This is a genomic window from Alteromonas sp. W364, from assembly GCF_031846205.1.
Lineage (GTDB): Bacteria > Pseudomonadota > Gammaproteobacteria > Enterobacterales > Alteromonadaceae > Glaciecola > Glaciecola blandensis.
In genome coordinates this window covers 115,343-230,685 of record NZ_JAVRID010000004.1, presented here as the reverse complement: position 1 = coordinate 230,685, position 115,343 = coordinate 115,343, and the positions used below count along the sequence as shown (strand labels likewise).

The window sequence follows — 115,343 nt, the reverse complement described above, 5'->3', positions numbered from 1 at the left end:
ATGGCATCTTCTAAATGCGTCGCTTGTCTTAGCTCTAATAAAGACTCGCCCAATACAGCAACGCTCGTGGCTAAATTATCAGGACTCTGTTGACGCAAGTCAGAAGTAACGACAATGCGCTCAATGTCTGCTGAGTCGTCGTTAACTTGTGCATGTGCAATGTTGGAGGTCAATATAGCGCTGAGTAAACACAAAGCAGCAGATGACTTCTTTCGATGTCTTAGATGTAAATAATAAATATTTTTGTTCATTTTAGCTTCTCTTCAATTCCATAGAAAAGAGCCGGTTTTGGAGCAGGTAATTGATGTGTGATACAACCATTCCTACGCCGGTACTAACCGGATCAGGTAAATAAGGGTTTTCTTCCGAATCTCAGCAACCTTAAGTTGCACCCCCTGGTTAAAAACAAATCGCCTAAGCAATTTGCGATGCGATGATATCAACAATAAAGGCTTTGTAAACCTTTTATTAATTCAATTGTTTATAACGCATGCAATATTGATGTGACAGTTTCTACAAGATATTAAGAGACTTCATTTCTTCCTGAGTTTGCGCCACTAAAGCCTCTATCGTTTTGCCGTGTGGCACCGGTAGTTTTGTGTCAGGGTCGACTCTGACGAAAACAATGTCATCTGCCAAGCAAATCGTTTTCTTTGTTGCTTTGTTTCGCACTAAACAGGTCACTGTGATTGAGGTTTTACCGACTTTCTTCGTTGCTAAACCAAACTCAACAATATCCCCTTGCGTTGCAGGTGATTCGAAAGAGATTTCACCGATATGCTTTGTCACTAGGCAATTTGTTTCTAATTGGCAAATAGCGTAGATCGCAGCCTCTTCATCAATCCATTCAAGGGCACGGCCGCCGAACAGAGCATTTGCATAATTGAGGTCATTTGGCATGACTAAACGTCTTGATAAAAAACGCATTTTTTTCCTTATCGAGTTAGAATATAAATAAATAGCTTGTGTATTATAAAGTAGAGCCTAAAGATTGACAGACAATTCATTGAAAACCTGGTTTGAGGAGCGAAAGAGATTCGCTTCGCATAGACAACTTCTAGTGCTGTCTGGCTCCTTAGTTTGGTGCCAGTCTCAGTTAAAAGAGCTCGCGTTACCTGCTTCCTGCTTGTTTATTTCAAAACAAGCGCTTATTGATACTGATAATGAACATAAAGTCATTCAGAATAAACACTACAAACAGTACTTAGGTTATGAATTCTCGTGTGTTATTTACAATGCTTTCGATGGTTTAAAACCTAGCGCTGTACTTGGGCTTGAAGGTACTGTTCAAAAAGGTGGGCTGTTTATTATAGTGTGTCCTGAGCTACAGCATTGGCCTGAATACGAAGCTCAAACGCCAGGTATACAATTTAGCTATGGCGAAAAACATACGCATAGTGCATTTATTCAGCGATTTTTGAAGCAAGTTCAGCTTGATAAATCGAGCGCGATATATGCAAAAAACAGTAAGGAATGTAAACTCCCCTATTGCAAAGCCATCGATAACGTAAAGAGCGCGCCAGTTGAGCAAGAAAAAGTTTCAGGGGCTTGTGTACTAACTCCTCATCAACAAAAAACGAAGCGTGATCATCTTAAAGCCTTACAAGACAATACCTCTGTTTCTGTTATCACAGCAAAACGAGGACGCGGCAAATCTACCTTGCTAGCACAAATCGCAGCCGACTTCTGCTTGGCTAATGCACATAGTGAAATTTATATAACTGCGCAACATCGTTATAATTGTGAGAGAGCAATAAACGAGTTTAGCGCTTATATTAGTCAAAACGCAGAACATTCGGGCGCAAACGACGGCAACCTTGCATCGACTAAAATCACATATGTCCCTATCGACCGCCTTACCAGTCTAAATAAACAAGCTTGTTTACTCATAGATGAAGCAGCCTCTCTCCCTCCGGAGCTTCTTCTCGACGTATGTGCTCACTTTGATAAAGTGATAATGGCAAGTACACAAGTAGGTTATGAAGGCAGTGGCTTAGGTTTTACGTTAAGAGTATTGCCAGCATTAGCAAAAGAGGAATACGCTTGTATTACTAGCCAACTATCCTCTCCTATCAGATGGTATGAAAGCGACGTTTTAGAAGCTAGTTTTGAACAGGCCTTTGCTCCAAGCATAAACTTTAATCAGAATATAAAGGGGACGCTAAACAAAGTTCAAAACAAGGCAGATAATCTGAATGAAGGACTTCAAACGCTCAGGCTAAGCAAACAAGACCTCATAAACAATAAGGAACTGCTACTTTCAGTATTCAGCATTCTACTTCAAAGTCACTATCAGACGACACCTGATGACTTAATGCGCATGCTAGACGCTAATGATCAGCTTGTATTTTTAACAGTATTAAAAGCTGAACAGTCTGAAAATATGCCGATTGAAGCCCTTGCTGCGGCATTGGTGCAAGTCGAAGGTGGCCTACCACATAAAGAATCCGCGCTTATAAATCAAATAGCAAGTGGTGAACGACGCGTTCCAGGACATCTAGTTGCACAAAATCTGTGTACCAGCTATTCAATAGAGACCTTTATGTCACAAGTTTCGTGGCGCATTAGTAGAATCGCAGTACGCCATCAGCTTAAAGGCTATGGTATTGGTACTTATTTGCTAAATCATCTTGAGCAAAAAGCGAGAGAAGACTCTTCGATAAACAGTTTACAAACATCATTCGGTGTTACCTCTGAATTAGTTAACTTCTGGTATAAAAATGATTTTCAGTTTGTTAAAGCCGGAATGAGAACAGACACCTCAAGCGGAAAACATAGCATTATCATGACAAAGCCGTTAACTAAAAGTTATGAGATGCATCTAAGGGCCTTACTTGAATTACGAGTGCTTCAATTGCAACTCATAGACATTGAAAACGAACCCGCTATTGAGTTTATAAGAGATAAATTAGAAGCCGAGCTTAGTGGCTCCTTACCCGTTGATGGCTCCTTACCCGTTGATGGCTCCTTACCCGTTGATGACTCCTTACCCGTTAAAAACAGCAGTAAGGCTATTATCCAGCGCCAATTACACGACTTTGTTGAGGGTAAACGAAGCTTTAACTTAAGTATGCCAGCTATATACAGTGCAAATATGCTACTTCTGCGCGCTGACATCACAAGCTCTGAACAAGCAACCTTACAAAATACAATTGAGATCAGCATGGAGACCCTATTCTGTCTTTTAGCAGGCCACATGCCGAAGCAAGAAAAAGGGTTAACATTAGAAGCTATGAGGGAAACGTGTAAACAGTTGCTCACTTTTTTAAAGTAGAAATAAAAAAGCTCCGTTTAAACGGAGCTTTTTTCTGCTTTAGCAATCTACTAAATTCGTATGCCTTTATTCGTCGCTTTGGTTTGGATATAAGGTATCCAAGCGTCTGCATTTTTACGAATAGCGCGGAACGTTTTAGCTTTGTTCGCGGCTAACATAGCAGCTTTGTAATCACCAAGGTAAAAATGCGCTTCAATTAAAGCGTAGTGCACTTTACCTTCGTTTTCTGCATTGTTAACTAATGCTTTATTCAATGCTTCAACCGCACCTTTATAATCACCAGCTGACAATAACATAGAACCTTGACGACGATACAAGTCTGGATCGTTACCCACTTTTGCAGCTTCTCCAAAATACACAGCGGCTTTCTTGAACTCACGCGCTTGGTATAAAGAATTCGCTACACTAGAAAGGTTATCCTTATCTCTTGGTATCAAACCAGACTTAATGTGCTTCTCAACGATTTCAGCCGCTTTATGTGGAATACCATTAACGGCATACAACTGAGCAAACTGTTTATGTTGAGTTGCTGTAGTCAAAAAGCCTTGCATATAAGACAACTCAAACATCGCTAATGCTTTTTGGTACTGCTCTGTAATTTGATAAAACAGACCTAAACGCGTATACCAAGTATCTGAGTCTGGGAAAACGTGAATAGCTGTTTCCATAACATCAATAGCTTCGTTATACATCTTACGTTCATAGTAAGACTGCACTTTTAAAGAGTATGCGCCTTCTTTAGGTGGGTCCATTAAAGCGATCGCTTTATCAGCGGGCTCAATGACCTTCTCCATTTGCTTCATCTCGATATAAGATTTAGCAATTTTTAAATAGGTCAAGCCATCTTCTTTACACGTAAAGTCCATCCACTTATCGAACCAACTCATTGCCACTTCGTAATTGCCTGCCTCATATTCAAGGTCGCCAACTAGTTTCAATAGTGGTGCATGGTCGTTGTCATTAAGTACCTTAGTTTTTACGGCACGCTCAAGATAGTCTTTCGCTTCAGCTCTTTTACCATCTTCTGAAATCAATAACTGCCCCAAAAAACGGTCTACCGATGCACGGTCGAACGGGTCTTTAGCCTCAATTTCATATAGAAGCTCGATAGCTTCTTTCGTTAAGTCTTGGTTATAAGCTTCGAACGCTTTGTTCAGCTTTTTACCCGTTCTTTCGCTCAAGAGTTTGGTCTTAGCAGGTTTGTACCCTGGGCACTGAACCTGCATAGACGATTGAGCCATAGAAAGAGACGAATAAGAACCTAAAACTAGCGCGGAAGTCATTAAGACCGTTGCCTTTAGATTTTTAAATTGCTTCTTCATATTATTGATCCAACTTAAAGTCTAATTGAACTTCAAGACCAAACTGTTTCTGAGCAACGCCGTCAACAATTTTAGGTCTATATTTCCACTTACGTAATGCACGTTTCGCAGAGCGGTCAAAAATACGTTTTGGATCCGCGTCGATTACCTCGACATCCTCAACACCACCTACTTCGTTGATTGTGAAAGATAGTTTTACCCATCCCTCTTTACCATCACGAGATGCTTGAGGCGGATACTCTGGTGGAATACGTACAATAGGTGCTGCGTCACCATCACGCATGGCACCCACACCGCCAATACTTACACCAATGTCACCTGTATCAACACTAGGAAGTGCTAAACTAAAACCAGTATTATCTGGTTCAGCTTGATCAGGCTCCAATGGCTCAACCTTTGGTGGCTCTTGAGGCGGTGGTGGCGGCGGTGGTGGCTTTCTCACGCGAGTATTAACTTCATCGTCAGGCTTTTGCATAACGATGTCGATTACTGGTGGCGGATCAAGCTTTTCTTGAGCCTTACCGTCGTTTTCGACCAATTTAGCCATTACGACAAACAGACCAAAAGCAATGGCAGCGCCTAATAATATCGAAATTATCGCTCTTATCATGTTAACTCCTCACCGCTACTGCTACGCGATCAATGCCAGCATCTTTCACTGCATCCATCACTTCAACCACAACACCATGTTTTGCTTTGGAGTCGGCTTGAATGAAAACAACTTCTGAAGGTTGTTCTGCTAGCAATTTTTCAAGGTTCGCTGTGACAGTCTCAACTGATATTTCACGACGGTCCATCCAAATATCACCATCTTCGGTAATCGCGATAAATATATTCGCTTTCTTCTTAAGTACCGCAGTCTCGCCTTCAGGTTTGTTTACTTCCATACCCGCTTGCTTAACAAATACCGTGGTAACGATGAAGAAGATAAGCATGATGAAGACAACGTCCAACATCGGCGTCATGTCGATCTGGGCGTCTTCTTCTTGTTCTCTTACTTTACGACCCATACTAATCTCTCTTAATGATGAGGCAGACTATCGATTAATGTCTCTTTCATCATCTTCGCTTTCGCTTCAAGACGTGAACTGAAAAACAGTCCAGAAAGAGCCGCAACCATTCCAGCCATAGTTGGAATTGTTGCCATCGAAATACCAGCAGCCATTATTCTTGGGTTACCAGTACCTTGTGTTGCCATACTCTCGAATACACCGATCATGCCGGTTACTGTGCCTAACAGTCCTATTAATGGACACATAGCCACTAATGTACGGATAATTAGCATTCTTGCATTCAAAGAATCTGACGCCTGTGAAATCCACGTGTCACGAATTCTATGCGCATACCATGAAGTGGTATCTGTTCTTGCGTCCCAGTCAGCAATAATTTTTTTCTTTACTGATGGAAACACAGAAGTTAAATACCAATAACGCTCAACCATTAAAACCCACATTAGGAAAAGCGCGGCAGCAACGAAATACAACACGTCACCGCCGGTAGCGATAAAGTCCCTGACAGATTCCCATAATCCAATCAGGTACAACATATTAAGCTTTCTCCGTCTCAGCAGCTGCTGCGATGTAACCAGCAGTTTGCTCATCAAGTACGTGAACTATAGACTTAGCCTTAGCAGCTACGATGCTATGTACCAAGATTAATGGTAGAGCAGCGATAATACCTTGAGCAGTAGTCACTAGTGCCATTGAGATTGAACCAGCCATGATTCTTGGGTCGCCTGTACCGAACAAAGTAATTTGTTGGAAAGTTTCGATCATACCCAATACCGTACCTAGTAGACCTAGTAACGGTGCAATTGCAGCAAAAATCTTAATGATATTAACGCCAGCATCGATTCTTGGTAGTTCGCGGAGAATCGCTTCATCAAGTTTCAATTCTAGTGTCTCAACATCAGCTTGCTTGTTGTCAGCATACACTGTAAGGATACGGCCAAGCGGGTTTGAAGTATTTGGTGAGTCAACATTCTTAAGTTGTGACTTCATCTTCGCACCAACAGCAGATAGAGTAACAAACTTATACAAACCAATTAAAAGGCCGATAAGAAGCATAGCAGTAATGGTATAGCCCACTTCTTTACCAGCATGATATCTTTCAGACCAAGTCGCTTTTTGCTTGAACAAGTTCAAGATCACGCCACGCGATGGATCCACAAACACTGGCACAAACCCAGACTGTGCAGCTAGTAGGTCTTGTGTAGTATTTACCTGGAAGCTATCTGGCTGACGACCTAGAGGAGTCACTTGACCTTCAGATTCGTCATAGATCAGGTAGCCTTGCTCACCGATTAAGTTGAAGGTACCGATTCGTAAGATAGATTGTTCAGACTTACCACCGTCCAAGTTAGCAACTTCTTTCGTGAAACGGCTTACTTGACCTGATGCAGTCATTTCAGTTTGTAAAGAAACCCAAAGCTTCCTCAATTCTTCAATATTCGGAAGACCTTTGGAGTCACTAGACATTTCTTTCAAGAACTCTTCACGACCTGGGAATTCAGCACTCACGATAGAGGTTGAAATACGACCATACGCGTCAGATGAAGCTTGGCGAACAACACCAAACATTTCACCAAGGTCGCCCTTAGCTTGGTCTAGTTCAATTTCTTTGTCGATAAGCGATTGTTCGTTTGCTGCAAACTGTGCTGCTAAACGGTCGCCACGTTGCTCTTCTGCTCTAAGGTCAGCTTTCGCTTGACGCAGAAGGCCCGCTTGTTGGTCTCTGTTACGCTTAAACTCAGCTTCACGTTGCTGGTTTTCACGCGACTGTGAAGTTGCATTTTGCTCAACCTTCTTCAAAAGGTCTTGCAATGTTGTTGATGTTTGCGCTTGTGCAAAAGACGACATACAGGCAATCGTCGCTGCAGCAACAAGTGTTTTAATTGTTGTTTTCATTTAACTTACTCCGCAGCTGCTTTGATTGGTAGTTTAATAAGGTCTTGTGGAACCAAGCCTTGCGCCATACGTACAGCTTGAATTACCGAGCTGAGGTATTCATCACCTAGCTGCTGGTAACTGCGAGAATCGTTATCCCACACCCAAGCGGCTTTTTGATCCTTAGATAGCGCTAACAAAGCAGTACGGCCTAGGTTGAAGAAATCAACTTGGACACTCTGACCATTGTCATCGATTTGACCTGAATAAGATTCAATTTTCGTACCGTATTCATTTTCTGTTTGGTAAGCTTCAAGAACTAAGCGGAAACGCTCGGCAACTGTTACGCTAGAGTTGCTCATCACGTCACGCAGTCTTTGTACACGTTCCTGCCTTTCTTCCAGATTGATTGGAATATCCAAATTGATGAACTCTTCCAAGCTGTCAATCATTGCAAACATAAGAGGTACGATGTTTTGACGCGTTTCGTCAATTGAATCGATTTGACGTTGTAAAGAGTCGATACCGCGCTGTTGGTCAGCAACCAAGTTCGCGAGGTAATCGTTATACACTTTCAAGCCTTCAGTCGTATCGATGACGTTTCTGTATTCCGCCAACAATTCTTGTGATTGCTCAAAAAGGTTATTGATTTTTTCTTGAGATTTCGCTGCAGCTGTATGAATCTTTGCTTCTGCTTTCTGTAAATCCTGAAGCTGATCTGCAGAGACGACCGTAGCGTTTCCTAGTGCTAAGGCACCTAGAACGCATGACGCTATTTGAGTTCTCTTGCTCATTTTGGACATATTCCCAACCATAGTTTTAGATGTTCACGCCGCTTTTTTAAAGGGCATTGAAATTATAATTATCATAGACGTGCATTCACTTACGCATGCACTCCCTTTAGATAGTCACAGGATGTTAGATAAATGTCAAGAAATCGCTCAGGAAGAATCAATGAGAATGCGGATTTTTTTAAACATTTAATTTACAAATCTTCTCTTAGTTTTTTTGTTCTTATTGAGTACAATAAGGATCAAGAAATCAGTGATAGTTAAGTATCGCCAACCGCCATAACATAAAAACAAATAATAAGGCTTTGAATAAAGAATGAATGCTAATTACGTTGCGTTGAACGCAGACATCCATAAAAACAAAAAAATCAAAGAGATAACTAACTTCGAACATGCTAAAAACTTCCATATTGCAAGTATTACTATGGATGAATTTGGCATGGCCAGCACCAGCTACCCAATCGTATTTTTGCGCAACGAAGACAAGTCTGTATCCGCTGCAACTATCCTTGGCTTGGAGCCTGAACAAAACTTGTTCATAGATGATGCTGGAAAATGGACGGTAAGTTATATCCCTTCAATTGTTCGCCGCTACCCCTTCAGTCTGGTTAGAACATCACCAGATTCTGAAGAAATGGCCTTGTGCGTGAATAATGACAAGAGCTTAATTAATGATAAATTCGGAATCGACTTGTTTAAATCGGATGGCAGTCCTAGCGCACAGGTGTTAAAAGTGCAGCAGTTTCTTGCTCACATCCACAATATGCAATATCGCTCTAAGGAGTTCTTTCAGCTATTAGACAATATCGGTTTGTTTTCAGAGAAGGCTCTTGAATTTCAGCAAGACGGCGAAGCTAAGTCGATTGGTGGTTTTATGGTCATAGATTACGAAAAGCTACGTAACTTGTCTGATGAAGATTTTATTAAACTTAGAAAAGTAGACAGCGGCCTAGAGTGTATTCATATCCATTTAGGTTCATTAAATCAAATGCAAAACCTTGTGCGTTTAAATACAATAAAAAAGGCAAAGTAATATGTATTCTCCTTATTTTGATGCTAAGCAGATTACATCAGTAGCTGAGGTTTTTTCCGAATCAAATAAATGTCGTTTAACCAACTTCTTACAGCCCGAAGATGCAAAAAGTTTGAGTCAGACTCTGCAAAGCATCCGTGAGTTTGATTTAGTCTTTCATGCAGGAGGTGAAAACAAAGCTGTACCTGAAGCTGAGTTGCGCAAGCATAGCGACGAAACGAGGCAACAGTTGCAGGCTGAGATTTTCGGTAACGCAGCAAAAGGTGTTGGCTTTCTTTATGGCCGTCACATTATCCAAAAGGATGATGAAAATCAGAAGTTGCGTCAGGTGATTGAATGGCTTAACAGCCCCACTACTATCACTTGGATTAAATCAGTTACAGGCATGCATGATATTACACACGCCGATGCGAATGTCACTCGGTTTGCTCGCTCTGAATTTTTAACTCGTCATAATGATGTTTTACCAAACGAGACAAGGCGTGTTGCCTTCGTGATTAACCTATCACCAAACTGGCATGCAGACTGGGGTGGTTTGCTACAATTCTTTGAAGCGGATGGAACGAGCACACACTCTTGGACACCCACTTTCAATAGCCTAAGTCTATTTGATGTCAAGCATATACATTCAGTAACGTGTATCGCACCTTATGCGCCAGCTCTGCGTCTCGCAATTAGCGGTTGGTTCCGGGCTTAAGAACCAACATAGCGCTGTTCTAACCAACTTTGGCGATAATTGAATGCTCGTTTAATTGCGAGTATTTCTTTATCGCTCAAATCTGGATGCCAAATAGAAAAAAGTAAAACAACCCTCACCTTCTCTGTGTCATTTATTGCAGAATGCAGGAAGCTATCATCAAACACAACTAACTCCGCTTCTTTCCAGCAATAATGTTCATCTGCGACGGTTAATTCACCACCAGGTATATCTATTCCCAAGTGGACCGTTAGACTGTGGTTTGATAGACCAAAGTGAGGAGGAATTTCCTGCCCAGGCTGAAGTATTGAAAAGAAAACTTCATCAGGACGCTCCCCACGCCCAGAAAGAGGCAAAGCTTCTAAAGCTTTGAGTGTTTTGGGGAAATACTTTTCAGCGAATGGGGAGCGCTTCCCTTCTTTGTATAAATCCAGCGCGGTCCATGAACTTTGCCCTGCCAACTCCTCTAAATCGCTATTGGCTCCGAAATGCGTATCTAGGTATGGGCGTGTTTGCATCTCCTCCAAGGTCTGTGTTGAATGAAACTCTTCTGCTATTGACGGATACTGAGCCATAAATTCATTCGCCCATAAGAATTCTCGCAAAGGCCAAATTGGAATGGCTTTGAGCTCGGGCACATAAAAAAGATGTGGTTTTTGAGATTCATAATTGTATGTAAATGGTTTCAAATGAGTTTGAGGCCACACAGCATTTTTCACACGTATCGTGTCACTTGAGTCACCGACAGCCTCAATATGAAGTGTGTCAAATAGCTGAACCAACCTTCTGCCAGCATAAACGACTTTCTGCTTGACCAAGCTCGAAAAATTTTGCTCGTGAAGCTGAAAAAACCAAGCTGGTGCCAAGTCTAATAGCAGCGAAAAACAATAATCCACTTCTTGTTTTAATACAGGGTCTACCTTGCTGCTCGTAGCCAACAGGTAGCCAAGATTCAGATAGGAAATTGGACTATCCGGTTTCACCTGAATACTTTTTCGGTGAGCTTTAATGGCCTCATCTAATGACCCCAGTTGCTCTTCAACATTACCCCAGAAGTTTAAGACTTCAATATTTGTAGCATGCTGTTTGACGAGTTCTCGAGTTTGACGCAAACCATTCTCTATTTCATTACTATTTAACAATTGAGTAATTCTATCAATTTCGTATTTGATGTCTTGAGCGTTATTTGGTCTAAGAGTAGTGGAGCTGGCCTGCTTGCCCCTGAGATCTTTGTTGCTATTACCTGACATTATGCCCTACCACTTTTTTGTGCCAAAAACTGCCATCCTAGCAAATCAAAACTGTCTTTTTGATTTACGACTTCAAATGGCTTATCTTTGAGTATGTCAAAACCGAAGCTTTGAAATACAGAACAAAAGTTAGCAAAGTCTTTTTCGGACAATGCAGCTTGAATTAATTGACTTAAACGAGAGTACTCAGCCTCAATTCTTAACACTGTCTGGTCTATTTGCTCTTTCAGTTCGTCAACCGTTTCCCCTGCTGACAAGCGCTGAATAAAGTAGGCGACTGCCTCGAACACTTGCCCGCTGATAGCTTTTGTTTTTTTAGTCGGCATAGCCAAATAATCTTGACCAACTTTTTCAATAACGCCAATAGATGAGTGCCCGTTCGCCAATAACGACAGGTGCGTAATTAATCCATTTTCGGAAAGTAAAGCATGCAATTCCTTCTGACGAGCCTTATTTGATTTCACCAACGCACTATCAGCATGGTGAATCAAGAACTGACAAGAACCGGAAGGCTTTAACAATCGATTTATTTCAACAAGTGCCTTTGCTTCGACACTAATAGGTTTATCAAGCGCATATTCAAGGCCAAACTGACTAGTGATGAAGTCAAAGGTCTGGTCTTTAAACTCCATATTTTTTATATCGACATTAGAAATAAGTGCTACGTTTTTTGAACCCTGCTTAACAATAGATGGGTGAGCTGTGATTTTCGCTTGATCAACACCCGTCAACTGAAGCGTTGGTTGAACTTGCACTAATATCTTTAGTACAGAGCCATTTCCTGTCGCTAAATCCAATAAACTTTGGGTTTGACTTTTGTCAGAAACGAAACCAGTCCAAAGCGTTTCTAAGGCGCTTTGTACTAACTCATCAGATTGTGTTACACAGCTTTCAAGCGCACCAGTTTCCCAATACAAATCCCAAGCCTTACTTTCATTAATCATTATATTTTTCCGCGATGGGTACTACGTCGAATGGTGCCGTTAAGCGCATTTGCTCGGAATGATAAGGCAAAGTGCCGTGCCACATGAAAGATGGAAACAGCACAAGCTGTCCAGCTTGAGGAGTAATCGATAAGTCGGGTGTATCTTTATCTCCCAGTTCAAGAGGTGATTGACCAAACCTTATGCAGCCTTCTGATTCACTTAGATTATCTGGTACAGCAATATAACATGCGGAGCTTATCCAACCGTCAGGGTGCACGTGATTTACATGGAAACCCAAATTATCGAGTTTTACCGACCAACTTCCAGTAATTTTAAAGTGTTTGCTTTTGCGCCTTAGGAAAGGATGCTGATCATCATCAGGGAGTGCCGATATGTATTTTGAAACCGTGCTTTCATAGGCCCATTTAAGCTTATTTAACAATGGCTCTCCCCGCTCTAAAAGACGCCCCGGAGTTTGGGTCCCCTTGCGCAAAGTTTGTTGCAACGGTCGGGTATTTGTCGTGTGCATAGAGCTAAGCAAAGCTTTTAAATCGGATAGAAACATCTCAAGGCAGTCGTACCCTTCCGGAACAGGTAATTCAAAGGCTTTAATCGAATGCGATAGCATTATAAACTCTTGATAAGCATTTGGGTCTGTCAATTTTAAACAAGTGGCGTGATATGCCTGCACTAACTGATTCTCAGGGTACTCGGCCTTCAGCTTGTCAATAATTTTGCTTGCAGCCTGATAGTCTTCCATTTTGATCGCGAGTTTAATAAATTCAATACCATCCCTAAATGACTGCCTTTCAGTCCATACTTGTTTGGCCAACTCATAGGCCTCTTCATAATTTTGCTGATTTGCTAAGAGCATTGACTTAGCCGCTAACAAACCAGATTGACTTGGTGTTGAATTCAAACCAATTTCGATCTGTTCTACTGCCAAATCGTAATGTTCCGCATTAATCAGCATGTCTACATAGTCTTCACGCAATTGGCTTAAATCTGGCTCAGTCTGTAAAACACGCTGATAACTACTACCAAATTTAGTCATGTTGTTCAGTTGCCAAAGCATTTCGTTCAGTTGATTGTGCGCAGCCCTATAACTTGGCTTGAGCAAAATTGCTTGCTCAAAAGCGTGCTCAGCTTTTTCGTAATTTCCATCTTCGAATAAACAAAGGCCAAACTGATAATGAGCATTGGCTGATGCTTGTTCATTTAAAACATCTAGCAACAACATTTTCGCTTCGCTAAGCCTTTCGCTTAATCGAAGCGCAGCTGCTAAGCCAAGTTTTGCAACGGTGTAGCTCGGGTTCTGTTGAACTATAAGCTCATACAAATTCGCAGCAGACTCATATTGCTTTTGGCCCAGAAGTACGTCGGCTTCAAACTTTTGCGTCACAGGGTGCTTTGAAAAAACCATGCTGTAAGCGTTAAGCATCTGTCTAGCGCTTTCATAATCAGCCTCCTCAATATGTACTAACATCGCGTTTTTAAAGGCATCAAGGTAGTCCGACTTTAAATTTAACGCTTTTAGGTAATGCTCTAAAGCTAGCTTAGTGTTGCCTAGGTCCTTATATACGTTTCCAGCGTTATTTTGAAACTCAGCTTGATTAGGGTATTGACTGAGTAATTGCTTAAACAACAATAAACTCGCGGGAAGTTGACCTAGCACCTTAAATGCCAGTGCCTGCAGATGCTGAACATTGGGATGCTGCTTGATAGCAGTCGGTAAAGCTTCAATAATAGAAATGGCTTTTTCTGCTTCATTACTCTGAATTTTCGACGTTATTTGCTGCAGAATGCGTTGAAACTGCTGTTGCGAACCTGACATAAAACCAACACTCCTTTATATGACATCAGGATATCACTTTATTCTAAATAATCATTGTGCCAACTCAAAAAAAAAGCCAACACAAGGTTGGCTTTTACATGTTTAACTTAGTAAGAAGTCAAATTAGAACGTATAAGTACCACTTAGGAAGAAGCGACGACCAAGTACGTCGTAAACTTCTGGGAAAGTGTTAGCTTGTTGCTGTTGATCACCAACTGGCGTTGGATCTTCTTCAAACAAGTTTCTTACACCGAAGTTAACTTTGAAGTCGTCAGTTACTAAGTAAGCTGCACTTAAGTCAAAGTAGTATGCCTTAGCTAGTTCTGGTACTACGATATCATTACGGTTAACGCCTGCAGTTGCGATGGTATCATCATCAACTTCTGACAAGTAACGCAATAGACCTGATACTGTTAGAGGACCAGTGCTCCAGTTCACGCGAGCGTTATACTGGAACTTAGAACGTGGAATACCACAAGTGTTACCGAATGAACCAGCACACTCATTCACATCAGGTAGGTCAGCAACTGGCTGAACATCGAATGTGTCAAGGAATGTACTACGGAAGTTAACACTCATTGTAGAGGTATCTTCAAACAGACCGAAACCAACTTCAGTAGAGTAGTTTACGTTGAAATCGATACCGCTAGTAGAAATCTTAGCGATGTTTTCATTCAATACATTTACTACGTCAACGTTACCGTCTGGACGACGAGTAATCGCTTGACAGAATGCACTGTTTACGTCTTTAACTACGTTGTAACAAATGTCTAGTACGTTAGCTACACCACCACCAAGTACAGAGATTGCATCTTCAATTTCGATATCGAAATAATCCAATGTGAAATCTAAGCCTTCTAATGGCTCAACAACCAAACCGATAGTGAATGTATCAGAAGTTTCTTCACCTAGGTCTGGGTTACCACCGAATAAACCTTCGATTTGCGAGTTAGCTTGTGTAAATACACCAACTTGACCAGCAGGAACGCCTGTGGCTAAACATAATGCAGTGTCTGTGTCTGTAGTGATACCATCAGCCGAACATGGATCTGTTGCACCAGGGAAACCGTTAGATTGACCCAAGAACAACTCAGATACGTTAGGAGCACGAACAGCGCGCTGGTAACCAACACGAACACCGATTTCTTCAGTTGGCTTGTAGTTCAATGCTGTTGCATATGAAGTTACTGCGCCGATATTTGAATAATCAGATGAACGGAAAGCACCCCACAAACTTAACTCTTCAGCTAAATCGTGACCTGACAAGATTGGAATAGACAATTCTGCAAAGTACTCATTCGAGCTGTAATCACCAACTGTTGCACGACCAGCGTTGAAACCAAGAACGTCACCACCAGAAAGGAAAGTATCAGGACGGAAATTTGATTCGTCACGACGACGCTCAAAACCTAACACAAGACCAATCGCTTCGTCTGCGCCAGGAAGTGTGAACGGAAGTTCACCCGCTACTGATGCTAAGAATACGTTTTGTTCAATTGTTGTTAGGTTAGTTGCACCAACGTTAATGAAGTCAATAGCATCTTGAGAGATATTGCCCGCACCGAAGATGTTCAATGGAGCACAACCGCCAGCAGTGTTTTGACAAGCAGTGCCATCGTCGGTCACTAAGATAGCTTGACGGAAACGACTTTCAGAAACGTCATTGTTAAGCGTGTTGCTTTGCGACAAGATAGAACGACTTAAATAAACGTCATAGTTCCAGTAGTCATTTATTGCACCGTCAACACCGATTAGAACGCGGAATGCATCACGAGTATCAACAGATTGGCGTGAACCATTCTCAACCATACGACGACCGATAAAGCCTAAGAATGCATTGTCGTCACCGTCAACAATACCGTCACCGTTGGTATCAGTACGTTCGCCGTCAAGGGCTGTTTGAACACCTGCACCAAAGAATGGGCTATCTGGGTTAACTTCTAGCGAGCTTAGGAAAGCAGGAGTAGGAGCAAGTTCCTGTGGTACTTCGTTACGTACGAAAGTCATTTCACCATACAAACGAGCTTCGTCAGCTAGGTAGTAGTGAGCAAACGCTTGTACTGTGTGACGAGTCTGTGGCAACTGAAGGAAGTTATCAGGTGCGTAGTTGAAGCGGTCAGCTGGGTCTTGGAAAGCACGACCTGAACCGTCTGGCTCAAAAATACCTAGCACTTCGCCATTTGGTAGCGTTGGGCCACCGAAAACACGCGTTCCTGGTACACCAGAAGAACCACCTGGTACCAAAACGCCGCCACTTTCGGTTAATGCAACGTCAGAGAAGCTTCTGTCTGCTTGGAAAACAGGCTTACGCTCTGAATAACCCATGTAAACAACAGCGTTACCTTTACCGTCGGCAAAGTTACCACCCATAGTGATATCGAAGTTGAATTTCTCACCATCACCATCGCCAGTAATGTCATAAAGTGCAGAGAACTCTACGCCTTCAAAGTCATCAACTAAGTCAAAGTTTACAACACCACCAAGAGCGTCAGAACCGTATACCGCTGAAGCACCACCTGTGATGATGTCAACTTTTTCGATTAGGCTTGCAGGAATAGTGTTTAAATCAATAACACCATCTTGGCGTGAAGGTACCCAACGACGACCATTTACTAGTACCAAGGTACGAGCAGTTCCCAAACCGCGAAGGTTAACAGTAGCAGTACCATCACCAGGGTTGTTTGAACTTGGACCGAACGCAGGAAGTGTTGAAGGTAGTTCGTTTAATTTTTGTTCGATGTTCAAGTTACCAGAAATATCGAATTCGAAATCTGTTACTTCAACAACTGGAGTTACAGAAGTAAGTTCTTGACGTTTAATACGCGAACCAACTACTTGAATTTTCTCGACAGTGTTAGCACCCTCTTCAGCTTGTGCCGCAACGTTAGTTGCGATACCAGCTGTCGAAGCAGCACCAAACAAACAAGCCAGTTTTACTGACTTTGCTAGCTTTGTATTTGTAAACATTTATGTCTCCCTAGACACCATAAGCTCGAAAGCTTGTGTGAAATAATCGTTTATACGATTTTTATATATTGTATGGGTTTCTATTCCCATACCGACAATAATATACACACGCTACAATTTTGGTCAACACTTACAATCACAAATTCAGTACTCATCTGTGGTAGAGCTTAAAGCATCCGCTAACTTTGCGCTTTACAATACCACTCTATTTAACAGTTACATCCTAATAATACTAATTTATTATGATGAAAATTTCAACATTCTAATTGGATCACTACTTTCAGTATTATGTACCTACTGAATTACGACTATCGTCTTTCATACCTAAAAACTGCAATTAGTTTAAAAAACGTCCAAGAAAAGCATAGAAATATTTCATTCTCATGAACTTGAATGGTTTTGAATGTACTAAAGTGGATAAGAGATATATGCTTGATTGTAGACATTTACGATTCAGCCGATAAATCGAAGAGATGGCCTAGCCAGAAGCTAAAGATGTTGGAGAATGAGCATGAAACTTGATGATGATATACACAACTATTACGAACACTTGGTGCTCGAAAAAATTGAAACCATGGGTTTTAACAAAAGCAAAGATGCGGACTTCTTAGCAGATTTGACGTGCCTTGTACTCAATCAATTACCACCACGTTATATACGCTATGAAGTTGATATGGCATTTTATTTACCCATGTCAGAACGTAGGCAAATGGAGATGAATGTCTCACACGCGGTAAACAATGCGACAAAGTACTTGGAAGCGAATCCGAAGCAACAAGAAGAGGTGGAGTAACGTTTAGCTATTTGGCTTTAGAAATTTGGGTGGTAAGCTCCAGCCACATCTCGGCACATGAGTCCTTTGGTACGGCTGCTCCCTTCCGGGCCTGACCGGGTTTCCAAACTATCATTGCGAGAGAACCAGAGCTCACCATAGAAACCGCCTTGTTTCCAAGACGGCGTGGATTATGACGAACTATACTTGCGCTTGCAACAGCTATCACATAAAAATTTAGCTTTTTTGAAAGCGACTCTCTGCCATCTCGTCAGCGACCTGCGCCGTAGCCTGACCAGTCTCGGCTGCTTGATCAAAAATACGGCTCAAAGTTTCGCCAATTCGTTCTAGGTGAGCTTTCAGATTTTCAGCGTTACTCTCTGTACGTTGATGGAATATATCAATAATACCCCCAGCATTGATGACATAATCAGGTGCGTAAAGTATCCCTTTTTGCGCAAGTATTTTGCCCATTTCATCAGACGCTAATTGATTGTTTGCCGCTCCAGCAATGACTTTTGCGTTTATATTAGAAATATTATCAGCATTAATAGCGTTACCGAGTGCGCAAGGCGCAAAGACATCAACATCTAAAGCATCAATTTCATCAACCGAGACAGCAGTCGCTCCGTATTCATTAACCGCGCGGTCTAGGCCTTCAGGAAAAATATCCGCCACAAAAAGACGAGCTCCCGCCTTATAAAGATGCTCGGCAAGCCTTAAACCTACGTGACCAACCCCTTTTATTGCGACAGTTTTGCCACTTAAATCGCTACCGAAGCGATGACGAACAGCAGCTTGTAGGCCAACAAAAACACCATAAGCTGTCGCTGGCGCGGGGTTGCCATCTGCAGGACTTCCATCAAAGCTGTATTTAGAGAAAGTTCCTCCAACATGTTCAGTATGCTGCCCCATCGTGAGAATATCTGAAACGGAAATCCCAGAGTCTTCCGCAGTAATATATTTACCCTTAAAAGTATCTACAAAACGACCCATTGCGGCCATCATATCGGCAGTCTTATGATTTCTAGGATCACCAATAATCACAGCCTTACCACCGCCCTGTTCCAGGCCAGCCATGGCAGCTTTATATGTCATGCCCTTAGACAAACGAAGTACATCAGTGAGTGCTTCGTGTGAATTTGCGTAATTCCACATTCTACATCCCCCTAAGCCTGGACCTAAGTGTGTATTGTGCACGGCAATAATTGCTTTTAAGCCTGTTTCTTCGTCGTGGCAAAACGCGACTTGTTCATGAGATGCAAATTCTGGATGATCGAAAACCGACATAAGTACCTTTGTTTTTAATTATATTTGGCTAAAGACGATAAAATATACTGCGAGTATAAACAGTTGGCGAAATTGTAGCCGATGACACAGAGGATGTATCTTGCAATTTACAGTGTCTGCGTGAAAAGTTGTCAAATAAATGTGTTTATTATTTCCTTTTCCTAGGATACCTATCCTATAATGCTTTAGTCAAAAGTGATAAATGTCTCACAATGGTGGAATAATGAAGCTAGATAAATTTGATCGAGAAATTCTGAGAGTTATGCAAAAGGACGCTACGGTGTCTATGGCAGAGTTAAGTCAGTGCGTTGGGCTTTCGCATACTCCATGCTGGCGAAGAGTAAAACGAATGGAAGCTGACGGTGTAATACGCCAAAAAGTAACCTTGCTCGACAGCAAAAAGCTCAATTTAGGGGTGTCAGTATTTATCTACGTGACTCTGAAAAATCATGATGGCGACTCCCTCATTGATTTTGAGAAAGCCGTTCAAGAAGTTGACGAGATAGTGGAGTGTCATACGACGAGTGGTGACAAAGACTATTTACTGAAAGTCATTGTCGAGAGCATTGAGGAGTACGAGCAGCTTTTAAAAAATAAATTAACTCATCTCCCCCTGGTCGATCACTTAAGTTCAACTTTCGCCCTCAAACAAGTGAAGAACACGACAGAACTCCCTATCAAGAACGTATAGCGTCAACTTGGTTTTCTGGTGCCGCTTTTTTGAACGCATCCAGTTTATTGCAGTTTTCCCATATCTTAGAAATAAGTGGATATACACTCATATCCACTTCAAATCGAATAGCATTGTAGACCTGAGGTATTAAACACACATCCGCAAGCGTCACATCATAACCGTAAGAGTATTGTCCAGACCGTGTTTGTAAACGTTTTTCTAAGGCGTCAAACCCCGTTGTAATCCACTTCTGATTCCAAGCTTTTACATCCTCAGCGCTGGCATTAAAGTCACTTTTTAATGTTTCTAATATACGTAAATTCGTAATAGGCTGAATGTCACAGGCAACATCTTGAGCCAGAGCTCTCACTCTAGCCTTATCTAAACTATGACTCGGTAGTAGCTGTGGTGAATCAGGATACTTGTCATCCAAATATTCCAATATTGCCATCGACTGGTTTAATACAACATCTTCATCGTCATCAATGAAGGTGGGCACCAACATGGATGGGTTGATTCGCGTGTAAGGCTCAGCTTTCTGCTGCCCCCCGCCTTTTACCAAATGAACTGGGATATAATCAAACGCTAACTGCTTCAAATGTAGGGCAATTCTCACTCGGTAAGATGCCGAAGAACGCCAATAACCATGTAGTTGTAGACTCATTTCAAACCTTCCTTTTTGGTGCTAAGTCTATTGACCTAGCACGAGTGATCACAAATTAAGCCTGTTTCACGGTTTGGTCGATTGCCCCGAATATACTGTTGCCTTGCTTGTCAAACATCTCGATTTTTATGGTATCTCCGAAAGACATGAATGCAGTGCTAGGTGAGCCATCTCTTATCGTTTCAATCATTCTGACCTCTGCGATACATGAATAACCGAGACCACCTTCTGAAATCGCAGAACCATGGTCAGTCCCCTGTTTGTTTGACACTGTACCAGAACCGATAATTGCACCCGCTCCTAAGTTGCGAGACTTCGCTGCATGAGCCACTAACTGACCAAAATCAAAGGTCATGTCTTCACCAGCTTCTGGCTTACCGAATAATTCTCCGTTGTAGTGAGAGATAAGAGGTAGATGTACCTTATTATTTTTCCAAGCATCTCCGAGCTCGTCTGGCGTGACAGCGACAGGTGAGAACACAGAAGAAGGTTTGGATTGGAAGAAACCAAAGCCCTTGGCTAATTCACCTGGAATTAAACCACGCAATGAAACATCGTTGACCAACATTAAGAGCCTGATACTGCTACCCGCTTTATCCGCATCGACGCCCATAGGCACGTCTCCGGTAATTACGGCAACTTCGCCCTCAAAATCTATTCCCCAATCGTCAGATGGTAAAAGTACGTCGTCTCTTGGGCCGATAAAGTCGTCTGAACCACCTTGATACATTAAAGGGTCTGTCCAAAACGTTTCGGGCATTTCAGCACCACGGGCCTTGCGCACAAGCTCAACATGATTAACGTATGCGCTTCCATCAGCCCATTGGTATGCTCTTGGCAGCGGGCTTTCGCAATCATCTTCAGAAAATTCGACCACATTAAATAACTTACCTTCATTTAACTCGTCATAGCGCGCTTGCAAAAGCGGCTCTACTTTTGCCCAATCGTCTAAGGCTGCTTGTAGCGTAGCTGCGATATCACCTACGGCGACGGCTTTGCTCAAATCGCGGCTAACCAACATCAGTTTTCCGTCACGAGTATTGTTCTTGTAAGTTGCTAATTTCATTAATTAAACCTTATTGCATTGGCTGAATATTATAATCATTGACGCTAACGATAAAAACATCAAATAATAATTGCTTGTTTGGCGTCTATTATAGCCGTGATAGCCGAATCAAACAGCCGATTTAGTATCTCTTGCTACACAAGATACAAACACAAAAAAGCCCCTTTATTAGGGGCTTCAAGCGTTTTATGTAATCAATACTTTACAGTAGCCTTACTTATGCCATATTCGCGCAACTTGTTTGCTATAGCTGTATGGCTCAAGCCAAGTTTTCTCGCTAGTTGTCTAGTCGATGGATATGAAGGATACAGTCGCTTCAGTAACTCTTTCTCAAACTTCTTCACTTCGTGCTCAAGCGTTCCCTCGAAATTTTCATCAATATAATTCACGGTTGTGCTGCAACTAGGCAACTGAATTGCTTCTTTGGTTATTTCATTGCCATCCATTAGCGCAATGGCTCGATACAAAGCGTTTTCTAGTTGACGAACATTTCCAGGCCAAGGATAGGCTTGCAAATATTCTACGCACGATTTACTGAGTTTAGGTGAGCGAATACCAAGCTTATTACTGTGAGAACGAACAATGTTTTCAGCCAGTGGAATAATATCAGCCTTCCTCTCCCTGAGAGGTGGCACTACCATCGCCAGCACATTTAGGCGATAAAAAAGATCTTCCCGGAACGTACCTAATTCAACGCATTCAGACAAGTCTTTGCCGGTTGTGCAGATAATGCGCAAATCAACCGGTATTGAATGGTTCTGACCAGAACGTCGGTAACAACCATCCTCTATTACGCGCAACAATTTAGACTGCAATTGCTGAGACATCTCAGATATTTCATCTAACACGAGGGTGCCACCTGATGCTTTCTCTATCAGTCCAACTTTTGTTTCTGAGCCAGTAAACTGTCCTTGGTCAATCCCAAAAAGTTCAGTCTCGGCGACATCATCTGGTAAAGAAGCACAGTTAAGGGCGAAAAAACCTTGGTCAGAACGGGGGCTGCTATCGTGACACGCTCTTGCGATACGTTGTTTGCCCGTTCCCGCTTCACCATAAATAAGCATGTTACCGTCTAATTCAGCCATTCGTTTGGCATCCCGAATGACTTTACGCATTGCGGTACTCGATGCTTGGAACGAATCGAAGCTGTTAGATGCGCTTTTATTAAACATCGTAATCTGCTGACCTAAGCGCGATTCAGACTTTAAAATCACCACGGCACCGGCCAGCACTGTTTTGTCATTGTCAGGGACATCTACCGGTAAAATATCGGCAATATAATCTTGCTCTATGAATTTTACGCGCTGTGTTTGCGCATATATCTCTTTCGAATCTAGCCACTTGGTAATCGCAAAACCACTTAACACTTCATCTATATTAAGTTGAAGGATTTCCTCGGGACTTAATTCTAAGCCACTCGCAACCGCGTCATTGAACAAAATAATCTTGCCGTTAGTGTCTGTTGAGAAACAAGGGTCAGGTAATGTTTGTAGCAGCGCTCTTAATTGGTTTCGTTCACGCTGAATAGGCATAAAAGGCGTTGTTTTTACATCATCAATCCCCTCGATGCGTCGAATCTTCGGCATAAGGTGTTGAAAATTTTCAAACTCAATCGTAGGGAAATCAAGGAAGATCTTTCCCGTTTCATCAATTTCGATACCGCGCAAGTCAATATCGTACTCGGTAAGAATATCCAGTACGTCTTGCGTTATCCCGAGCCTATCTTGACAATTTATTTCCAATCGCATGATTTAATTAGTATCCGAGTGCTCACCCCAAGGTGAAATTTAGCTAATGAGTTAACATAATATACGCGGTTTTACCCAGCTAGATCAGTTTGCAAACTCTCCTCACAACCGGCTTTTGCTGTTAACAAAGACAGGTGTGAGGCGAATTAAATTTCAATTTTTGAAATTGTTTAACTTGCGATTTTTTCTTTCGGTGGGAACTTCGCTTCGAATAAGCCGAGTTTTTTAGCTTCCTCAACTAGCGCCATGATATCGAGTTGTGCGATATCAAAAAGGTCATCAAAGTGATTTAGCACATAGTAAAGTGGTTGCATAATATCAATACGATAAGGTGTTCTTAGCACGTCTATTGGCTTTAATGGGTGGCGCTCGGCAATATCACTTTCTAAAGCGTAATGCGTTTCGCCTGGTGACGAAAGAATGCCACCACCATAAATCCGAAGGCCCTCAGGGGTATTAAGTAGGCCAAACTCAACAGTAAACCAATAAAGTCTCGCTAAATAGCCCCTATCCTCTTTATTCGCAGCTAAACCTAACTTGCCATAGGTATGTGTAAAATGAGCAAATGCAGGGTTTGTTAATAATGGGCAGTGCCCAAATATTTCGTGAAAAATATCCGGCTCTTGCAAGTAATCAAACTCTTCTTCGCTTCTTATGAATGTTGCAACGGGAAACTCTTTGTTAGCTAAGAGTGTAAAAAAATCTGTGAAGTTAATTAGCGCAGGGACCTCTGCCGTTTTCCAGCCAGTCTCACGCAGCAACACTTCGTCTATATCTTTAAGTTGAGGGATTTTGTTTTCAGGCAGAGCAAGCAAATCAAGGCCGTTCATATACTGCTCACAAGCTCTTCCCGGCAGTAATTCTATTTGCCGTTGATACAGTTTTTCCCAAACTTTATTCTCGGTATCAGACCAAGCAATAAGGCCGTTTTCGTCTGACTGACGAGAAACATACTTCGTTTTTTTCGCTGGTACTTTTTGTTCAGTATCGCTCATCATAAATATTATGGATTCGTGTTAATTTCGACCGGAGGATGGTAACCAATTTTATTAAGATCTTGTCTATTTTGCGCGAAGGGAGAGCTTCGAATTAAGCAGCTATTGTAAAATTTAATTTACGAATTTACCCCAGAGCACCTGTAAATCCATAAATTGGCGAGGTAGTTCGCGGGGTTTTCGAGAAAGGATAAACCCAAAAGCAGTTTTGTGCTTTTGGGTAATTACTAACGAAGTGATACTTTTTTATTCAGCATGTAGCAAGTTTTAATGTCTAGTTAAAGTCGACTGATTTCACGGTTTATTTCAAACTCTTTCGACGTCACATAACCTTCTATCTTACGCAATCTTTGTTCTGCAGAACGAAAGCGTTGTTGGATATCGAAAAAAGCTTGTCTAGGCGGCTCTCCTGCTTGCCAAATACGTGATTTCACCTCTATCTTAGCTTCATCGCTTTTCGCACCAGCGGGATTTTTAGCTCGTTTCCCCCAACCTCTGTAAACGAATGTCGACTCGCCGCTAACATGGGTCGATTGTGTGTCACCAAGACTGCTTCCGCTTGGCTTTTTATCCAAAATGAACCATGCAGCAATATAAGTAACAAATATGAAAGGACCAGCCATAAGAAAGAAGGCAGTGACCGTTAAAATTCTAACCAGCCAAGTTTCTAGTTTAAAGTACTCTGCGACTCCTGCGCATACGCCTGCAATTTTGCCATTCTCGGGGTCGCGATACAAAGTGGTTCCAGTGTTCATGCTCTTTCCCTCCACTTTGGTGCTTCTTCATCAAGAATACGTTCTAAAGTATGGATTCTATCCGACATCATTTCTGCTTTTTCGGCAAGCTTTTGTAACGTTGCAAACTCTTCTTCTGACAAGCCTTGGCTAACTTGTTTTTTGCTTCGATAGTGCAAAATCAACCAAATTGGCGCGACAAAAAGCGTAAATAAAATTAGCGGAACGCCCATGAAAATAACTAATAATTCGTCCACAATATCTCTCCTAGTGATGGCTAGTGAGCGGAGGGCGGCACTCCATGTGCCGCTTCAACTGGCTCTCTGATTGTTCAAGCATATCTTAAAATTATGCTTTTTTCGCCTTACTTGGCTTCTCAGTTTTCGCTTGCATTTTTTTCTTCAATGCTTCGAGCTCACTATCGATCTTGCCACCAGCTTCTAATTCTGCGAACTCATCTTTAAGCGTTTTCTTACCCATGTCATAAGCTTCTACCTGTGACTCAAGGTCATCAATCTTGCGTTCAAACTGCTCAAAGCGTCCCATAGCTGCATCGACGGTTGAACTGTCTAAGCGCTTTTTTACTTCTAAACGCGAGCTCACTGTCTTCTGACGCATGATAATGGTTTTTTGACGTGTTTTTGCATCCGCTAGCTTCTCTTGAAGCTGTCCTGTCTCGGTTTGAAGCTTCTCAAGCTCTGACTCAATCAAGCCCAATTCGTGCTTTAATGCATCAGCAGATTCACTCGTCTTTTGCTTCTCATGTAGCGCGGCTCTCGCTAGGTCTTCGCGTTCTTTGCTAAGCGCTAACTCTGCTTTTGATTGCCACTCATCGGCTTCTGCCGTCAAGCGTGCGATTTGATTACTAACATCTTTCTTATTAGCAATCGTTTTTGCTGATGCTGAACGAACCTCTACTAAGGTATCCTCCATCTCTTGTATAATAAGGCGAACCATTTTTTCTGGATCTTCAGCCTTGTCTAACAACGAGTTGATGTTAGAGTTAATGATGTCTGTGAAACGTGAAAATATACCCATCGTTATATACCTCTGTAGTTAATCTAAATAGTTGCTCATCAACTTTGATTTGCATTCTGAAACTTACTGATGAGTATTCAATATGCTTGCCAACTCTTAATAACGAGATAAGCAATTGTTTTATATAGATAATAATTATTTTTAAAGAAGTAGAGGAATATTCTCAATTTTAAAGTACACTAACTTTTAGTGAAATTGACTATTTATCAAGGGATTTTTAATGAGCCGGTTCAAACAACAAGACAATCTACTCGGCCAAGCCAATAGTTTTCTGGAAGTCTTAGAACAAATATCGCAAATCGCGCCATTAAATAAGCCAGTGCTGGTTATCGGCGAGCGAGGCACCGGTAAAGAACTAATTGCGGCACGTTTACATTTCCTTTCCCAACGTTGGGAGCAAAACTATGTAAAACTCAATTGTGCCGCACTTAACGACAATTTATTAGAAAGTGAATTATTTGGCTACGAGGCTGGTGCCTTTACGGGGGCGGCAAAACGTCGAGAAGGACGTTTTGAATATGCCGATCAAGGAACCTTGTTTTTAGATGAATTAGCAAATACTTCGGCACTTGTTCAAGAAAAGCTCCTTCGTGTCATCGAGTATGGCGAGTTTGAGCGCGTAGGTGGCACCCGCACGGTTAAGGTAGATGTGCGACTGGTAGCTGCTACGAATGAAGACCTTCCGACTTTGGCAGAACAAGGTGAGTTTCGAGCGGATTTACTCGATCGTTTAGCCTTCGATGTCATTACTATTCCCCCACTTCGCCATAGACAAGAAGATATAATGAACCTGGCTGAACACTTTGCAATTAATATGGCTCGAGAGTTGGAATTAGAGCTTTTTAGTGGGTTTACCGCAAAAGCAAAACAAACCTTGATGGAATACGATTGGCCCGGCAATATCCGTGAGTTAAAAAATGTAGTTGAAAGAGCCGTATATAAGAATAATCCTCATTTGCCTGTGCATGAAATAAACGTCAATCCTTTTGAGTCTGAATTCAGACCCAAGCAACGTACCAAGGCACCGCTTAACCAAACACCGATAAGCGCTGCGCCAGTTGACAACAACTCCCTTGTTGACGCAATCGATGGCTCTGTAGCAAATCATCAAGCTCCACCAATTGCAGCTAGTTCAGACAGTAGCCCATTATTTGAATTTCCGTTGGACCTAAAACAAGCATCACAAGATCATGAAATTGCTATGCTTAAGTCCGCCTTAGAAGATGCACAATTTAATCAGAAAAAAACTGCAGAAAAGCTAAGTTTAACGTATCATCAATTGAGAGGATATCTTAAGAAATACAATCTTTTAGACAAAGCTGACGAATAATCATGGCATCACAAAGATATAGTAAGGCAAAAAGCACAATGAGGCTTGCCCTGAGCTCGAGCTTCATCGCATCGGCCTGCTTTATTCTGTTTGCCTGTACCAGCGAGAAAACCGATATCACCAAAAACGGTATCACCTTTTGTTCAGAAAGCAGTCCTGCATCATTTAATCCACAACTAGACACTTCTAGCACAACCGCTGACGCATCATCACATCAAATTTATGACCGTTTACTTGAATTCAATACTGAAGATGGTCGCATCGAACCTGGCCTAGCCAGCAGCTGGTTAGTGAGCAGTGACGGACTAACATATACCTTTCAGCTTAGGAAGGGCGTGCAATTTCATAACACTGAATACTTCACACCTAGTCGGAATTTTAATGCAGATGACGTAATATTCAGCATAGATCGTTGGCGTGTGAACTCGCATCCATATCACGACGTGGCAGGCGGCAATTATCCGTACTTTCAGAGCCTAGGCCTAAAAAGCACAATCAAAGAAGTGACTAGGATAAACGGCTATCGTGTTGAGATTTCGTTATATAAACCTGACAGCTCTTTCTTAGCAAACCTAGCAACCGACTTTTCGGTTGTGCTTTCAGCAGAATATGCCATGGAATTGCTGAAAGATGGCAGCCCTAGTGATCTCGATAAATTCCCAGTCGGCACGGGCCCGTATAAGTTTGTGGCTTATCGTAAAGACCAATATATACGATACGAACGACACACTGATTATTTTTTAGATACCAAAGGGCCAGAGCACTTAGTATTTGATATCACTCCGAAAAGCTCGCTGCGTGTCGCCAAATTAATTACCGGTGAGTGCGATGCGGTTGCATTTCCATCGCAAAATGATCTCGAAATTATTAGAGAGCGCGAAGACTTAACACTATTGGAGAAACCTGGCCTAAATATTGGTTTCTGGGCATTCAACACCAGTAAACCCCCCTTCGACAATCCAAAAGTACGAAGAGCCTTAGCACTTGCTATTGATAAGACATCATTGCTTGAAGCTGTTTATCTAGGTCAAGCGACGCGAGCAAAGAGTCTAGTGCCATCAGCATCTTGGGCGCATCAATCCAATATGCAAGACCTAGGCTATAACCCTGTAGCCGCACGTAAGCTTTTAGACGAGGCAGGGATCCCATTTAACTTCACCATGAATATTTGGGCCATGCCAGTTCAACGAGCCTATAACCCAAACGCGATGAAGATGGCTCAATTGATGAGGTCTTACCTAGCTGAAGTTGGTGTTACCGTGAATATCGTCAGTTATGATTGGGCCAGATTTAGAGAAAACCTAACCATCGGGATGCATGATTCGGTATTAATTGGCTGGTCTGCAGACAATGGCGATCCAGATAACTTTTATCGTCCTTTGTTAACATGCTCTGCAATACCGTCTGGTACCAATAGAGCACGATGGTGCAACGAAGATTATGACACGCTGATCGAAAGCGCATTAAAAACGGATAACGCCAACGAGCGCAGAGTGTATTATCACAGAGCAAATAACATTATTTTTGACGAAACACCGCTCGTCCCTATTGCTCACGCTTATCAATATCAAGCGGTCAGCAACAATATAAGTGGTATGGTTATCAATCCTTTCGGTGGGATCCGCTTTGATGACGTGGAGCGTAAACCTTGATTAACCTGCTTTTACGCTACATCAACTTGATGGTGATTACGATTGCAGTGTTGGTCGTTATTTCATTTGCTCTTCCCTACTTCTTTCCAGGCGATACGTTAACCAACTTATCTGGCATTGTGCCTGAATCTGATGCTCAAAGAGCCGCGCTTGAGGCGGCATATAAGCTAGACGGTTCGGTTTTCGCTCAATTTTGGCATTACTTAAATACATTAGTGAATGGTAACTGGGGCGTCAGTTTTACCTCGCAAACGTCTTTATTGAAAGAAGTCAGCATTGCCTTCCCTGCAACAATTGAATTAATCACCTACGCACTGCTTATTTCCGTTATTTTTGGTATTCCGCTGGGCTTCCTAGGTGGCCTTTGGCATCACAAACCTTTTGACTTTGGTGTCGTCACATTTAGCGTCGTCAGTTATTCATTCCCTGTGTTTTGGTTAGCATTAATCTTCATCACTATATTTAGTTTACAACTCGGTTTCTTGCCTCTGTCTGGCCGTGTTAATTTACTTTATGATGTGCCTCATCAAACAGGCTTCATCCTGCTTGATATTCTAAGAGCAGACATGCCGAACAAGGCAGATGCCTTCTACGACGCTATTCAGCATATAATTTTGCCCACCCTATCAATCGCCTTTGTCACCACTGCAATTTTTGTAAGATTTACCCGACGCTCCATTATGGACGTAATGGAGAAAGGGTATATTGATGCGGCAAAATCACGTGGTTTCACCACCAAACAGATATTTTTCAAACATGGTTTGCGCAATGCTTTACTGCCTATTTTACCTCTCATGGCGATGCAAATATCAACCTTGATAACGAATGCCATGGTTGTTGAAACTATTTTTTCTTGGCCAGGTATTGGTAACTGGCTTATTCAAGCAATTTACCAACGGGACTACCCTGCAATACGCATTGGTATGTTGGTCGTTTCTATGTTCGTGGTAAGCTTAACCATCACTATTGAGTTTTTAAGTCGAGCTATCGACCCAGCAAGGGATAAATTTGAACGTGGCGCAGTTTAATCTTTATCAAGAGGAGTATCACCCTTCTCCAATTATGCATATTTGGCTTGAGTTTAAACGAAGCCACTTCGCGCTAGTTGGCTTTGCGGTCTTATTGCTTTTTTGTGTTATTACAATTTTAGCGCCTTTGTTAGCGCCTTATGATCCTAACGTGCAAAATACGAATGCCATCCTATTACCCCCTGCGTGGGAAGGAAATGGTACTATCGCACATCTATTCGGCACCAATGCTTTGGGTCAAGATGTGTTTTCAAGGACATTACATGCATGCAGAATAACGTTTGGTTCAAGTGTTATACTGGTATTCATTGCTTTAGTGGTCGGCGTAGCCTTGGGCACGCTTGCTGGGATGAATCGAGGGGTCAAGTCAAGTATATTAAACCACCTGCTAGATAGTCTTATGGCAGTCCCTACACTACTGATTGCGATTATCATTGTTGCTATCTTAGGCACAGGCTTAGCAAACAGTATGTTAGCAATCATTCTTGCTCTCATACCGCAATTTGTACACCAAACTCGTAATTTTGTGCGAGAGGAAATGAAAAAGGACTACATCCTACTCGATCGTCTCGACGGAGCATCTTCATTTCGCATTTTTTGGAAGTCTATTTTACCAGGAATGTTTGAGTTGCTCGCGGTGCAAAGTACTTTGGCTTTGTCTGTTGCGATTATCGATATTTCAGCGTTAGGCTTCCTAAATTTAGGCGCGCAAAGCCCAGTAGTCGAACTGGGGGCTAGCTTGTCGCAAAGTTTAGAAGTCGCTTATTCCGCACCTTGGTTAATTGCCTTGCCCGGTTTTTGCATTTTTCTGATGGTGTTATCAATCAACATTGTTGGTGAAGGTTTACGTTCAGCCTTACGCAATAGGTTAATACACTAATGCCCTTACTTGATATCAAAAACCTCACGGTTGAAATCGACACTGGCAATGAGTTTGTCAAAGCGTTGGATAAAGTGAGTATTACTGTTGAAGCAGGCGAAATTCGGGCATTAGTTGGCGAATCTGGCTCTGGAAAAAGCTTAATTGTACGAGCAATAATTGGAGCTGTTCCTGACCATTGGATAATCACTGCAGATAGAATGACGTGGAAAGGGCAAAACTTGCTTACGATGTCCAATGAGCAACGTCGTGTGATCATGCGCCGCGAAATAGCAGTTGTTTTTCAAGATCCGACCTCGTCACTCGATCCTTCAGCTACTTTACGAGAACAGTTAGAAGAAAGTATTCCCTCTGAATTTTTAGATAAAGGAATGTTTTGGCAACGTAATAAACAACGCCGAGAAATCGCCATCGGCTTAATGCACAAAGTGGGTATTAAAGACCACGATAGTTGCATGCAACGATATCCACATGAAATTGCCTCTGACATTGCGCAAAAGTTTATGATTGCCATGGCTTTAGTGTCTGAACCTGAGATATTAATTGCGGACGACCCCACTCGAAGTATGGAAAGCACGACCAAAAATCAAATATTACGATTACTCAGTGCTCTCAACGAATCAAAAAAACTTGCTATATTGTTTGTTAGTCACGATTTGTTAGCAATTTCGAGCATGGCCGATAGCATGACAGTATTGTACTGTGGGCAAACCGTGGAGTCTGGAAAAGTAAAGCATCTGCACCGAAGGCCGCTGCATCCCTATACAAAAGCATTGCTGGATAGTGCACCAAGCTTTCAAATTAACTTGCCGCCTAAATCACACTTAGTATCATTGGAAGGTACGATCCCTACGCTCCAACATTTACCGATTGGCTGTCGCTTAGGACCACGTTGCCCCAGTGCTAGAAAAGAGTGTGTCAAAGTTCCGGAAGAACGGTTCATTCAGCAACATGCATATAGTTGCCACTTTCCTTTACATTTACCCACTGGCAATGACAAGAGTTCAAATGACACTGAAGACTTTAACCTTGGCAATTCCGAAGGAAGTCGACAATGACCGCGATTCTTGAGGTAAAAGATCTGATATACACTCACCGTGTAAAACGGTCGATTTTTTCAAAGCCAGATGAATTTGTGTTGGGTCCTGTTAGCTTTAAAGTTAATGCGGGTGAAACCTTAGCTATCACTGGACATAACGGTTCTGGAAAAACACTCTTAGCCAGAGCCTTGGTGGGTGGAATAAGTCCTCAACAAGGCAGTATATTGTTAGAAGGTAAAGAGGTTGAGCAAAGTGATAAACAAACTAGAAACCATGATGTCAGACTCATCCTTCAACACAGTAAAAACAGCTTAAACCCCGCGGTTACTGTCGGTGCAGTCCTTAATCAAACCTTGCAACTGAATACAGATTTTGATGAACAAGATCGAAAGGTAAAGATAGAACAGACTCTAGTTAAAGTGGGGCTATTAAGAGAGCACTACTATTTTTATCGTCATATGCTATCAGATGGTCAGCAACAGCGTGTTTCGCTAGCAAGAGCAATGATATTAGATCCAAAGATCATCGTCGCCGATGAACCGTTTGCGGCCTTAGATCCCTCTGTCCGTTCTCAAACCGTTAACCTCATATTAGATATTCAGCAAGAGCTGGGTATGGCTTTTATCTTTATCTCACAAAACCTTGGGATTGTGCGACATATCAGCGACCGAGTAATGATCATGGATAAAGGTAAGGTAATAGAAGAAGGACCTACCCAGGCTGTATTTAAACAACCTGAGCATGAATTGACGAAGAAGCTTATCGACTCGCATTCAAGTTTAGTGGATAAGCATTTTGAGCAGTTTTGATCTACTAACCTGGATTTAATTTTGTGTGCAGTGCGATGACTTTCTCATCAGATGGGAAAAAAGCATATGCTTCTTTCATGATTTCTTGTGCTTTTTTATTTTGACCTGAAATGAGATACATCTCTGCAAGTTGGACATACAAGAGTGCTTCTGGCCATTGCATTACATTATCTTCTAGGAATTCGATGTAGCTGTATACTTGCTCTTTGCTGATCGAACCTTGTTGCTTCCCTCGCTTGAACGTCCATTGATATTTTTCGTGCGTAAATAAACGCTCAAAACTCTGTGTGGGTGTTACGGAGTAAAGCAGACTTTCATCTTGTTTATTGCCCTGTCGATACTCAATCAGGGCATTCATTGAGGCTATTGAAAGAAGCAAAAACATAATAGCTTTATAAGATATGAGTCCTACAGCGGGGATGATAAAACCGCTAGCCACCGGTGTGAACTTCACGACTTTCTTTCTTCCCTTACTCGCCAACGCCAGAATAATAGCAAACGCGAAAAGGTGTGGCGCGGATGCATAAAATGGAAACTCTAAAAGCGAGTGACCAACAAAAGGCAAAGCTAAAAGCAAGACGCTTGGGTCAATCCACCCATTTTTCAAACCTAGTAGCCAAGTAATCATAAAGCCCACAAAAGCTAAACCAGACACAACTCCAAGTTCTACCATCCATTGCAGCGGCTCGTTATGGATATGGCTTGTAATAGGAAGCTCCGTAGGTATTCTGTTCTGCTGCTCTTCCAAGGCGATTTTTTTGAGCATAAACTCTCTCGCCATGTTACCCGCACCAACACCTCGTAATGGCTTATCCATGATGAGATTAACGCCCACTTGGTACATCAATGGCCTCACCCCAACTGACTGAATACCAATGGGTGCCGTCACTATTTGATTTGGGCGAATATCGAACCATTGTTTAGGGGTAAAGCTAGTAAGAAGACATACAATACCGAGAGCAAACGTTAGCTTACGCGATTTGTATTTGAATGCGCAATAACTAAGGTAGGCAAGGACGGCAATGATCGGCACAACACGGCCAGTTCTGGCCTCAGCCAGCATAGTTAAATGGGCGTTCAGTATAATAATTAAGAATACTAGCGTTATTGCCAATCGACTTTTTTTTGATTGATTGAATAAGAAATATATTGCTAACAATGACCCAAAAGCCAGATAAGAACTGAATACATTTTTTTGACCAAAGGTTCCATGAGGTTGGGTGCTATTTGCAGCGACAAACCATAAACTTGGTTCATAGATCAAATAATACTGAACCATCCCCCAAACAGTTTGCACGAGTGCAGACAAGAGCAGAATGGCTAACAATATCGTCTTAAAGCGTCGACGATTGCACTGTTCGACTATAAAAAAAAGTATTAAGGCACTGCTTATAGCCAGCGCAATTAAGAACATGTCGTATTCAAGCGCTTGCTTCGCATAGCTCAAGGGCAGTAGCAGCAATACAATGCTAAGAAAATACCCCACTAAACTCTTACTTAACTTTATACTGCATTTGAGGCTAATGAAAAGCCCGCCCATCGCGAATATCAAGGTAAACCCGAGCCATGTAGCATTATTGAATGCTAAACCTAATCCAAAACCGCCAAGTTGATGTGTTGTATAATTCATCAGTATAAGGAAGGTGAGGCCAAATAAAGCTAGAATAGTGTTATTTGAAATTGACTGGTAGCTTGATTGATGAGGCATTACCTTTTGTTCCTTATGCTTGAAATCAAGATGTTGAAAGTGAGAGCAACTTCATTTCTCTATACTATTCAGCAAACTTGCAAATATCAGACCAAAAAAAATCCCGCATTAGTGCGGGATTTTAAAATACAGTTATTATTCGAATAATATCTTAGTCTTACTAAAAGATACTAATAACTAGTAACTCACGGTGATTGTAAAGTTTCCTTCGTAGTTACCATCGATTAGTAACTCTGCTGGACCACCTGGCAATGTAAGTGTGCCACCTAAGCCGACAGTCAATGTGCCACCAACATCCGTTTGAAAATCACCAGCAGTAAATGCAGACGCACCAGAGTTGATACTTTCAGTAACGGTACCGTCTGTTACTTGGAATGCACTCAAGGTAAATTCTGGACTACCTGGAGGCGCTGTAGAGTTGATTAGAGCTACAGTATCAACGTTTGTATTGATTTTTAGGTCAGTGAAGGGCGCAGCTCCAGCGATTGTGTAACTTGCTGCAGTCCCAGGAACCAAGACTCTAATGCCACCAGCAGGCTGACCTTGAGTTCCATCTGGATTAACCGTTAGCGTACCATCGGTGCCAGAAACTACAGTAGCAGTAATAGTACCGAAGCTTAATGCTGCATCTTCAGTCAAGGTAAAAGCATTTTGCACTGTTACCGATGCAGTAGTGGTTTCGTTCTGTTGTGAAAAAGCAGCAAAAGAGGCAAGAGTAACACCTGCAACTACTAGCGATTTTTGAATTTGATTGCGTTTAAACATGGAAATCTCCAATTTACTTTATAAAATTAAATGACACAGACACGCATGTTTAATTGCGTTGTCTAAGCCTAAATCAAACATCATAGTTCGAATGTAAGGTTTTCGCCTGACAAACTCTCTATCGACCCTCAATTTTGAAACTTAAGTGTAAAATTAAAAAAAGTTTTAAATAATGCCTGCGTGTTACTTTCTAACGTAGTCATTGATGGAGATATCTTTGGTCACAGATAGAAACTTCTGACCAATTTGCTCGTTAGTTCCTACAAAGTCTAAACGCACCTTCATATTTTTGGGTTCAGTAAACCCTTGCCATTCCACTTTGATGACTCGTCGATCCTTTTCATGGAAGACATTTATACCTCGCAATATACCAATCGTTTCTGACTGCCCACTTTGTTCATCTATTACAGAAACATTGATATCACCATTGATACTGCTCGTTCCTGTCTTTCCTAAATCAATCTCAAAAAATACTTTTTTCTCATTTTTAACATTTACCTTAATGTCGTTTAATCTCAGGCTTGCATTATTTTTCTGGTTTCTAACAATTACGGGGACTGTATAACTTGTGAGTACGTTTATTTTAAAACCAATGCCCTCGTCCCTGCTCTCAGCGGCTGGGTTTGGTGCTGTAGGTAATGCTGTGACTTTTAAGTGGGAACGATACTCAGGAAGGTCCATGTCTGACTTTCTTCTCAGCATCAGTTTGATAACTTGTCTTTCACCTGGTTTTAGCGTTACTTGACGAGGTGAATAGCGAATATAATCGCTTGACGCAAAGCTGACATCGTTGTCAGCGAGTAAAATATAGTTACCAAAATCGTCAGTTGTATTTTCTTGCCATTCTATTCGATAACTCCGAGTCTGTTCAGTGACGTTTATCAAAATAATGTCTTTTACGCGATCTCTGTCCTCGAATGCAATCCGAGTGGGTGATACCAACAAATTAGCATTAACGCTCTGACAAAAGCCAAACACAAGCACTAACATAGTGAATATATATTTCATTTTCTTTTCTTCCTTCCTACTACTAATAATTAACCGTTACTGTGTATTGCGCTCTAAAAACAGTATCTCTAAAATTTGTTCCCCCCGATCCAGACGTGGCAAATACACCTCCAACGACAAAGTCGACATTTCCACTTTCATCTGTAATTACGAACTCTTCTGCATCATATCTTTGCACAACAAACTGTTCCTGCGAAACCTGATCGGTGACAGTCCCACCCTGGTTCGCCTGAACGGTGATATATAGCCGGCGCTCTGGATCAAAGCCTTGAGCCCGCATAATAGCGGGCTGACCAACTTGTAAAAGTCTCACTCCTCCACTCGTTCTAGTGAACGAGTCGAGATCTATTTCAATGGTACCTACCGTAGAGTTGTCTAATACAGCAACAGTGCCAAGGTCAAGCGCCTGAATCTCTTCAACTGTTTGAGCATATAGTTTTTGCCAAGGGCTAACAGCAAGCGTCAATAGACTTAACGCTTGAAAAAATACCCTGATGCCTTTTGCTCTTAAAAAATATCGGAATGGTTTCAGACAATCGAACTTCATACTCATATTAATGCTCATATATTGTTACCTACTTTAAAACGATCCTTCCGAACCGAACAAGTAGGAAGTATCACCCTTTGCTGCTCACAGAAAGAGCTTGCTCGTTCTGCACTGTCAAAAATACCAACGCCGATAACATATTTACCCTCGTTTTTTGCTTCATGAAGTGTAAAGCGAATGTTTTGCTGTTTAAATTTCTGTTGAACTATTTTAAGGTATGCCTTGGCCGCATTTTTTATTGAAAACTCGCCTATAAATGCCTGATATTGGGTCTTGTATGGTAGTTTTCGCATGTTTAGTTGAACATCAGGAATAAATGAACCAGCTTTCCTTGCATCAACCCTAAATGAGTAGTCCGCTGTGAGCTCATTTTCATCTAAAAACTCCGTAGACACTCTTAAAGAGTAAGTGTCAGGAAACAAGACATCAGAATAGAAATACCCATCATATTCACTCTTAATCGTTTTAACGAACTCGCCGTTACTTCTAAAAATATCGATTGGCGCATTACGCAGTGCTTTCGCATATCCAGCTCCGTCGTAAACTTTCAGCTCTCCCTCAAATTCAATACCTTGCACAAATGGATAGTTGATTAGGGTCAGCAGGCCCTCACGAGGTGTCAATGAGGTATTTTCAGTCGATTGCAGTAAGTACGGGTCTTCTAGCGACTCTAAATCCACACTCAAATCTGTTTTTCTAAATGAAGGGACTCCATCTAGTATAGCAATGCCAAACTCATCACTTTCAGCAAAACGTGACAACTGATCAGCAGCCACTTTTACCCTCGGCAGCACCTTATCTTCGGAGTCAAATACAAAGTTCTGATTTACATCTTCGTAAAGCCTTACTGCGACCAGTCCGTTCGATGTTAAAGGCAAACTACTGGCGACATAGCCTCTTCCAAATGGCGCCTCAGACATACTGAAGCGGGCGTTCAATGATATGGCCATATCGTCGTTTGAATTGTGCGACAAACTGCTAAAAATTGCATAAGTTGGCTGTTGCCACTGAAGACTCCACTGATAAGCATTCAATCCAGTCTCAAATTCTCTATTTACTTTAAACCTGGTTGAGAGATTATTATAAAACTCATAATTTATTGAGGCTTCTGCACTTTTCCAGTCAAGTCCTGTGACCTCATCGATACTATATCTAGCGTTAAGACGGGTAAAAACATTACCGGTAGTCGTACTAAAGGTAACTCCCCCTTGTTTTGATGTGTTTCGTTCATCGCCTACTTTGGTTTCCTGATAACCGAAATCGTGACTCAGAAAGCCATAACGAGAAGATAAAGTCAGGGTGTTGTTCAGATTAAGAGAGGAATCATTGTTCTGTAGCCAAGACCCCGAGACAATATTGGCATAAGATACCCGAAAAAGGTCTCCTGTGTAGAGGTTACCACTCATTCTCAATGCTAAATTATCAGTTTGGCTTTCCCCGTCTCCAAATGCGCTACTAGCACTTACATTCAGGAATTGATCAAATAACCTTGATTGCAATGACGCTGAAACAGTGTGAGTATCGCTGCCCGATGTGCTCAATGCGACACTAGATAAAACTCTAGGACTTATTCTTGCCGTGGCTCCAATAGAATACAGACCGCTTGAATCGGACAGGTTGATGTTATGTGAAAAGCGTGTTGATAACCACCCTAGAAATGAATAAGAGTATGCACCTGATAGAAACAGATCTTGTTCTTCACCAGTTGAGGAAGAATCGTTCAACAATGTAGTATTTGCTTGAGTTAAGGACACATTATAACGAAGTTTCGGGTTGAATATATCGGCGTCCAAATTACGCTCATAACGTTCTCGTTGTATCTGTCCTTGTGGACCATATTTGACTACATCGAACGTATTCAGGTTAGCAAAAAGTGGTATATCGAGAAACTCGTATTGTCCTCCACTGGTATTAAGCTCTTTTCTTGTCAGTACACCGTTTTGATATAACTCTACATCCCATCCATCCTGAATAATGCCCGTAATATTTGTAAACTCAAAGTCAAAAGGTTGTCCTAGCTTCTGGTTACTGATATTTACGCCAATCGACTCAGAGCCTGTCACTCCGCTCACTCGAGTAGGTCGAACATCGCCGAATTGAAAGGTGGATGCATTTAAAGGACCGAGCAGATCCTCATTTAAGGACTGTTGTTTGAAATTAACATTTGCCGACTGAAAAATATCAGTGTCATCGCCACGTACAAAAAATCGAGTCGAGAAGCCTGCAATATCTTGGATACCCACAACGCTATAAAAACTATTGAAATCATCGTCCCTGTATATTGATGTGAGGTTTGCATCAAACATTTGATGAGAGCGTTCAAAGTAGCCGAAATCAAAGTTCGGGTATTTAATAGTAAGGTGTTCTCTTGAATTTACATTTGTTTCTTCTCGCTTCAGCTTTTCTTGTGCTGGCAAAGGGATACTAGCTTTAGCGTTAACTGATAAACTTTCACTCTCAAAAGTAAGAGACAGGCCAAACCAAGAAGCGACTAAGTCAAAATCCATCAAAACTTCATTGTTAAAGCTTTGCACGTTTTGTGAGCTTATGTATGTCTTGTTTTCAGACCTTACAAGCTCTCCGGCGTTGCTGCCTTGCACTTCATTGTATAATATTAAGTCAAACGTCCTGTTTTCAGATATGTACCAGCCCTTCAATTCGAGTCGCTGTTCTGAATTTACTCTTGTGATTGGAAAATTCATTACGTTGATTACTTCTTCAGGGTTAACAAATAACCCTTGGCCTGTTACCACAGCAAAAACCTCACCGTAGTTCAGTGAACCAACCCTAATTGTAACGATTAGCTCTTCACCAATTTCAAAACGTTCGGATAATGTTGCCAGTGCAACCTCTTTAGTTGAACTCCCAATTAAGTTGCCTTCAGCATCATAAGTTTGCTGTCCGTAGACATCACCACTAACACTAACTAGAGTGAACAGTAATGCTGAAGTGATGAGGTTTAGTTTAATCACAGGATTATCTCTGTTCTTCTATGCTTTATTGAATTCTTTCGCCAACAGCAGTGCTAACGGCACAATAATCCCCGCGCTGCTTTATCTCAGAACAAAGCTCTAATACTTTGTCTCTTGAGTCATAGCCACCAACACGCAAACTGAGATACTCAGTACCTTTCACTACAACTTTCGCTAAGCTTGCTGGCGTATCACACCACAAGTCTTGATATTTCTGATCAAGCTTATTCCAACCACTTTCCGCTGCAGTGCGACTGGTGTAAGACGCTAAATGCAGGGCATATGTTTTGTTTTTATCCGATTTCCATTCCATACAACTCCCTACCTCACCAACAATTTGACTCGGATCAGTTGAAAATTTACTCATGTCTGCTTTGGCATTGCGTTCTCTTGGTAAACCTCCCTGCACCTGAGCGTTCGGAGCAACATTGTCCTGCTTAAATTTATCCATGGATACTGCTGTCTTTTGCTGATCTGCCCTCGTTAAAGCCGCTGGCATTTGCATAATGGGAGTGGCTGGTGCAAGCTCTACATTGCGTGACGACTCAAATTTTGCAGTATTCACTCCTTGAGTAGATACGCCTGAATTTGTACTACGTAAATCATTTTGATTTTTTCTCGCAATACCTAAGTTATTCATTTCGCCTGATTCAGAAGCCCATCTCTCGTTTCCCCCGCCGACTTGGCGCTCTCGATTATTGTTCGATGTAACATTTCTTCCTTCGGAAGAAAAAACAACAGTGTCTTTCGCTTGAAAGCTTGAAGCACTTGCATTATTTTGAGCGAGGGGAATAGACGCTTCATCATAAATGACAGGGCTCTTCTCATTGAATCGACTCATCTCTTCAAGTAAAAAATTGAGGTCTGACTCAAGTGCAACCAAACGAGATAGGCTTTCTTTCATCGACTTAAAGTCTTCTACTTCACGTTTTAAAGAATCATTATTACTTGGCTGATTAAACTGAGAAAACTCATTAACGCTCGCCGTATTTATTTCTGACTCACCGTCTGCCATGAAGGGTAGCGAACTACAAGCAGACAATGAGAGAGCGCTCAACACTGAAATAAATAGGGTGTTAATAGATCTTGATTTCTGATTCATGTTCTTTTCCTCAAAGTGAGTCTTCTCATTCCGCACATGCGCTGATTGAAGCCACAGTTTTTTGACGGTATGGATTTGAATTATTTTACTTTGAGGGAGGTAGCAAGAAGCGGACCAGAAATTAAGTGTACATCGACGGCAGATTACACTGTCACATTTACAATAAAATTCAGCGGCTTAAGAGGTTAATGAATGAAAAAAAAGCCAAAAAAATAGAAAACATCTATGCATTTGGCTTTCTGTATTGGATGTAAACGGCTTATTTAAAGCCAAAATTTTTCAGCTAATTCAAGGCCCAACCAACGCCAACAAAATCCCCGCAGCAACGGCAGAACCAAGTACACCGGCAACGTTTGGCCCCATGGCATGCATCAGTAAGAAATTATGCGGATTTGCTTCTAAACCTACTTTATTCACTACCCTAGCGGCCATTGGCACCGCTGAGACGCCAGCAGCACCGACGAGCGGATTAATATTGTCTTTGCTGAACTTGTTCATTAGTTTAGCCATTAGCACGCCCGCAGCTGTTCCAATAGAAAATGCAACAGCGCCTAGCGCTAAAATACCCAGTGTTTCATATGTTAAAAACTGATCGGCACTTAGCTTTGAACCAACAGCCAAACCCAAAAAGATCGTAACAATATTAATCAATTCGTTTTGTGCGGTATTGCTTAAACGGTCAACCACACCACACTCTTTTAAAAGATTACCAAAACAGAACATGCCGACTAGGGGCGTTGCTGAAGGCAAGAAAATCAATGTGAGCACTAGCACTGCCAGCGGAAATAGGATTTTTTCTTTTCTTGATACAACCCTTAGCTGAGCCATGCTTAGCTTACGCTCTTCTGGCGTCGTCAATGCCTTCATTATTGGCGGCTGAATAATCGGCACTAATGCCATATATGAATAAGCAGCAACGGCGATAGCACCAAGTAACTCAGGTGCCAGCTTAGATGCCAAAAATATGGCGGTGGGTCCATCTGCCCCGCCAATAATGGCGATCGCTGATGCATCTTGCAGGGTAAAATCAAAGCCAGGCAAGCCATTCAATAGTATGGCGCCAAATAGAGTAGCGAAAATACCAAATTGAGCGGCAGCTCCCAACAGCAGCATGCGAGGATTAGCAATTAATGCGCTGAAATCAGTCATTGCTCCGACGCCCATGAATATAAGGAGCGGAAAAACGCCTGTATCGACTCCAATATAGTAAATATAATGAAGGATGCCTCCTGCTTCGCTAAAGCCCGCTAAAGGGATATTAGTAAGCAGGGCACCAAAGCCTATAGGTAGCAATAAAAGTGGCTCAAACTTACGTACTATAGCGAGATAGAGTAAACCGAAGCCTACAAGCATCATGACTATTTGACCCACTTCGAAATGGGGTAAAGATGTACTTTCCCAAAGAATTAGAAACTTATCCATGTGCTTACCCAATTACCATCATTGTTTGGCCCGCTTGCACTGCATCACCGTCTTTTACTAAAAGTTGTTGGACAACACCTGAAACAGAGCTTCTGACTTCGGTCTCCATTTTCATTGCTTCCAATATCAAAATCACATCGCCTTCGTTAACTGTGGCGCCTTCCTGCACATTTATTTTGAAGATATTACCAGACAAGGGCGCAGCGACATCAGTGCTTGCACCAGATGGCAATGACTGAGCTTCAGATACTGATGGGCTGGCTGAAGCTGCTGAAGATATATGTTTAACCTCGCCACTCTCAGCCACTTCAACATCATAAACCTTTCCTTCAACGCGAACTTGATACGCTTTTGCATCGCCAGCCAAAGCTTCAACATCTTTCGCTTCCACAACGCTTTTAGTATCTGCCGGAACTGGTTCGAAGGCGCTTGGGTTGTCGCGATTTTCAATAAACTTCAAGCCAATTTGTGGAAATAAAGCATAAGTTAATACATCGTCAACTTTATCTTTTGCTATACGAAGAGACTTTTTCTCAGTAAGTTCATCTAATTCCGCTTCTAACTTTTCAAGTTCAGGTTCAATTACATCCGCTGGGCGACATGTAATAGGTTTACCGCCCTCAAGCACGCGTTCTTGCAATTCTTTGTTGACTGGCGCGGCTGTCGCACCATATTCGCCCTTAAGCACACCTGCCGTCTCTTTGGTGATGCTTTTGTAGCGCTCGCCTGTTAGAACGTTGAGTACGGCTTGGGTGCCAACAATTTGTGAGGTCGGTGTGACTAGAGGAATAAAGCCAAGATCTTCTCTCACTCTTGGAATTTCTAGCAACACCTCATCAAATTTGTCTTCAGCGCCCTGTTCTTTTAACTGACTTTCCATATTTGTCAGCATACCGCCCGGGACCTGAGCAATCAGTATTCTTGCATCAACTCCTTTTAAAGAGCCTTCAAACTGTGCATATTTCTTCCGAACCTCTCGAAAATAAGCAGAGATATCAGCTAAGCCTTCGATATCTAAACCCGTGTCTCTCTCTGTGCCTTCAACGATAGATACCATTGTCTCGGTTGCGGTATGGCCATAAGTCATACTCATTGATGACACCGCGGTATCTAACATATCGATACCTGCATCCACTGCTTTCTGATAAGTCGCCGTGCTTAAACCAGTGGTTGCATGACATTGCATTGCAATCGGCACCTGTACTGTCTCTTTTAAGCCTTTAATCAAAGCCTCGCAATCGTAAGGCTTCAGTAGGCCTGCCATATCTTTGATACAGATAGAGTGCACCCCCATATCCTCTAGCTTTTTAGCCATATCTAGCCAGAGCTGGAGATTGTGAACGGGGCTGACAGTATAAGAAATTGTCCCTTGCGCGTGAGCACCAACCTTTATAGCCGACTTAACCGTAGTTTCAAGGTTGCGCACATCATTCATCGCGTCAAAAATACGAAATACGTCTACACCATTGGTGTGAGCACGTTCTACGAACTTTTCAACAACATCATCCGCATAGTGGCGATAACCTAGTAAATTTTGGCCACGAAGAAGCATTTGTTGTTTTGTTTTAGGCATCGCCTTTTTTAAAGCACGGATACGCTCCCAAGGATCTTCACCCAAGTAGCGAATACAAGCATCAAATGTTGCACCACCCCAGGACTCAACTGACCAATAACCAACGTTATCTAGTTTCTCAGCGATGGGTAGCATATCCTCTAAACGCATTCTGGTGGCGAGTAAAGATTGATGCGCGTCACGAAGGACCAGTTCTGTAATACCGAGTGAATTGGACATATGGCGTTCCTTGTTATTTTGAAGTCGTGTGTCTGTGTGTATGAACGGCAGCGGTAATAGCAGCTGCAATTTCAGGACTGACTGTCGATGATGCTTTCTTATTATTATTCTGTGTTTGTTGCGGTCTTATATCGGGTGTTTGCTCTGGTGATGGAAATGTTCGGCAAAACCAAGCAATAGCATGAATACCAACAATCAACAGAGTTAAAAATGTAAATACAACAGACATACCAACCCCGAGCAAAATGCCGGCTTCCGTTAACTGTTCAACCATCACTATTCCTTTTTTAAGTGCGCTTTCAAAAACTGGCTAGGATAAATAGCATGGAGAGCCTGAAAATACAATCGAAAACCTGATGTAGGTTGCATAAGATTACGATAATTATGCATTATTGATGATGTATGTTCTATTTTTATGCATTTTTTACGAATTTTTAACAAGAAGCCTGCTTTTTTAGAAAAGCTAAAGCATTTCAAGAATCGTCATAGAAAGACTTTTTCAAAAGCAAAAAAAATGCCCCACACTTTGTGCAGGGCATTTACTTGCCTTTCGGCTAACATGGCGCGCATGGAAGGATTCGAACCTCCGACCGCCTGGTTCGTAGCCAGGTACTCTATCCAGCTGAGCTACATGCGCGTAAACTCATATTCTTAAATGTATGGCGCGCATGGAAGGATTCGAACCTCCGACCGCCTGGTTCGTAGCCAGGTACTCTATCCAGCTGAGCTACATGCGCGTAGTGAAACAATCGTTTCGTCTCATTTTGATAAAAACGGTTAAGTCTTTATCAATCTTTCCAAGCTTTAAATTTCGTTAAAAGTTCAACGTTATCTATCGCTTCATTCTACCATGTTTTAAATGGCGGAGAGAGAGGGATTCGAACCCTCGATAGGGCTATAAACCCTATACTCCCTTAGCAGGGGAGCGCCTTCAGCCACTCGGCCACCTCTCCTAAATGTGGGGCGGAAGTTTACTGAATCGATAGTATAAGTCAATGCTTTTTTGGCAACTAATTTACTATTACTATTCGTTTGTCAGTTTTTTGACCAATTGGCCGTTTTTTTCTTCCGACAAAAAGTAAAAAACTCAGAATGACCTGAGTTTTCTATCCTTACTATTGCTAGTAAGAAAATGAAAATACACGAATATTAAGAGTTACCTGGCGCAGCCTGATTTCCCTTCTCCGCTTGTATTCTCATATAAATCTCTTCCCTATGAACTGAAACTTCCTTTGGTGCATTGACACCAATTCTAACTTGATTTCCTTTGACGCCTAAAACGGTAACAGTGACGTTATCACCCACCATTAAAGTTTCCCCTACGCGTCTAGTCAAGATAAGCATGTTGTAGCTCCTTTTAGTTATGGTCCAATCAATGTACCTGCCTCACACATGTCTACACCACTGAGTCAGTAGTCGGATACAAGACTTGTACGACATTGGCCATCGTTGAGTTGTAAATATACGTTAAAAACTCGATTTTAGCCAAGAGAAATCTATTTTTTTTTGCTCAAGAAATCTACAAACATCCTGCAGCTGCAATTTATCTCGCTCATTTCTCTCACATTTTTAAGCTGCAATTTTTACATGCTATTTTCGAGCCAAATTTTCACTGAATCTAAAGCTTCTTGTAAGTTTTCTGGTTGTGAGCCTCCGGCCTGAGCCATATCAGGTCGACCACCACCTTTGCCACCAACTTGAGCAGCCATATGATTCACAAGTTCTCCAGCTTTAAAACGAGACACCAAGTCTTTTGTAACGCCAGTTATCAAGCTGACTTTGCCGTCATTTGCTATACCTAATGCAACCACACCTGACTGCATTTGATTTTTGAGGTCATCTACCATCCCGCGCAACGCTTTGGCTTCGACACCCTCTAGTCTGGCGACTAACAGTTTTACGCCATTCACGTCCTGAACATTAGAAATCAAATCTTTACTTTTTTGACCCGCCATCGAGTCTTTAAACTGAGCTATTTCTTTTTCAAGCACTTTTATATGTTGTAAGGCTGCTGATACTTTTTCTGCAGCAGAGGCTTTATCGGCTTTAACTAAACTAGCAATCTTAAATAATTTGTCGGACTCATCGCTAACGAAGTCTTGTGCACTCTGTCCTGTCGTCGCCTCAATTCGTCTTACACCTGCAGCTATACCTCCTTCAGAGGTAATTTTGAACAAACCAATGTCGCCTGTGCGGCTCACGTGCGTGCCTCCACACAATTCAGTAGAAAACGGCCCCATTTGCACCACTCTCACCTTTTCATCGTACTTCTCTCCGAATAAAGCCATTGCGCCGGACGCTTTCGCTTCATCTAAGTCCATCAGCTTGGTGCTTAATTGATTATTCAAACGAATTTCAGCATTTACTAGATCTTCCACGTTCTTTAACTGTTTAGCGCTAATTGATTCGAAGTGTGAAAAGTCAAAGCGTAGTTTTTCTGCATCGACCAATGAACCCTTTTGAGTGACGTGGTCCCCGAGTTCTTGGCGTAAGGCAGCGTGCAATAAATGAGTAGCACTGTGATTCCCTTTGATGCGGTCACGACGAGCACGATCGACGCTCAAATCTACTTTGTCACCCACTTTCACTTCACCATCAATGGTCACACGATGGCCAAAAGCATTTCCTACTTTGACGGTATCAGTCACTTTTATTTGAGCATTCGCCGCAGTCATGTGACCCGTGTCGCCGACCTGACCACCTGATTCTGCGTAAAATGGGGTTGAATCGAGAACCAACATGGCATCTCCACTACCTGATGCCACCTGCTGATTATCAATAATGATATCAACCACTGTGGCTGTACCGCTAAGTTCAGTGTACCCGGTAAAATCAGTAGTATGCTCTAAACTCAAGACATTGGCATAGTCAGCGCCGAACTTGCTAGCGGACTGCGATAAGGCTTTTTGTCCGGCCATCGCTTTTTCAAAACCCGCTTCATCAATGGTAAAGCCCTGCTCACGCGCAACATCTGCGGTAAGGTCAGCAGGAAAGCCATAAGTATCATATAGTTTGAAAACAACATCTCCAGGCACTTGCTTCTCACTTAATTCAGCGAGCGCCTCATTTAAAATAACCATACCGCGGGACAATGTTTTCGAGAACTGCTCTTCCTCGACTTTCAATACCTTTTCAACGACGGCTTGTTGTTGCGCAAGCTCTGGGTATGCTTCTCCCATTTCGCTCACTAATGTTGCGACTAACTTGTAGAAGAAAATGTCGTCTGCACCCATCTTGTAACCATGACGCACTGCACGACGAATGATGCGTCGCAACACGTAACCACGTCCTTCATTTGATGGCATTACACCATCACAAATCAGGAAACTACAAGAGCGAATATGATCCGCAATCACTCGCAGCGATTTGTTCTCTAAATCTTCGGTCCCCACAATTTTTGCTGCAGACTTAATCAGGCTTTGGAATAAATCAATCTCATAGTTACTGTGCACATTTTGCAGAATCGCAGAAATACGCTCCAAACCCATGCCAGTATCGATAGACGGCTTAGGCAACGGTAACATGTCACCGTTAGCTTGGCGGTTAAACTGCATGAATACCAAATTCCAGATTTCAATGAATCGGTCTCCATCTTCTTCCGGCGTGCCTGGGCGTCCGCCCCAAATGTGCTCTCCATGATCATAGAAAATCTCTGAACAGGGTCCACATGGCCCGGTATCACCCATTGACCAAAAGTTGTCAGATGTTGCGATTCGAATAATCCTGTCAGCTGGTATGCCGATTTTCTTTTCCCAAATATCAAACGCTTCGTCGTCTTCATGATAAATAGTGACTAATAGCTTTTCTTTGGGTAAGCCAAGTTCTTCTGTTAAGAAATTCCATGCAAAACTAATCGCTTGTTCCTTAAAGTAGTCTCCAAAGCTAAAATTACCGAGCATTTCAAAAAATGTATGATGACGCGCGGTGTACCCGACATTCTCGAGATCATTATGTTTACCGCCGGCTCTAACGCAACGTTGCGACGAGACTGCTCTGGTATAGTTTCGCTGTTCAGCACCTAGAAATACGTCTTTAAACTGGTTCATACCCGCATTCGTAAACAACAAAGTAGGATCGTCATGCGGAACCAAGGATGAACTAGAAACGATTTGGTGCTTGTGTTGTTGAAAATATTGCAGGAAAGTGCGTCGAATATCAGCGGTAGAGCGTGTCATTAATGTTCCTAATGCGGTCAGAGGATTACAAATTATTTATCATTCGATAAGCGTTGTTTAATTATACCGAAAGATATCATGTAAGCACTTGCTTTGTTAAGCCTATTCAAAGGCGTAGTTTATTTGGTCTTGATAAAATCCGCGATATTGCAAAAATCGCATCTGTTTTTGTTTCGCTTGCCAATCTTCTGGCGCTTCTTCGCCATACTTTTTAACTTTGACAGCACGAGCAAGTTCAAACCAGTCAAAATCGTCACTCGCAATGAGCGTCGCGACAAGTGAATACTCAATATCATGTTCTGCCAGACTTCGCTCGATAAATGAAGGCCCTTTTCCTTTGCGGTATGCTCCTCTTACAACTGCTTCGGCATAACGTAAGTCGCTCTGAATGTCTTTCGCGCTAAACTGTGCCAATACCTCCTCAATCAATGCTTTATCATCAACGGATTCCAGCAGTTTTTTGCGCAACTCGTGTAGACTTTGTTCTCGTCTAGCGAGCAATCGAGTCACTTTGTGGCGAATGATCTTTGTTGGCGAATCTGTCATAGTTATCAACATTACCTTCTTTATTTATCGATCTCATGGATTTATCGTGGAAATTTATCGTCAGCGTTGATGATATAGCGCCAGCGCTTTGGCAACAACTTATCGATGACAAACCTGACTTTTGTACACCATTTTTGAGCCTTCATTTTCTGAAGGGTTTGGAACAAAGCAAATGCGTTGGACAAGGCACGGGATGGATCAGTCAACACATCGCTGTTTTCGAGAAAGAAAAGCTGCTAGCTTTCTTACCCTGTTATTTGAAAACTCACTCCTATGGTGAGTATGTATTTGACCATGCGTGGGCAAATGCCTATCAACACCATCAAATACCGTATTATCCCAAACTTGTTTGCTGTATACCATTTACCCCTGTCACTGGTAGCAGACTGCTTTTACGTCAAGACACTAACATTAAGTCTGATGAAATCTATGCGTTCATTGGCAAGCACGTTGAAGATATCGTACAACAAGCAACTGCCTCTTCATTTCATACTTTGTTTTTACCAGAAAAAGATAGTAAACAACTCGAGCCTTTCGGCATCATGCCTCGCATTAGTGTGCAATTTGTTTGGCAGAACAATGCTTACAGAGACTTTGACGACTTTTTAGATGAAATGACATCACGGAAACGTCGTTCAATTAAAAAAGAAAGAGCAAAACTCCAACAAGACAACTTAGAAATTAAGCAACTTTGTGGTGAAGACATTACAGAAAGTGTACTCGACGATTTTTATTTATGCTATCAACAAACTTACCTCAAAAGAAGTGGACACACCGGCTATTTGAATCGTGAATTTTTCACTTATCTGCAAAAGCATATGCGCCAAAGCCTCATGATCGTCATGGCTTTTGAAGACGACAACTGTATTGCATCTGCTTTGTTTTTTTATAACGAACAACTCTTATGTGGTCGCTACTGGGGCGCATTAAAGGAATTGTCTGGTTTACACTTTGAATGCTGTTACTACCAAGGTATTGAGTTTTGTATTCAAAATAAGATACAGACGTTTAATCCTGGTACACAAGGGGAACATAAAATACTTCGGGGTTTCAGGCCAAGTTATTGCTACTCAAATCACTACTTACAACATCCAGACTTTCGGTCTGCTGTAGCTGATTTTCTCGAAAGAGAAACACTCGGTGTACAACAGTATAAACACCAAGCTGATAGTGTATTGCCATTTAAACAGGACTAAAGCTTTTACTTGGAATGAAAATGTTCTAATAATATACGCAATAAATTAGCCAATACGAAAAAGACATATTCGTTCGTATCGGTCACGCTTTTTAGAAAACAAATAAAAATAAAACGACATAGGAAAAACATGAAGAAGTCTTTAATCACATTAGCAGTCACCAGCGCTTTGTTTATCAGTGCATGTGCTCAAACTGAAAAAGCAAGCGAGAAAACGGTTAACGATAAGCTTGAGCAAGCCATCGCAAAAGGTCAACCAGAACTAGGTAGCTTCGGTATACAACTCGACGCAAGAAACCTAGACGTGAAGCCTGGGGATGATTTCTTCATGTACGCGAGTGGCACATGGTATGACAATTTCGAAATGCCTTCCGATAAGACCCGTTACGGTGCATTTAGTGTATTGGCTGATCGCAGTGAAGAGCGTGTTAAACAAATTATCGATGACATTAGCAAAGCCAATGAATTAAACGCCGAAGAGCAACTCATTGCAGACTTTTATAATGCATACATGGATGTTGACGCAATCAATGCGAAAGGCTTAACACCCATTCAACCTCTATTAGACGATATCAATAATATTGATAGTGTAATTGATCTCACATCTGTATTTGGTAACGCATGGCTAAGTGGCTCTATCAGTCCAATTGGCGGTGGTCTTGGTTTCAATCGTCTTGATCCAAATGAATACCAAATGTCAATTGGCGTAGGCGGTTTAGGCCTACCCGATAGAAGCTACTACTTAACAGACACAGAACGGTTTCAAAAAATCCTTGCCGCTTACAAAGACAATATCGTTAAAACCCTAGCACTTTTAGATATCGAAGATGCAGAAAGCAAAGCTGAACAAATTATCGCGCTTGAAACCAAAATTGCTGAGGCGCAATGGCCAAGAGAAAAACGCAGAAATAGAGATCTCACACTGAATCAAATTAGTCGAGCAGAGCTGTTGAAAGAATACCCGGGCTTTGATTGGGATACCTTTTTTGCATCATCTGGCTACAAAGTACCTGCGCTGAATGTGACACAACCCGAGCCAGTCAAAGATATGATCACCTTGATCAACGAACAAGACTTAGCGGTATGGAAGGACTACCTGACATACCACGCTATCAGTCGAAACGCAGGCATGCTGCCTGAAGATATCTATGCGCTGAATTTTTCATTTTATGGAACAGTGCTTAGCGGCCAACAAGAGCCTCGCCCTCGCTGGAAAAGAGCGATATCTCAAATGTCAGGCACGTCTTCATTGGGTTTCGCGATTGGTAAAGTGTATGTTGATAAGTACTTCCCAGAAAGTTCTAAAGAAAAAATGGCTGTATTGGTTGAAAACTTACGCAAAGCGCTTGGCGAACGTATTGATGGCTTAGACTGGATGGGTGAAGAAACGAAGGTCAACGCAAAATTAAAGCTCATGGCATTCAGACCCAAAATTGGTTACCCCGATGAGTGGCAGTCCTTCGAAGGTCTATCACTATCAAATAATGACCTTTTAGGTAATGTAAAAAGTTTACGTCGCTTCTTCCAAGCTCAGAGTGTGGAGCGTGAAATGCAAAAGACCGATAGAGAGCGTTGGGGCATGGCACCGCAACGAGTGAATGCATATTACAACAGTTCTTTTAATGAAATCGTATTCCCTGCTGCTATTTTACAAGCACCATTCTTTGATCCTAATGCAGATGATGCCGTGAACTATGGAGCGATTGGCGCAGTTATTGGGCATGAAATGGGTCATGGTTTTGATGATCAAGGATCTAAATCTGACGCAAATGGGATCCAGACAAACTGGTGGACCGAAGAAGATCGCGCTGCGTTTGAGAAAAAAGCCGATATGCTAGCCGAGCAATATAGTCAGTATGAACCGATCGAGGGTAACTTTGTAAATGGCCGAAATAGCCTTGGTGAGAACATTGGTGATGTGGGCGGCCTAGCAATGGCTTATCATGCTTATCAGCTTTCGTTGAATGGAAAAGAAGCGCCCATCATTGATGGCCTGACTGGTGACCAACGTTTCTTCTTAGCGTGGGCGCAAGTGTGGCGTGAGAAGCGAACGGAGCAAAGTATGCTTAATCAACTTCGCGCAGGTACACATGCGCCAGGACGTTATAGAGCTCAAGCGCCACGTAATCACGATGCATGGTATGAAGCATTCGATGTGCAACCGGGGGACGCTTTGTACCTTGCGCCAGAGGACCGAGTCAAAATTTGGTAATAATTCATTACTGAAGTCAAAAAAAGGCGAAATGTTGTCAAAAATTTCGCCTTTTTTATAAATTTTTCTTTTTTTTTGAACTATTTTGTAAACATTTCAACCCAGAGAACAAAAGAGTAAGCCATTGTTTTTTATTAGATTTTCAGAAACCATACATAATTGTAGAAAAAAATACGTAAAATCGTTCAAAAAAGAGCCTACTTTGATGACGTAAGATGTTTGACTGTTTCTAGTACATTGATTAAATTAGGTTGTGCAGAAAAAAGCAACTGGCTAATCTATTGGTTTTGTTCAACAGTAAAGTGGTCAAAACCACTGCGTTGTAATAATTGACCAGCCGACATAATAAAAAGTTGCACATTTTGACCAAAAATATTTTTTGGATAAAACAATAATACTAATCGCTATAAAGCGGTAACAGGGAAACAATATGAATCAAAGCAACGATACTAAGTTGCATAAAGTATCAATGGCGGTGTTAGTCGCCCTTGGATGCTTAGCAGCGCCCAACCTATACGCACAGGAAACAGACGACCTTCTTGAAGAAGAAGAGGAAGAAGTTGCTGAAGTCGTAGAAAGAATTTCAGTCACCGGTTCACGTATTAAAAGAGATGAATTTTCAAATGCATCACCTATCCAAGTGGTTAGTGGTGAGATCTCACGTGAATTAGGTTTGTTTGACGCGACAGAAATGCTGCAAACAACCTCACAAGTATCTGGTCTTCAAATCGATAACACCTTTGGTGGTTTCGTACTTGATAATGGTCCAGGTGCGTCAACTATCGGTTTTCGTGGTCTAGGTGCTGACCGTACTCTAGTATTGATCAACGGTCGCCGTATGGCTCCTGCTGGTGTTGGTGGCGCGCCATCTTCTCCAGATTTGAACCTTATTCCATCAGTTATCATTGACCGTATCGAAAACTTGTTCGATGGCGCGTCAACAGTTTATGGTTCAGACGCAATCGCTGGTGTTGCGAACGTTATTTTACGTTCAAACGTTGAAGGCTTTGACTTCCAAGGTAGCTTCTCAAATCCACAAGCCTCTGGCGGTGAAGAAACTACTTTCTCCGCAATGTACGGCGCGTCTGGCGACAACTACTCATTCAACGTTGCTGCTGAATATTTCGAGCGTAAAACACAAACTTACGCAGACAGTGCTTTCGCTAGCGACTGTAACGAATATTACCACGAAGGTAATGACGGCAACATCTACACGCAGTACAGAGGTATTGGTCCAAACATCAATCCACCACAAAACTGTAAGTTAAGTTCACTCATTAACCGTGTATCTTTAGGTTTCTTTGGTTCGGTTTATTACACTGAAGGTTTCACTAACATCGGTATTCCTAACTTCTCTGACTCAGGTAGTAGTTTAGGTAACGTTCCATTCATCAATGGCTTGTTTGCTGCTGATACGAATGGCGACGGTATCCCTGACGCAGGTATTTATGATGGCGACGGTGACGGCCTCCGTGATGTCGATTTCCAAGACCCATTCTACAACGCAAGTGCGTCTGACTATGTTAACCAATCAGATTGGTTAAGCCCAAACAAACGTTTCAGTTTGTTTGCTAATGGTGATTACTTGTTTAATGACGAAAATGACACTCGTTTCTACTATGAAGCCTTATATGCACAGCGTGCATCTGATGTTTTCAATAACGGTGCTCAATTCTTCCAAGGTATTATCCCTGCAGATCACCCACTAAATATTTGTGGTACTGACCCAATCAATGGTAACAACTGTTACGCTACTACCGGCTTAGACGCTTTCTTTGGTGACACTAGACTTGATATTCAACCGATTATCAGTGTTAGAGGCGACAGAGAAAACAGTGAAGTTGATGTGAGTCAATTCCGCTTAGCTGCTGGCTTGAATGGTAACATTGGTCTTCTAGACGGCTTCGGTGAAGGCAACTGGACTTATGAGGTATCTGCAACTCACAGTGCTTCAGACGGTAAAAACACCATCTCTGGTATTAGCCAAGCACGTATTGATCAATCATTGAATAACGCGGTGCGTAACGCCGACGGTTCAATTACTTGTGGTACTGATTGTGTGGTTGTTGATTTATTATCTCCTACACTATATCAACTTGGCGCTGGTGATTTCGCAACTCAGGCAGAACGCGACTTCTTATTCATTGACAGAATCATTGAAACTGAAGTTAAACAAACTGTATTTGGTGGTTTCATAACAGGTGATTTATTTAACTTACCTTGGAATGACCAAACTGTTCCATTAGTTGTTGGTGCTGAATGGCGTAAAGATGAGATCATCACTGACGCTAATGATGTAGCAGCTGACGGCTTACTAGCAGGTTTCTTCTCAGATCAAGGCGCAGATGGTTCTCGTATTATTCGTGAAGTATTCTTCGAAACTGAATTCCCACTTCTACGTGGTCAGGAATATGCTGAAGAATTGACTGTTACTGCCGCTGGTCGTATTACAGAAGAAAGTTTCTACAGTGCTGAACAGATTTGGAGCTTAAAAGGTATCTACCGTCCAAACGAATGGTTAACTATTCGTGGTACTCGTGGTACATCATATCGTGCACCTAACCTTCGTGAGCGTTTCTTGAATGGTACATCTGGTTTCGGCACAGTATTTGATCCATGTGTAGTCCCAGAGGCAGCTCGTGTTGGTAACATCACAGACCCTTCAGCTGGCAACACTTATGACGCTGCTTTAGATACTCGTGAAACACGTGTATTAGACGCTTGTCGTGCAAATAACCTTGACCCAACCTCTCTCGGTATTAACGTGCTAGGTTCAGGTAGTGGTTACCAATCTGAAATCACCACTGGTGGTACTCAGAACCTTAATCCAGAAACGTCAACATCTACCACTTACGGTTTCGTTATCGAACAGCCGTTCACAGATGCGTTTGACTTAACACTATCTGTAACCCGATATGACATTGATATCGAAAACGGTGTTGCTGAACCTTCTGCTAGCTTCGTTGCTGCTCAATGTTATGACAATATCGATCAGCCAAATGGTGACAGTGGTTTCTGTGCGTTCCTAGAGCGTGGCGATGATGGTTTGATTGACAACGTAGATTCACGTTTCATCAATATCGGCCTAGAAGGCTCTGAAGGTACTGACTATAACATTTTCTATAATCAAGCATTTGTTGTTGGTGACCAAGAACTAGACGTGACTTTAGACATTATCGGTACGAAGTTGAAGTCTGCTGAATTCCAAATCTTCGAAACGTTCGATGATAACAAAGGCGAACCTGCTTTCCCTGAATGGAGAGGTAGTGCTCGATTGTCACTTGCATATAGTGACTTTAGATTTAACTGGTTTACACGTTACATAGATGCGGGTCAAGCAGATGAGCCACCCACATTTGAAGACGATAATCCACCTTGTAATGGTATCGCAAACGTATCATGTCGTGCGGTTTACTACACTGACAACTACACAGTTCACAATGCTTCTTTGAGCTACTCAATGGACGATTTGACTGTAACTGTAGGTGTACAAAACGTATTCAATGATGCTCCACCTAAAGTGGATACTGCTGGTGTATTTGCTACCAGAAACATCCCTCTTGGTGTAGGCTATGATACGCTTGGTCGTACAGGTTATATCAGCTTTGGTTACACTTTCTAATAAGATAGTTTATTAGCGAACAAAGGACTCTTGGACTACCAGTCCAAGGGTCTTTTTTTTTAGAGGATGATTATGATGTTAAATAAAAAGCTTCTTGTATCTACTGCCCTTTCGCTATTCGCGATGTCACTAAATACTAGTGTGCAAGCACAAGAAAAAGAATCAACTGAGTCTGTTCGAATGCCAATTGAGGCTTTCGCAATAGAACCGGCAATGAAAACAGTTAATTTAAGCCCGAATGGCAAAAAAATTGGTTATTTGCGCGCTATGTCTAAGCGTGGTGACTACATCTTAGAAGTAAGACCAACGAGCAACTTGGGTGCAGAGCCCGTTGTCTTTGGTGCTGACAGAATGGAAATGACCAGCTTCTTTTGGCTAAACGACGAACAAATCATGGTAAGTTTTCGCCAAAATATACAAGATGGGAATCGCAACTATTGGGTAAGTAAACGTGCCATAGTTAACTCCGATGGCACAGGCAAGTGGGAAGTTCCTTTCGCTAAAGAGAACTTTACCAATTATGGAATTGTTCGCATTGATAGAAGCGATCCTGAACATATTTATTTGAGCTATGACATCAACGGTGACCGCTTTCCTGATGTTATTCGCTACAATATCAATTCTGGTCGTACTAATACTATTTTGCGCGGTAATGAAAAAGTCAGCGGTGGTTTCATTGCAGACTACGATAATGAAGTCAGAGCTGGTGAGGGATATGATCCTTCCACTTCCTCAATCGTGCTTTATGCAAGAGCGAAGGGCTCCACTGAGTGGCAAGAAATTCACAAAAACAGTCCTGAAAGCCGTGAGATTTTTGATTTCTTATATTTCAATAAAGAAAATCCTAACGAAATATATGTAAGAGCCACCTTAGGCAATAACACAGCTGGCATATATACTTACAACATCGAGACAAAAACATTTTCAGAGCGCTTATTCGGCCTTGAGTCGGTAGATGCAAGTGATGTCATTATTAGTACTAAGTTAGCAAATACTGGTGAATTACTCGGTTTCTCCTACACGGCGAAGCATCCGAAGCGTTACTTCATCAACCCAGATGAAGATGCTTTGCATAAGTCTGTTCAAGCTATCTTTCCGAAGAAGTTTGTTAGCTTAGCGAGTCGTTCTGAAGATGACAGTATGATTATTGTCCGCACCTCGGGTGATAAAGATCCGGGTACTTACTATTTGCTTAAAGATAAGCAAGAGTTAGTATTTATTGGTGACACCGCACCACTTATTGATAACGAAAAACTAGCAAAAGTACGTTACGTAAAATACAAGGCTAGAGATGGACTCGTTATTCCTGCTTATGTGACGATTCCACATGGTAAAGGCCCTTTCCCAACTGTTGTAATGCCTCATGGCGGCCCGTGGGCACGCGATGTGAACGTATATGATGAATGGTCACAATTGATTGCTAATGCTGGTTACTTAGTTATTCAGCCACAGTTCCGTGGGTCGCAAGGTTTTGGACTTGAACTTTGGAAAGCTGGCGACGAGCAATGGGGCCTCAAGATGCAAGATGATCTTGATGATGCTGCTATGTACCTAGTGAAAAAAGGGCTAGCTGATGAAGAGCGTTTAGCGATGTTTGGTTGGAGCTACGGGGGCTATGCCGCTTTTGTTGCCTCTATGCGTGACAACAACATCTACAAATGCTCTGTTGCTGGCGCTGGTGTAGGTGATTTAGATCGAGTACTTTCAAGCATTAATGGTTCTCGCTACCTTAGAACCTTTCAAGCACCAACAATTAAAGGAGTTGACCCTATCGACAACGTGAAGAATGTCAACATCCCTATTTATGTGGTTCATGGTGACATCGACCAGCGTGTGCCTATCAAGCACAGTCGCACGTTCATAGATGCGCTTAAGAGCCACACGACTAATTTCAAATATACAGAGTTGGAAGGTGCAGATCACTTCTCAGACACACTATATTACGAGCACAAAATGCAGTTTTATGGTGAGTTAATTGATTGGTTTGATAACAAATGTTTTAACGGCGGCGTTATCGCTGCTAATTAAACCTGTTAGCGAATATCAATCTTGACCATATGGTCATGATTAGCAAAGCCCCGGCAATTACGATTGTTGGGGTTTTTTATTTTACCTTGCGCTTACGCCAAACCAATAGCAGGTTGTTCGCAGGCATCTGAACAGTATCAATTAAGCGTAAACCTTGAGCCCAGGATGCAAGTTCTTCAATATCACGATATCCCCCGCGCCCACTAGCAAGCAACTTATAATGGAAATCCTCATTGCTTTGACTCGTAAAGTGACCATCAACCTTAAATGGCCCATATTGACAAAATACGCCATTTTCAGGTAAATGTTTATCTATCGATTGCATTAAAGCCTTTATTTCATGCTCAAGCATGATGTGAGCTGTATTTGCGGTAAATACCCCATCGAATACATCGGCGTCGGTTCTTGTCGAATCTAAAGGTGTGTGGGTATACCATTCGTCTCTTGCTAACTTGAGCGCAAAAGGTCGTCTTAAGTTTTTACTCGGAAACTCATCAATCCAGAGGTTGATTCCTTGATGATAATCCTCGACATCTGAACAGTGCCAGGTGAGGTGAGGTAAATTTGCCGCAAAATGCACAGCATGCTGACCAGTGCCGCTGCCGACTTCAAGAGCATGCTTCACAGATGCAAATTCTTTCTCAAGCACAGTCAAGATCGCTTGCTTATTATTTTCGCAAGCTTGGCTATAAGGCTTTTCTTCATTCATTGCTTACATCTCTTCGGTATTTAAACTGTCTGTTCAAGGTTAGAGAAACAAGCTAGTCATTTAAGTTAGGCAACAACCACTTCTCTGCTTCTTCAATGGTCCAAGACTTACGTTGTGCATAATCTTTTAATTGATCTTGTTGAATTTTGGCTACCGCAAAATAACGTGACTCCGGGTGAGCAAAATACCAACCCGATACTGCCGCACCTGGCCACATAGCATAGCTTGAGGTGAGCTCCATACCGATAGTGTCCTCAACATCGAGTAAATCCCAAATCAATTGCTTTTCTGTATGTTCTGGGCAAGCAGCATAGCCCGGTGCTGGTCTAATACCTTGATATTTCTCGGCGATCAAAGACACATTATCGAGCTTTTCATCTGGCGCATAAGCCCATAGCTCTTTCCTAACAATTAAATGAAGATACTCTGCAAATGCCTCGGCAAGACGGTCAGCCACCGCTTTACTCATGATTGAGTTATAATCATCGCCGTCTGCTTCATAAGCCTTGGCAATCTCATCTTCACCTATACCCGCGGTTACGGCAAATGCGCCCACATAATCTTGACGCCCCTCACTTTCAGGCATAATAAAATCACTCAAGCAATAATTAGGGCCTTTCGGTTTATGCGTTTGTTGACGAAGGTGATGCGAAACGCCTAGGACCTTGTTGGCCTGAATGGGATCGAATATTTTAATATCTTCACCGACAGCGTTTGCAGGGAAAATACCGACTCGTCCCAACGCTTTCAATTGTTTTGTTTTACAAAGCTCATCAAGCATGTCATTTGCATCTTTGAACAATGACTGAGCTTCTTCTCCGACGACTTCATCATTGAGTATCCGCGGATATTTACCGGCTAAAGACCAGGTTAAAAAGAATGGTGTCCAATCTATGTAATCGCGAAGGGTTGATAGCGCCACTTCAATTGTTTTTACACCTAAGAACTTAGGCACCGCAGGCTCGAAGTTAGCCCAATCACAATGAAATTTATTCGTTTTTGCATCAACAAAGTGAATGGCTTTTGTACGCGGTGTTTTCTTCGCATGTTGAATCCGTACCTTTTCGTACTCCGCAGAAATTTGCTTCGCATACTCTGCCCTAGCTTCTTTTGATATCAGCTTCTGACAAACACCTACGGCTCTGCTTGCGTTAGGCACATAAACGACGGGGTGGTCATAGTTTTGTTCAATTTTAACCGCAGTATGAGCTTTAGAGGTCGTGGCACCGCCAATTAACAGGGGCAAATCCATTTTTAGTCGTTGCATTTCTTTTGCAACTTGTACCATTTCATCCAAAGAAGGCGTTATCAAACCAGATAAGCCAATCATATCTGCACCTTCATCCTTGGCCACCTGAAGAATTTTTGCAGCAGGCACCATGACGCCTAGATCAATCACCTCAAAGTTATTGCACTGTAATACAACACCAACAATATTCTTGCCGATATCGTGCACATCGCCTTTTACCGTCGCCATAATGATTTTGCCGTTGGAGCTTTTCACGCCATCTTTTTCGGCTTCAATGAATGGCTGTAGATGAGCAACAGCCTTTTTCATTACGCGAGCAGATTTCACCACTTGAGGCAAAAACATTTTTCCTTCGCCAAAAAGATCACCAACGACATTCATACCGTCCATTAAAGGCCCCTCAATGACCTGTAGAGGGCGTTCGGCGTTCAACCTAGCCTCTTCAGTATCGTCAATGATGTAATCGGTGATACCCTTTACGAGGGCGTGTTCGAGTCGCTTATTGACACTTTGCTCTCGCCAGCTTAAATCTTCTTTCGCCGCTACTTTTCCGCCCCCCTGATACTTGGGCGCTAATTCGAGTAGCTTGTCGGTTGCATCTGGGTTGCGATTAAGAATGACATCTTCAACGGCTTCTCTGAGTTCCATGGGAATTTCATCATAGACTTCTAGCTGACCAGCGTTGACGATACCCATATCCATACCTGCGCGGATCGCATAGTATAAAAATACGCTGTGCATTGCCTCGCGAACAGGATTATTCCCTCGAAACGAAAAAGAGATATTCGATAGGCCACCTGACACATGGCAATGAGGTAGGTGCTGCCTAATTTGGCGTGTGGCTTCGATGAAGTCGACAGCATAGTTGTTATGCTCTTCTATTCCGGTTGCTACTGCAAATATATTGGGGTCAAAAATGATATCTTCTGGTGGGAACCCAATTTTATTCACCAATAGCTCGTAACTACGCTTACATATTTCAAATTTACGCTGTTGCGTATCAGCTTGCCCTACTTCATCAAACGCCATTACCACAGTGGCGGCACCATATCGCTTAATTTTTTTAGCCTGTTCGAGAAATGGAGCCTCACCTTCCTTTAGACTAATAGAGTTAACAATGGCCTTGCCTTGCACACATTTTAAACCCGCTTCAATAATGGACCATTTCGATGAGTCGATCATAATCGGTACTCTGGAAATATCGGGCTCGGAAGCGATCAAATTAAGAAAGCGCACCATCGCAGCTTCTGAATCCAACATGGCTTCATCCATATTGATATCAATGATCTGTGCTCCATTTTCAACTTGCTGTCGCGCTACATCTAACGCAGTCTCGAAGTCGTCCTCTAGTATCAAACGCTTGAACATGGCGGAGCCGGTAACATTTGTTCGTTCACCGACATTTATAAAGCTTGAAAAATCTGCGCTCACTGTTTTTCCTAATAACTATGGTAAAAGTAGATAAAATTTAATGAACGAAGGGCTCTAAGCCCGATAGTCTCATTTTTACTTCAATCTCAGGGAGAGTACGTGCTTGCAACCCATCAACTGCCTCAGCAACTTGCTTGATATGTGCTGGCGTGCTTCCGCAGCAGCCACCCAGAATATTCACTAGACCAGATTCAGCCCACTCCTGGAGATGTTCTGCTAACTCGTCAGCCTCCATATCATATTCTCCAAATTCGTTCGGCAATCCTGCGTTAGGGTGAGCAGACACTCTGCACTCCGCCACCCGAGATATTTCCGCTACATATTGTCTGAGTAAATCGGGACCCAATGCACAATTCAAACCGATGGAGAATGGATTGACGTGGCGCATGCTGTAATAGAATGCTTCAGAAGTTTGTCCTGATAAAGTGCGTCCAGATGCATCAGTTATGGTGCCGGAAATCATAATAGGCAAACTGATACCTAAGGCTTCGAATACTTCTTCAACGGCAAACACGGCAGCTTTCGCGTTTAAGGTATCGAATATAGTTTCAACTAGGATCAAATCTACCTTGCCCTCAATTAACGCCAGTGTTGACTCCCGATACGCCGCCACAAGTTCGTCAAAGTGCACATTACGCTTTCCCGGATCGTTGACATCAGGTGAAATAGAGGCCGTTCTGCTTGTTGGACCAATCACACCAGCAACGAAACGCGGTTTCTCTGGCGTTTTTTCCGTAAACTCATCGGCAGCTTCTCTGGCAAGTTTTGCTGCTTGTAAATTAATATCTCGAGATAGCTCTTGCATATCGTAATCAGCCATGGAGATAGTGGTTGCATTAAAGGTGTTCGTTTCAATTATGTCTGCACCTGCAGCTAGGTATTCTAAATGAATTTGTTTAATGATCCCCGCTTGAGTAATCGCTAACAGGTCATTATTACCTTTGACATCACAATGCCAATTTGCATATTGAGAACCACGATAATCAGCTTCGTCTAGTTGATGTTTTTGAATCATCGTGCCCATCGCACCATCAAGAATCAAAATGCGTTTTTTTGCAGCCTCTTCTAACGCATCAGTTTGTCTCGCTATGCGTGCTTTGTGCTCTTTAGATAATCTTATTTCAGTTTGAAAACTTTCAGTCACGTTTTTTCTCGAAGTAAAGGTGATAAACAATATGTCGTAATAACCAAACTCTCGCTTACTTTCTGCGTAATTGAGTCAGGTCAAAAGGTGTATTCTGATAAACGTAATAATTCAACCAATTCGTTAGCAACAGACTACCATGAGACTTCCATCTGACTAAAGGAGCTTGGTTCGGATCGTCATTGGCAAAGTAGTTTTCGGGAACTTGTGGCGAAAGCTCCGCTTCAAGGTCTCGCTCATACTCTTGCGCTAAGGTAAGGGGATCGTATTCGGGATGGCCCGTCACAAACACTAAGCGCTTGTCATCAGTCGCAGAGATATATGTGCCGGCAGCATCTGATTGAGCCAATACCGTTAGTCCCTCAATGCTTTTGTAGTCAGCCTCTGCAACTTCGCCTACTCGACTGTGGGGTGCCCAAAACAGCGGATCAAAGCCGCGCATTAGCTCATCCTTCGCTTGTTCAACTTTATGCTCAAATACACCAGACAGTTTGTACTCTCGTATTTTCCTGTCTACCCCGTAAAAATGATAAAGCGCCGCATGAGCCGCCCAGCAAAGAAATAACGTAGACTGCACATTGTCTCTAGCCCAGTCTAGTAGCTCTGTCATCTTGTCCCAGTATTTAACATCCTCGTAATCTAATAAGCCTAGAGGTGCACCTGTCACAATCCAACCGTCGTAATTTTTGTCGGATACTTCACTAAATTCATGATAAAACGCATCCATATGCGATTTTGGCGTATTTTTTGGAGTGGTCTCATCAATGCGGATCAAGTCCACATTGATTTGTATCGGTGTATTAGATAGAAGGCGAAGGATTTGAATTTCGGTCTCGATCTTATTCGGCATTAAATTCAAAATTCCAACTTCAAGTGGCCTTATATTTTGGCTACCTGCACGACGACTATCCATCGCGAAAATATTCTCTTGAAGCAGAACATCGAGCGCTGGTAGGTCGGATGGAATATTAATGGGCATTCAGACCACCTATTTAGTCGTATAGAAAAGTAAAAGTTATGCCTCCATTCTGGCAATAATTACCCAAATGTCAACTTCTTTACGTCTAGACGTCCAAATTAGGTTTTCTATTGTGACAATTTGATTTATTTTCGCGCCTTTTCTTGAATACCCATCATGACTTCTACTTCTGCTCGCGGCAAATCACATGCTTCCATTACCTCAGCGACACTGGCTCCAGAGCGCACTAAACTCTGTGCTTTGGTATAGATTTTAGCTGTTGGCTCTTGCTCAACTAACTCCTGATATTGCGCAGAAAGTTTGTCTATTTGAACTTGCAAGTCTGCTATCGACTGGCTTATTTGTATAATATCTTGTTCTTTGGCGATATCACTTTGGCTGGTATTTTTGGTCACGTGATCAGCTTCTTGCAATTCAACGCTCAGTTTATTCTCTAATTCCGCAATGTTAGCTTTATTTGTTTCAATAATTTTATGCAAGCTGTTGAGCAGTTCAAGTGTGATATTTAATCGCTTATTCGTTTTGCTGCTAGCTTGTATTGCTATAATAGCGATACTTAGCGCGATAACGGCGACGATCAAACTCACCATTGTAGTCATTGATATTGGTTCAAGGGTTTCCATACTACCTCGCTGCGAGACTCGTTATAAATTGAATGAAACCAGTATATTCTTATTTTTGAGTAGGATACAAACTCAATGGCAACTATTTTATGCTACACACAAAACAAAAAGGCCACTATAGAAGTGGCCTCTCTTGACTGTAAAGCGTTTAGTCATGTAAACGCTTAAATGCCGCCTAACTCATCCCACTCATCATCGCTGAGTAGCTTGTTCAAGTCGACTAATATTAATAGCTGTCCGCCACGGTTGCTAACCCCTTGAATGAACTTAGCACTTTCTTCCGTACCAACGTTTGGCGCACTATCAATTTCAGATGAGCGTAAATAAACCACTTCGGCAACGCTATCAACTAATATGCCCACAACTTGCTCATCAGATTCAATGATCACGATCCGCGTATTATCAGTAATGTCTGTAGGGGGTAAACCGAACCGTGAACGAGTATCGATAACGGTAACAACATTACCACGTAGGTTAATAATCCCTAACACATAGTCGGGTGCTCCCGGCACCGGTGCGATCTCGGTATAACGCAAGACTTCTTGAACTTGCATAACGTTGATACCGTAAGTTTCCTCATCCAAACGATAAGTTACCCATTGCAAGACCTCATCATTAGGGTCGCTCGCGGCAATCGTTGTTCTTTCTTCGCTCATGTAATTTACTCCGTCGCACAACTAAGTTGCTGTTAGGCCTTACTGTTTGTTACTTAGCCCAGATTGTAACATTTGGACTAGCTCAGCAACATTAATTAAAGCACACATTTTCTCTTTTACCATACCAGCCAACCAAGGACGCTTCCCGGTATTCGCTCGCCATTTTACATCTGATTTATTTAACTCGACGGTATTAACCAGCTTTTCACAGGCTAATCCCCAAGGCGTTTTACCTAAATTTATCACAAAACGATAATCTAAGTTGTCGGCCATTTCTGGGCTATACTTTTCAGGCATTACCCACAACGCTGAATTCACAACATTGTACTTATCTTGATTCTTAATCATCACGCCCATAAACCAATTTGGCTTACCAATAATTGGCGCAATCTTCTTAATTTCGTGTATACCGCCGAGTTCAATAAGAGGCACAGCTAAAGTTAAACCAGCCACCTCAAAAAACAAGGCTTGAAATCGCTCATCTAAGACATCTTTTAAACTTGCCGATGCCTCAACATGTACTTCACTACTCTCTATGTCGACCTCTTCGAACTTTTCTTTATGTTCACTTAGCATTAAATCGACATTTTTCTCTCTCAGTGCAAGCTCTTCAGAGGTTTCTTGAGCGAGTTCAACGGCAGAATCACTAACAGAATCAATATTTTCCTCAGCTGTTTTCAGCTCACTCACTAAAGATGAGGCAGCCTGTTCAAGCAATTTCTTCGCCACTGCGGTATCAGCATCGCCTGTTTCTGTAGGCTCGGTCAGCAGGTCAGTCAGGTAATCCTCGACGACACTTTCTTTGGCAAATTCGTTCTTATCCTTCACGAGCTATGTCCTTCAAAAACTTTTGATAGGCAAACACACCTCTACATTTTGGTGCGAATACCGAAGCAGGCATTCTTGCCTGACTAGCATCTCTAAATCGGGTATCTACTGGCACAAAACCTCGCCATAAATATTCTGGATAATCTTCTTTTAAACGATTATAAGCTTGAATAGTGGCATTGACTCGCCGGTCAAACATAGTCGCAATGATATTTACGGGCACATCGCTTGGCATTGTCTTACTCATAATCTTTAATGTGCGCATCATTCTATCTAGGCCTTTCAAGGCAAGGTGCTCGGTCTGAACCGGCACAATAATGCGTGAACTGCAGGCTAAAGCATTCACCATTGAAACACCCAATATTGGCGGGCAATCTATCAACACATAATCAAAATCAGCATCAATGGAGTGCAAGGCTTTCTTCAAAATAAGTCCCTTGCCGCTTTCCATGCCCATTTTACGATCAAGCGTCGCTAAAGCCATTGTCGCAGGAAGAACGTGTAGACCGTCGACTTGAGTTTTGCATAGTGCAGCAATCAGCGCATCACCTTTATAATGAACGGGCTGTGCAAACACATCATAAATACTTGTATTCAACGTTTCAGAATCAATGCCAAAATAATAACTCAAAGATGCATGAGGGTCTGTATCAACCAGAAGTACCCTGTGCCCCTGCTGAGCCAACAAGCCTCCAAGGGTCACTGCGGTAGTTGTTTTGCCTACACCACCTTTCTGATTTGCGACGGTCCAAATATTCAAGCTTTCATCATCTCTGTAATTATATGTTCTGCGATTTTGTCGATAGGTATGACTCTATCACAGTCACCTGATTCAGCGACGGCTTTCGGCATTCCGTATATGACGCTACTATCTTCGTCTTGCGCCCAAATAGTACCACCTTTACTCTTCAAGAGTTTACACCCTAAAGCACCATCTGTGCCCATGCCGGTGAGCACCACTGAAAGTACATCACCGCCGAACGCATCTTTTACAGAATCCAAGGTAAAGTCGATGCTGGGATGAAAATGAATTTTCTGTTCTCGGGGCGCATCACAAATATTAATTTTTGCAAACATCCCTCTGCCAGTCACTTTCAATTGTTTTCCGCCGACAGCTAAATACGCGGTTCCCTTATTAATACGCTCATTGTCTTGTGCCAGCTTCACATTGATTTTCGCGTGCTTGTCTAATCTTTCTGCGAAAGCTTTGGTAAAGGTATTGGGCATATGCTGAATAATAAGGATCGGGTGCGGAAAGTTCTCAGGAAGGCCAGATATGACTTTTTGTAAAGCCACTGGGCCACCTGTGCTTGCGCCCAGCACTAATAATTTATATGTTTTGTTGCTTGCTTGGTTAGCACTTGAATAAGGACTAGGCTTTAAATTTTGGCCAGTACTGACGCTACGTTGTGAGGCTCTCTCTCTAAGAGACAAGCCGATAGGTCGACTCGGCCGAATGCTTTTTATCGGTGTACGAGCAATGGCTTTAACGCGTTGCTGAAGTAAGCGGATCGCTTGGGGACGTTCACGACTGATATCATCAAATTTCTTTGGGAGGAAGTCGATTGCGCCGGCTTCAAGTGCGTCTAAGGTCTCTTTGGCACCTGCAGTCGTAAGAGAAGAAAACATAAGTATTGGCGTAGGAATTTTTTGCATGATCTGTGCGACTGCAGAAATGCCATCTAATACAGGCATTTCTACATCCATTGTGATCACATCTGGCTTTAACGCTAGGGCTTTATTTAGCGCATCTTCACCATTCACTGCATAACCAATAACGTCAATGCTGGGATCTTGTTCTAGAAACGAGCTTAAACGTCTACGATAAAACGCAGAATCGTCTACTATCAGCACTCGATATGGCATTTTTGAGTTTTATCCTACTGCTCTTGTAATCAGACTTGTTTAGCTAATTATGTGTTGTTATGCATACCGTTTCAATAAACTTGGGATATCCAAGATTAGAGCAATACCACCATCTGAGGTAATCGTTGCGCCAGCCATACCTGGCGTACCTTGTAGTAGCGCATCCAAAGGCTTAATAACCACCTCTTCTTGCCCTATTAGGGAATCTACAACAAAACCAACTTGTTGAGTGCCTATCTGGACTACTACAACGTGCCCTTGTGCTCTGTCTACCGTAACAGGTACACGGTTTAGCCAATCGCCGAGATAAAACAGCGGGATTGCTTTTGAGCGAACAATCATCGTCAGTTGGCCATCTACGGTATTGGTTTTGCTAATATCCATATTGATGATTTCATTCACCGAACCCAATGGTAATGCAAATGTTTGCTCACCAACAACAATCATAAGCGTTGGTAATATCGCGAGTGTCAGTGGAACCTTAATTTCTAAAACGGTCCCCTTGCCCAGCTCTGAGTTAATGCTCACAGAACCATTTAGCTGATTTATCTTGGTTTTCACCACGTCCATACCAACACCACGACCAGAAATATCACTGATCTCGACTTTAGTAGAGAAGCCAGGGGCAAATATTAAATTAAATGCTTCGACATCGGACATTCTTGCCGCTGCATCAGCATCCAATACGCCGCGATTAATCGCAATATCTTTTAGCTTCTCTGGGTCCATTCCCTTACCATCGTCATCGATAGTCAACAGGATATGGTCGCCTTCTTGAGAAGCAGATAGCTTAACGGTTCCCATTCTTGGCTTGCCAGCAGCTTCTCGCTCATCTGGCATTTCAATACCATGGTCAACCGAGTTTCTGACCAAGTGAACCAATGGATCAGCAAGCGCCTCGACCAAATTCTTATCTAAATCTGTCTCTTCACCTTCCAATTCCAAGGTGATTTCTTTTTTCAATGTTCGCGCCAAATCTCTGACAACTCGAGGGAAACGACCAAATACCTTTTTGATTGGCTGCATGCGGGTTTTCATCACCGCGCCCTGCAAGTCTCCCGTCACTACGTCTAAGTTAGCAATTGCTTTAGACATACTTTCATCAGCATTGTTTATACCCAAGCTCAATAGGCGGTTACGAACCAATACCAGTTCACCCACCATATTCATGATTTGGTCTAAGCGCTTAGTATCAACTCGAACTGTCGTTTCTGCTTGAGGAGCTGCCGCCGCAGGCTTTTTCTCATCTTTCTTTGCAACTGGCTTAGCGACAGATTTCTTAGCGGGTTCTGGCGCAGGCTTTGGTTTCGCCTGAGGTTTTACCGCCGGCTTCTCTGCATTGTCTTTTGCTTTGTTTTCAGCCGAGCTAGTCACTTTTGAATCGCTTGCTGTTGGTGTAGTAGGTTCAGCAGGTTTTTCGCTTTTCTTTGGTGTATCAACTTTGGGGCCTTGCCCTTCACCATGTAATTGGTCAAGTAAAGCCTCAAATTCGTCATCAGTTATTTCTTCTGAATCATCACTGGCGTTCGCAGCGCTGGTCTTTTCTTCAGCAACGACGTCGTCACCCTTAAACTGACCTTTACCATGCAAATCATCTAGCAATGCTTCAAATTCATCGTCTGTGATGTCATCGCCGTCACTTACTGTGCTTGGCACAGCTGGCGTTGTTGGCGCTGCAGCAGGCTTGTTTGGGCTACCGCTACCATGTAATTCGTCGAGCAGCGCTTCAAATTCGTCTTCAGTAATTTCGTCGATTGCACCTTCAGAACTAACTTCATCATTATCTTCGATAACCAGTTCATCATCTTCACTCTCATCAGAGAGCGTCTCTTGGACTGTTTCGGTGTTATTTGCTGGAGTGCCACTGTCATCTTCGGATTCGAAGATTTTTTCGTCTGGTGTTTCTGGCTTACTAAGTTTGTGTAGCACATCGATTAGTTCGTCAGGCGCTGCTTCAAGAGGCTCTCGCGATTTAACCTTCTCGAACATATCAACCACAACGTCTGTGGCTTGCAAAATAACATCCATTAACTCTGGTGTCAGTGTCCTTTGCCCGTTACGCATGATGTCGAAAACGTTTTCGGCACCATGGCAGATATCGACGAGTTCACCTAGCGCAAGAAAACCTGCACCACCTTTGACAGTATGATAACCACGGAAGATCGCATTCAACAAATCCGCATCTTCTGGATTATTCTCTAGGTCAACAAGTTGTTCCTGGAGTTGTTCAAGAATCTCTCCGGCTTCAACCAAGAAATCTTGTAATATGTCCTCGTCAACTTCAAACGACATTTGTCGGCTCCCCTAAAACCCTAAACTTGACAGCAGATCGTCAACGTCATCTTGCCCACTTACTACGTCGTCTCGTGTTTCTGCATCGATAATTGGCCCTTCGGCTTTTACTGTATCGGTATCTTTCTTAGAACTTTGAGGATTATCTTCATGCTGTTTCTTCTCACTGGCATCACCGAACGCTGTAAGCATAGAAACTAAGCTGTCTTCAACTTCTTTCACCAACTCAATAACCCGTCGAATTACTTGGCCGGTTAGGTCTTGATAACCCTGAGCCATGAGTACTTCAGTGAGTAAGGAATTAAGTGTTGCAGAGTCATGAGTGGCGTCGGAAATGAGTTTATCCATCTCAATGCAGAGGCTTTTAAATTCACCGAGCTCAATTTGACGGCCCATTAGCTTTTGCCATTCGGGTGCAATAGAAATCAATCTTTCATTCAAACCTTCAGCCAACGGCATGCTTTTTTCAACTGCATCCATCGTTGCATTGGCTGCTTTCTCCGTTTCTTCAATGACGTATGTTAATCGAGATTGCGCATCTGGGATCTCGTCTTGAGTCAGATTGGCAATTCGTTCGTCTACTTGGAAAGAATTAAGAGAATCATGTAATTGTCGTGTTAATTTACCCACTTCGGAAAAAAGTTCGGTAGATTCACGCATGGTAATAGTATCGACTAAGGCATTCGCTTGTTCGCGTTCGCCTTTCTCAAGGTACTCTACCAGGAGTTTCGCTTCATCGAGGGAAACTAGGTCTCTGTCGGTCGTTGTCATTCAACGTTACCCCATAAAGAAATATCGCTGTTTAGCCTAAACGCTCAAAGATCTTATCTAGTTTTTCTTTCAATGTTGCAGCAGTGAATGGCTTCACAACATAACCATTTACTCCGGCTTGAGCCGCCGCAACGATTTGTTCTTTCTTCGCTTCAGCTGTCACCATTAACACGGGTAAATGCTTGAGGTTGTCGTCAGACCTAATTGCTCTGAGTAAATCGATACCCTGCATGCCTGGCATATTCCAATCAGTGACAACAAAGTCAAAATCGCCTTGCTGAAGCATAGGTAGAGCGGTATTACCGTCATCTGCCTCTTGGATACTTGTAAAACCCAAGTCTTTTAATAAATTTTTAATGATACGTCTCATTGTTGAAAAATCGTCAACAACTAAGATCTTCATGTTCTTATCCAAAACAGCCTCCGTTGAGGAATAAAAATAACTACACTAATTGGGACTAAAACTTAGTCGGCTGTACGCCATGACTGCATCTTAGACTTTAACTTTAACATCGCTTGACTATGAATTTGGCTGACCCGAGATTCACTCACCTCAAGTACCTCTCCAATTTCACGCAAGTTAAGTTCTTCATCATAATAGAGTGAGAGTACAATCGCTTCTCGCTCTGGTAATGTTGTTATCGCCCGCGCTAGCGCTTTCTGAAATGATCCTTGCACCATATCTTCAAAAGGACTGTCTTCGCCTTTTGTTGCATCCGTTGTTAGCACGTCTTCGCTTACGCCAAGATCTTCGATACCAACTAACTTCCCTGCATTCACTTCGTTTAACATTTGATGGTAGTCTTGCACCGATACTTGCAACCTTTCGGCTACGTCAATATCTCTTGCGTCTCTTCCGGTGGCTTTCTCAACTTGCGAAATTGCCTCCGTGATAGCTCGACTATTCTTATGCACTGAACGCGGAGTCCAGTCGCCTTTTCGAATTTCATCAAGCATTGAGCCGCGTATGCGAATACCAGCAAATGTTTCAAAACTTGCACCTTTAGAGCCATCAAAGTTCTTGGCTGCTTCTAGCAAACCAATCATCCCTGCTTGAATCAAGTCGTCCACAAGGACACTAGCTGGCAACCTTGCCATTAGATGATGAGCAATTCTTTTCACCAACGGAGCATGCCGCTCAACCAGTTGGTTTTTATCAATTTGTTGTTGATAGACTGCCACTTTGTTACTCACTGATTAAATACCTATTCGTTTCTCGATACTAATTGCTCAATGAAAAACTCGAGATGACCACCAGGCTGCGCCGGGATAGGCCAAGACATCGATTTTTCGGCTAATTTAGTAATCGCCACTGCTGCTGGTGAAGATGGGAATGCATCGACAATAGCAGCCTGCTTACGTACAGATTTACGAATATTTTCATCAAATGGAATAACTCCCACTAATTCTAATGCAACATCCAAAAATCGCCCTGTAACTTTGGAAAGCTTACTAAATAATTCCTTTCCTTCCTTATCGCTGCGAACCATATTCGCAACAATCTTAAACTTGAATACACCGTGCTCTCTATTCAGAATTTTAATCAGTGCATAGGCATCGGTTAATGAAGTAGGTTCATCACACACTACAACTAAAACGTCTTGTGCGGCTCTGGAGAAGCTCATTACCATATCTGAGATGCCAGCGGCAGTATCCACTAATAATACGTCTATATCGGTTCGCAGTTCGCTGAACGCTCGAATCAAACCTGCATGTTCCGTAGAACTCAATTCAGCCATTGATTGCGAACCTGAAGTTGCTGGCGCGATTTTGATACCGTGAGGACCGGTTACTAGAATGTCATCAAGCGTGCATTCGCCACGCAAAACGTGTGATAAATTCTTATCAACGCGCAAACCAAGCAAGACATCAACGTTAGCCAAGCCTAAATCGGCATCAAGCACCATTACACGCTTACCTTGCTTAGCGAGTGATATCGCTAAGTTTAAAGACACATTGGTTTTACCAACGCCGCCTTTACCACCTGTAACTGCTATGACTTTTATTAGTTTCGATTGATTCATTTTTCGTAAGCTACTCGCCTGATCTTCTATCATACTGCTCTCATACCCTTGGCAGTGTTTGATAGTGTAGTATGCGCCAATCCATACTTTTTATAAAGCTTTGACGCCACCATGGTTAAATTCTTTGCATCTGCCAGTTTAATATCTTCGGGGACTCGCTGTCCATCCGTTACGTAGCTTAGGCTAAGGTCATTTTCAATCGCCACACTTAGCGCTTCGCCGAGGCTATAGCATTCATCAAGTTTACTGAAAATACAACCACTTAGTTGTGTATTGTTATACGCTTGTATGGTTTGGTGTAACACTTGGTGCTGTGCACCGGCGGGTAAAACCAAATATTTCTTAATATTAACCGTCGTTTCTCTTTCATAATCATCGAGTTGACTGATTAGTCTCGCATCTCGTTGCGAAAAGCCTGCAGTATCAATTAAGACTAACTTTTTATGTCTCATTTGATACAAGATATGATTTAGCTCTTCTGACGTCTGCGCTTTCTTCACTGAACAGCCAATTATCTTCCCATATGTCGCCAGTTGCTCAAATGCCGCGATACGATACGTATCAATCGTGATCATTGCAACTTCGTTGGCACCATACTTCTGGGCATATTTTGCTGCTAGCTTAGCAACTGTCGTTGTTTTACCTGTCCCTGTAGGTCCTACAAGGGCAACAATACCAGATTGCTGCAAAATGTCATTCCCACCAATTTGTAATCGGTTAGCAATTAAGTTGAGTAAATAGTTCCAACCTTCTGTTTCATTTGCTTTTGGCGGCAAGAAATTAACCATTTGTTCGATGAGTGATTCACTGATCCCCATACCCATCAGCTTGCTGGCAAGATAATGGTGGGTTGGATTTTGTCGTTTACTCTTTTCGTCACTCAAGCCTTTTACTTGGTATTGCAAAACATTGCGAATGGAAGCAAGTTCAGCTTGAATACTCGCCATATCGTTTTGGCTATGCCCGCTTTCATCACGGAATAGACTTGATGCTTGAGTTTCTGACAAACTTTCTTCAACATTAAAGTCATCATGTGCTTTGTTCACTGGTGTTCTAACATACTCGTTGGTCAGTTCAGCTTCACGTCGACGTTTTTCTGCTTGTTCGTTATCTGCATAAGTAGCGCTTAGTACAGGCTCTGTTCGCTCTGAAGGTGCATGCCTTGCAGACGACTGTCTGCTGTTTGGCGCAGTATCTACATTTAGATTAGTTGAACCATATAGATCCGCAGGCTGCGATGCTCTGTCTTCCAACTGTCCAGCTTGTTGTTTCTCAAGCAGTGCTTTAAGACTATCAGGACCATCATCACCAATAATTTCACTGAGTGTTGGCGTTGTTTTGCCTTTTTTACCCAGACTGATTGTTGGTGCGGCTTGGCTCATTTCAGTTTCTTTATCCACTGCTGCAACTAGCTCAACGCCGCCATTAACTTTTTTATTCGACATAATAACGGCGTCACCACCTAACTCATCTTTCACTTGCTTAAGTGCTTCGCGCATGTCTTTGCCAAAAAAGCGTCTAATTTTCATGATGTCCTCTTTAGTGTTTGCATTGCGTCAGTTTATTGACCGACTGATGACACTATTTTAATTTGTTTGTCGTCTGGAATTTCTTGATAAGACAACACATGTAATCCCACTACCGAGTGTTTTAAGAATCTTGATAACACAGGGCGTAACATGCCAGATGTAAGTAAAACTGCTGGCTCGCCAGCTAACTCTTGTTGTTGACTCGCTTCAGTCAGCGACTGCTGAATCTTTTCAGCTAAGCCAGGTTCGATGCCCGAACCGTCTTCACCACCTGCTTGAAGAGACTGATGCAACATCTGTTCCAAGTCTGGTGCTAAAGTAATAACAGGTATTTCATCCCCGCCATCCGTGATGTCCTGAACAATCAGTCGTTTCAGAGCAATACGTAAGGCAGACACCAAAACATCGGGATCTTGACTCTTCGGCCCATACTCACAGAGAGTTTGACAGATGGTGCGCATATCACGAATAGGCACACCTTCGTATAACAGGGTTTGCAAGACTTTGACAACAGTACTTAACGACAGGATATCTGGGACCAGACCTTCCACTAATTTCGGGTTTGATTTCTCTAGCATATCAAGTAATTGCTGCACTTCTTCGTGGCCCAATAACTGATATGCATTTGTTGTTAACAGTTGACTTAGATGAGTGGCGACAACCGTGGCTGAATCCACAACGGTATATCCCAAAGTTTGCGCATGTTCGCGTTGATTCGCCTTAATCCAAACGGCTTCCAAACCAAATGCAGGATCCGTGGTTTTGGTGCCACTTAATTCTCCAAATACTTGCCCAGGATTGATTGCCAATTCATTGTCATGGCTAATCTCGGCGTCGCCAATGGACACCCCCATCATCGATATCGAGTATGCGTTCGGGGAGAAATCGAGGTTATCCCTGATATGAACTGGTGGGATAAGAAAGCCCAACTCTTGAGACAGTTTTTTCCGAACCCCCTTAATTCGAGTTAATAACTCCCCACCTTGTGCTTTATCAACCAACGGAATTAATCGATAACCCACTTCCAAGCCGATAGTATCCACCTGCTGAACATCGTCCCAATCCAGTTCTTTGATTTCAGCCGGACCGTTATTACTTTCAGGCATCGTTTCAACCAAGGCTTTTTCAGCGGCTTGTTTTGCGGCCATCTTGTCTCGGAAGAAAGCGTAGCCACCCACTAAGAATGAGAAACTTAAAAAGGCAACATGTGGCATGCCAGGCACAATGCCCATAATGAATAAAATAGCGGAAGTGATGTATAGGGCTTTACGATTAGCAAGCTGCTCACGAATTTCGTGCCCCATTTCTTGAGAATCATTTTCTCTTGTAACAATAATCGCCGTGGCAACCGATAATAAAAGTGAAGGAATTTGAGCCACCAAACCGTCACCAATAGTGAGAATAGTGTAGACTTCCATCGCGTTACTGAAGGGTAAATCATGCTGAAACATGCCAATAAACAAGCCACCAACAATGTTGATTAGCATGATAAATAAGCCAGCAATTGCATCGCCTTTTACAAATTTTGACGCACCATCCATTGAACCATAAAAATCAGCTTCTGTAGTAATCTCTTCACGACGTTTACGCGCTTGGTCTTGATCGATATAGCCTGCGTTCAAGTCGGCATCAATGGCCATTTGCTTACCTGGCATTGCATCCAAGGTAAATCGTGCACTCACCTCTGAAATCCGGCCTGCGCCTGCGGTTACTACTTTAAAGTTGATAATCAAAAGTATCGCGAAAACAACCACACCGACCACATAGTTACCACCAATAACTACTTCACCAAAGGCTTGAATCACTTTACCAGCAGCGTCTCCACCTTCGTGACCTTGTATTAAAACAATACGAGTAGAGGCCACGTTCAGCGCTAAACGCAATACTGTAGCGACTAATAGAACAAGCGGAAAGATGCCAAAATCAATTGGACGTTTGGTAAAAACAGACACCAAAATAATGACGAGTGACAGTGCGATATTAAAACTAAATAATACATCCAGAAGAATGGCTGGCATCGGTAAAATGACCATACCCATAATCGCGAGAACGACCACTGGTGCGCCCATGCCGGCAGCTATGTTCTTTATTTGTGTTTTATCAACACGTTGAAAAGCGGTGGTTAATTGCATACAACAGAATTTTGACAGCTAAGGAATAATACCTTGGGTATATCAACTACCGTGCCAAACTGTCTAAGAACTTGAAATAGGTATTATATTTGGGCTTTTGCCTTGTATTTAGAGCATAGGTAAAACCTGATTTCGGCCCATATTTTTACCTTCATACAGCAGTTTATCGGCTTGGCTAATGCAATCATCAGCACTCTTATGCTCTTCTATACACGCTACGCCAGCAGTCAGCGTGATGCTGGTTTCGCCTTGCTTCACAGCGAATACATGCTCAGCAATCGTCTCACGATACTTATTGGCTAATAAAATAGCCTCTGGTAATTTGGTATTCGGTAACAAGGCAATAAACTCTTCTCCGCCCCATCGCGCTAACATGTCATAACTGCGCGTAGATTGACGCAAAACATCGGCAATTTCCTTTAACACGATATCACCAGACTCATGCCCATAGTTGTCGTTAACCTTCTTAAAGAAATCAATATCGATAAGAATAATAGAAAAAGGAACTTGCTCTCGCTGATAGCGTGAAAACTCTCTGGATAGGTTCTCAGTGAAGCCACGGCGGTTATAAACCTCGGTTAAGGGATCGAGTGTGGTTAATACCTTGAGTCTCTCGTTCGCGAGCTGCAATTCTTGCGTTTTGCTTTTGACCGACAGTAACAACTCTTCGGAGCGCTTATGTAGTGCGTATGTTCGCCACCTAAAGATGCCAAATAGGAGCAGAAATACAAGAATACCAATAAGGAACATGGCGATCGGTGTTCGCCACCAAGGTGGCAAAACTAGAATGTCTACAAACAGAGGTGTATCACTCCACAGGCCATAGCGGTTGGTAGATTTAATCTCCAATTGGTAGTTACCAGGATCTAAATTGGTATAGGTGATTGTGCGATTTTTGCTATCGAGATATTGCCAGCGACTATCAAAACCAAGTAAACGATAGGCATATTCAATACTTTCCGGACTACCATACTCCAAGGCAGCGAAATCAATTGTTAATAACAGGTCTTCTGGACGCAAAGTCACCTTCGTGAAGTTATTATTCTCGTCTGCGTAGGTGCTGGCACCGTAATTATCTTCGCTGCTTAGCTTGCCTATTTTAGTAATATGCAATGAAGGCATTTCTTCATTTTTTGAAATACTCTCGGGGTAGAAGTAAGTCAGGCCTTGATCACCTGCAAACAGAATCTTACCATCAGAGTTCTTGGCCCTTGCGCCAATATAGTAACCACTTTCGTTAGTACCGTCATTTTGACCAAAATAATCAAGCTGCTGCGTTTTTAAATCACCTCTGGCGATGCCCCGTTCTGTAGATATCCACAATAATCCCTGCTCATCCTCTACCACCGCACCAATCGAAGAGGCACTGAGTTCTGAGTCTTTAAACAATTGCGTAAATACGGGGGCTGTTTGAAAATCATCAAGTTCCATGAGCATCAAGCCATGGGCGTGCAAGCCAACGTAGTAACGAGATGCCGATACTTTAGAAACCCATGTGATGACATTGTGTGCTATTCCGTTTGGATTATTTTTATCTTCGGTAACGACTCGCACTTGGCGACTTTGCGGATTGATTAAAAATAAACCGTTGGTGGTTCCAACAATCAGTTCTTCTTCGTTGGAGTAAACGATGTCAATCACCATGGGAGTATTAAAGTGCATGGTAGTGCTTTGGGTTTCAAAGTCATAAAAATACAATCCATGCTTTGTGGTCCCTACCCAAACCCCGGTAGGCGCTAATTCTAGTGTGTACAGTTCTTTATTTTTTAAATCGACTGACTCTATAAATTCGTCGCCATCCTGATAACGCGCAAGGCCAAGGCGAGTGGCAATCCAAAGTGTTCGAGTTGATTTGTCATAGGCAACCGACATGACTTTATTTGTCTTTTGGCTTCTTGCTTCATCAATCAACGGGCCTGATACACTATTGTCTGGGTTTAATATCCAAATGCCCGTTTCAGCAACCAACCAATTTACATCGTTCTCTTTCGGGCCAATACTGAAATGATGTTGGGTATTGTCCAATACAAATCGCTTAAACATGGTTTTATTTTGATCTATAACGCCAACACCATTGCCGTTTGTGCCTAAGAAAACCAAGCCATTGTCAGTAGAGAAAAGGGTGTGGATATGACTTTGAAGCGTATCTTTGGAATTAGAGCTACTTTCGAAAAAAGTCACGAAGTCAAGTTTGTTCGGATCTGGAAAAATTGACAAACCATTAGTCGTTGCAACCCAAATACTATTGTCACGAATCTGATAAATATCGTTAATCAAATTATTCGTAAAACCTTCCTCAACGGAAAGCTTAACTAAATTAGAAAAGCCATCATTTGTCAGTTTTGCCCGATATAGTCCATCGCCAATGGTACCAATCCAAAGATGAGATTGGTTATCTACAAACACAGACTCTACATTTTGTTCTTCCAATAGAGCGAGAGAAAAACGCCGACTCATTTTATCCAATGAATACAAACCAGCGGACGTCGCGATGAAAAGTTGTTCATCATGTTCAGCGATATCTTCTACCGTAATAATTTCAGCTTGCGGTGATAAACGAAGGAATTCGTTCTCACCGGCATACTTTGCGTACAGGCCTTTTTGTGTGCCGACAAAAATACTGCCACCTTCGTCAATATGAATACTGTGTATCGTTTTATCGTTATCATCGAAATCATTGGGTAATTCAAGCTGTTCAAAGCGCCGTGTTTTTGCTCGCATTACATTCAAGCCATTGAGTGTACCAATCCATAAATCGCCAGAAGAAGGATCAATTTCAATAGCATAAACAAACGCGGAACTCAGGCCCTTACTTGGGTCATCACTTTGTCCATAATGGATAAAATCATAACCATCAAAGCGATCAATTCCGGATTGCGTTGCTAACCAAATGTACCCATCCTTGTCTTGTGCAATATCACTCACTGTCACCTGAGATAAGCCGTTTTCGACACTATAGCTTTTTGCTAAGGGCAACTGATAATCCAGCGGCAAATTCTGCGCCACAGCTTGGCGACTGGACACGACAGCAGAAAATAAAAACAACACTACATAGAAAGATGGTTTTAACATTAGGTAATTCAATAATGGCGTTAGTAAAAATAGGCAATACAGTCAAATTTCGACAAAAATTTATGCAGAAACCGTATGCAAAACAAACAAGCACAACCAGTATATGGTGTTTCTTGGAATAAGCAAAGCACTCGATGAATCAATGCTTTACGCACTAAAACACCGACTTTAACACTCGTACTTTAAGTACTTTTAATAACTACCGTCTGAGCTCAGGTGGTATTGGCAAGTTTTTCTTCAGCGGTTTTGGTCTGCTTGCTTTTCCGTTTTTGTATGCTTTTAATTGATACACATAAGCCAATACTTGAGCAACCGCCATAAACAATTTAGACGGTATTTCTTCATTGGGTTCAGTACTGTAGAAAATAGCCCTCGCCAACATTGGCGATTCGATAATAGGAACTTCATGTGCGTTTGCAATCTTACGAATGTGCATGGCTAGTTCATCGGCACCTTTGGCGACCATAACCGGGGCACGATTGCCATCTTGTTCATATTTAAGTGCCACTGAGAAGTGAGTCGGGTTAGTCACAATAACATCGGCTTCCGGTACATCTTGCATCATTCGATTCGCGGCAGCCTGATACTGAAGCTTTCTGATCCTCCCTTTAACCTGCGGATCACCCTCTGCATTTTTCCTTTCATCTTTCACTTCCTGCATGGTCATTTTCATTTCTTCATTATGCTTGTGACTTTGGTATGGAACATCAATCAGAGCAATCGGGATCATCCCTAGGCATAAAATGAGGAAAGCCCACTCAATCATATTCAAAGCATGGAAGAGGTTTAAAGGATAAAGCTCCATATCAAGGTGCAAGGCTTCATCTTCGAAGATGATCAGCGCAATATAGGCCATTCCACCGATGACCAAGACTTTAGCAATACCTTTTAGCAACTCAACCAACGCATTGGTGCCAAACATTCTTTTAAAGCCTTGAACTGGGCTGAGTCTATTACCTTTTGGTGCCGCCGATTTCCAAGTAAAATTGTAGCCGCCCAAGGCAATGCTGCCGTAAATCCCACCTATCAACGAAATAATCATGAACATCATCACAGGCCAAGCAGATTCAGTCACAGACATTTCTAAAATCTGAAACATGTGAACCTTGTCATAGGTTTCATCTCTGGAGAGCATGAATGAGCGCTGCATGACGTTAAACATGGCTGAAGCGATATAGGAACCGACGAACAGAAACGCAATTGCACTGAAAATTAAGACCAGTGACGTGGACAATTCACGCGATCGCGCAACCTGCCCTTTTTTTCGGGCATCGTCGAGTTTCTTGGGGGTGGGTTCTTCAGTTTTTTCGTAGGAGTCGTCAGCCATGCTTTAATATCCTCTGCGAAAGTCGATGGTTGATCAACACGTCAGCAATAGCTTGCACATGAACTCTTGTGCACGTTGCCATTGCTGCTCGAAATGATAAGTCTGATTACTTAATGTGATGTAGATAATAAGTAACCCCGTTATTTGCGCTATCGAAAAGCCCAAACTGAATATATTAAGCTGTGGTGCAGCTTTAGTCATGACGCCAAACGCTAGGTTCACGATAAGCAAAGACACGATGGGTGCAAGAGACATAGTCACGGCGGATACGAACATCCAACCTCCCCAGTGTGCAACCAACCTAAACTGTTCACCTGTCCACCATGGAGCATCAATTGGAAAGGCTTTAAAGCTCATCACAATCATTTGAATCATGGATAAATGACCGTCAAAGGTCCAAAATAAAAGCGTTGCTAGAATTAAATAAAACTGACCAACAGCGGGCACGCTTATGCCGTTCACTGGGTCGACGATTGAGGCAAAACCCAGGCCCGTCTGCATTGCAATAATTTGACCAGCCAAAACAAAAGTATTGAGTACCATCATCGAAATAAAGCCAATCACGATACCGATGATGAGCTGTTTGATACCAAGCACAAAAGATCCTAAGTTAACTAGGTCTTGTACTGGTACGGGTGGTATATTAGGTACAATCATGAGCGTTAATAATACGGCCAATAAACTGCGAATTGGGGTCGGAATCGTTTTCGCTGAAAAACCTACCATCGCGGCAAACAAGCCAGAAATACGCATAAATGGCAAAAGGTAGTCTGCCATAAAATTAGTGATTGTAGACGCGACAATTTCCATTTGCTTAGTACTGCCTTCCAGTCAAAATACGAGACAACATAGGCTAGCCCACTACCGATGGAATGCTATGGACCATTTCAAAGGTGAAATCCATCATCTTTTGAACCAACCAACTACCGCCCCAACTCAATGCAAGTAGAGTCACGATAAGACGAGGTAAGAAACTCATCGTTTGCTCGTTGATAGATGTCGCCGCTTGAAAAACCGCAACAATGAGACCAATGATCAAACTCGGTACAATCACTGCTGAGACAATGACGATAACAATCAGCATAGCGCTGCGTAATATTTCCACAAAAACTTCTGGGCTCATATCGTCACACTCCCATGCCAAAGCTAGTTGCTAGGGTACCGAAAATTAAATTCCAACCATCTACCAACACAAACAGCATCAGTTTAAATGGTAAGGAAACGATCATTGGAGACAACATCATCATACCCATAGCCATCAGAATAGAAGCGACGACTAAGTCCAAAATTAAAAATGGAATGAATAACATAAAGCCAATTTGGAATGCGGTTTTCAATTCACTCGTCACGAATGCTGGGATTAAGACTGTCAAAGGAACATCAGCAGGATCATCAAACTGGTCTTCATAGCCACCAATTTGTACGAAGGTTTCTAAATCTTTAATGCGCGTTTGCGATAACATAAATGCGCGCATCGGCTCTTTGGCCACATCGAAAGCTTGAATAGACGTCATCTCTTCTTTCAAATAAGGCTGCAAAGCGCTTTCGTTAATTTCGTCAAACACTGGCGCCATAATGAACATTGAAAGAAACAAGCTCACACCGATCAAAATTTGATTCGATGGTGACTGCTGCAAACCGATGGCCTGACGTAAAATAGACAAAACAACAATAATCCGCGTGAACGATGTCATCATCATGATAAACGCTGGGATCAAGCTTAACGCCGTCATGATGAACAAGGCTTGCAAGGTCATGCTGTATTCTTGTGAGCCGTCATCTGCCGTGGTCACAGTAATCGCTTGGATACCTTCTTGTGCCATCGCACTGCCACTAAAAAACAAGGTTAACAAACCCATGATGAGCATCAGCGGCGCGCTACGCTCAAGAAACGTTAATACGCGGCTACGCTTCATTAGACTGTCCTTGTGATCCAGCTTTGGGAATATTTTTTGAACCCACCATCGCTTGCGCCATTGCTTGCACTAGCTTGTCTTTGAAAGCGAGTTGGGCATTGTCATCATGGTTAAGTTGCTTGTTACCGGCCACCGTCGTTGTTTTGCTGACAATTGGGTTTTCTAACTTACCCAACTGATTGATATTGTGTGCGGTGACACCTAGCAAGAATTGCTCGCCAGCCACATCTATTACCATAATCTTTTCTTTCGCACCTGCACTCATAGAAGCAACGACTTTTAATTGACCGTTGCCTGCTTGAGTGACATTAAATCGACGCGCAACAAAAGCGAGCGCTAAAATAATGGCGACGACTAACATAAGGCTTAGAAAAATTGACAGTATTGATGTGGGGTTTTGTAAGGTTTGGGGGGTGGAGGCCGAAGCCTCCGCGTTGACCACGCTACAAAACAAAAATAGAAATAGGATGCAAGACCCTAATTTATAAAGGTTTTTACCTGAGTTTTTTGATTCTCTCGACTTGGCTAATAACATCGGTTAAACGGATTCCAAATTTATCGTTGATGACTACTACTTCTCCATGAGCAATCAGCGTGCCATTTACTAAAACATCTAATGGTTCGCCCGCAACGCGGTCTAATTCAACAACAGAACCTTGGTTCAATTGGAGTAAATTTCGAATACTAATTTCACTGCGTCCCACTTCCATCGAGATGGTCACAGGGATATCTAATATCGTATCAAGCTTCTTCTTCTCAGCTTGAGAAATTGGGGCATCTTCTTGCAACTCGTCAAACTCTGCAGGTTGTGCATCGTCAGTCGCACCTGCGCCTGCTGCTTGCTCATTCATTATGGCATCAATGTCATCCTGTGGATCTCCACCGTCTGATTCGCCTGCCTCAGCCTCAGCTTGTTCGGCCATCGCTGCTTCCCAATCATCTAAGCCTTCGCCATCTTCACTCATAATTTTTTCCTATCTTTTATAAATCTTCTTCTAACACCTGAAGTTCGGCGTCGTTATCTATCACTTTGCCATTTCTCGTCAACAACTGAAGCTCAGACTTGACGGAATGTGGTCTTGGAATTTTTTCTGTTATTTTCAGAGCAATATTGTCGCGGGACTTACCAAGTTTTGCTCTAAACGTAGGTAATTCCTCTATAAACACCGTGACATGATTCGGCATATCTATTGGGATAATATCTCCCGCTTGAAAATTCATCAGTCTTTCAAGCGACACATTCATGTCCAACAAATGTGTGGTGAGCCCAACATGCACATCCATAATTTCATCACGTAGTGCCTTACTCCACCTGAAGTCGGTATCTTCTTTATCGTTCTGGACACCAGCGTCAAGCAACTCTCTAATCGGTTCTAACATTGAATATGGCAATGAAATGTGGAAGTCTCCACCACCGCCGTCTAATTCAATATGGAAGGAGCTTATGACAACCACTTCGGTTGGGCTGACAATGTTCGCCATTGCTGGATTCACTTCTGAGTCCAAGTATTCGAACGACACGTCCATTACCGGACCCCAAGCCTCTTTATAGTCTTCAAAGATCAGCTTCAGTAACATCTGAATAATACGTCTTTCGGTTGGGGTGAATTCTCGACCTTCAATTTTCGCATGATAGCGACCATCACCGCCAAAAAAGTTATCTACCATAATAAACACAAGTCGTGCTTCCATGGTGATCAAGCCTGTACCTTTCAAAGGACGAAATCTAACCATGTTTAGGCTAGTGGGAACAAACAAGGTATGAATGTACTCCCCAAACTTAATCATTTGAATGCCGTTAATTGACACCTCAGCAGAACGCCTCATCATATTGAATAGGCTAACCCTCATGTGCCTTGCAAACCGTTCATTAACGATTTCCAATGTCGGCATACGCCCGCGCACGATGCGGTCTTGGGAGGAGAAGTCATATTCCATGGCGGAGCCATCGTCTACAACCTCTTCAACCTCTTCCTCTTCAACATCGTCAACGCCGTGAAGGAGTGCGTCAATTTCGTCTTGTGATAATAAGTCGCTCACATTTATTCTCTGTTTTGGGAGTCGCTGCTATCAAGCATTTTGCTGTTTGCTAACAGACACTCTTTTACGTTTTTCGTATGCGTTATCATTGGATAACAAAACCGGTGAATAGCACTTGCTCTACCACAGATGTTTTCTCTAGTTCCATCATGGTTTGACGTACCTGCGCTGTGGCTTTTTCTTTTAATTCGACTTTACCCACATCTGTAACTAAATCGTCAGCATTCGATGCACTAAAAACTTGCAGAAGAGAGCCCTCTATCATCGGTATATGACGCTTGGCTAGCTCTTCATTTATCGAACCGCGCACCATAAGCTGGACTTCAATTTGCACAATTCTTTCTCGTGCGACACCAGGTGCATTAAAGGTGAAAGCTCTGGGCATCGCCACATAAAGTGCTTGCCCTTCAGGCATAACTTCGTCTTCAACCATCTCGCTGGCAACTTCTTCACCATCTTCAGTCGTACTAGGCTCTTCTCCCATAAATAGGAAGTAATAAGCAGCGCCACCGCCAGCAAGTAGCACAACAAGAATGATGATAATTAACATCATTTTGCCTTTTTTCTTGCCACCCTCTTCGATTTCTAACTCTTCATCAGCCATTATTTTCTCTCTGTATAAATACGAAACACTGTTTATAAATCAAACGATTCAACAACTTAATGACAGTCTTGTCAGATTTTCGACACTGCACTTACACTTTTTTGTCAGTGTTAGTATAAGTCATTTTAGGCATAGTAATCGATGCCACCAATGCTAGCGCCACTTATTCTCTGTTCGATATGATTCGAAGCGTGCTCTTCTTGACTCTCTGTTACCCCATCTTGCGATTGTTGTGCCAGATTGCCATTTGCATTCGCATTTTTTGCCATGGTGTCTTGCTCTGCACTTTGATTCTGTCCAGAACTATCTTGCTCTACTGATGATTGTCCAAGTTCAATACCTTGTTCTTCAAGCATTTCTCGTAGTCTGGGCACTGCCTGGTCAAGGGCATCACGCGCTTGTTGGGATTGCACAACAAAGCTCACACTGGCTGAATCACCATTGATATTCACTTTGATATTCATGCCACCTAGGTCTGGTGGATCAAGGCGTATTTCAGCACTCAAGTTTCGGCTATTAACCATCCAGCGGACTTTTTCAGTCAATTGTTGTTGACCCTCTGGCTTGAATATATTGACGGCTTTATCAGAGTTTAGGGTTTGTTGCGCTAGTTTGGTACTTTCAAGTTGCTGTTGTGCTATCTCTTTTACGCCCTGAACTTCACTTAAGCCTGTATTCAGATAGTTTTGACTTTGCAGCGTTTGCGCACTTTGGTTAATTGAGCTCGCAGCTGACAAGATATTGTTAATCTGAGTTAATTGCTTATCAACACCCGCGGTTTCGGCCCGAGGCACTTTGACTTCGGCACTCGCTAGCGCTTCATTAACCAAACTTTTCAAGTCTATACCTGGTTCTCTACCTTGCTTTAATTGCTCTTTCATCTCTTTGACCCCAGATTGTAAAGCGGCAATAAATTCAGTTGCTTTACCTTCTGTTTTCAAGTCAGAAATGGTCGTTTCTAAACGCTGAGTAATATTTTCAAGCGCAGCTGCTTCAGCTTCTGGCGGTAACTTGGCTAGCACTTCCAATTGTTTTTTCGCTGATTTGTCACCCATCGAAAGCACTAATGGCGCTACTGTAGCTACTTTGGCTTCTTTACCTTCAGATTTTCCAGTCGATGCAAGAGTTGAAGCAGATATGAGCGCAGACTCATCAATCACGTCCTCTTTTAGTGTATCGATGTTTGGGTTTTGATTTGGCTTGAGTTCACTATCAAGCGGCTGTGCTACTTTTTCGCCTTCAACTTCACCTGTTACTGGTTTGATACCGGCAAGAAGTGCGTCATCAATGCTGCCTTCGATTGGCTGAGGTACTTTTTCTTGATCGGTAAACTCATCCTGAGCCAATTCAAAAGCGCTTAAAGATTCATTTGGAACCGCATTCTCATTATCAAGTGCCTGTAATTTCGCATCATTGGCTTTGGCCATCGCTTTAGCTTCTTGTTCAGAAGATAATAGAAGGTTTTTCAATAGGCTAGCATCGACTTCGGATGCACCTAATGCCTCTTGTTGTGATTCAAGATTTTGTTCGGCTGGATCAGCTTCGCTTGGTCCACTTCTATCCATTAATTGCTGCAATAAAGACGTAATCGCTTTGTCTAATTCCTCAAGTGCGTCACCATGCAAACTCAATTCTTTTTCTACACCACTCGCCTTCAGCAGCGCTTCAAGCTCTTTCTCACTAAGATGAATTTCCAGAAACTCTGTGTCTGTCTCTTCTGTGACAATATCAGAAACACTGTCTACAGCAATTTCGTCTGAACTATCACTGGCATTCTTCGTTGAAGTTAAAGCCAAAGAGTCTAGTGCCTGTTTGAAAAAGTCCTCATTATTGCTTGAGTCATCAATGTACAAATCATTGCTAATATTTTTATCAGAGAGGTCTTTAATACGGTCAACATAGTCAACCCAATTGAACTCGTCGCCTGGTGCTAATGCAGCCTCGTTTTCAGATTTACCTGATTGGCTGGAAGCCTCTTTTTGTGCCGCTGCTTTCTCAGCCACTAAAATTTCGTCAATATTGCGCTGCTCCTCACTAGCTTCACTTAGCTTAGCTTGCTCATGCAGAGCGGTTTGGTGCTCTTCACAATTTACACAATGCTCCTCGCTCTGCTTTTCTGAGCTTGCTGAACCTCGATTTGTCGGCTCTGAGCGCTCGGTTGATGAAGCATTATTTGTCGAGCTCGTTTGCTTGTCTGAGTCTCGATTACGCTCATTGTCGAGCCTGCTTTGCTCAGCCTGCTCATCTCTTTTTCTATTCCTAGCTTCTTGACTCTCTTGCGCTCTTTCTCGGCTCAACTGAGCTTGCTCTGCATTCTTATCCTGAACCTGGCTGTTGCGTTTATTATCATTACGCTCAGGTTCACGACGGTTTTCAGCTTGCTTTTCCTGCCTAGCTAAAGCTTCTTCAAATGCGCTGCGTTGTTGACTATTATCATACTGAGAGCCAGCTGATTCGCGGCTCACAGGTGAATTCACTTGGATCTCTTCAAACGCTATGTTTGATGCGGCAATAGTTGTTTGAGCGGTGGCAAATTGTTGCATAATTAATTTTCATCCAAACCGTGACAATAAGACTAAGCTTCTGTTTTTATTAACTATTAATTCAAAAAATACAGGCTATTTAGTTACAATACTAGGTGAATTTGCAAAGGCCGTACCAACAGTAAAAAAACGGTCAAGCAAGTATTCACTTCGCCTTGGTTCTTATTCATGAATTGCGCTACACTGCTCGGAGGGAATAAAGTGCTGAGGCACTTGCTTCAAACTAGGTCCATCCGGCTGTCTCTATAAGGCTATTTACTGTGTTAGGCCAAACAGATAAGGAAAATTATTACGCATGTTTTTAGCTCCAAGCGACAGATTCATGAAGGTAATTCACGACACAGCTTTAGTCGGGCTTTCATTTTTCATCTTTCTATTCTTGCATTTTGTCGCTCATGCCAATGAATCTGGAATGCAGGCTCAGGAACAGCAGTATCAATTTGTGGGCCAACCTTTAATTACGGTATATCCTCCAAATGAACATGGTGGGCATAACCAAAACTGGACGTCCATTCAGGATAAAAAAGGATTTATTTATGTTGGACACACAAGCGGCATTTCAATGTGGGACGGGAGTTCTTGGAGCAACATTTCGACTCCTCATGCAACACCAGTAAGAGAAATAGCTGAGTGGCAAGGAGAGCTTTATCTGGGCACAACCAACGATATAGCCAAAGTGTCGATAAGTGCAGCAGGTAAGCTGAAGTATACAAGCCTGCTTGCTCAATATCTCCCGAACATTGAGGAATTTGGTGAAATATGGTCGACACGTAGCAATGAACATGGTGTCCTATTTGTTTCCAGTCAATTTACTTTCTTCTATGACGGCAAAAAATTGCGAATAGTGGAAGGGGCAATTTCAAGTAAACACTTCATTTTCAATATTGATAATGAGTTTTGGTATAAAGCGAAAAATGACCAGCATATCAATAAGATCACGACACACGTTGAACAAGACAATATCATCCTGAATCATCAGACTTTGCCTTATACACTAAGCTCAGAATCGCGTGTTACGCAAATACTACAAGATAAAAATCAAAAGATAGTATTCGTGACTGAGTCACATGGTGTTTATCGACTAGAAGATACTGACTTACTTCAAGTGCTCAACCCAAGTGATTTCCCAAAGGATACACAGCTGTATCGCGCTATTTTCTCTTCCGATGGCTACTTTTACATCACAACGGTCTATCACGGCCTGTTTGTGCTTGATGAAAATCTGCATTTCCTCAGGAACTACATAGAGTCTGATATCAGTATGAATACGGTTTTTTCTGCGCAGGAGGACCGCCAAGGCAATATCTGGTTAACGGGTATACCGAATATTATTAAGATGACACCTGCGCATATTATTAGTCAGTTTAAAATTGGCAATCGCTCTACTGAGATCCTCAGGCTAAAAGAGACAAGTCGAGGCATTTTAGCCGCAGGAAACGGTATATTTAAGTTAAGCGCTAGCGCCAATAAGCTTCTCAGCCCTCAGTTTCTGCCACTGAGCGATAATCAAGAAAGTAGTGTGGACATTATCGAATTCAAGGATGCATTAGTGCACGCAAAATGGAGTGGAATATTTGAGCTCGAGGTCAATAAACAGAGCCCTTCACATATTGAGCAACACAGTTCAACTGCACTAAACTATGATGCTCGAAATACACTTAATGATATTTTAAGCACTAGGCAAGGAAAGCAGCTTGTTGCCGCCGGTCTGGGACGAATCATGCAAATAGACCCATTGAGTGGCAAACTCATCGCAAGTAGCTCAGACGGCGCATTCATGTTAGATAAAACAAAAAATGGTGTATGGCAAAAACAAGCAATTCCTGGCACTAATGATCAGCTTATCAGCCTCCAAATTGATGAGAGCGGCACCTTGTTCATGGGGACTGCGACAGGAGAGCTTTATTATCTTGAGCAAGTTGGTCTGTTAGGAGATAAAGCCGAGCTTATTAAGCTAACCGAGCAGGACGGTTTGTTTGCCGGCCCTGTAGAGCTTTTCAATATTGATAACACTATTATTATTAGTAGTGGCGGGGAGTTGTTCTCATTCGACGGTAACGTACTACAGCGCTATCGCTCAAGCCTTTTCACTGACCAGTGGCTATCAGACAACGAAGCTATCGACAAAATTGTCCAATCAGGCGCTTTGAGTGACGGCATAGTGGGGCAAAATGAACGAATTTGGTATCGTAAAAATGGTAAGAGCGGCTATTTTGAAAGGCAAGACAACAACCAAGATCTGAGTTTAGATAATTGGCTAGAAAAAAGTATCATATTTGATTTCGTGCCAGATGGTGGTTTTAGTGACCTGTTTATAACGAAAGACGGTGTACTTTGGTTTATTAGAGATAAAGGCGAAGTCTATCGTGTGAATATTGCTAAAGCCGAGCAGCTTCCTAACATAGCAAGTGTGCATATTCGCAGTATTAATAGAAGCGGGGAACATCTCGATTTCGAAAAAGTCGCTTTGCAAGAACGCTTTTTAAGCTTATTACCAGAACAGACTAATTTACGCTTTTCATACACTTCCAGTGACCACTATTCAGCAAAACCAATCTTGTATCGCACAAGAATGGCAAAGATAAATGATCTCAGTGCCACCGAGCCGACATACAGCGCAAGCCCAACATGGTCCAAGTGGTCTCTCGAGACCTACCGTGACTTTAATGAATTATCGCCAGCCAGCTATTTATTCGAAGTGGAGGCCAAAGATGCATTTGGTAGGGTCACCAAAACCGAATATCCATTGCTGGTGCTTGCACCTTGGTACGCAACTCCTTTCGCTATTGCTATATTCACATTTCTAGTCATTAGCCTCTTTGTACTCTTTGCTTACTTAGTTCAAAAGTGGCGCTTAGCGCAGTTACGTGAAAAAAACAGATTCTTAGAAAGTATCGTTAAAGAGCGCACTGCAGACGTAAACCAAAAAGTCGAGCAACTCAAGCATCAGCAAATTTTGAAAGACAGGTTTTTCAGCAATGTCTCGCACGAGTTTAGGACGCCTCTGACCCTAACTATTGGCCCTTTGGAGGAAATCGTTAGCGAACACAAAGCGGAGATATCAAAAGACGTGCAGTATTTAGCAACGACCGCTTTGAACAATGCGAGTAAAATGCTTGCTTTAGTTGGTCAAGTTCTCGACCTAAATAGACTAGAGGCTGGAAAGTTGCCCATCAGAGTGGCACAACATGATATTTCGATGCTCTTGCGCAGTTTGCAAGAGCGTTTTGACTTGTGGGCCAAACAACATCATCAAACACTCACTACGTCGAACTGTGAAGAGCCCCTATTATTGTGGTTCGATATTGATCAAATTGAAAAGTGTGTATCAAATTTACTTTCAAATGCGATTAAGTACGCAGGTGAACATTGTGAAATTAATATTGATTTACAAATAGACTCACGACACCGCAAAGCAGTTATTAGCGTCATAGATAACGGAAAAGGGATCAGCGAGGAAGCACGAGATAAAGTGTTCGAGCGATTTTATCAGGATAAATCCTCGGAACAGCATACTGAACCGGGCACTGGTATTGGGCTAGCATTGGTGAAGGAAATTATGCATTTGCACCAAGGAGAAGTGCGCTTAGTGGATAAACAAGAGCCTGGTTGTTGCTTTACCTTGGAGCTGCAACTAGGCAATGCGCATTTTTCAAGTGAGCAGATTATCGAACCAATCGATATTCACTTGCACGAAGCCACCGGTGCAAACGCAAATCAGACTAAAACAACTGTTCCAGCATCGCTTGAATCAGGCCCGTTCTCACAACCTAAACCTAAAGACACAAGTGAAGACAGAACAACGCTGCTTGTTGTTGATGATAACGACGAACTACTAAATTTTATTAGTTTACGCTTGTCTGCTTCTTACCGTATTTTGCAAGCGAAAAACGGTAAGGATGCCCTGAAGCTTATTCAACACACTTTGCCCGACTTGATCATTTCTGATGTAAGCATGCCGGTTATGGATGGTTTGCAATTAACGGAATCGGTAAAGAAGAATCCAGAAACTCAAACTATACCAGTCATACTATTGACTGCAAAAGCAACGAAGCGAGAGACAGTGGAAGGCTTTGCTGTTGGCGCTGATGATTACTTGACTAAACCCTTTGATACATCTGAGTTAGTCATGCGGGTGAATGCACAAATCAATGCACGCAAACAAGTCCGTGATTCTTTACCAATAAGCTATTCAAGCAAACCGGCGCAAAACACACATAACGCCTTCCAAGAAAAAGTACAGTTAGAAATTAATCAACAATTGGCATCCCCTTCTTTTAATGTTGAATCTCTTGCAGCAAGTTTATTTATGTCCAGAGACACACTCATTCGAAAATGTAAAAAAGAGTTTGGAGAAACGCCTCTCAACTTAATTGTGATGCACAGAATGCAAAAGGCACATGACTTATTAAATCAACATACCTTGTCAATTTCAGAGGTAGCCTATGCCTGCGGTTTTGAAAGCTTGGCTTATTTCTCTCGCAGTTTTAAAAAGCATTTTGGCATAAGCCCTTCTCAGTCAAATAAGATCTCTTAAGTTATCTTGGTACGCATAAAAACCGAGCTACGCATTGAAATTTGCAACAAATTGTCAAATTGTTGCAACAATATTGAAATGAAGATCAGCTACTTTAGGATACTCTTAAGTGGTATTGAATATACCGGATCGCCATCAGAAGCGAGATGGTCACGGAATGAAGTTGAGCGAGTCTATTAAAGTAGATACTGCTCGAATAATGAAAGAGGGACTTCCAATGAGAAGCGATATATTTTATGTAAACAACATCTTGCTCGCTATCTTACTTTGCACTTGTATGCTCTTTATGGCGAATCCAGCTGAAGCCAAGGATAATGAGCTTCAGTTAGAGATGTTTTCCACAAATGCAGCCCTCATTAACAGTGAGCAAACTTACCAAGGCGTGAACAACAGCAATCAAGGCACTACCGATGAAGGTTTAAGTGACGCACAATTCGAAATCCACGAAACTTGGTTTTATGTCATGGGTCTTATTATTTTAGTGCTAGCCTTGAAGGCTAAAGATGGTAGCGAAAAAAACGAAGCAGATAGAGATGACAATTAGTTAGGGTGATATGGATTAACGCCGATCGACATTACTGGGAGCACATATATTCCTGTACACCTTAGCCTGATCATGGGTGAGTATCTGCCCGATTAAGCGTCATTTTTGACGTTTAATTAGAATGCAGTGCTTTGCGAACAAACTTTTGCATCGCCAGTTCATCGAACATCTCTTGTTCTCTGCGGTTTTCTAGCACTTGTGCTTGTTGATGCTTATTGGTGATGAGTAGCTCAATAGCCTTTCGGCGTTTTTGCTGGGCTAACCACTGTCGCTTTCTTTGATCAGCCACTAAAGTTGCTTGACTGATAAACTGCATCTGTTGACCGCAGGCGCGATCCAGCTTTCCAACGAATGATTGGTGTTGGTGTAACTCTTTCATCTCAACGCCCGATTGGCCTTTTTGCTGAATTAGGCGCAAGTAGTCGAGTCGATATTGCTCTAAGCCTGATAGTTTTTGTTTATTCTCTTCTAAATTTCGTGCAGCTTGTTGATAGTCTTGGGCGAACTTTTGCTCTTTCTTCGTTTCAAGATCAGCAACAAGTTGTAATTGCTTTAAATTACTCACACATCACCTACCGCTGATTTTGCTGGGCTTGTTGCCCATGCGCAGATGCTGCGTTCAAACCTTGACTCAAGGTCGCCATTGATTCGATGCAATCTTGGAAAGGAATGACTTGTCCCATCGATTGTTGTAAAAAAGCGTTGATTGCAGGTTCGGCCGCAATTGATAAATCAATACGGTTGTCTGACCCTCTTGCGTATGCACCGATGCTGATTAAATCTTTGTTTTGTTGATAGGTGGAATAAACCTGCTTGATATTGCGTGCCTGAAGCACATGCTCTTCATCAACAACTTGAGGCATTACACGACTAATCGACGCTTCTATATCAATAGCTGGATAGTGCCCTGACTCAGCTAATTTACGCGACAATACAACGTGTCCGTCCAGAATCGCCCGGGCAGAATCAGCAATCGGATCCTGTAGGTCATCGCCTTCTGTTAGTACCGTGTAAAACGCAGTGATAGAACCTTGCAACTCAGTGCCATTCCCTGCCCGTTCAACTAGTGCAGGTAATTTAGCAAAGACGGATGGTGGATATCCTTTCGTTGCTGGCGGTTCACCAACAGCCAAAGCAATTTCTCGCTGTGCCATTGCATAACGTGTTAAGGAATCAATGAGCAATAATACATTCTTGCCTTGATCACGGAAGTACTCAGCAACAGTGACTGCAGCTTCGCACCCTTTTAAACGCATGAGCGGTGAAGTATCTGCAGGTGCTGCTATTACGACCGCTTTTTCACGCTCTTCTTCGCTCAAAATGTCTTGAATGAATTCTTTTACTTCTCGACCACGTTCACCTATCAAACCCACTACAACAACATCAGCACTTGTACCTCGAGTCATCATACCCATAAGCACACTTTTACCCACACCGCTGCCTGCGAACAAACCCATTCGTTGTCCTTTTCCGACAGTCAATACGGTATTAATGGCTCTTACACCAACATCAAGTGGCTCTTTTACTGGTTTGCGTACAAGAGGATTAATCGGGGGGGGCGTCAATGATGCGCTCGCATCACAACCTAAGGGTCCTTTTCCATCTAATGGCTCACCATTGGCATCGATAACACGACCTAATAATGAGTCCCCCACAGGCAAACCACTGTCTTTTGATAAGGGTTTTACACGAGATCCTGGTACGATCCCTTTAACGGATTCACTCGGCATTAAGTAGGTAATGTCACCAGAAAAACCAACAACCTCGGCTTCAATCTCACCTGCGCTAGTTTGCACTAGGCAACGACCACCGACGGGAACTTGGCACCCTACCGCTTCTAATGTTAGCCCTACACCACGCACTAACTTCCCAGAAGAAATAGGTGTTGGCGTTGGGACTTGTTCTTGTAATTGTTTTATTTTATCCAGCATTGCGAGGGTCATGATTCACTCCCTGTGCAGATAAAAATTGATTGAATACTTCTTTACTGCGACGTTCAATGGACATATCAACGGCGTTATTCACCGTAGTAATTTCACAACCACCGCGCTCCATGCTCGGGTTTTCAATCAGTTGCCAATGATTGTCTTGAATTGTTTGTTCACCAAAATGCCCTTTCACCATTGCTAAATCGATAGGATTCATTTGGAATTGATATTGGCTTTCTTGAATGGGAAGTACTTTTATACCTTCGCTAATTGCTGCCAGTAACACGTCATTCTGGGTTTGGACTTCAACACCAATTACCGCTTTTGCTAGCTTTGAGGCTAAAATCACTAGCTCTTGTTCTAGGTCTAAGTTCACCTGCGCCAAAGGTTTGGCAGCTTGCTCTATGATGTTTTGCCAGCTGCGAGCCAGTTCGTCAATTTGTTGTTGTCCCGACTCCATTCCTTGTGCAAGGCCTTGTTCTTTGCCCTCACTCATACCGGCTTCGAAACCCGCTTCCTTACCTTCAGTAAAACCGGCTTCATAGCCTTCTTCTTTACCTGAGGCTAAACCCTCTTCATAGGCAGATTGACGAATAGCTTCAATATCTTGGGCGGTTAAGGGTTTTACTTCTTCTTCAATTTCTGGCGGTTCATATTTCCATTCGCGGCTTCGATTTAAAGCATTTGTTTCTGTGCTTTTAACTCTGGGATCAACCGTAGGTAAATCCCAGGCTTGTGCATCGTCTTGCATTGCTTGACTCAAAGGTCGATAGGATTGAGTGCTCCCTTTACTACTAGAAATAGTCATTAAACGAACTCTTCACCACCGCCACCACCGAGCATCACTTCACCAGCATCAGCTAAGCGTCGTGCAATGGAGAGAATTTCTTTTTGAGCTGTTTCGACTTCACTCAGGCGAACAGGACCCATGGCTTCAAGATCATCCAAAAGCATCTCAGCGGCTCGTTTAGACATGTTGCCAGTAATTTTGTTACGTAACTCTTCATCAGCGCCTTTGATTGCTTTCATTAAGCTTTCTTGCTGTGTTTCACGCAAGATAGCCTGAATACCGCGGTCATCAACATCAATGAGGTTGTCGAACACGAACATCAGATCTTGAATCTGCTGACTCATTTCTTCGTCCTGCTCTCTAATCGCATCCATCAACTGACCTTCAATGTTGGTATCGAGGTAGTTCATAATATTTGCAGCTGACTTCAAGCCGCCCATTTTGGCTGCTTGTGCACCGGCTTGACCGGCAAATTGTTTTTCCATGATCTCATTCAACTCTTGTAGTGCCGCCGGTTGTACTTCTTCCAAGTTGGCAACACGCATTAATAGGTCTAAACGTACTTTCTCAGGGAACTGCGCTAATATCTCGGCTGACTGTTCAGGCTCTAAATATGACATCACGATTGTTTGAATTTGAGGATGCTCATTTCGGATGATCGTAGCGACTTGTTTCGAGTCCATCCATTTTAGAGACTCAAGGCCTTTCGCTCCGCTACCTGTCATAATTTGATCAAGTAGATGCGCGGCCTTATCTTCGCCTAGTGCGGAAATCAATGCACGTTTTACGAAGTCTTGGCTCTTGAAGCCAATAGTCGAGTAATTCTGAATTTCATCAATAAAGTGCGTATGCACTGCAGTAATCTTGTCCTGCGTCATATCGTCCATCGCTGCCATTGCTGCACCGAGTACTTGGACCTGCTTGGGTTCCATGAACTTTAAAATTTGGGCAGCATCTTCTTCAGATAAACTTAACAATAGAATGGATGCTTTTTCAACGCCGTCTAATTTGTTGACGTCGTAGAGCGGTTTTTCTTCTTCAATTTGATCATCAGCCATCTTTTCTATTCCTTATTCGTCTTGTAACAACCAACCGCGCACTACTTGCGCTGATAATTCAGGCTCGTTCGCAACTAAGGCTCGTACTGCTTTCAGTACATCTTCATCTTTACGCAGGTTTGGCAGCATCAATGAACCATCTGCAGCAAAACCGACTTGTGTTTCGTCGAATTCATCGCTTAGCATCGCGATAGGATCATCACCTAAGTCTAGATCAGATTCATCAAATTCGTCATCAGCAATATTATTCTCTGGGAAGATAAGTTTCATCAACATTGGGCGAACCACAAAGAAGATGAGAACAATAATGACTAAGGCACCCAATACTAACTTTAAGATTGGCATAAAGCGCTCTTGTTCCCACAGTGGCTTTTCTTCAATCGCACCCAAATCAATTCGATTGAATGGAATGCTAACCACCTCTAAAGAGTCTCCGCGAGTCACATCAAAACCAATACCGCCTTGCAACAAGCGACGAATATTTAACAGTTCCTCTTGGCTTTTAGGTGTCATTGATACGGTACCATCCTCAGCTGTAGCTGAAGTATAGTCCACAGCCACAGAAACACTAAGGCGACGAATTACACCGCTTTGCTTTTTAGTGTGGCTGATCGTTGTATCTAATTCGTAGTTACGGGTTGATTCTTTACTGTTACTTCCTGGGACAGGAGCACCGTTAGCACCACCACCCGCATTTTCTGGGATGTTGGCATCTAATGGCGGTTGATTCGAGAGAGCCCCGGGAATGCCCGCAATTACGTTGCCAACATTGTTTTGTTCTGAAATCATTTCGCTGCGCACAGCGGGCAAGTCTGGATTATAGCGACGTTGAGTTTGCTCAGTCGCAGTAAAGTCCATGGTAACATCGGCTTGTGCTGTATAATTACCCAAACCTAATACAGGGATCAGAATAGAGTCTATCTTTTCCATATATTCTGATTCACGTTTTTTCTCTAACTCATATTCTTTTCTGGCAGCCGATGCACCTGCATCTTGTGATCCCGAATTCAATAAACGCCCATTGTTATCGGTGACGGTGACTCTACTAGGCTCCATGCCTTGCACAGCGCTGGCCACAATATCAACAATAGAGTCAACTTCTTCTCCCGAAATCACATTGCCACGGCGAGCGGTTACCACAACCGTTGCGCTTGCCTTTTTCTCTCTGCGGGCAAACACGTTCTCTTTGGGTAAAGCAAGCAACACTCTGGCTCTACCGATACCATTCATGTCTTCAATTGTACGTGCAATCTGTTGTTCGCGAGCATGCTTCAAACGCTCCATTTCAACGCGCTGACTCACACCAAAGCCCATATCTTGCATGATAATATCAGTGCCTTGGGACGCTTCATTACTAATACCGTTGCGCGCCATGCCGAACTTCACATCTTTAAATTGTGACTCAACGACATAAACTGTATTGCCTTCTAGCTTGTACTGAATTTCGTTTTGGTCGAGATAATCAAGCGTTTCAATCAGCTCTTGAGTAGGCATTTGAGCCAAAGGACGGTAAGTCGGCTCTTTTGACCACAAAAACACGAAAAAGGCGATGGCGATACAAATCACTAAGGTAACAACCAAGGTAATTTGTCTAACCATCTCAGTAGTACCCAACTGGTCTACCAAACTGGGTTTTGACTCTACTGCATCATCTCCGTTATCAAGATTATCGGATAGTGCGAGTTCTGTACTTGCTGCTTCAGCCACGACTTAGTTCCTTAAACCGGCATATTCATAATAGTTTTGTAGGCTTCAAGTACTTTGTTACGTACTTGCATGGTTGCTTCAAAAGCAATACCCGCCTTTTCTTTGGCAATCATGACATCAGCTAGACTGAGGTCGGGGTTGCCCATATCAAATGACTTTTGCATTTCACGAGAGGTCGCCTGCATATCGTTCACATTGTTTACTGCTTGACTCAACATATCTGAGAATTGCGCACCTGAAGTATTTCCCAAGCCCGCTGGCATACCAGATTGAATAGGTGACTGAATAGGTTTGATATCCCCCATCATTGCCTGCATTTCCTGATAAATTGAGTTTGCTTTAATGTCCATCACAATGCCTCTTGTGTCATTATTTTGAATTTCTGCGGCCTAATACCGACGATTGATGTGGATTTTGCAATAACAGTGCCAACTTCATGAACTAGCTTGTAGCGCAATACAGGCAAGGCTTTAGTGATATATTTGGGATAAGAAAGTGAGTGACAAAAAAATGCCGCTAAAGGCTAGCGGCATAATAGGGATGACATCCTGTCTTTACTGCTTACAAACAAGCATTGGGAAATCGTACTTAAAAATGGACTTAGTTCGGAACCTCAATACCAGAATCACGCATTCTTGCTAACTTATAGCGCAACGTTCTTGGGCTTATGCCCAGCTTTTCTGCAACGTCTTTACGCTTGCCATTAAAAGCTTGTAAAGCATCCAGAATGATCTGATGTTCTTGATAACGAAGTTCTGACCCTAATAAATTGTTATCGACAGCGTCGGTATTTTCTTCAGTCTCAGCATTAAAATGTGTACTTGTGGTACGTTCTACGTTGTTCGTCGCTTCAATCATCAAGTCGTCGCTGTCTATATTGCCCTCTTCAGACAAAATTAATGCGCGTTGAATAACGTTTTCTAGCTCACGAACATTGCCCGGCCACGTATGCTGCATCAGCTTATGTTGGGCCGCCATAGTAATATCGGGCACCACGATGCCTTGCGCAGAAGCATGACGCTGAATCATATGTTTCGCCAATGGGATGATATCGCCAATACGCTGACTGAGTGGCTGCCAAGTGATAGGGAACACATTCAATCGATAGTATAAATCTTCTCTAAACTTCCCTTCATCTACTGCAAGTTTTAGATCGCGATTACTCGTCGCTATAACCCTCACATTTAAGGAAATCGTTTTTCTACCGCCTAAGCGCTCAACTTCGCGCTCTTGTAGAACACGCAGTAATTTAGCTTGTAAAGCTAAGTCCATCTCAGTAATTTCATCTAACAACAAGGTGCCTTCTTGCGCCTGTTCGAACTTACCAGGACAAGCTTGAACCGCACCTGTAAACGCACCTTTTTCATAGCCAAACAGCGTGGCTTCTAGCATGTTTTCTGGAATTGCAGCACAATTGATGGCAACAAATGGAGATGAATTACGACGACTTTGATCATGGATGTAGCGCGATAACACTTCTTTACCTGAACCACTTGGTCCTAGCACCATCACAGTGGCATCGGATTTGGCGACTTTGCGCGCCAGCTCTAGCATACGAATACTTGATGGATCTGCCACAATCGGTGTTGTAGATTCAACTTTCTGTGCCGGCGCATAACGCCCAACTAAGTTCAATAATACTTCAGGAGCGAATGGTTTCGATAAGTAATCGGTTGCACCATCGCGCATTGCCTGAATTGCATCGTCAATATTTGCAAATGCAGTCATCAACAACATGGGTAATTTAGGGTATTTTGCTTTCACACTCTTTAACAACGACAGGCCGCTCATGCCACCCATCTGAATATCGCTCACCACCAAATCAAACGACGCACTGCCCAGTTTGACCATCGCATTTTCAGCTGAATCAACCGGTGTGACCTGATAACCTCCAAGCATGAGTGTATCAACTAGGGCTTCTCTCAAGCCATGGTCGTCTTCAACAATGAGAATTTTGGTTTTACTCATATCGCGGCTCCATATTCAATTTTCTTGGTTTGAGGGGTGATTGTTACGGCTTTGCTCGCACTGCTTAAACAAGGAATCATGAGGGTAAAACAAGCGCCTTTGTGTTGATTATTTTCAGCTCTGATAAAACCTTTGTGAGACTTTGCCACAGATTTCACCACCGCTAGTCCAAGGCCTGTGCCTTGAGATTTTGTTGTAAAGAACGGTTCGAATATTCTATCGATCTGCTCACTAGATAAACCACAACCTTGATCTTTAACCTTAATGCGAATGTAGTTTACGTCGTCTTCATTGACTACATCACAGTTCACATGGATTACATCACCCTCTTTAGATACTTGAATGGCATTGTGCAGTAGGTTACTGATAGCGCCAGTTAATGCAGTTTCATTCCCCATCAATTCAGCATCTAGTGGTTTATCATCCAATTTGAGGTGGATTGATTTAGTGCCAAGCAGGGCATCTACCGCTTCAACGCTATTCACCATGACTTGATACAAGGTAAGTGGCGCTACGATTTGTTGCTCGCCGCTTTTCGCAAATAGAAGCATGTCATTCACTTGGCTTTCTAGGTCTTTCAACCGGTTCTGCAAGTTCGTGGTGAAACGGTCAGCCATATCGTTATTTAGATTGAGTGAACGTAAATTGGCTGCATATAGCATGGCAGAAGATAATGGCGTACGCACTTGATGTGCAAGTGAGGCTACCATTTTTCCGAGCGATGAAAGTCGTTGTAAGTGACTGATGCGGCTTTGTAGTTCGCGCGTTTCAGTTAAATCAGTAATCACAATCAGTTGCCCCTTCTCTTCAACCAAAGGCGTAATTGATAATTTTACTTTTCGGCCGTCTCGCAACGAAACCTCATGACCATCATCCGCTTGTGGCTTAAACGAGCGATGTATAATCTCTCGCCACAACTCTTTCTCTAAGGGCTCACCCAACAGTTCAACAGCTTGCTGATTGGCTTGCTTAATTCGTCCAAACTGGTCTAGCACGATGACGCCAGCAGGCATCACTTCTAATAAGTGGTTAAGACGTTTTGCTTTATTCTGCAACTCTTCTACAGAGTCTTTCTCATCATGTTCCTTTACTTCAACGCGCGCTTGCGTGCCTACTCTAATTAGCGAGCTTGGCTTTTCAAGGCTGACAGGCTGAAACACGGTACTATCATTCATACCAACGGAAAATGGATTTTGTGGTTCAATGACAAAATAACTCTGATTAAATTGCGACATAATACTTTTCTTACCTCAACTACGGTTATGCCGAGATAATGCATGAGCCATGCCAAATTTTAATCAATTGATTTTGTTAGTTTTTATTGGTTTTCAAGCCAAAAAAAAAGCCTTTTTGAACGTCAAGAAAATGACAAAGGCTTTTTATTATTTATTTTTTAACACCGCTTATTGGCGGCTAATTTCATATTTCCGCATTTTTTCGACCAGCGTGGTTCTGCGCATTCCTAGTTGATCAGCAGCTCTTGCAACTACCCAATCTTGCTGTTCTAGTGCTTGTGTGATCAAGTTGATCTCTAAGTCAGAGAGATACTCTTTCAAATTCACCCCGTCAGAAGGTAACGCAGTGCTCAACATGCCACTTTGCGACAACTCGCCTTCTGGATCCTGTTGCGATACGAACAGTTCGTTCAAGGCTTCTCTTTCCTGCTGTTCTTCACTCAAAGAGCTGACAGGTTTTGGAATATCGCCGTACTGGTATTTAACAGGAAGATCATTCACGCCCACTACTTTTGTAGGATACAAAATAGCGAGACGCTCAACTAAATTCGATAGCTCACGTACGTTACCTGGCCACTGATGTGCCATTAATGAGCGCAGTGCTTCATCGTTAAAACGTACAATATTTTCATTGTCATTTTCTAAGCGATGGGCCAACTCTTGTAAAAGCAAAGGAATGTCCTGGCCTCGTTCACGTAGCGCTGGACTTTCTATTGGGAATACGTTTAAGCGGTAGTACAAATCTTCCCTAAACTTTCCGTCGTTAATCATAGTTTCAAGGTGACGGTGAGTTGCTGCGACAATACGTACATCGCACTTCATTGTCTTTGTGCCACCGACGCGCTCAAAAATTCTTTCTTGCAAAACACGAAGTAATTTTACCTGCATCTGCAACGGCATATCACCAATTTCATCAAGGAAAAGTGTGCCACCTTCCGCAAGTTCAAAACGACCTTTTCGAGACCCTATTGCACCAGTAAATGCACCTTTCTCATGCCCAAACAATTCACTTTCAAGCAGTTCACCTGGAATCGCGCCGCAATTAACAGGAATGAATGGGCCTTTTTGCCTTTTCGACATGTAATGAATGTTACGCGCGATAACTTCTTTACCTGTGCCTGATTCGCCTAAAATGAGCACATTGGCTTCGGTCGGGGCCACTTGCTCTATTAGAGCTCGCACCTCTTTTATACCATCGCTATTACCGACTAAACTTCGAAATAGTCTGGTTTTTCCGCTTGTAGAGCCAAGCGATGGTGTGTTTAATCGTCGAAAGTCTTGGCACTTGTTTAACAATTCAGTCAGTGCTGGCATGGTGACCGGTTCAAATAGTGAACCCATCATATTTTTGAAAGAAGTTTCTGCGCTAAGTTGAAAACCAATATTGACGAATGGAATGGATTGAAATTTTTCGATAACGTCTTCGGCTAATTCAGGTACCTCACCGTCTATCAGCACAGCGAGTAAGTTAGGTTTGCTCTCAATCGTTTTTAAACAATGATTATATTCACTATGACTGCAAGCCTCACCCATAAAAGTCAGTATCACATTCAGATTATTTTTACGAACTTCATTGTCGCTGATAATCAGAATTTCCTTCATCTCTACCTCAATTGAGTTTCAAACAATATGCGCTATAAAATTTGGGGCATAGGTGTATTCATCGATAACCTAAACTTCTGTACCCAGAATAATATACTCACATGGTATCTGATAACCAAGGGATTACCATAAAAAAAAGCGGCTAAGCCGCTTTTTTTATTCATAAATGTCGCAAAATGCGCGTTTTCGATTTCATCGTTTATGAAAGTAAGGCTAAAACTTGACCTTGTTGTTGATTTGACTGTGCTTGGACTGACAAAGAGGCTTGCCCCTGGACTTGTGCCGCAGCTAACTCGCTAGTCGCTTGCGCAAAATCTAAGTCTTGTAAACGGCTTTGAGCAGCTTGTGTATTAATCGATGATTCACTCAATACTCTCGCGGCGCTCGCGAACTGATTTTGAGTTGCCCCTAAGTCACCTCTAAAGCTGCCAATAGTCTCTAGGGACGCATCCGCAATATCTAGAGCCTGTTGGCGAGATTCAGCATCTGTTACATCGATACTCAATAAACCACTGATCGAATCAGTCACATTGTTGGTTTCAACGTTAATATTCGCCCCCGCAGAATCACCTACCAGAAATTTAATGTCTTGGTCACCACTTAACAACGGCTTACCCGCGAAGTTAGTTTGTTCTACCGTTAAGGCAATATTCTCTTGTAGCTGTGAGATTTCGCTCTGCAGTGCTTGGCGATCAGAGTCGTTCAGAGCGCCATTGCCCGCTTGCACTGTTAGCTCACGAATACGATTAGCGTCTTCATTAATGTTAGCTAAACCAGACTCGGCAACTTGAGCAAGTGAGATACCATCGTAAGCATTCGCAATAGCTTGACGACTACCCTCAGTTTGGGACGTAAGACGATCGATGATTAACTGCGCCGCCGCGTCGTCTGAAGCCTTATTCACTTGTTTTCCAGAAGCAAGCTTTTCAAGTAGGCTTGATTGCTTGTCTTGGACTTGTTGCAATAAACCTAAGTTACTTGCACCGTCTAATTTGATCATATTACTTCTCCTCTCGTAAAGCTGTGTCACGCTGACAAACATTACTCCACATCAGGTTATCGGCGGTGGCAAAGAGAACTTTAGTAATTATTTTCATTTTTTTACAATTTAAAAATAACACACTGAAAATGCTTAACTTTTATTTGAGCTTTTGATCTTTGCTGTATGAACATTTTCAAAAAGGAATGAATTCTTTGTTGTCGTCAGGAATGTCAGGAAACCTTCTTTCTCTCCAATCATCTACCGCTTGGTCGATACGGTCTTTGTTAAAAGACACAAAATTCCACTTCAGGTAGGGTGTCTTTTCAAATTTCTGCCCACCTAACATCACTACTCGCCCAGGCGCCAAGAAAGAGAAGCCCATGTCTTGCTCTTCAAACAACACAAACTGTCCCGCACCATACTCAGTGCCAGCGACGGAAATTTTGCCTGATATGACATAAACCGCGGCTTCTTGTGTCGGGTTTGGTCTTTCAATATTCGAACCTGCGCAGGCTGCGATATCAAGGTAGAACATCGGTGAGTAAGTTTTTACGGGGCTGCTAAGGCCAAAAGCTTCGCCGACAACAAGACGCATCATTACATCTTCAAAAATAATTTGCGGTAATTGCTGCTTTTTCACATGAATAAAAGAAGGCTCTAATTCAGCCATTTCTTCTGGTAATGCTATCCAGCATTGCAAGCCATCTATTGCATGAGGATTGGCTCTTACTTCGAAGGTCTCTCTTTCTGAATGCACTATGCCTTTGCCAGCGGTCATCCAATTAACGTCGCCAGGTAGTATTTCCAAGTGATTGCCAAGAGAGTCTCTATGTAAAATACCGCCTTCAAACAGATAGGTTAAGGTTGAAAGGCCAATATGTGGGTGGGGTCTTACGTTAATACCTTGCCCAGCTTTAAACTGAGTAGGGCCCATGTGATCAAAGAAAATAAAAGGGCCGACCATTTTCTTTTCGAAATGAGGTAACACGCGTTTTACGGTTAAACCACCTAAGTCATGCTCTTTTGCGATGAGTTCTTTTGCCACGTTCTGTGCTCGAGTATATTGTCATTAGCACTATACTGGCAGAATGCCTTTGCTTTTAAAACAAGAAAAAATAAAAGCGTCGCTATACTAGGGTTTTAAATTCTCAACACTTATGCCTGCGGCTTTGACTTCCTCAAAACTCACACTTTGGATATGTGCATAGTCATCAAACTGAATATCTTTCACTGGTGTCTGCCAATCACCATATTGGAAGGTCAGGTAAGCGAGGTGGTCTTTGGGTACTAAAATCTCTTGCCCTCGCCACTCGATGCTATCGGCACCTGCAAAGTGATGTTCCGGCGCGTACCACATGCCAATACTAGGCAAGTGTAGTGAACGTCCATCTACATTCTCACGAAAGCTGACGGAAGACGTGAAAGACTTATACGTTTCGTTATGCTCGGTATTCTCTGAGAACTCCAATAATAGTGATGTGCAAACACCATCATTTCTAGTGACTTTTCTGATGGACCAAATTAGCGGATGAGTGCTGTCTTCAATAAACGTTCTGAGTATTTGCTCAATTTCAAGCTCACTACCTACAGGCGCAGCAAAATCGACATCGTCATCCCATGGAATAATATCGCCATCGCGAACAATGCCCAATAAGGTACCAAAATCTACTACCAATTCAGCTCCCGCTTTACTACCTAAGCGACTCAAACCTAGAATAATTTCTCGGGCTAAATTCGCACTATTCTGGTTTTCAAAGGGATAGGGCTTTTTCAATTGGTTTTTTTTCGGTACGACAATTTTGCTTATCGCCACTTTCTCATCATCTCGCAATTGTATTTTAACTTCTTCTGCCCATTGCGTCGTAATAACAACCTCATCAAAATCTAGCTCGTGCAAGGCCTTGGGCAGGTAAACGGGTAAGCCTTCGTAATACGTGCCATTCTTATCCGGGTTATTATCGAGAAAGGCAATAAAGTCTCGCTTTGCGCGGCAATTAGCAATGAAGTTGACAGCCCCAGGACCGGCGCCAAACAAAATAGTTTTAATTTTTTTCTGGCTACTTTCTTTACTCATGATTGTTCTTCAACCTTGTTTTGCGATGCGTTAACGATTTCGCCTAGCATTTCACGATTGTAGGATGCAACAAAATTCCCTGCGCGACTGGGGTCCAGATTAAAATCAATTGACTCTACTATCGATTGACGTTGTGTGTACTGCTCCAAGTAGCTGGGCAAATCTAAGCTATCGAGAAGCGCACAGACCTTGTTAGCTAGTGCTTCTGGCAAATGCAAAGTTTCGTGGCGGTAATGCTTAATAATGGCAGACAAGGTAAAGCTACACGCTAAACCATGCGGCACACCGAAACTTAATGTAATGGGATATGACATCGCATGCGCCAACGCCGTTTTGGTAGTTGCAATAGCTTGCCCAGCAAAACAGGCTGCTTGCTGAAGTTTCGCTCTTGCTTGTAAAACCTCATCTTCATTAGCGCTATTTAAGGCAGTGGGTAAGGCGTCCAAAATCAGTGGAATGGCTTTTAATGCAAACGCTGCGCTCGTGTCATTGCGATTATTATTCCAAAGCGACTCTAAGGCGTGACTTAAGGCATCAAGCGCCCCATATAATGTTTCTTCATGTGGCAAACTGCTCGTTACCGCGGGATTGAGCAAAGCATATGTCGGTGCGACGTTCATCACGCTGTATTTTTTATGACTTAATGTATCCCAAACCGTCGCAAACGGCGTCACTTCAGCTCCCGTGCCAGACGTAGTAGGAACGGCAATGAGAGGAATACACTGAGCGTCCGATTGCAGCAAGGCATCGAAGTTCACGCTGGGCTGCTCTAACCATCGACTGAGCACTTTTGCACTATCTAGGACGCTGCCGCCACCAACAGCAATGATAAATGCTGGCTTTGAACTGACACTGTGGGCAGTCTGCTTTGAATGGGCATCGACAAAGTTTTGCAAAGCCATTTGTTCTGGATTTGGTGTGACGTCAAAGTAGCGATCGATCTGCACTCCTTCGAAATCATGCTCGAGACCGTCGATGAGGTGTTTTGTTAATCCCCTTTTCACGAAACCAGCGGAACTTACAATCAGGACTCGCACCCCTTTATTTAAAGGTAAGTTGTTGTTGAGTTCAATGAGCAATTGGCTGAGAGAAGCGTTCAGCGTTTCGGTTTCGATGATAGTTGTTTTGTTTATCATTTCACTCTCTTAGACTTCTCTTTTTACTCGGATGTTCGCGAGCTTGTATTGAGCATGTTGATTACGGCTTTTACTTATTGCTTTGCTTTCGCCATAAAAGCCATCTTATTGGCGACAGGTGTTTCAGTGGGTCGCCCCAAATCATCTCTTGAACCCGGTTTAACTGAAATTTCGAGCAGATTTGGTCCAGACTTTACACCCACAAATTGCGCAATGCTAGCTTGAATATCTTCCGATTTACTTACCTTCGCAGAGTGAACGTAAGCACAGGAAGAGGCAATACTTGGAATATCTAATGTATTAGCAACGGTCGCTTGACCTCCTACCGATTCATGACACCCATTGTTAAGCAGGATATGCAGCAAGTTCTTTACCTTATGTGCACCGATAATTGGCATTGCGCCCATATGCATTAATAATGCGCCATCACCGTCAATGACAACAACTTGCCTGTCCGGTGAGCCCAGTGCAGCCCCCATGGCGATTGAGGAGGCATGCCCCATCGCTCCGACAGTCAGAAAGTCGGCACAAACATCACCTTGAGCTTTGCGTAATTCAAATAACTCTCGGCTCGTTTTACCTGTTGTCGAAATGACCAGTGCCTCTTTTGGAAGCGCTGTTAATACTGTCGATAGTGCTTGCTCTCGCAACATCAGTTCGTCTTGACCTAATGACGCTTCTGTAGATGCAGTCTTAGCCGCTGACTTTGTAAAGACAGATTTTTTGACTAGCACTGCAACAGGTCGATTCTCTGCGTACATTTTTGCCAGTAATTCCGGCAGCTCATCTAAGGGGGATGTCTTATCCAGCACAACATAAGGAATGTCTAGCACGTCTAAAAGTTGTGTTGATATTGCCCCTTGCTTCACATGCTGTGGTTCATCTTTTACACCAGGCTCAGCTCGCCAACCGATGACCATTAACATAGGAATACTATAAACTTCTGGGTCGGCAAGTGACGTTAAAGGATTGACCGTGTTCCCCATTCCAGAGTTTTGCATATACACCATCGCAGCCTTTCCTGTGCTGAGGTGATAACCACTTGCCATAGCAATCGAGTTGCCCTCATTCGCGGTAATAATATGATTTGACGCCGATGTGTTTTGATCAATATGTTCGCACAGATTTTTTAATAATGAGTCAGGCACACCGCAATAGAAATCTATGCCCTGCTCCTGCAGTAAATCGCAAAATTCACTCGGTGCAATCATTACTTCGTCCCCGGGATCAATTCTAAGATTTGTTTAATCGGCATCATATTTTTGTCAACTTCCGCTGAGCGACCGTGTTGCAGAATACTTTGCGCTGTGGATACCATTGCTGGATAGGCGCTGCGCAAGAGTTGATTAGCATATATCACTACATTCACGCCGGCAGCTTGCAACTCAGATTCATAAATACTGTTGTAACTAGAAGGCACTGCAATGAGGTATTTCTTATTCGGCAACGCCGCATACTTTTCGCAAAAGGTCAGAATTTCGTCTGGTGACTTTTCACGGCTGTGGATCATAATGCCGTCGGCTCCTGCTTCAAGGAAAGCTTCGGCACGTTCAATAGCATGATCAATTCCCTGCCCGCAAATTAAGCTTTCGATGCGTGCAATAATCATAAAGTCATCGGTTGCTTGAGCGCGTTTTCCGGCTTGAATTTTCAAACTGAAATTTTCGATACTGTCTTGGGTTTGTTCAACATCAGTACCAAACAAAGAGTTTTTCTTCAAACCTGTTTTGTCTTCGATAATGACAGCCGACACTCCCAAGCGCTCGAGTGTTTTTACTGTAAATACAAAGTGCTCTGTTTTACCGCCAGTATCGCCATCATAAATAATCGGCTTTGTTGTTACCTCTAGTACTTCGTTTAAGGTACTCATACGAGAAGATACATCCACTGCCTCAATGTCTGGTTTACCTTTTGCCGTGGAGTCAGTCAAGCTACTACCCCACATACCATCAAACTCTTCAATACGCCCTTCGATCTCAACTTTGGTATTTTCAATGATCAGGCCAGACAAGGCGTTATGAATATCAAGGAAGCGCACGAGAGGTTTGGCATTTAATAATCGACGTAAGGCTTTCAAGCGGATCTGAGGTGTTGTACCAAGATCTTTCATGGCTGCCTGCAATTGTGTTGAAGAAATACCTTGTGTGTAAGGCACTTCAACAAGCTCACCACCCCATTGAGCAAGGCAGTCGATAACTTGTTGACGGGTTTTTTGTTGAACCCCTTCTTTCCAGTCGTCGCCATGAACCACGTAGTCTGGTTTCACCGCATTTAAATTATCGCGATAATCCAAGGTATGTTGAGGGATGACATTACTCACACCCTTAATATTCTCTATCACCTGTTTGCGTTGCTCGAAGGTCATGAACGGAACTCGTTTGTAACTTGCTATCGCTTGGTCGGTTAGCAGGCCGACGGTGACGTCACCTAAATCAGCTGCTTTGTTCAATATATTGAGATGCCCAGGATGCACAAGGTCAGCGCTCATGCCGACATAAACTGTTTTATCGCTCATTGTAAATTGTTTACCTTTGTAGTTGAGGTTGTCGCCGATCTTATCTTCGTTGTGATGACATAAGGTTTGTCACGATATCGGCCAAATTATAAATTTGTTGACCTAATGATGGCGGCAAACCGGCGGTGTTATGAAATACGAAGCAAAATGAATGCCAGACACTGTCTATTTCTTCGTTTTTAAAGGTAGTTTTAGGTGTTTTTCGCGTGTTCTTTTGTCAACAAGGCACCAAGCTCTCGAAAGAAGCTTAGTTTTTTGCTAGTTGACGCAAAAGGTCGTAGCCGTCCCAATGAAAGCTGAAGTCCAAGGCTTCACCCAGTGCTTGCACACGATATTGCTCATGCTTTACACGCTGACCTAACAAATGATAGATGCTATCAGCAATCTTGGGGTTTATATCGTCTTCAATGGCAATCGATACCGTTTGTAGCTTATCTGGTAAACAATTCGCCAATTCATCGGCGACTATTTCAGTAGACGAGACAACTCTGACGTAAAACAAGCCATTACCTGAATGACGATCGAGAGCATCTTGGCTCAGTACATCTAGGGATATTGCACTGACTAAGTTTAATGCAATCAGGGCATCATCTGGGCAACATAATTGTCCAAGGGCCAAATTTTGCAGGGCTAATAGATGCTCATTAGTTCTACCAATATCAGGCCAGTCACCTTTATCAGCTTTCGCCATTTGCGCTAGCTTGGCAAACAATGCTTTTAGTGCTTTTCTCAATTCACTCTTGCTTGTCTCTTGCTGAATCACATAGAGGACACGTGGTGAGGAACATGCTTGTTGCTGAAAAGCCTGCGTATCACGCCACAGACGCTGCGCTATATTCTCAATAGAATGAGAAATTACATTATCTGAAACGATAGCGACCGAATATTTATCGGCGAAACTAAAGTCTTTTGTATGCGACTTAGTTGGTAGCGCTTGAATCTGCGCAACACTTGCATCACCACCCCACATCATTCGTGCATCGGCTTTCGCACATATGATTTGGCTTGCATCCGATAACTTGTCATAACTCACAAACACGTTTCGACTTGCTATCTCTTCGTATCTTGACTCAGCGAATAGCGCATTGATCAACTCTAGTAGTAATACTTTACTGACAGAGTCTTGGCTGGCCACTCGGACAATATTTAGGTTACCAATCAGTAACGAGGCAACCCAACTATAAATGAACATCGTATCAACGTTCGCTGGCGTAAAGTGCGCGACAAGGCCCAGTGCTTGCTGACTCTCAATGTGCTCTTCTCTTTTATTTTTGGCCGAGTCGATTTTCTTACTCAAATTTGATTTTCGTAACCAAAAGCCTAAAGCAATAAGTTCAGGGTATTCACGATATTGTGGATTTTTTAATAATTTCTTAGACAGGTCTTCAATGAAATGAAAGCTCAGAGAATAGAACGCAGGTAAAGGCTGAGTCTTTATAAAATCGCTTAACCATGTTTCAAGGCTATGTTTGTAGATATGAGCACTTTTCTTTGTACGAGCATGTGTATGAGCGCTATCATCAACAATAGCATTGCCAGACTGACTCGTCGGCAGAATAGGCAACGTTCTAACGAAGTCACCATTGACTTTGCAGGGGCATAAAAAGTGAATGTTATCCATGCGTGTCACTACACCCTCTCACCTCGACCTTCGGGATACGACCCAAAACTTCAAAGTATTTACCCTTCCAACCGCATGGGCAATCGTCTTCACCTAATATGCGGCCCATATCTTCAGTTAAAATAGCGTGTCCTGGATAAGAACTAGGTAAGGCTGAAAGTACCTCAATGATCCCCGTTTCTCCATGTTCGGCAAGACTCAAGTTATGTGGTCGGCGAATTAAGACCTCGGCCATGTTAGGCGCATGTAAGTGACCTAATGGACACTCAATGAATATGCTACCTACCTGCTCCGCCATACCATAAAAGTTATGCACTTGGCTGCCGGCTATCATGCTTTCGCATGCCTTTTTAAAGGTGGCATTGTCGACTTTTTCTGCTTCTAATTTTTTCCACCCACCGCTGTGAATTATCAGCGCTTTTTCAGCCGCGAATTGCCTTTTATCTTGCTTCGCTTGCTTGATCAAATATTGCCAAATCATAAAGGTAAAGCCAAAGATGAGAACAGGGCCTTTGCCATGTGCTGCAAAAAATGCCTCAATAGCCTGCCAGTTAGGGCTCATGTCTTCATTCAGAGCATAGGTATGTTTGCGCCCGAAAAAGGATAAACCTTGTATTCCTGCGGTTCTCGCACTGAAGCCTGCTCGGCCGCGCGCAACTGATTCACTGTCAATGACCAGCATCGGCAAACGTTGCTTACCCAGTATGGTTTGCATGATATTCACTAAGACTTTGGATTGCCGTGCACTGGTATCACGATCAAGTAGTATTCTTGCTGGTGTTTGGCCACTCGTCCCAGAAGAACTGAGTACTTTGAAAATAGCCTCTGATTCAATACTGCTCAGTTCATGCTGTTTGAATAGGCGAACGGCAAGCATAGGAATTGACGGCAACAATAGATCATTTTGCGAGTTTGACGAAAACGCGATAGCTTGATGAATATGCTTAAACGCAAGACATTGGGTTGTATGGTATTCATGCAAATCTTTGATCACGGCACCTAAGAGCTTATCTTTTGCAATTTTACTCAATGAAAAAGGCGCCGTTTCCAACAAGCTCTGAAAGCCTTGCAGGTAAGCTTCGTATGCCGTTTTTTTTGCTGGGTCTTCACTCGAAATATTGTCGGTGCTATCGAAACTCAAGACTGATCTCCTGCCTGTCCTGTCGCTGATCTGCTTGCTACCTGCTGACTTTGCAAACTGGCCAACAAAGCAGGGTAATCAACCTTCCCATTTGAGGTTAACGGGGTTTCATTGATGATGTGATATTTCATTGCGCTCGCATGAATGTTCAGGTTTCGCATATACTGCTTGAGCATATTCAAAATTAGCTCTATATCAGCGTCGCTCTGTTTTGCCACGCCGCTCACCACTACAGCAATGTGCAAACGTTTATCGTCACCGACACAAAATACATGTTCAATCATATTATGCAAGGTTTGCGAATCGGCACATCGTTGCAGAGCGCTTTGCAAAGAATTTTGCAAGGCATCTAAACTTAAACGCTCACCGAATAACTTAACAATGCGCTTACTTCTTCCGGTAATAAAAAAATCACCGTCATCATCTTCATAAGCAAGATCACCGGTGTACAGTATTGCAACTCCCGGCATTGACGCCAAGTCACGGCAGGAGTTTGCATAACCCAACATCACATTTTCACCTGTAAACACAAGCTCATCGCCTTCTACGCGAAGTCTGGTATTGGGTATCGCTTTGCCAATTGTCTCTGGTTTGGCCAAGAGTTTGATATGGTCAGCGTATGCCATTCTAGCTGTCGCTTCAGTTTGCCCATACATAACAAAAAATGACTTGTGATTATCGCTCGCGTAGCTTGCAAGCTGTTTCACCCTATCAGGGCTTAATTTGCCACCGGCTTGAGTAAAATATTTCAGACTGGGTAGCGCCATAGACGTAAACTTTAAGCGCAAGAGCATTTCATAACTATGCGGTACACCACCAAAACTCGTGACTGAATGTCGTTCAAATGTTTGCCAAAACTCTCTCTGCATTACTGAGAGTGAGGTCAAAACAATACTCGCTCCCACCGCTAAATGAGTATTAACGATAGATAAACCATAGGAATAATTGAAGGGTAAAGTGGTAATGGTCACGTCAGACTGTTCGATGGGTAAATAAGCACAAATACTGTCGCAATTAGCTTGCAGATTATCGTAAGAAAGGACCACTTGTTTACTCGTACCCGTGCTACCCGAGGTGCTGAGTAATAGCGCAATATTGTCTTGTATACTCGGCAACATAGTTTGCGTATCGCTATTATCTTTGGGACTTTGAGGATGCAAAGTATGAAACGTTTCTTCGTGTATCACCACTCGAATTTGATATGCACTGATCACGTCAAGCGGCTGCGTTTCTCTATTGTGTGCTTTATCAACATTTTTCTGATGCGTCTCAAGTTGTGCTTCGCTAATAAAAAGGATTGCGTAATTTTGTGACAGTAGCGCTAAATAATTCACTACGCTGGCTACTGAATTATCAGCAATCATGCCGACCAAGCGCTTGGGTGGTTGGTCTGCTTCTGAGCCATTCAAGCCCATATCGCTCATTGACTGCTCAACTGCGTTTTGAATCGCTAGCGCTCTCTCTTCAACCTGCTTTGCCAAACCGCTATAGCTGAGTTCTGCATCACCTTGAATCAAGGCAATACTATCACCAAACTGTTTTAGGTTTTGATAGAAGTAAGTCATCTTTTAAGCAACGGTCATCAGGCCATCAACACGGATACATTGGCCAGTTATGTAAGCGCTGTCCGAGCGCAGAAGATGGACGATGGTGGCAGCAATTTCATTGGCGGTGCCAGCACGTTTCATACCCACATTGTTAAGCACCGCCTGGCGTTTTTCATCTTGATAAGCATCCGTCAATGGCGTTTCGATGAAACCCGGTGCGACCGCATTGACTCTTATATTGAGCTTAGCGAGCTCCTTTGCAGCCGATTTAGTCATACCTAAAAGCGCAGCCTTACTGGTACTATAAGCGACTTGTCCAGAGGCTCCGTCGAGACCAACAACCGAACTTACGTTTATAATGCTGCCTTGTTTCTGTTTGGTCATGAGCCGACTTGCCAGTTGCAAGTGTTGAAAGCAAGCTGTGACATTCACCAAAAGCTGCTGCTCAAATTGCGCTAGCGATGTCATACCGAGCATACTGTCCAACATCACACCAGCATTGTTGACTAAGCCATAGAGTGAGAATGGTGATTGTTGAATTTGTCTAAACGTCTGTTTCACTGCCTCTTGATCTGATACATCGTAAGTGAGCACGGTAAGATGATGCTCAATATCCGAAGCACTGATATCTGCACTAGCCAGCGTTTCTTTTAACTTTTTTTCATCGCGGCATGCAGCAAACACGTGCCAATTTTCTTTTAAGCACGCGATGAGGGTAGCAAGACCAATACCGCCACTTGCTCCTGTGATGAGAATAGCTGGGGCTTTATCCTTAGAAACTAAGCTCATATTTACCTAGTATTTCTTTGGCTTTGCCAACCGAACTCATGTCGATAATATCGTCGGTATCTAGCATCACATCAAATTGATCTTCTAATTCAGCAATCAAAATCATGTGTGCCGTGGAATCCCATTGCTCGATACTATTGTAAGCCAAGTCATCGGTGACGGCACTCGCGTCAATATCCAAAGCGGTGACGAATGCCGCCTCTAGTTTTTCAGTGTTTGTGCTCATGCCTCATCCTTCTTATCGTTCTTTTGCGGTTTTTTGTTTGTGTTGCTGCGTGAAAGGAAACGCCTTACCATTTTAGTCGCCTCAAGATAGTCCTCAATGTTTAATGTCATTGTTAGCCAGTCTCCACGCTTTGCAATTCGATAGCCTAACTTTTCGTTATAGGAAATCGCTTGTGAATTATTGTGATGCACCGTCGCCGTTAAGGAGCTCACATTCAAGGTGTCAAAACAGTAATCGTTCAGCACTAAGCTGGGGGCAAAGGCAAGGATGTTGCCACGATACTTCTCATCACCAATATATAAGCCTGGTTCAACGTGTTGACATAGGCTTAAACTATCAGACTCAGTCATGATATTAGCCGCACCAATCAACGTTCCTTTATAGCACACCGCAAAATGTTGGACGTGTGGTTTATT

General features: G+C 42.6%; 96 protein-coding genes, 3 tRNA genes, 1 other RNA gene and 1 riboswitch (2 of these 101 running past the window's edge). Of the genes, 17 read left to right on the top strand and 83 right to left on the bottom strand.

What is annotated here, in order from left to right:
• Together RM556_RS08235 and RM556_RS08230 are read right to left on the bottom strand one after the other, a co-directional pair.
• On the bottom strand, window positions 1-251 hold the 5' portion of the coding sequence (locus RM556_RS08235; RefSeq protein WP_311374362.1) for a TonB-dependent receptor domain-containing protein. Its footprint begins 1,858 nt before the window's first position; only the first 251 of its 2,109 coding nucleotides appear in the window; the start codon lies at window positions 249-251; the stop codon falls past the left edge of the window.
• A gap of 52 nt (window positions 252-303) precedes the next feature.
• Window positions 304-406: riboswitch (TPP riboswitch) on the bottom strand.
• 107 nt (window positions 407-513) lie between these two features.
• On the bottom strand, window positions 514-927 hold the full coding sequence (locus RM556_RS08230) for a hotdog domain-containing protein (RefSeq protein WP_311361684.1): 414 nt from the start codon (window positions 925-927) through the stop codon (window positions 514-516).
• Between the two features lie 64 nt (window positions 928-991).
• On the opposite strand from RM556_RS08230, the gene RM556_RS08225 reads away from it, so the two are divergent.
• Window positions 992-3,274 (top strand): GNAT family N-acetyltransferase, encoded by a 2,283-nt coding sequence (locus tag RM556_RS08225; protein ID WP_311374361.1) that lies wholly within the window; start codon window positions 992-994, stop codon window positions 3,272-3,274.
• Between the two features lie 50 nt (window positions 3,275-3,324).
• Here RM556_RS08225 and RM556_RS08220 read toward each other — a convergent pair whose 3' ends face one another.
• Genes RM556_RS08220 through RM556_RS08195 form a run of 6 tightly spaced genes read right to left on the bottom strand, consistent with a single transcriptional unit; the run spans window position 3,325 to window position 8,275 of the window.
• Window positions 3,325-4,596, bottom strand: a complete 1,272-nt coding sequence (locus RM556_RS08220) for a tetratricopeptide repeat protein (protein WP_311374360.1) — start codon at window positions 4,594-4,596, stop codon at window positions 3,325-3,327.
• A 1-nt stretch (window position 4,597) separates the two neighbouring features.
• Entirely contained in the window at window positions 4,598-5,206 is a 609-nt protein-coding gene (locus RM556_RS08215; RefSeq protein WP_311361681.1) for an energy transducer TonB, read from the bottom strand.
• Window position 5,207: 1 nt separating this feature from the next.
• Window positions 5,208-5,606 carry a biopolymer transporter ExbD gene (locus RM556_RS08210; protein WP_311361680.1) on the bottom strand — a complete coding sequence of 133 codons (399 nt, stop codon included), beginning with the start codon at window positions 5,604-5,606 and terminating at the stop codon, window positions 5,208-5,210.
• 11 nt (window positions 5,607-5,617) lie between these two features.
• On the bottom strand, window positions 5,618-6,142 hold the full coding sequence (locus RM556_RS08205) for a MotA/TolQ/ExbB proton channel family protein (RefSeq protein ID WP_311361679.1): 525 nt from the start codon (window positions 6,140-6,142) through the stop codon (window positions 5,618-5,620).
• Window position 6,143: 1 nt separating this feature from the next.
• A complete protein-coding gene (locus RM556_RS08200) occupies window positions 6,144-7,502 on the bottom strand; it encodes a MotA/TolQ/ExbB proton channel family protein (protein ID WP_311361678.1) in 1,359 nt (452 codons plus the stop codon).
• Window positions 7,503-7,507: 5 nt separating this feature from the next.
• On the bottom strand, window positions 7,508-8,275 hold the full coding sequence (locus tag RM556_RS08195; RefSeq protein WP_311361677.1) for a DUF3450 domain-containing protein: 768 nt from the start codon (window positions 8,273-8,275) through the stop codon (window positions 7,508-7,510).
• A gap of 313 nt (window positions 8,276-8,588) precedes the next feature.
• Between RM556_RS08195 and RM556_RS08190 the strand changes: the two genes are divergently transcribed.
• On the top strand, window positions 8,589-9,305 hold the full coding sequence (locus tag RM556_RS08190; RefSeq protein WP_311374359.1) for a SapC family protein: 717 nt from the start codon (window positions 8,589-8,591) through the stop codon (window positions 9,303-9,305).
• Between the two features lies 1 nt (window position 9,306).
• A complete protein-coding gene (locus tag RM556_RS08185) occupies window positions 9,307-10,002 on the top strand; it encodes a 2OG-Fe(II) oxygenase family protein (RefSeq protein WP_311361675.1) in 696 nt (231 codons plus the stop codon).
• On the opposite strand, the gene RM556_RS08180 is transcribed toward RM556_RS08185, so the two are convergent.
• The 4 genes from RM556_RS08180 to RM556_RS08165 form a co-directional block, all read right to left on the bottom strand.
• Window positions 9,999-11,252 carry an aspartyl/asparaginyl beta-hydroxylase domain-containing protein gene (locus tag RM556_RS08180; RefSeq protein ID WP_311374358.1) on the bottom strand — a complete coding sequence of 418 codons (1,254 nt, stop codon included), beginning with the start codon at window positions 11,250-11,252 and terminating at the stop codon, window positions 9,999-10,001. The two genes, RM556_RS08185 and RM556_RS08180, sit on opposite strands and share 4 nt — an antisense overlap.
• A complete protein-coding gene (locus RM556_RS08175; protein ID WP_311374357.1) occupies window positions 11,252-12,196 on the bottom strand; it encodes a class I SAM-dependent methyltransferase in 945 nt (314 codons plus the stop codon). Before RM556_RS08175 ends, RM556_RS08180 begins: the two co-directional genes overlap by 1 nt.
• Window positions 12,189-14,012, bottom strand: a complete 1,824-nt coding sequence (locus RM556_RS08170) for a tetratricopeptide repeat protein (RefSeq protein ID WP_311374356.1) — start codon at window positions 14,010-14,012, stop codon at window positions 12,189-12,191. The genes RM556_RS08175 and RM556_RS08170 overlap by 8 nt, the downstream gene beginning before the upstream one ends.
• A 123-nt stretch (window positions 14,013-14,135) precedes the next feature.
• Window positions 14,136-16,979, bottom strand: coding sequence for a TonB-dependent receptor domain-containing protein (locus RM556_RS08165; RefSeq protein ID WP_311361671.1), 2,844 nt, complete (start codon window positions 16,977-16,979; stop codon window positions 14,136-14,138).
• Between the two features lie 511 nt (window positions 16,980-17,490).
• On the opposite strand from RM556_RS08165, the gene RM556_RS08160 reads away from it, so the two are divergent.
• Window positions 17,491-17,772: a late competence development ComFB family protein gene (locus tag RM556_RS08160; RefSeq protein ID WP_311361670.1), complete on the top strand. Its 282-nt coding sequence runs from the start codon at window positions 17,491-17,493 to the stop codon at window positions 17,770-17,772.
• Window positions 17,773-17,806: 34 nt separating this feature from the next.
• Here RM556_RS08160 and ffs read toward each other — a convergent pair.
• Window positions 17,807-17,903: signal recognition particle sRNA small type (ffs, locus tag RM556_RS08155), an RNA gene on the bottom strand.
• Window positions 17,904-17,988: 85 nt separating this feature from the next.
• Window positions 17,989-19,041 (bottom strand): Glu/Leu/Phe/Val dehydrogenase dimerization domain-containing protein, encoded by a 1,053-nt coding sequence (locus RM556_RS08150; protein ID WP_311361669.1) that lies wholly within the window; start codon window positions 19,039-19,041, stop codon window positions 17,989-17,991.
• Between the two features lie 223 nt (window positions 19,042-19,264).
• Between RM556_RS08150 and RM556_RS08145 the strand changes: the two genes are divergently transcribed.
• Window positions 19,265-19,732, top strand: coding sequence for an Lrp/AsnC family transcriptional regulator (locus RM556_RS08145; RefSeq protein ID WP_311361668.1), 468 nt, complete (start codon window positions 19,265-19,267; stop codon window positions 19,730-19,732).
• Here the strand turns inward: RM556_RS08145 and maiA are convergent.
• From maiA to pspA, 7 genes are all read right to left on the bottom strand, one after another.
• A complete protein-coding gene (gene maiA, locus RM556_RS08140; protein ID WP_311361667.1) occupies window positions 19,719-20,378 on the bottom strand; it encodes a maleylacetoacetate isomerase in 660 nt (219 codons plus the stop codon). The two genes, RM556_RS08145 and maiA, sit on opposite strands and share 14 nt — an antisense overlap.
• 55 nt (window positions 20,379-20,433) lie before the next feature.
• Window positions 20,434-21,444: a fumarylacetoacetate hydrolase family protein gene (locus RM556_RS08135; protein WP_311361666.1), complete on the bottom strand. Its 1,011-nt coding sequence runs from the start codon at window positions 21,442-21,444 to the stop codon at window positions 20,434-20,436.
• A 194-nt stretch (window positions 21,445-21,638) separates the two neighbouring features.
• Window positions 21,639-23,192 (bottom strand): transcriptional regulator TyrR, encoded by a 1,554-nt coding sequence (tyrR, locus tag RM556_RS08130; protein ID WP_311361665.1) that lies wholly within the window; start codon window positions 23,190-23,192, stop codon window positions 21,639-21,641.
• 170 nt (window positions 23,193-23,362) lie between these two features.
• On the bottom strand, window positions 23,363-24,190 hold the full coding sequence (gene phhA / locus RM556_RS08125; RefSeq protein WP_311361664.1) for a phenylalanine 4-monooxygenase: 828 nt from the start codon (window positions 24,188-24,190) through the stop codon (window positions 23,363-23,365).
• A gap of 275 nt (window positions 24,191-24,465) precedes the next feature.
• Window positions 24,466-24,942: an envelope stress response membrane protein PspC gene (gene pspC, locus RM556_RS08120; RefSeq protein ID WP_311361663.1), complete on the bottom strand. Its 477-nt coding sequence runs from the start codon at window positions 24,940-24,942 to the stop codon at window positions 24,466-24,468.
• Window positions 24,939-25,154 (bottom strand): envelope stress response membrane protein PspB, encoded by a 216-nt coding sequence (pspB, locus tag RM556_RS08115; protein ID WP_409220072.1) that lies wholly within the window; start codon window positions 25,152-25,154, stop codon window positions 24,939-24,941. Before pspB ends, pspC begins: the two co-directional genes overlap by 4 nt.
• A 115-nt stretch (window positions 25,155-25,269) precedes the next feature.
• Window positions 25,270-25,959 (bottom strand): phage shock protein PspA, encoded by a 690-nt coding sequence (pspA, locus tag RM556_RS08110; RefSeq protein WP_311361661.1) that lies wholly within the window; start codon window positions 25,957-25,959, stop codon window positions 25,270-25,272.
• A gap of 220 nt (window positions 25,960-26,179) precedes the next feature.
• Between pspA and pspF the strand changes: the two genes are divergently transcribed.
• From pspF to RM556_RS08080, 6 genes are read left to right on the top strand one after another with little or no spacing between them, the layout of a single operon-like run.
• On the top strand, window positions 26,180-27,289 hold the full coding sequence (gene pspF / locus RM556_RS08105; protein ID WP_311361660.1) for a phage shock protein operon transcriptional activator: 1,110 nt from the start codon (window positions 26,180-26,182) through the stop codon (window positions 27,287-27,289).
• Window positions 27,290-27,327: 38 nt separating this feature from the next.
• A complete protein-coding gene (locus tag RM556_RS08100; RefSeq protein ID WP_409220071.1) occupies window positions 27,328-28,941 on the top strand; it encodes an ABC transporter substrate-binding protein in 1,614 nt (537 codons plus the stop codon).
• On the top strand, window positions 28,938-29,969 hold the full coding sequence (locus tag RM556_RS08095; protein WP_311374354.1) for an ABC transporter permease: 1,032 nt from the start codon (window positions 28,938-28,940) through the stop codon (window positions 29,967-29,969). Before RM556_RS08100 ends, RM556_RS08095 begins: the two co-directional genes overlap by 4 nt.
• The gene (locus tag RM556_RS08090) at window positions 29,956-30,849 is read left to right on the top strand and encodes an ABC transporter permease subunit (RefSeq protein ID WP_311361657.1); all 894 of its coding nucleotides are present in this window, start codon (window positions 29,956-29,958) and stop codon (window positions 30,847-30,849) included. The genes RM556_RS08095 and RM556_RS08090 overlap by 14 nt, the downstream gene beginning before the upstream one ends.
• Complete coding sequence (locus RM556_RS08085; protein WP_311374353.1) at window positions 30,849-31,907, top strand: oligopeptide/dipeptide ABC transporter ATP-binding protein; 1,059 nt, start codon at window positions 30,849-30,851, stop codon at window positions 31,905-31,907. Before RM556_RS08090 ends, RM556_RS08085 begins: the two co-directional genes overlap by 1 nt.
• Window positions 31,904-32,698 carry an ATP-binding cassette domain-containing protein gene (locus tag RM556_RS08080; protein WP_311361655.1) on the top strand — a complete coding sequence of 265 codons (795 nt, stop codon included), beginning with the start codon at window positions 31,904-31,906 and terminating at the stop codon, window positions 32,696-32,698. Before RM556_RS08085 ends, RM556_RS08080 begins: the two co-directional genes overlap by 4 nt.
• A gap of 4 nt (window positions 32,699-32,702) precedes the next feature.
• Here the strand turns inward: RM556_RS08080 and RM556_RS08075 are convergent, their stop codons facing one another.
• The 15 genes from RM556_RS08075 to RM556_RS08005 form a co-directional block, all read right to left on the bottom strand.
• Window positions 32,703-34,406, bottom strand: coding sequence for a Wzy polymerase domain-containing protein (locus RM556_RS08075; protein WP_311374352.1), 1,704 nt, complete (start codon window positions 34,404-34,406; stop codon window positions 32,703-32,705).
• Between the two features lie 177 nt (window positions 34,407-34,583).
• Window positions 34,584-35,171: a DUF4402 domain-containing protein gene (locus tag RM556_RS08070; RefSeq protein ID WP_311361653.1), complete on the bottom strand. Its 588-nt coding sequence runs from the start codon at window positions 35,169-35,171 to the stop codon at window positions 34,584-34,586.
• 183 nt (window positions 35,172-35,354) lie between these two features.
• The gene (locus RM556_RS08065) at window positions 35,355-36,179 is read right to left on the bottom strand and encodes a hypothetical protein (RefSeq protein ID WP_311361652.1); all 825 of its coding nucleotides are present in this window, start codon (window positions 36,177-36,179) and stop codon (window positions 35,355-35,357) included.
• Between the two features lie 22 nt (window positions 36,180-36,201).
• On the bottom strand, window positions 36,202-36,744 hold the full coding sequence (locus RM556_RS08060) for a hypothetical protein (RefSeq protein WP_311361651.1): 543 nt from the start codon (window positions 36,742-36,744) through the stop codon (window positions 36,202-36,204).
• A complete protein-coding gene (locus tag RM556_RS08055; protein WP_311374351.1) occupies window positions 36,741-39,698 on the bottom strand; it encodes a hypothetical protein in 2,958 nt (985 codons plus the stop codon). The genes RM556_RS08060 and RM556_RS08055 overlap by 4 nt, the downstream gene beginning before the upstream one ends.
• A 25-nt stretch (window positions 39,699-39,723) precedes the next feature.
• On the bottom strand, window positions 39,724-40,800 hold the full coding sequence (locus RM556_RS08050; protein ID WP_311361649.1) for an SPOR domain-containing protein: 1,077 nt from the start codon (window positions 40,798-40,800) through the stop codon (window positions 39,724-39,726).
• Window positions 40,801-41,088: 288 nt separating this feature from the next.
• Complete coding sequence (locus tag RM556_RS08045) at window positions 41,089-42,222, bottom strand: sodium ion-translocating decarboxylase subunit beta (RefSeq protein WP_311361648.1); 1,134 nt, start codon at window positions 42,220-42,222, stop codon at window positions 41,089-41,091.
• A 4-nt stretch (window positions 42,223-42,226) separates the two neighbouring features.
• Window positions 42,227-44,014 (bottom strand): sodium-extruding oxaloacetate decarboxylase subunit alpha, encoded by a 1,788-nt coding sequence (gene oadA / locus RM556_RS08040; RefSeq protein WP_311374350.1) that lies wholly within the window; start codon window positions 44,012-44,014, stop codon window positions 42,227-42,229.
• A gap of 13 nt (window positions 44,015-44,027) precedes the next feature.
• A complete protein-coding gene (locus tag RM556_RS08035) occupies window positions 44,028-44,288 on the bottom strand; it encodes an OadG family protein (RefSeq protein ID WP_311361646.1) in 261 nt (86 codons plus the stop codon).
• A gap of 286 nt (window positions 44,289-44,574) precedes the next feature.
• Window positions 44,575-44,651: transfer RNA gene (locus tag RM556_RS08030), tRNA-Arg, on the bottom strand.
• Between the two features lie 23 nt (window positions 44,652-44,674).
• Window positions 44,675-44,751: transfer RNA gene (locus tag RM556_RS08025), tRNA-Arg, on the bottom strand.
• 123 nt (window positions 44,752-44,874) lie between these two features.
• Window positions 44,875-44,967 (bottom strand) — tRNA-Ser (locus tag RM556_RS08020).
• A 196-nt stretch (window positions 44,968-45,163) separates the two neighbouring features.
• The gene (csrA, locus tag RM556_RS08015) at window positions 45,164-45,358 is read right to left on the bottom strand and encodes a carbon storage regulator CsrA (protein ID WP_311361645.1); all 195 of its coding nucleotides are present in this window, start codon (window positions 45,356-45,358) and stop codon (window positions 45,164-45,166) included.
• Window positions 45,359-45,597: 239 nt separating this feature from the next.
• Window positions 45,598-48,189 carry an alanine--tRNA ligase gene (alaS, locus tag RM556_RS08010; protein WP_311361644.1) on the bottom strand — a complete coding sequence of 864 codons (2,592 nt, stop codon included), beginning with the start codon at window positions 48,187-48,189 and terminating at the stop codon, window positions 45,598-45,600.
• Between the two features lie 102 nt (window positions 48,190-48,291).
• Window positions 48,292-48,735 carry a regulatory protein RecX gene (locus RM556_RS08005; protein WP_311361643.1) on the bottom strand — a complete coding sequence of 148 codons (444 nt, stop codon included), beginning with the start codon at window positions 48,733-48,735 and terminating at the stop codon, window positions 48,292-48,294.
• A 35-nt stretch (window positions 48,736-48,770) separates the two neighbouring features.
• On the opposite strand from RM556_RS08005, the gene RM556_RS08000 reads away from it, so the two are divergent.
• The 4 genes from RM556_RS08000 to RM556_RS07985 all read left to right on the top strand — a co-directional run bounded on the left by RM556_RS08000 (window position 48,771) and on the right by RM556_RS07985 (window position 57,792).
• The gene (locus RM556_RS08000) at window positions 48,771-49,931 is read left to right on the top strand and encodes a GNAT family N-acetyltransferase (RefSeq protein ID WP_311361642.1); all 1,161 of its coding nucleotides are present in this window, start codon (window positions 48,771-48,773) and stop codon (window positions 49,929-49,931) included.
• A 129-nt stretch (window positions 49,932-50,060) separates the two neighbouring features.
• The gene (locus RM556_RS07995) at window positions 50,061-52,142 is read left to right on the top strand and encodes a M13 family metallopeptidase (protein ID WP_311361641.1); all 2,082 of its coding nucleotides are present in this window, start codon (window positions 50,061-50,063) and stop codon (window positions 52,140-52,142) included.
• A gap of 430 nt (window positions 52,143-52,572) precedes the next feature.
• Window positions 52,573-55,764, top strand: coding sequence for a TonB-dependent receptor domain-containing protein (locus tag RM556_RS07990; protein WP_311361640.1), 3,192 nt, complete (start codon window positions 52,573-52,575; stop codon window positions 55,762-55,764).
• 72 nt (window positions 55,765-55,836) lie between these two features.
• Entirely contained in the window at window positions 55,837-57,792 is a 1,956-nt protein-coding gene (locus tag RM556_RS07985) for a prolyl oligopeptidase family serine peptidase (RefSeq protein WP_311361639.1), read from the top strand.
• 76 nt (window positions 57,793-57,868) lie between these two features.
• Here the strand turns inward: RM556_RS07985 and RM556_RS07980 are convergent, their stop codons facing one another.
• The 26 genes from RM556_RS07980 to RM556_RS07855 form a co-directional block, all read right to left on the bottom strand.
• Window positions 57,869-58,501 (bottom strand): DUF938 domain-containing protein, encoded by a 633-nt coding sequence (locus RM556_RS07980; protein ID WP_311374349.1) that lies wholly within the window; start codon window positions 58,499-58,501, stop codon window positions 57,869-57,871.
• A gap of 52 nt (window positions 58,502-58,553) precedes the next feature.
• On the bottom strand, window positions 58,554-61,181 hold the full coding sequence (gene metH / locus RM556_RS07975; protein WP_311361637.1) for a methionine synthase: 2,628 nt from the start codon (window positions 61,179-61,181) through the stop codon (window positions 58,554-58,556).
• Between the two features lie 37 nt (window positions 61,182-61,218).
• Window positions 61,219-62,271 (bottom strand): homocysteine S-methyltransferase family protein, encoded by a 1,053-nt coding sequence (locus tag RM556_RS07970; protein WP_311374417.1) that lies wholly within the window; start codon window positions 62,269-62,271, stop codon window positions 61,219-61,221.
• Between the two features lie 109 nt (window positions 62,272-62,380).
• Window positions 62,381-63,304, bottom strand: a complete 924-nt coding sequence (metA, locus tag RM556_RS07965; RefSeq protein ID WP_311361636.1) for a homoserine O-succinyltransferase — start codon at window positions 63,302-63,304, stop codon at window positions 62,381-62,383.
• Between the two features lie 125 nt (window positions 63,305-63,429).
• On the bottom strand, window positions 63,430-63,927 hold the full coding sequence (locus RM556_RS07960; RefSeq protein ID WP_311361635.1) for a DUF2802 domain-containing protein: 498 nt from the start codon (window positions 63,925-63,927) through the stop codon (window positions 63,430-63,432).
• A gap of 164 nt (window positions 63,928-64,091) precedes the next feature.
• A complete protein-coding gene (locus RM556_RS07955) occupies window positions 64,092-64,583 on the bottom strand; it encodes a chemotaxis protein CheW (RefSeq protein ID WP_311361634.1) in 492 nt (163 codons plus the stop codon).
• 39 nt (window positions 64,584-64,622) lie between these two features.
• Window positions 64,623-65,411, bottom strand: coding sequence for a chemotaxis protein CheW (locus RM556_RS07950; protein WP_311374348.1), 789 nt, complete (start codon window positions 65,409-65,411; stop codon window positions 64,623-64,625).
• Window positions 65,401-66,171, bottom strand: a complete 771-nt coding sequence (locus tag RM556_RS07945) for a ParA family protein (RefSeq protein WP_311361632.1) — start codon at window positions 66,169-66,171, stop codon at window positions 65,401-65,403. Before RM556_RS07945 ends, RM556_RS07950 begins: the two co-directional genes overlap by 11 nt.
• Window positions 66,168-67,277 carry a chemotaxis response regulator protein-glutamate methylesterase gene (locus tag RM556_RS07940; protein WP_311374347.1) on the bottom strand — a complete coding sequence of 370 codons (1,110 nt, stop codon included), beginning with the start codon at window positions 67,275-67,277 and terminating at the stop codon, window positions 66,168-66,170. Before RM556_RS07940 ends, RM556_RS07945 begins: the two co-directional genes overlap by 4 nt.
• 57 nt (window positions 67,278-67,334) lie before the next feature.
• Complete coding sequence (locus RM556_RS07935) at window positions 67,335-69,569, bottom strand: chemotaxis protein CheA (RefSeq protein ID WP_311374346.1); 2,235 nt, start codon at window positions 69,567-69,569, stop codon at window positions 67,335-67,337.
• A gap of 12 nt (window positions 69,570-69,581) precedes the next feature.
• Window positions 69,582-70,340 (bottom strand): protein phosphatase CheZ, encoded by a 759-nt coding sequence (locus RM556_RS07930; protein WP_311374345.1) that lies wholly within the window; start codon window positions 70,338-70,340, stop codon window positions 69,582-69,584.
• 31 nt (window positions 70,341-70,371) lie between these two features.
• Window positions 70,372-70,755, bottom strand: coding sequence for a chemotaxis response regulator CheY (gene cheY, locus RM556_RS07925; protein WP_195732081.1), 384 nt, complete (start codon window positions 70,753-70,755; stop codon window positions 70,372-70,374).
• Between the two features lie 50 nt (window positions 70,756-70,805).
• Complete coding sequence (locus RM556_RS07920) at window positions 70,806-71,534, bottom strand: RNA polymerase sigma factor FliA (RefSeq protein ID WP_311361628.1); 729 nt, start codon at window positions 71,532-71,534, stop codon at window positions 70,806-70,808.
• 11 nt (window positions 71,535-71,545) lie between these two features.
• Window positions 71,546-72,397, bottom strand: a complete 852-nt coding sequence (locus RM556_RS07915; protein ID WP_311361627.1) for a MinD/ParA family protein — start codon at window positions 72,395-72,397, stop codon at window positions 71,546-71,548.
• Complete coding sequence (flhF, locus tag RM556_RS07910; protein WP_311361626.1) at window positions 72,394-73,893, bottom strand: flagellar biosynthesis protein FlhF; 1,500 nt, start codon at window positions 73,891-73,893, stop codon at window positions 72,394-72,396. The genes RM556_RS07915 and flhF overlap by 4 nt, the downstream gene beginning before the upstream one ends.
• Window positions 73,894-73,925: 32 nt before the next feature.
• Window positions 73,926-76,025, bottom strand: a complete 2,100-nt coding sequence (gene flhA, locus RM556_RS07905) for a flagellar biosynthesis protein FlhA (RefSeq protein WP_311361625.1) — start codon at window positions 76,023-76,025, stop codon at window positions 73,926-73,928.
• Window positions 76,026-76,133: 108 nt separating this feature from the next.
• On the bottom strand, window positions 76,134-79,097 hold the full coding sequence (locus RM556_RS07900; protein ID WP_311374344.1) for a diguanylate cyclase: 2,964 nt from the start codon (window positions 79,095-79,097) through the stop codon (window positions 76,134-76,136).
• 199 nt (window positions 79,098-79,296) lie between these two features.
• Complete coding sequence (gene flhB, locus RM556_RS07895; protein WP_311374343.1) at window positions 79,297-80,424, bottom strand: flagellar biosynthesis protein FlhB; 1,128 nt, start codon at window positions 80,422-80,424, stop codon at window positions 79,297-79,299.
• Between the two features lie 33 nt (window positions 80,425-80,457).
• Window positions 80,458-81,234, bottom strand: a complete 777-nt coding sequence (gene fliR, locus RM556_RS07890; RefSeq protein WP_311361622.1) for a flagellar biosynthetic protein FliR — start codon at window positions 81,232-81,234, stop codon at window positions 80,458-80,460.
• A gap of 43 nt (window positions 81,235-81,277) precedes the next feature.
• Entirely contained in the window at window positions 81,278-81,547 is a 270-nt protein-coding gene (gene fliQ, locus RM556_RS07885; protein WP_311361621.1) for a flagellar biosynthesis protein FliQ, read from the bottom strand.
• Between the two features lie 4 nt (window positions 81,548-81,551).
• Window positions 81,552-82,283, bottom strand: a complete 732-nt coding sequence (fliP, locus tag RM556_RS07880) for a flagellar type III secretion system pore protein FliP (protein WP_409220070.1) — start codon at window positions 82,281-82,283, stop codon at window positions 81,552-81,554.
• Window positions 82,284-82,329: 46 nt separating this feature from the next.
• Entirely contained in the window at window positions 82,330-82,701 is a 372-nt protein-coding gene (gene fliO, locus RM556_RS07875) for a flagellar biosynthetic protein FliO (RefSeq protein ID WP_311361620.1), read from the bottom strand.
• A 133-nt stretch (window positions 82,702-82,834) separates the two neighbouring features.
• Window positions 82,835-83,305 (bottom strand): flagellar motor switch protein FliN, encoded by a 471-nt coding sequence (gene fliN / locus RM556_RS07870; protein WP_311361619.1) that lies wholly within the window; start codon window positions 83,303-83,305, stop codon window positions 82,835-82,837.
• 16 nt (window positions 83,306-83,321) lie between these two features.
• The gene (gene fliM, locus RM556_RS07865) at window positions 83,322-84,380 is read right to left on the bottom strand and encodes a flagellar motor switch protein FliM (RefSeq protein ID WP_311361618.1); all 1,059 of its coding nucleotides are present in this window, start codon (window positions 84,378-84,380) and stop codon (window positions 83,322-83,324) included.
• Between the two features lie 85 nt (window positions 84,381-84,465).
• A complete protein-coding gene (gene fliL, locus RM556_RS07860; RefSeq protein ID WP_311361617.1) occupies window positions 84,466-84,984 on the bottom strand; it encodes a flagellar basal body-associated protein FliL in 519 nt (172 codons plus the stop codon).
• A 125-nt stretch (window positions 84,985-85,109) separates the two neighbouring features.
• Window positions 85,110-87,527 carry a flagellar hook-length control protein FliK gene (locus RM556_RS07855; RefSeq protein ID WP_311374342.1) on the bottom strand — a complete coding sequence of 806 codons (2,418 nt, stop codon included), beginning with the start codon at window positions 87,525-87,527 and terminating at the stop codon, window positions 85,110-85,112.
• A gap of 295 nt (window positions 87,528-87,822) precedes the next feature.
• Here RM556_RS07855 and RM556_RS07850 point away from each other — a divergent pair, with 295 nt between their 5' ends.
• Together RM556_RS07850 and RM556_RS07845 are read left to right on the top strand one after the other, a co-directional pair.
• Window positions 87,823-92,064, top strand: coding sequence for a response regulator (locus RM556_RS07850; protein ID WP_311374341.1), 4,242 nt, complete (start codon window positions 87,823-87,825; stop codon window positions 92,062-92,064).
• Between the two features lie 109 nt (window positions 92,065-92,173).
• On the top strand, window positions 92,174-92,608 hold the full coding sequence (locus tag RM556_RS07845; protein WP_311374340.1) for a hypothetical protein: 435 nt from the start codon (window positions 92,174-92,176) through the stop codon (window positions 92,606-92,608).
• 112 nt (window positions 92,609-92,720) lie between these two features.
• On the opposite strand, the gene fliJ is transcribed toward RM556_RS07845, so the two are convergent.
• From fliJ to RM556_RS07740, 21 genes are all read right to left on the bottom strand, one after another.
• The gene (gene fliJ, locus RM556_RS07840; RefSeq protein WP_311361613.1) at window positions 92,721-93,173 is read right to left on the bottom strand and encodes a flagellar export protein FliJ; all 453 of its coding nucleotides are present in this window, start codon (window positions 93,171-93,173) and stop codon (window positions 92,721-92,723) included.
• Between the two features lie 7 nt (window positions 93,174-93,180).
• Window positions 93,181-94,551, bottom strand: a complete 1,371-nt coding sequence (gene fliI, locus RM556_RS07835; RefSeq protein ID WP_311374339.1) for a flagellar protein export ATPase FliI — start codon at window positions 94,549-94,551, stop codon at window positions 93,181-93,183.
• On the bottom strand, window positions 94,529-95,344 hold the full coding sequence (gene fliH / locus RM556_RS07830; protein ID WP_311361611.1) for a flagellar assembly protein FliH: 816 nt from the start codon (window positions 95,342-95,344) through the stop codon (window positions 94,529-94,531). Before fliH ends, fliI begins: the two co-directional genes overlap by 23 nt.
• The gene (fliG, locus tag RM556_RS07825) at window positions 95,344-96,384 is read right to left on the bottom strand and encodes a flagellar motor switch protein FliG (RefSeq protein WP_311361610.1); all 1,041 of its coding nucleotides are present in this window, start codon (window positions 96,382-96,384) and stop codon (window positions 95,344-95,346) included. The genes fliH and fliG overlap by 1 nt, the downstream gene beginning before the upstream one ends.
• Before the next feature lie 12 nt (window positions 96,385-96,396).
• Window positions 96,397-98,091, bottom strand: a complete 1,695-nt coding sequence (gene fliF, locus RM556_RS07820) for a flagellar basal-body MS-ring/collar protein FliF (protein ID WP_311361609.1) — start codon at window positions 98,089-98,091, stop codon at window positions 96,397-96,399.
• Window positions 98,092-98,102: 11 nt separating this feature from the next.
• Entirely contained in the window at window positions 98,103-98,441 is a 339-nt protein-coding gene (gene fliE, locus RM556_RS07815; RefSeq protein ID WP_311361608.1) for a flagellar hook-basal body complex protein FliE, read from the bottom strand.
• 250 nt (window positions 98,442-98,691) lie between these two features.
• Window positions 98,692-100,059 (bottom strand): sigma-54 dependent transcriptional regulator, encoded by a 1,368-nt coding sequence (locus RM556_RS07810; protein ID WP_311361607.1) that lies wholly within the window; start codon window positions 100,057-100,059, stop codon window positions 98,692-98,694.
• Complete coding sequence (locus RM556_RS07805) at window positions 100,056-101,294, bottom strand: HAMP domain-containing sensor histidine kinase (RefSeq protein ID WP_311374338.1); 1,239 nt, start codon at window positions 101,292-101,294, stop codon at window positions 100,056-100,058. The genes RM556_RS07810 and RM556_RS07805 overlap by 4 nt, the downstream gene beginning before the upstream one ends.
• Window positions 101,295-101,462: 168 nt before the next feature.
• The gene (locus tag RM556_RS07800; protein WP_311361605.1) at window positions 101,463-102,896 is read right to left on the bottom strand and encodes a sigma-54 dependent transcriptional regulator; all 1,434 of its coding nucleotides are present in this window, start codon (window positions 102,894-102,896) and stop codon (window positions 101,463-101,465) included.
• A 199-nt stretch (window positions 102,897-103,095) separates the two neighbouring features.
• Window positions 103,096-103,896, bottom strand: coding sequence for a flagellin (locus RM556_RS07795; protein WP_311374337.1), 801 nt, complete (start codon window positions 103,894-103,896; stop codon window positions 103,096-103,098).
• Between the two features lie 175 nt (window positions 103,897-104,071).
• Window positions 104,072-104,923, bottom strand: a complete 852-nt coding sequence (locus RM556_RS07790) for a pirin family protein (RefSeq protein WP_311361603.1) — start codon at window positions 104,921-104,923, stop codon at window positions 104,072-104,074.
• Between the two features lie 87 nt (window positions 104,924-105,010).
• On the bottom strand, window positions 105,011-105,952 hold the full coding sequence (locus RM556_RS07785) for a LicD family protein (protein ID WP_311374336.1): 942 nt from the start codon (window positions 105,950-105,952) through the stop codon (window positions 105,011-105,013).
• Window positions 105,949-107,088 (bottom strand): phosphonoacetaldehyde reductase, encoded by a 1,140-nt coding sequence (locus RM556_RS07780; protein WP_311374335.1) that lies wholly within the window; start codon window positions 107,086-107,088, stop codon window positions 105,949-105,951. Before RM556_RS07780 ends, RM556_RS07785 begins: the two co-directional genes overlap by 4 nt.
• Window positions 107,089-107,162: 74 nt before the next feature.
• Window positions 107,163-108,299 (bottom strand): phosphonopyruvate decarboxylase, encoded by a 1,137-nt coding sequence (aepY, locus tag RM556_RS07775; protein ID WP_311374334.1) that lies wholly within the window; start codon window positions 108,297-108,299, stop codon window positions 107,163-107,165.
• The gene (aepX, locus tag RM556_RS07770) at window positions 108,299-109,603 is read right to left on the bottom strand and encodes a phosphoenolpyruvate mutase (RefSeq protein ID WP_311361599.1); all 1,305 of its coding nucleotides are present in this window, start codon (window positions 109,601-109,603) and stop codon (window positions 108,299-108,301) included. The genes aepY and aepX overlap by 1 nt, the downstream gene beginning before the upstream one ends.
• 247 nt (window positions 109,604-109,850) lie before the next feature.
• Window positions 109,851-111,224, bottom strand: coding sequence for an acyl-CoA reductase (locus tag RM556_RS07765; protein WP_311374333.1), 1,374 nt, complete (start codon window positions 111,222-111,224; stop codon window positions 109,851-109,853).
• Window positions 111,217-112,365: an acyl-protein synthetase gene (locus RM556_RS07760; RefSeq protein WP_311374332.1), complete on the bottom strand. Its 1,149-nt coding sequence runs from the start codon at window positions 112,363-112,365 to the stop codon at window positions 111,217-111,219. The genes RM556_RS07765 and RM556_RS07760 overlap by 8 nt, the downstream gene beginning before the upstream one ends.
• Window positions 112,362-113,930, bottom strand: coding sequence for an AMP-binding protein (locus RM556_RS07755; RefSeq protein ID WP_311374331.1), 1,569 nt, complete (start codon window positions 113,928-113,930; stop codon window positions 112,362-112,364). Before RM556_RS07755 ends, RM556_RS07760 begins: the two co-directional genes overlap by 4 nt.
• A gap of 3 nt (window positions 113,931-113,933) precedes the next feature.
• Window positions 113,934-114,701, bottom strand: a complete 768-nt coding sequence (locus RM556_RS07750; protein WP_311374330.1) for an SDR family NAD(P)-dependent oxidoreductase — start codon at window positions 114,699-114,701, stop codon at window positions 113,934-113,936.
• Window positions 114,685-114,927: an acyl carrier protein gene (locus tag RM556_RS07745; RefSeq protein ID WP_311361594.1), complete on the bottom strand. Its 243-nt coding sequence runs from the start codon at window positions 114,925-114,927 to the stop codon at window positions 114,685-114,687. The genes RM556_RS07750 and RM556_RS07745 overlap by 17 nt, the downstream gene beginning before the upstream one ends.
• Window positions 114,924-115,343, bottom strand: the 3' portion of a protein-coding gene (locus RM556_RS07740) for a GNAT family N-acetyltransferase (RefSeq protein WP_311361593.1). It continues 168 nt past the right edge of the window; the window shows 420 of its 588 coding nt (coding positions 169-588); its start codon lies beyond the right edge, outside the window — the gene reads right to left on this strand; it ends in the stop codon at window positions 114,924-114,926. The genes RM556_RS07745 and RM556_RS07740 overlap by 4 nt, the downstream gene beginning before the upstream one ends.

Bases quoted from the DNA above. Each gene is read 5' to 3' on its own strand.
- RM556_RS08230 (WP_311361684.1), bottom strand. From the start codon at position 927: ATGCGTTTTTTATCAAGACGTTTAGTCATGCCAAATGACCTCAATTAT.
- RM556_RS08220 (WP_311374360.1), bottom strand. From the start codon at position 4,596: ATGAAGAAGCAATTTAAAAATCTAAAGGCAACGGTCTTAATGACTTCC.
- RM556_RS08215 (WP_311361681.1), bottom strand. From the start codon at position 5,206: ATGATAAGAGCGATAATTTCGATATTATTAGGCGCTGCCATTGCTTTT.
- RM556_RS08210 (WP_311361680.1), bottom strand. From the start codon at position 5,606: ATGGGTCGTAAAGTAAGAGAACAAGAAGAAGACGCCCAGATCGACATG.
- RM556_RS08205 (WP_311361679.1), bottom strand. From the start codon at position 6,142: ATGTTGTACCTGATTGGATTATGGGAATCTGTCAGGGACTTTATCGCT.
- RM556_RS08200 (WP_311361678.1), bottom strand. From the start codon at position 7,502: ATGAAAACAACAATTAAAACACTTGTTGCTGCAGCGACGATTGCCTGT.
- RM556_RS08195 (WP_311361677.1), bottom strand. From the start codon at position 8,275: ATGAGCAAGAGAACTCAAATAGCGTCATGCGTTCTAGGTGCCTTAGCA.
- RM556_RS08190 (WP_311374359.1), top strand. From the start codon at position 8,589: ATGAATGCTAATTACGTTGCGTTGAACGCAGACATCCATAAAAACAAA.
- RM556_RS08185 (WP_311361675.1), top strand. From the start codon at position 9,307: ATGTATTCTCCTTATTTTGATGCTAAGCAGATTACATCAGTAGCTGAG.
- RM556_RS08180 (WP_311374358.1), bottom strand. From the start codon at position 11,252: ATGTCAGGTAATAGCAACAAAGATCTCAGGGGCAAGCAGGCCAGCTCC.
- RM556_RS08175 (WP_311374357.1), bottom strand. From the start codon at position 12,196: ATGATTAATGAAAGTAAGGCTTGGGATTTGTATTGGGAAACTGGTGCG.
- RM556_RS08170 (WP_311374356.1), bottom strand. From the start codon at position 14,012: ATGTCAGGTTCGCAACAGCAGTTTCAACGCATTCTGCAGCAAATAACG.
- RM556_RS08165 (WP_311361671.1), bottom strand. From the start codon at position 16,979: ATGTTTACAAATACAAAGCTAGCAAAGTCAGTAAAACTGGCTTGTTTG.
- RM556_RS08160 (WP_311361670.1), top strand. From the start codon at position 17,491: ATGAAACTTGATGATGATATACACAACTATTACGAACACTTGGTGCTC.
- RM556_RS08150 (WP_311361669.1), bottom strand. From the start codon at position 19,041: ATGTCGGTTTTCGATCATCCAGAATTTGCATCTCATGAACAAGTCGCG.
- RM556_RS08145 (WP_311361668.1), top strand. From the start codon at position 19,265: ATGAAGCTAGATAAATTTGATCGAGAAATTCTGAGAGTTATGCAAAAG.
- maiA (WP_311361667.1), bottom strand. From the start codon at position 20,378: ATGAGTCTACAACTACATGGTTATTGGCGTTCTTCGGCATCTTACCGA.
- RM556_RS08135 (WP_311361666.1), bottom strand. From the start codon at position 21,444: ATGAAATTAGCAACTTACAAGAACAATACTCGTGACGGAAAACTGATG.
- tyrR (WP_311361665.1), bottom strand. From the start codon at position 23,192: ATGCGATTGGAAATAAATTGTCAAGATAGGCTCGGGATAACGCAAGAC.
- phhA (WP_311361664.1), bottom strand. From the start codon at position 24,190: ATGATGAGCGATACTGAACAAAAAGTACCAGCGAAAAAAACGAAGTAT.
- pspC (WP_311361663.1), bottom strand. From the start codon at position 24,942: ATGAACACTGGAACCACTTTGTATCGCGACCCCGAGAATGGCAAAATT.
- pspB (WP_409220072.1), bottom strand. From the start codon at position 25,154: ATGGGCGTTCCGCTAATTTTATTTACGCTTTTTGTCGCGCCAATTTGG.
- pspA (WP_311361661.1), bottom strand. From the start codon at position 25,959: ATGGGTATATTTTCACGTTTCACAGACATCATTAACTCTAACATCAAC.
- pspF (WP_311361660.1), top strand. From the start codon at position 26,180: ATGAGCCGGTTCAAACAACAAGACAATCTACTCGGCCAAGCCAATAGT.
- RM556_RS08100 (WP_409220071.1), top strand. From the start codon at position 27,328: ATGAGGCTTGCCCTGAGCTCGAGCTTCATCGCATCGGCCTGCTTTATT.
- RM556_RS08085 (WP_311374353.1), top strand. From the start codon at position 30,849: ATGCCCTTACTTGATATCAAAAACCTCACGGTTGAAATCGACACTGGC.
- RM556_RS08080 (WP_311361655.1), top strand. From the start codon at position 31,904: ATGACCGCGATTCTTGAGGTAAAAGATCTGATATACACTCACCGTGTA.
- RM556_RS08075 (WP_311374352.1), bottom strand. From the start codon at position 34,406: ATGCCTCATCAATCAAGCTACCAGTCAATTTCAAATAACACTATTCTA.
- RM556_RS08070 (WP_311361653.1), bottom strand. From the start codon at position 35,171: ATGTTTAAACGCAATCAAATTCAAAAATCGCTAGTAGTTGCAGGTGTT.
- RM556_RS08065 (WP_311361652.1), bottom strand. From the start codon at position 36,179: ATGAAATATATATTCACTATGTTAGTGCTTGTGTTTGGCTTTTGTCAG.
- RM556_RS08060 (WP_311361651.1), bottom strand. From the start codon at position 36,744: ATGAGCATTAATATGAGTATGAAGTTCGATTGTCTGAAACCATTCCGA.
- RM556_RS08050 (WP_311361649.1), bottom strand. From the start codon at position 40,800: ATGAATCAGAAATCAAGATCTATTAACACCCTATTTATTTCAGTGTTG.
- RM556_RS08045 (WP_311361648.1), bottom strand. From the start codon at position 42,222: ATGGATAAGTTTCTAATTCTTTGGGAAAGTACATCTTTACCCCATTTC.
- oadA (WP_311374350.1), bottom strand. From the start codon at position 44,014: ATGTCCAATTCACTCGGTATTACAGAACTGGTCCTTCGTGACGCGCAT.
- RM556_RS08035 (WP_311361646.1), bottom strand. From the start codon at position 44,288: ATGGTTGAACAGTTAACGGAAGCCGGCATTTTGCTCGGGGTTGGTATG.
- csrA (WP_311361645.1), bottom strand. From the start codon at position 45,358: ATGCTTATCTTGACTAGACGCGTAGGGGAAACTTTAATGGTGGGTGAT.
- alaS (WP_311361644.1), bottom strand. From the start codon at position 48,189: ATGACACGCTCTACCGCTGATATTCGACGCACTTTCCTGCAATATTTT.
- RM556_RS08005 (WP_311361643.1), bottom strand. From the start codon at position 48,735: ATGACAGATTCGCCAACAAAGATCATTCGCCACAAAGTGACTCGATTG.
- RM556_RS08000 (WP_311361642.1), top strand. From the start codon at position 48,771: ATGGATTTATCGTGGAAATTTATCGTCAGCGTTGATGATATAGCGCCA.
- RM556_RS07995 (WP_311361641.1), top strand. From the start codon at position 50,061: ATGAAGAAGTCTTTAATCACATTAGCAGTCACCAGCGCTTTGTTTATC.
- RM556_RS07990 (WP_311361640.1), top strand. From the start codon at position 52,573: ATGAATCAAAGCAACGATACTAAGTTGCATAAAGTATCAATGGCGGTG.
- RM556_RS07985 (WP_311361639.1), top strand. From the start codon at position 55,837: ATGATGTTAAATAAAAAGCTTCTTGTATCTACTGCCCTTTCGCTATTC.
- RM556_RS07980 (WP_311374349.1), bottom strand. From the start codon at position 58,501: ATGAATGAAGAAAAGCCTTATAGCCAAGCTTGCGAAAATAATAAGCAA.
- metA (WP_311361636.1), bottom strand. From the start codon at position 63,304: ATGCCCATTAATATTCCATCCGACCTACCAGCGCTCGATGTTCTGCTT.
- RM556_RS07960 (WP_311361635.1), bottom strand. From the start codon at position 63,927: ATGGAAACCCTTGAACCAATATCAATGACTACAATGGTGAGTTTGATC.
- RM556_RS07955 (WP_311361634.1), bottom strand. From the start codon at position 64,583: ATGAGCGAAGAAAGAACAACGATTGCCGCGAGCGACCCTAATGATGAG.
- RM556_RS07940 (WP_311374347.1), bottom strand. From the start codon at position 67,277: ATGCCATATCGAGTGCTGATAGTAGACGATTCTGCGTTTTATCGTAGA.
- RM556_RS07935 (WP_311374346.1), bottom strand. From the start codon at position 69,569: ATGTCGTTTGAAGTTGACGAGGACATATTACAAGATTTCTTGGTTGAA.
- RM556_RS07930 (WP_311374345.1), bottom strand. From the start codon at position 70,340: ATGACAACGACCGACAGAGACCTAGTTTCCCTCGATGAAGCGAAACTC.
- RM556_RS07915 (WP_311361627.1), bottom strand. From the start codon at position 72,397: ATGATAGAAGATCAGGCGAGTAGCTTACGAAAAATGAATCAATCGAAA.
- flhF (WP_311361626.1), bottom strand. From the start codon at position 73,893: ATGAAAATTAGACGCTTTTTTGGCAAAGACATGCGCGAAGCACTTAAG.
- flhA (WP_311361625.1), bottom strand. From the start codon at position 76,025: ATGCAATTAACCACCGCTTTTCAACGTGTTGATAAAACACAAATAAAG.
- RM556_RS07900 (WP_311374344.1), bottom strand. From the start codon at position 79,097: ATGTTAAAACCATCTTTCTATGTAGTGTTGTTTTTATTTTCTGCTGTC.
- flhB (WP_311374343.1), bottom strand. From the start codon at position 80,424: ATGGCTGACGACTCCTACGAAAAAACTGAAGAACCCACCCCCAAGAAA.
- fliR (WP_311361622.1), bottom strand. From the start codon at position 81,234: ATGGAAATTGTCGCGTCTACAATCACTAATTTTATGGCAGACTACCTT.
- fliQ (WP_311361621.1), bottom strand. From the start codon at position 81,547: ATGAGCCCAGAAGTTTTTGTGGAAATATTACGCAGCGCTATGCTGATT.
- fliP (WP_409220070.1), bottom strand. From the start codon at position 82,283: ATGGGTTTGTTAACCTTGTTTTTTAGTGGCAGTGCGATGGCACAAGAA.
- fliO (WP_311361620.1), bottom strand. From the start codon at position 82,701: ATGTTAGTCGTCGCCATTATTTTAGCGCTCGCTTTTGTTGCGCGTCGA.
- fliN (WP_311361619.1), bottom strand. From the start codon at position 83,305: ATGAGTGAAGATGGCGAAGGCTTAGATGATTGGGAAGCAGCGATGGCC.
- fliL (WP_311361617.1), bottom strand. From the start codon at position 84,984: ATGGCTGATGAAGAGTTAGAAATCGAAGAGGGTGGCAAGAAAAAAGGC.
- RM556_RS07855 (WP_311374342.1), bottom strand. From the start codon at position 87,527: ATGCAACAATTTGCCACCGCTCAAACAACTATTGCCGCATCAAACATA.
- RM556_RS07850 (WP_311374341.1), top strand. From the start codon at position 87,823: ATGTTTTTAGCTCCAAGCGACAGATTCATGAAGGTAATTCACGACACA.
- fliI (WP_311374339.1), bottom strand. From the start codon at position 94,551: ATGACCCTCGCAATGCTGGATAAAATAAAACAATTACAAGAACAAGTC.
- fliH (WP_311361611.1), bottom strand. From the start codon at position 95,344: ATGACTATTTCTAGTAGTAAAGGGAGCACTCAATCCTATCGACCTTTG.
- fliG (WP_311361610.1), bottom strand. From the start codon at position 96,384: ATGGCTGATGATCAAATTGAAGAAGAAAAACCGCTCTACGACGTCAAC.
- fliE (WP_311361608.1), bottom strand. From the start codon at position 98,441: ATGGACATTAAAGCAAACTCAATTTATCAGGAAATGCAGGCAATGATG.
- RM556_RS07810 (WP_311361607.1), bottom strand. From the start codon at position 100,059: ATGAGTAAAACCAAAATTCTCATTGTTGAAGACGACCATGGCTTGAGA.
- RM556_RS07805 (WP_311374338.1), bottom strand. From the start codon at position 101,294: ATGTCGCAATTTAATCAGAGTTATTTTGTCATTGAACCACAAAATCCA.
- RM556_RS07800 (WP_311361605.1), bottom strand. From the start codon at position 102,896: ATGAAGGAAATTCTGATTATCAGCGACAATGAAGTTCGTAAAAATAAT.
- RM556_RS07795 (WP_311374337.1), bottom strand. From the start codon at position 103,896: ATGATCAAATTAGACGGTGCAAGTAACTTAGGTTTATTGCAACAAGTC.
- RM556_RS07785 (WP_311374336.1), bottom strand. From the start codon at position 105,952: ATGAGTAAAGAAAGTAGCCAGAAAAAAATTAAAACTATTTTGTTTGGC.
- RM556_RS07780 (WP_311374335.1), bottom strand. From the start codon at position 107,088: ATGATAAACAAAACAACTATCATCGAAACCGAAACGCTGAACGCTTCT.
- aepY (WP_311374334.1), bottom strand. From the start codon at position 108,299: ATGATTGCACCGAGTGAATTTTGCGATTTACTGCAGGAGCAGGGCATA.
- aepX (WP_311361599.1), bottom strand. From the start codon at position 109,603: ATGAGCGATAAAACAGTTTATGTCGGCATGAGCGCTGACCTTGTGCAT.
- RM556_RS07765 (WP_311374333.1), bottom strand. From the start codon at position 111,224: ATGGATAACATTCACTTTTTATGCCCCTGCAAAGTCAATGGTGACTTC.
- RM556_RS07755 (WP_311374331.1), bottom strand. From the start codon at position 113,930: ATGACTTACTTCTATCAAAACCTAAAACAGTTTGGTGATAGTATTGCC.
- RM556_RS07750 (WP_311374330.1), bottom strand. From the start codon at position 114,701: ATGAGCTTAGTTTCTAAGGATAAAGCCCCAGCTATTCTCATCACAGGA.
- RM556_RS07745 (WP_311361594.1), bottom strand. From the start codon at position 114,927: ATGAGCACAAACACTGAAAAACTAGAGGCGGCATTCGTCACCGCTTTG.